Raw genomic sequence first — 112,738 nt, forward strand, 5'->3', positions numbered from 1 at the left:
GCGGCGATTACGCCGGCGCGCCGGTGGAATTCCTCGATATCGAGAATCACACACGCCGGGAACGCGAGCACGATATGTTCTGTCTCGGCATCTACAATTCGAACCACTGAAAATCACCGATCGATGATGAATCTCATTCGTACTGTATTGGCGCTCGTGTTGTCGGCCGCCGTCATCGCGGCCCAGGCCGCGCCGCAAACCGTGTACCGGATGACCGGCGTGGCAAATTTCACGAAGGGTGCCGGCGACAAGGAATTGCCGTTTCCCGTCAATCCAGTGACGGCCTCCACACTGACGTTCGACGGCAACACCTTCACGTATCACGAGTCGGGCCATAGCTGCGCGATGACGGTCAACAAGACGCTGCCCTATCAATTCGACATGATCATGGTGCATGCCTTCGGCACGCCGGAGAAATTCAACGCATTCCTGAATGACAAGTTTCATGTGAGCAGCACCAGCCTCGCCCATACCTATTATCTCGGTCAGGAAAACGCCCCGCTGTGTTCAGGCTTGCGCTGGACATTTATCTACCAGTCGCCCGAGCAACTCCTGGTCGTGATGAGCGCGCGCATCTACCTGTTCGAACGCCAGACGCAGGCGCCGTCCGACGCCGAGCTCGGCTTCGACTGCGGCAAGGCGCGCAGCAAGGTCGAGCACCTGATCTGCAACGATCCGGCGCTGGTCAAGCTCGATGCCACGGTGAACCGTGGCTACGTCGCCATGCGGATGTTGAAATCCCCGGAGATTTCCTATCAAGATCCGGTCCGACTGAATCAAATCGAGTGGATTCGCAAGGTCCGCAATGCGTGCGACGACCAAGCTTGCTTGCTTAAAGCCTATAACGGCCGGGTGCAATACATCAAAGGTCAGCTCGGCGACAACGATCCCGATTACCCAAACGAATCCACCCAGGACGGCGACTGAGCCGAACTCGGTCGCGACCTTTCGGCCGCGACCGACAGGCTTTCGTCCGCACGCCCTTCAATTCGAACGGATGACGGTATGGCATTGCAAATCATCGTCGTCGGCGACGACACATCGCATGGCGGAAAAGTCATCAGCGGTTCAGAGACGCACACGCACGGCGGCAAGCCGATCGCCCGCCTGAACGATCTCGTCGACTGCCCGGAGAAATATCCCGACGGCAAGCCGCATGGCGTCAACAAGATCGTCGAGGCCCATCCGACCTTCACGATCGGCGGGCAGCGCGTCGCGCTGCATGGACATCGCACGGAATGCGGCTGCACGCTGATCGGCAGCGTCCCGGCGACGGTCGGGGACTGAGCGGGCCTTCGGCGTATATCGATCAGCGCACACGCCGCGTTGCACGCGAGTCGGGACAGGAATCACTGAACACACCCGTGCATTCGCCGCTGAGTAACGGCATGGCCGAATCGTGCGTGAAGACCATGAAGCACATTCCGTCTGCGTCGTCACAAACAATCAACATCAAAAACCCCCGCCCTATCAAGCATCTCGACGAGCCCTTCCGGATAGATCGTATCGGCGGTGCTGCACAGCTCCTCCCGACTCCACCATTTGTAACTCGCCATCACCTCCCTCTCCGATGCAGTCCAGCCATCACGTGAAATGGATTCCGTTTCAGCATCAACAACGAAATACTTCTCGACGGCAAGCACGCGCTCTCCGTCCGGTAACAGCAAGGGCACTTCACGCAATCCGACAGGCTGTGAAATCTCCGCCTTGCAAATACCAGTCTCTTCACGAAGCTCACGTAACGCCGCGTCCTCGAATGTCTCACCCTTCTCGACACCACCGCCCGGGGTTGCCCAATAGTCACGTCCAGAGAGCACGCCTGTTTCATGCACGAAACGGAACAACAACACGCGGCGCTTTGATGTCGTGATCAGCAGTCTGGCCGAGGGCCGCTCGCGCACGGGAATCACCGATTTCTCGTACTGCGAATCGATATAGTCGCCGTGCTCGGGCATCGACTTGAGCCCTACCCGGATGAAACCAAGCGACTCGTAGTACGCACATAGCCTGGTGTTTCTCGCGTCGCAGCCCAGTCGAATCAGTTGCCGGCCCAACGCACTGGCCTGACTGAAACACCAATCGATCACATACTCGCCAAGTCCGAGGCCGTTGAAGCCTTTTCTCACGGAAAGCCCATGCACGTATCCCGCGACGGGCTCTTGTGTGCCCCAATACGCTTCGTCGTCCCAATCCAGAGAGAACGTCCCGACGAGCATGCCGTCCTGTTCGACGACATAAATGGCTCGTCGTGAAAGGCTGTTCAGTACCCAGCCTTCGGAAAAACCATCCCCCGCCTGACCCCATGCATGATCACCGTACGTCAGCTTTTTCGCATGTGCGTCGTTCCGAATCCGTGTGATCGCCGGCACGTCATCCGTGGATGCCCGGCGAATGCTTCGTAAAGTCATCGCGTTCCGCTCCTTTGCCTCACCCCCTCAAAAACCACCCCAACGCCCGCTCCATCCCACGCCGCGCATCCGCCTCCACCACCGCGTTATGCGCAACGATCACCCGCGTAAACGGCCAAGCCAGAATCCGCTCCGCGCTGACCCGCGCGGCGGCACGATCCTTCACCGCCATCCTTACCGTGCGCGGCACGGCCAACTGCTTCCTCACCCCGGTCAACGACGCATACAAGCACGACGCCAGCGGCAATTCCCCCCGCCACCACTGGCACAGGTCCGTCAGGATCAACGTGCCGGACGCGCGATGCAGCCAAACCGTTTCGTTACCCAAAGGAATGCCGTCGAACGGAATCTGGTCGAGATCGTCGAGCCATTCCGGCTCGACCTCGCGGCCCAGTTCGCGCAGATTGCGCAGATCGGGGCGCTTCTTGCCGAGGCCGCGCACGCCGTACAGCGCGGCGTCCGGAAACGCGGCCGCACAGTCGCCGGCGAACAGATGATGCATTTTGTTAGGCGCCACGATATAGCGCACCGTGCCGAGCGCCGCGAGTTGCGCGCGCACGTCGGGCGACAGCGGCACGGGGGAATGCAGCCACAGCGAGCCGTCCTTGAAACGAACGACCGTCATGCGCGACGTCACGCGCAGGCCGCTTGCCGTAAAGCTGTGGGTGAGATGCCAGAGATCGGGCGCGATGGCTTCGAGCATGGTGGGCAGGGTCTCTCGTTGTCTTGTGTGTCGCGTCGCAGGCAGCGCGCGAGGTGTCGGTCGATGCCGGGGCGGGCTTTTGGCCCTGACCAGCGCCAGCGCCAGCGCCAGCGCCAGCGCCAGCGCCAGCGCCAGCGAGCATCGCATTCACCATCAGCACAAGTCAATGCCGATCGATCACGCGCTCAACGCCGCTTGCGCACGGCGCCCGCCCACGGCGCGGTGGCGAACTCCTCGGCCATCCAGTCGATGAACGCGCGCACCTTGGCCGGCGTGTATTGCGCGGACGCGCGCACGACGTGCATGACCTCGTCGCCGGCCACGTCCCAACCGGGCAACACGGTCACGAGGCGGCCGTCGCGCAGCGCGTCGGCCACGATCCAGTCGGCGCTGAACGTCACGCCGGTGCCCTGCAGCGCGGCATGGAGCGCGGCGTCGATGTCGTCGGTGGCGAGCCGCGAACGCGTGCGCACGGCCTGCTGCTCGCCGCGTCGCGACAGATGCCAGACCGGATGCGAGGCCATCGGCGTGAAGCCAATGCACGCATGCTGCACAAGGTCGCGCGGGTGCCGAATCGGCGCATGCGCAGCCAGGTAAGCGGGCGACGCGCACAACAGCCGGCGCATGCCGAGCACGCGCCGCGCGACGAGCCGGTTATCGTCCAGCCGCCCGATCCGCACGCCCGCATCGAAGCGCTCGGCAATCAGGTCAACGAAACGATCGGTGAAGCTGGCCTCCACGTCGAGCGACGGGTAACGCGCGAGAAACGCGGGCAGGCGCGGCGCGATCCAGCGCCGCCCGAAACCGGCGGGCAGGCTCACGCGCAGCAGGCCGGTGGGCGTGGCGGCCAGCGAGCGCGCCTCCTCCTCGCCGCTGCGGATCAATTGCATCGCCTCCTGCACGCGCTCGCGCAGGCGCAAGCCCGCCTCGGTGGGCGACAGGCGACGCGTGGAGCGCTCGACGAGACGCGTGCCGAGCCGCGTCTCCAGCGCCTTCAGCCGCCGCGAGATCACGGAGCTGTCGCGCCCGAGCTGGCGCCCGGCCGCAGTAAAGCTGCCGGTTTCGAGCACCGCCAGCAACGCGCCGATTTCATCCGATTCCGTGCCGTTCATTGCTGCACTCCATGCAAGGGTGTCGTGTTTTCGCGATCGATTATAGGGTTTCGCCACCCCTAACATGGAGGCTCGATTTCATCAGGAGCCAACCATGCGTGCATATCGATTGACCACCGGCGACCCTTTTCAACTGACGCTGGACGAAGCCACCGTGCCGCGCCCGGCGGCCGACGAAGTGCTGATCCGGCTTCACGCCGCCGGCCTCAACTACCTCGACCTGATGGTGGCCTGGGGCCGCTTCGGCAACACCGCGCCGCCGTTCGTGCCCGGCACCGACGGCGCAGGCGAGATCGTGGAAGTGGGCGAACGCGTGCGCGGCTGGACGCCGGGCGAGCGCGTGATGGCAGGCGCGTTCGTCGACTGGCAGGCCGGGCTGCCGAGCACGGCCAACGTCGCGCGAACTCGCGGCGTCACGATGCCCGGTTCGCTGGCGGACTACGCCGTGGTGCCGGCGGGCGCACTGGTTCGGATTCCCGACGGCATGCCGTACACGCAGGCCGTCACCTTGCCGATCGCGGCCACCACGGCCTGGAACGCGATCGTCAAGAGCCGCACCGGCCCGGCCTCGACGGTGGCGCTGCTCGGCACGGGCGGCGTAAGCCTGTTCGCGCTGCAATACGCGAAGGCGGCCGGTGCGCGCGTAATCATTGCTTCGTCATCCGATGAAAAACTGGCGCGGGCGCGCGAACTGGGCGCGGACGTGCCGATCAACTACCGCACCCGCCCCGCCTGGGACGAGGCCGTGCTCGACGCCACCGGCGGCGAAGGCGCCGATCTCGTGGTGGAGACGGTGGGCGGCGGCACGTTCGCGCGCTCGATCAACGCGGCGAAGATCGGCGGCACGATCTACGTGGTGGGCTTTATCGGTGGCATGGAAGTGACGATGCCGGTGCTGCCCGTCATGATCAAGACGCTGAACATCCTCGGCAGCCAGACGGGCTCGACGCACGACCTCGAAGGCGCGGTGCGCGCGCTGCATCAGAACCGCATCGAGCCGGTGATCGATCGGGTGTTCCCGTTCGAGGCGGCGCAGGAGGCGTATCGCTATCTGGCCTCGGGGGCGCACTTCGGCAAGGTGATCGTCGACTTCGGGCGGGATGCGGCTTGAAGCAGTGCCCCGAAACTTCGCCTCAGGTGCGCAGAAACGCGGCGAGCGCCTCGAAGCGCCGCCGCGTTTCATCCTCGAACAGGCGAACCACGATCGGCTTGCCGTGCCGGTCGAGCCAGTTGGGGCGCAGGCTGAAGCGCACCGTGTAGATCAGGTCCGATTGGCCGCCGCCGAGGTCGCGATGGCGAATCGAGGCGGTCCAGGTGCGGAAAATGCCGGCCGGCGCAACCAGCGTGGCGGCGGCCAGCAGCGGCGGCTGGTAGGACACGAAACGCGTGCGCAGGCAGAACAGGCTTTTCCAACCGCGCCCGACGTTGACCGAAATCGCGCCGACATGCGGATAGCGATGGCCGCCCTCCACGCCGGCCGTCTTGAGCAAGGTGTCCCAGCGCAGCCGCGTGTCGTGGTTGTGGAACGCTTCGAACACCTCGGCCGAGGTGGCGGGCATGCGGAACGTCAGGCGGCTGATCATGGCGGCAGTCAGTGGCCGGCGGCGGCCAGCAGCGCCTCGACCAGCGGCTTGCCGTGCAGGCCGTCGAGCCAGCGTGCCGGCAAGCCCGCCTCGCCATGCACGAGGCCGGCCAGGCCGCCGGCGATGGCGGCGGTCGTGTCGGTGTCGTTGCCGAGCTGCACCGCGCGCTTGATGCACGCCTCGAAGCCGTGCGTCGACAACAGGCAATGGATGGCCGACCAGAAACTGTCGACCACGTAACCCGAGCCTTGCGGCGCGTCGAAGCGGCCGTCGAGCACGATCTTCAGTTCGGCTTCCTCGACAGTGCCGGCACAACGCGCCAGCAGCACGTCTTCCGCCGCGCGCACGGCATCGGCCGCGCTCAGGCCGTCGAGAATCGCCATCGCCGTCACCGCGTAGAGCGCGCAGCACAGTTGCGAACGCACATGCCCGTGCGTGACCACGCTCTGCTTGCGTGCCAGCGCGATCGCTTCGTCATGGGAAGCCGCCACCAGCACCACCGGCAGGCAGCGCATCAGCGAGCCGTTGCCGTTGTCGCGCTCGCCATCGGGGCCGGCCTGCGCGGGCGCCGCGCCGACGCTCAGTTGCTGGAGCGCGCGCTGCGTCTGCAGACCGACGTCGAATACCTTGCCGTCGGGCGTGAACGCGCCGCGATGGAACCAGTCGCGCAGGTTGCCGGCGAACGTATCGAGATCGAGCGCGCGGTCGCGCCGCAACGCGTCGAGCAGCGCGAGCGCCTGCGCGCCGTCGTCGCTCCAGGTGCCGGGCGGCACGCCGTGGTGCGCGCGCTCGAAACCGGGCGGCGGCGTCATGTCGATGTCGTCGGGGTTCAGGTGGGAAAGCGAGGCGGCGCTGTGGAATTCGTAAGGAACGCCAAGCGCATCGCCGAGCAGCAGGCCGTAGAGGCCGCCGCGCAGGCGGGATGACAGAGTGGGAAAACGAGAAATTACGCTCATGGCCTGGCGTAGTGGAAACGGCACTGCATGACGTAAGTCACGCCCTCTTGCACGATGTAGACAAGTCGATCGGCTCGAGTAATGCGGCGTGACCAGAATCCGGTGAGGTTACCTTTCAGCGGCTCGGGCTTGCCGGTTCCTCGAAACGGATCACGTGAAATTTCTTCGAGAAGACGATTGATTTCGCGGACAACCGTCATGTCGGCTTGCTGCCAATACAGATAGTCGTCCCATCCGTGATCCGACCATGCAACCTTAACTGCGCTTTCGGCTTCGGCTTTGTTCCGGGCCTTCTTTTTCTGCTGCTGGTTCATCGATCAAGCCTCGCACGGAGGTCTTGCCCGCCTTGAATTGAGCGATGGATTCGCTCAAACGCTTCGCATTGGCCGGCGACCCGAGCAGATGCAGGGTTTCCTGCATGCTGTTGAAGTCCTCCAGCGACAGGATTACGACGTGTTCGCCACGCTGCCGGGTGATCACGGTTGGTTCGTGATCGCGGCAGACGTCATCCATTGCCTGCTTCAGGCTGGCTCGCGCCTCGCTGAAAGTCAGAATGTTCATTCATGAGCTCCAAAAGATCCCGCCCGATCCCGGCAAAAAGTGGCAAATATTGGTCATCGAAGCAATGCGTCGACATGCGATACCCGGCAGTCGATACGGTTCATCAAGCTTCGGTGTTTTAGGAAGCGATTGCAGAGTTGGCGGCCTGTTGTCATAGCCGGAGACCCGTCGCAGCGAAACACAGGGCAGTGTGGACAGCATCCGCTGCGAAGCAAACATGGTACGAAGTTTCGTACAATACGTCAAGCCCTCAGGATTCGCAACGCAAGCCATGAAAAAAAGCCGCCCGGCTTTCGCACGGGCGGCTTTTTCCAAATCAAACCAACTGGCGCAACCGTCCCTCAGGCACGCCCCAACGCCGCCTCCGCATGCTGTCTGCCCCGTGCCACGGCCGGCGCGCTGCGCGACGGCGCATCGTTCGCCACCACGCTCGCGCCGCCCTTCGTCTTCAGCTTCACCGGCTGCGCCGTGCGCGGCACGCTGACGCCGGCCAGTTCGCAGTACAGATCGATATACCGCGCAACCGGCCCCGCCCAACTCGAATCGCGCTGCATCGCATTGCGCTGCAAGACACGCCAGGTTTGCGGCTGCGCGAACCGGTCGAACGCGCGACCAAGCGCCTGCACGATGTCCTCGGCGCGTTCGCCGTCGAACAGGAAGCCGGTGGCATTGCCGACCTGGGCCTGCGGATCGGCACACGTGCTCGCGTCGCGCAGCGGCGCATCGACGATCGTATCGGCCAGCCCGCCCACGCGCGACGCCACCGGCACCGTGCCGTAGCGCATCGCATAGAGCTGCGTCAGCCCGCACGGCTCGAAGCGGCTCGCGTGCAGCAGGATGTCGGCGCCCGCATGCAGCCGGTGCGCGCGCGGTTCGTCGTAGCCCACGTGCACGCCGAGCCGGCCCGGCCACTGCGCCGCGAGCCGTCGCAATTCCCGTTCGATGCCGGCGTCGCCCTGCCCGAGCACCGCGAACTGCGCGCGCGGCCAGCGTTCGAGCGCGTCGCCGATCGCCTCGCACAGGCGGTCGGCCAGCTTCTGCGTGGTCAGGCGGCTGCCGATCGCCACCAGCGGCGCGAACGGATCGATCTGCAATCCGTAACTTTGTTGGAGCGCCTTCTTGCAGGCGTGCTTGCCGGCCAGATCGTCCACGCCGTAGCACTGCGCGAGCGTGTCGTCGTGCAGCGGGTCCCACAGCGCATCGTCGATGCCGTTGACGATGCCCGACAGCTTGTCGAGATGCGCGCCGAGCACGCCTTCCATGCGGTTGCCGAAGCGCGGCGTCAGGATCTCCTGCGCATAGCGCTCGCTGACGGCCGACAGGCGGTCCGCATAGACGATCGCGGCCTTCATGCAACTGAGCATGCCGTAGAACTCGATGCTGTGCGGCTCGTTCGGCGCTGCCGCCAGCAGCTCGGACGGAATGCCGGCGTACGGCGCGAGCCCCGGCGGATAGTTGCCCTGGAACGCGAGGTTGTGGATCGTAAACACGCTGCGCGCCCGCGCGCCGGCCAGCTTCATCAGCAGCGGCGTGAGGCCGGTGTGCCAGTCGTGCGCATGCACCACGTTCGGGCGCTTGACGCCGCGCACGCCCGACGCGATCCGTGCCGCGGCGGCCGACAGCGAGGCGAAACGCACGAAGTTGTCGACGTAGTCGCGGCCGCCCTCGTCCTGGTAAAGGCCGCTGCCGCGATGGCCATACAGGTGGTTCATTTCGAGCAGCAGCACGGGCACGCCGGTATCGGGCATGGTGGCGCGCCAGAGGCGCGCGTCGCCGCCGGGCAGATCGCGGATCAGGCCGATCGGCGTGGGCGCGACGGCCTGCTCGAAGGCGCTTTCATAACCGGGCAGCAGGATCGAGACATCGACGCCGCGCCGACGCAGCGCGCCGGCCGACGCGCTGACCATATCGCCGAGGCCGCCGCTCTTGGCAAGCGGCGCCGCTTCGGCGGCAACCATCAGGACGTTAAGCGACAAGGTAGTTCCCCAAGGTGCGTGCAAGTAAGTAATGCGCGAAGCGAACGTCGACGGAAGCGGCGGTGCGGCGCGAAGGCGATGAAATGCAACGCCTAGGCTTTAGCAAACTCCAAGCCAGCTTCGCGGCGGACGCTTAAAAAAGATGCCGAAACACGGCGCAAGCGCGCCGCGCAAGGGCCCGCGTGTTGCAGCGCAAAACAAGGGGCGGAAGACGCCCGAAGCACCGCGAAACGAGGCCCGTGTAGTTTTGACAGCGCTCGATCGGGCGCTTGTAGTTTTCGCCAAAGCACGCTGCCCGAGCACGGCCGGCCACGCAAGAAAGGCCCGCCGGATCGCCCGGCAGGCCTTTTCAACGCTTCTGCAATGTTTGGGAGAACGGACGGCCTTGCCGCTACCAGCGCAGCACGCGCCGCCCGAGCGCGCCGCCGATCAGCGCCGGCACCAGCATGCCGACCGGATACCAGACGGCCCAGAACGGCACGGCCATTTCGGGGCAGCGCAGCGAATAGACCAGCGCGCCGATCGCGCCGGCCAGCAGCCCGGCCACGCGGCCGGCCGCCACCGGCCGGGTGGCGGCCAGCCCGCGCATGGCGCACAGCAGCACCACCAGGGCTGGCGCCGACAGGCCGACGATATAGAGCGAACAGGTGCGCCAGGTGCGGCCGAGCACGAGATCGACGCGCGCCTCGGCCGGCGTGACGGCCAGCACCAGCCCCGCCGCCACCGCCACCACCGCCACCGGCAGCGCCAGCGCGAACCACGCGCGCCCGACCGGCATGCCGGGCCGCGACAGCCGCGCGCCCACCCACACGGCGGCGAGCGTCATCGAGGTGGGCAGCATCACCTTGGCCCAGAACATCGGCCGCGCGAACGCCGCGGCGATCCGCAACGTGTCGCCCCAGATCGCCGGCAACAGCAGCAGCGCGGCGGCCAGGCCGGCCGCCACGGCCAGCCCGAGCTTGCGGCCGACCTCGGCGCGGCCCGGCCGGCGCGGCGCGTCCACCAGGTTCATGATCAGCTCGTCAGTCTTCATTACGGTCTCCTGCGCATTTGCCTCGAATTTTCGCCGCGAGCGCCTTCAGCCCGCGATGCACGCCGACCTTCACCGCCGATTCCGACAAGCCCGTGGCCGAGGCCGTCTCCGCCACCGACATGCCCCACAGCCGCATGTGCTCGATCGGCACGCGCTGGCCGTCGGGCAGCGTCGCCAGCAGTTGCGCCACGTCGCGGCGCGCGTCGGCGGCCTCGCTGCCCGATTCGACGAACAGGTCGCCGTCGTCGTCGAGCGGTTCGTGCAGCGCGTCCCAGCGGAACCGCGCGCGATGATAGTCGGCCACCTTGTAGCGCACGATCGCGCTGATCCAGGCCGTCAGCGGCACGTCGGGCCGGAACGTTTCGAGCCCGTTGTGAACCGCCATCAGCACCTCCTGCAGCAGATCCTCGACGTCCTCGTCGCGGCGGCGCAGCCTGGCCCGCAGGCGGGCACGCAGCACCCGGGTCAGCTCTTGCAGGAAATGGCGGTAGGCGGCCTTGTCGCCGTCGATCGAGCGCACCAGCAGCGCGGTCAGTCGGCGTTCGGCCTCGGAAGGCCCGGCGGCTCCGGCGCGGGGGCTGGCGCCGGCACGCCGGTCAGCCGGCGCTTCGCCCGGGCGCGGGTCGCGGGCCATCGTCATGGCGGGCGTGGACACGATGCGTCGGCTTCCTGCGAACGCCGCGTCAGGCCGACACGCCGCGCGTCGCGCGCGGGGCCTCGCCGAGCCGGGCATACCAGGGCCGCAGCAGGCGGTCCACCGAGAACGGCCCGGAACCGCCGAACATCAGCACGACGATGCCCGCCACGTACAGCAGGTCGGCCTCGACGCCGGGCGGCCCGAACTTCGGCACGCCGTTCATCACGTCCATCAGCTTAATCGACGTGAAGCCGTATTGCAGGTGGACGGTGGCCGACGCGACCAGCAGCACCGCCAGCATCGGCCACGCCACCAGCGGCACGAACGCGCCGGCCAGCACGGCGAGGCCGCCGCCGAGTTCGATCGCGATCGTCGCCCAGGCCATCAGGTGCGGCGCGGGCACGCCGAGCGCGTGCAGGATCGCCGCGAAATGCTCGGGATTCTTGAGGATTTTCGCGTAGCCGTGCGCCAGGTAGCCGTAACCGACGATCGCGCGCACCGGCAACGGCGCCCAGGTCTGGCAGCGTGCGGCCAGCCAGGCCGGGTCGAACAGTCGGGAAAGCGAACGAAACGTCGTGATGGGCATGGCGGCATCCTGCGTCGAGAGGCGAAACGCGCCGTGATGCGGCGCGTGTCTTCAACAGATCGTTTCGGATGCCGATCCGGTTACACGACGCGGAAGATTTTTCGCGGATTGGCGGGCACGCGCGACCCGACTCGCGCTGCAAGGGCCGGAACGCCCCGGCGCCCTCGCCCGCTGCGGCTACAATTGGCGTTTGCCGCGCGCATCGCACCGCGCCGCGGCACCGATCCGACCGGCGCAGCCTCCGACACCATGAGCATCAAGCACGATTCCCAACCCGAACCGGGCGCCCCCGTCCGCATGGCCGACGTCGCGCGCCTCGCGGGCGTCTCGAAGATGTCCGTCTCGCGCGTGCTGACCGGGCAGCATGTGAGCGACGCCACGCGCGCCGCCGTGATGGACGCGGTGCGCCAGACCGGCTACGTGGCCGACGCGGTGGCCGGCGCGCTGTCCTCGGGCCGCGCCAATATCGTCGCCGTGATGGTGCCGTCATTGTCCAGTTCGAACTTCGCCGAAACGGTGCGCGGCCTCAACGAAGTGGCCGAAACACGCAACCTGCGGCTGCTGCTGGCCAACACCGAATACCAGGTCGAGCGCGAGGAGGCGCTGATCGCTTCGCTCCTGAGCCACCAGCCGCGCGGCATCGTGCTGACGGGCGGCCATCACACGCCGCGCGCACGCGCGATGCTCGAACAGGCGCGCATTCCGGTGATCGAGACGTGGGAGCTGCCGGCCGATCCGATCGACCGCGTGGTGGGGTTCTCGAACGAGGAAGCGGCCGCCGCGATGGGCGGCTACCTGTATCAGCGCGGCTATCGCCGCATCGGCTTCGTGGGCGGCACGACGCGCCTGGACTTGCGCGGCCTGGCGCGCCGCAACGGCTATCTGGCGGCGGTCGAGGCGGCGGGCCTGCACGCGCCGCGCGAGGCCACGCCGGCCGACGGCAACACCAGCATGGCCCACGGCGTGGCGATGGAAAACGCCGCCGCCGCGCTGAGCCGGCTGCTCGCCGAATGGCCCGACACCGATGCCGTGATGTGCACCAGCGACATCCACGCGTTCGGCGTGATCATGGCCTGCCAGCGGCTCGGCCTGAAGGTGCCCGGCGATATCGCCGTGGCCGGCTTCGGCGATTTCGAACTGGCGCGGCACTGCTACCCGTCGATCACCACGGTATCGGTGGACGCCTACGGAATCGGCCGCTCGACGGGCCTCTCGCTGCTGGCGGCGATCGACGCCAGCGAACGGCCCAACGCATCGCGCCGCGAAACGGCCTCGTCCAAGGCGCAGCGCACGCTGCACGACGCGCCGGCCCTGATCCGTATTCCTTACGAAGTAGTGGCGCGCGAAAGCGCCTGAGCGCAAGGCCCGATCGACCGGATCAGCGGGCCGCCACGCCCGCCTTCACGTCAGGCCGACGCTTTCGGCAAATGCGCCGTGAACTCCGTCACGAGCGGCTCGCCGGCTGAAAACGCATCGAGGTTGGCGCGCACCAGCCGCGCCATCGCCGCGCGCGTTTCCACCGTCGCGCTGGCGCGATGCGGCGACAGCACCACGTTCGGCAGCGCCAGCAGGCGGCGATCGATGGCCGGCTCGTTCCAGAACACGTCGAGCGCCGCGCCGCGCAGGCGCCCGTCGCTCAGGTAATCCACCAGCACCGGTTCGTCGAGAATGCTGCCGCGCGCGATATTGATCAGGAATCCGTTCGGTCCGAGCGCCTCGAACACCTCGGCACCGATCGCGCCGCGCGGGATCTGATCGGCCGCCGCGCACACCATCAGGAAATCGACGTTGGCCGCCAGCGCCGCCGCGCTGTCGTGGAAGGCGTACGGCAGGTCGTCGAAGCGCGCGCGATCGTGATACGCGATCTGCATGTCGAACGCCGCCGCGCGCCGCGCCACCGCGCGCCCGACCCGGCCCAGACCGATGATGCCGAGCCGCTTGCCGTACATCCGCGAGGTCAGCGCGAAATGCTCGCGGCCCCACTCGCCGGCCCGCACGCGCGCATCGTTGGCGGCGATCTCGCGCGCCAGCGCCAGCATCAGCGCGAGGCCCAGGTCGGCCACGTCCTCGGTCAGCACGTCGGGCGTATTCGTCACACGAATGCCCTTCGAGGCGGCGTGCTTCAGGTCGATCGCATCCACCCCCACGCCGTACGACACGATCGCCTCCAGCTTCGGCAGCGCGTCGATCAGCGCCGCGTCCGCGCCGGCCTCGCCGTTGGTGGCCAGCACCCGCACTTGCGGTGCGAGTTCAGCCAGCAGCGCGGCCCGGTCGGGCGCATCGGCCAGCACATGCAGCGTGTAGCGCTCGGCCAGCACGATCATGTCCGCCTCGGGATATCGGGTAACAACCAATACGGGTTCCTTGGACATACACGTCTCCTTTATGTTAGATTTTGCATCACTTGGTTATCGATAACCAAGTGTAGCCGAAGCCGCTCGAACGATGGAAGACGTTTCGATCAACGAAGCGATTTCGCCGCGGCCGGACGCGCGCCAGGATCGGCACGCGACAACAAGAAGCCGGACATGGAGACAGACAGATGACGACCCACCGTGACGCGTTCACGCCCGTGACGCAGTCTGATGCCGCGAGCGCGCGGCCCGATTCCCCCGACGCGGCCGCCGCCGCGCCGGTCAGCGCGCAGCAGCTACGCCGCGCGATCCTGACGAGCGCGGTGGGCAGCGCGCTCGAATACTACGATTTCGCCATCTTCGGCCTGGCCACCGCGCTGATCTTCAGCCGCGTGTTCTTCTCCTCGTTCGACGCCCACGCGGGCCTGCTCGCGAGCTTCGCCACCTACGGCGTGGGCTTCCTCGCGCGACCGCTCGGCGGCGTGTTCTTCGGCTCGCTCGGCGACCGCAAGGGCCGCAAGTTCGTTCTCCTGATGACGATCGCCATCATGGGCGTATCCACCACGCTGGTCGGCCTATTGCCGGCCGGCCCGCTCGGCGCGGTCGGGCTGATCGTGCTGCGGCTGATCCAGGGCTTCGGCGCGGGCGCGGAACAGGCCGGCGCCTCGACGCTGATGGCGGAAGTCGCGCCGGTGAAGCGGCGCGGCTATTTCGCGGCGCTGCCGTTCGTCGGCATCTTCGCGGGCTTCGGCATCGCCACCGCCACCTTCAGCCTGATGCAGCACTCGATGGATACCGCCACGATCCTGGCCTGGGGCTGGCGCCTGCCGTTCCTGGCCAGCGTGGTGCTGATCGCCGTGGCGATCTGGATCCGCCTCAAGCTGCGCGAAAGCCCGGCCTTCGCCGCGCTCGAAAGCGGCCATCAGGTGGCGCGCTCGCCGATCCGCCAGGTCGTGCAGCACGCGCGCCGGCCGGTGCTGGCGGCGGTGCTGATGCGCCTCGCCGAACAAGGCGGCTCGACCATCTACACCACCATCGTGATCGCGTTCCTGGGCGGCACGGTGGCCACCCGGCTGGGCCTGCCCAGCGCGCAGCTCGCGAAGATCGGCACCTCGTGCGCGATCATCGTGACGCTGGCCAGCGTGATCACCACGCCGCTGTTCGGGGCGCTGTCGGATCGTTTCGGACGCAAGACCATCTACCGCGCCGGCGCGATCTTCATGCTGGTGTGGGCGGTGCCGGCCTGGTGGATGATCAGCACGGGCGACCCGCTGTGGGTGGGCATCGCCATGTTCGGCGGCTTCGCGCTCGGCGCGAACAGCATGCTCGGCGCGCAATGCGCCCACTTCGCCGAACTGTTCGGCAACCGCTACCGCTACTCGGGCGTGGCGCTCTCGCGCGAGATCGGCGCGGTGCTATCGGGCGGCCTCGCGCCGATCCTCGGCATCTACCTGATCGGCCTGACCGGCGGCTCGTTCTGGGTGATGGGCATCTACACGGCGGTGCTGTCGGCGCTGACGCTGGTGGGCGTGTGGCTCTCCACCGAAACGCGCGGGCGCGACCTGACCGATCTGAACGATGCGGTGAACTGAACGTTTTTCTATCGGGCCGTGGCGCGCCGCGCGTGCCGGGCCGCAACCTCGGGAGTCGAACATGAATGAGAAGGTCGCCCTCGTCACCGGCGCCAGTTCCGGCATCGGACGCAGCGTGGCGCTGGGCCTGCTGCAGGCGGGTTATCGCGTGGCGCTGGCCGCGCGCAAGCTCGACGCGTTGCAGGCGGTGATCGCCGAATCGGGCGCGCAGGACCGCGCGCTGGCCATCAGTTGCGACGTCGGCGACGAAGCCGCCGTGGCCCGGCTGTTCGAGACGATCGAGGCGCGCTGGGGCCGGCTCGACCTGCTGTTCAACAACGCCGGGGTGTTCACGCCGCAATGCTCGATCGAGGAGATGCCGGTGGCGCACTGGAAACAGGCCGTCGACATCAACCTGACCGGCGCCTTTCTGTGCGTGCAGGGCGCGTTTCGCCTGATGAAGCAGCAAAGCCCGCGCGGCGGCCGGATCATCAACAACGGCTCGATCTCGGCGCATGCACCGCGCCCGCAGGCCGCCGCCTACACGGCGACCAAGCATGCGATCAGCGGGCTGACCAAGGCCGCCTCGCTCGACGGCCGCGCTTACGACATCGCCTGCGGGCAGATCGACATCGGCAACGTGGTCAGCGACATGAGCAGCCTGATGGCGCAAGGCACCTTGCAGGCGGACGGCTCGCTGAAGGTCGAACCGCGCATGAGCATGGACAACGTGGTGCGCGCGGTGCTCTACATGGACAGCCTGCCGCTCGACGCCAACGTGCTGTCGATGACAGTGATGGCGAGTCACATGCCGTTCGTCGGGCGCGGCTGATCGCCGGGGCGCTTCATGACGCGGCCATGAAGCGCCGATGACCGGTCACGCATCCCGCCTCGCGCGATCGATCAACACGATCAACATTTGAAACGGTTGCGCGGGGCGGCCCGCGTCGCTATCGTGAGAGGCTTTTGCAGCACCACCCCGGCCGCCCCTCTCGTGAACGCTTCCTCCCCCGCTTCTCCCGCCCTGAGCTTCCGCGACGCGCTGCTCGCGATGCTCGGCATCGGCCTCGTCAACATGCTGGTGGCGCTCGACCAGACGGTGGTCAGCACCGCGTTGCCGTCGATCGTCGCCGATCTGCACGGCTTCGAGTACTACGCGTGGATCGCCAGCGCCTACCTGCTCGCCTCGGTGGTGACGGTGCCGATCTTCGGCCGGCTCGGCGATTACTTCGGGCGCAAGCGCTTCGTGGTGGCCGCGGTGGTGGTGTTCACGCTGGCCTCGGTGCTGTGCGCCGCCGCCATCGACATGCGGATGCTGGCCGTGGCGCGCGCGCTGCAAGGCGTGGGCGGCGGCATGATGGTGGGCACCGCGTTCGCGTCGATCCCCGACCTGTTCCCCGACCCGCGCGAGCGGGTGCGCTGGCAAGTGGTGCTGGCCGCCACCTACGGCATCGGCACGGCCGCCGGGCCGTCGCTGGGCGGCTGGCTCAGTCAGCATTTCGGCTGGCGCTCGACGTTCCTGATCAACGTGCCGGTGGGCGCGCTCGCGCTGTATTTCATCGGGCGGCACCTGCCGATGATCGTGCGCCCGCGCGAAGGCAAGGTCCGCATCGATTACACCGGCGCGCTGCTGGTGGCGATCACGCTCGGCTGCCTGCAATTCCTGATCGAGGCGCTGCCGGTGCATGGGATCGGCGCGGGCACGCTGTCGCTGGCGGCGGTGGTGGTGCTCGCGTTCGTCGCGTTTCTGGTGTGCGAGCGGCGTGCCACGCACCCGATCGTGCCGCTCGATCTGTTTCGCGATCCTCAGCTTGTCACGCTGTTCCTGCTGTCGACGCTGGCCGGCTTCGTGATGTTCTCGCTGATCTTCTTCGCGCCGCTGCTGCTCCAGGGCGGCTTCGGCCTCGATCCGCAAACGGCCGGCCTGCTGGCCACGCCGATCGCCGCCTGCATCGCGCTCGGCAGCCTGATCAACATCCGCATCGTCACGCACCTGAAGAAGCCCACGCTGATCCTGTCGATCGGCTTCGGGCTGCTCGCCGCCGCCTCGGCCACGCTCGCGCTGACCGGCGCGCTGACGCCACGGCTGATCCTCGAAGTGGCGATGGGCGCGATCGGCATCGGGCTCGGCTTCATCCTCAACAACCTGAACATCTTCAGCCAGGAGATCGCCGGGCGCGAGCGCTTCGGCATCACCACCGCACTGCTGCAATCCACGCGGATGGTGGGCGGCATGCTCGGCACCAGCATCCTCGCGACGATCGTGCAGCACCGCTATGCGGCCGGCGTGGGCGAGGCGCTCAGCGTGCTCGGCCCGGACACCGCCGCGCGCTGGCTCGCGCAACTGGCCGACCCGCGCGTGCTGGTCGATCCGGGCGTGGGCGAGGCGCTGCTGGCCAAGCTCCACGCAGCCGGGCTGGACGGCGGCGCGCTGCTCGAAGCCGCGCGGCGCACGATGGTGCAGTCGATCCACATCGGCATCGCGCTGGCCGGTTGCGCGGCCGTGGCCGCCGCGTGGCTGGTGCGCCGCATCGCGCATATCCGCTTCAGCAAGGCGCCGACGGCGGCCACGCAAAGCGCCGAGTAGTTCGGAACCATCGGCGCTGCGGGCCGTCGTGCCCGCTTCAGTAAGATACCGATCGCGACCACGCAAGGCGCCGAGTAGTTTGGAACGATCGGCGCTTCGGGCTGCCGTGCTTCGGTGTAGCTTCGGTGTAGCTTCGGTGTAGCTTCGGTGTAGCTTCGGTGTAGCTTCAGTTCCGCGCCAGTTCGAACGGGAACGTCGTGCGGCCGGTTTCCACGCCCTTCGTGTTGCGCATCGGCGGGCGATGGAATGCGGCCAGCGCCGCGCGCTGTTCGGCCGTGCCGATCGCGAGCCTGTCGAGCACCTCGCAGACGATCATCGCCAGCACCCCCACGTTGCCGTCCTCCACCTTGACCGACACGCCGATCGCGCCCGCCGCGCCGAGCCTGCGCGTGGCGTCCGAGGCGCGAATCCCCACCCCGTAGCAGCCGTCCGCGCCGAGCTTGCCGACCAGTTGGCCATCGAACGCCTGCATCAGTTGCGTGCAGAAGCGCCCTTCGCCCGCAACCAGCTCGGGATGGCGCGTCATCGCGTGATAGAGCCGCGCCAGTGCAGCGCGGCGCGCGGATGCTTCGGCATCCTCAACGCCCTCGCCGGCTTCGGCACGATCGGCCGCGTCGGCCAGCTTCATGTAGATCCGCGCGAGGCGATCGAGCGCGAACGCCGGCGTCGGCAGGTTGCAACCGTCCACGCCCCAGGCCACGGCGTCGTCGGGCAGGTCGCACACCTCGGCCATGGTGCGCTTCACGCGCACCTGCATCGGATGCGTGTCGAGGTGGTAATCGGCCAGCGCCGCGCCGATCGCGCGCGCGCCGGCCAGCATCCCGGCGTGCTTGCCCGAGCAGTTGCTGCACACCGCGCGCGGTTCGATGCCGCGCCGGACCCAGTCGCGCCAGACGGCGTCGGAGATCGGCGTGTGCGGGCCGCAGCGCAGGTCGTCCTCGTTCGCGCCGAGCTTGGCCAGCATCGCCTGGGCGCGCTCGACGTGGCGCGGTTCGCTGCTGTGCGAGGCGCACATCAGCGCGAGATCGGCCTCGTCGAAACCGAAGCGCTCCAGCGCCCCGGTTTCGAGCACGGCCAGCGCCTGCGCCGGCTTGGCCGCCGAACGGGCCAGCGTGATGCGCAGCGGGTCGCCGTGGCCGGCGAGCAGCCGGCCTTCGGTGTCGACCACGGCGATGTGGGCACGGTGAGCGTTTTCCAGCGCGTCGCCGCGCCAGGTGATGACGGCGGGGGACGCTGCGGCGGCGTGGGTCATGGGAGGTCTCCGGACGAAGGGGGCTTGCGGTTCAGCGGCGGCACGATGGGCGACGGCCGGCGGCTCGTCGGGCAGTGTAGCGGCTTGCCGCGCATGGCGGGGGGCTGCCCTGGCCTTTCTCGACGCCGCTGCCTGGCCGCGTTTCCGGCAGGCAAGGTTCCGCTCGCCGGGGCGTTAGTTGTGAGTTTTCCGCGATGCTGGGACGATAGCGTCCAGGGATGCGGCGACCTGTGCCGCATCCTCGCGATGACAACCGATCCCCCCGCGCACCTCCGGCCCGCAGTCGCGCGAGCCGTGCGCACTGCCAATGGAATTCACCATGCTTCTGCACCTGTCGACCTGGTCCGAAATCGAGGATTACCTGAAACGCAGCCGCACCGTGGTCGTGCCGATCGGCTCGAACGAGCAGCATGGCCCCACCGGCCTGCTCGGCACCGACTGGCTCTGCCCCGAGATCATCGCGCACGAGGCGCAGACCTCCGCCGACATCCTGGTCGCGCCCACCTTCAACATCGGCATGGCGCAGCATCACCTCGGCTTTCCCGGCACGATTTCGCTGCGCCCGAGCACGTTCATCGCCGCGATCGGCGACTGGGTCCATTCGCTGGCCGGGCACGGCTTCGAGAAGATCCTGTTCCTGAACGGACACGGCGGCAACGTCGCGTCGATCGAGGCCGCGTTCTCGGAGATCTACGCGCAGGCCAGTTTCGCGCGCCGCCGTTGCGGGTTCGCGCTGAAGCTGCGCAACTGGTGGGACCTGGACGGCGTATCCGAGATCGCGCATCGGCAATTCCCGACCGGCCACGGCGTGCATGCCACGCCGTCGGAGATCGCCGTGACGCAGTGGGCGCTGCCGCACACCATCAAGCAGGCCGACTATTCGCCCGAGATCGCGCCGATGGGGCCGATCCGCGAGGCGCTGGATTTCCGCGCGCGCTTCCCGGACGGGCGGATGGGTTCGAACCCGAAGCTGGCGTCGCAGGAGAAAGGCGGCGAGCTGGTGGTGCACGCCGCGCGGAGCCTGGTGGCGGAAGTGGCCGCGTTCGCGGCCGAGGTGGTGCCGGGGTGAGGGGTGCGGCGTGGTTCGGATGGTGTGGTATGCGAACGATAACAGTTCGGGCACTTCCACGATTGGTATTTGGACACCGTCACCGTTGGACCCAACGAACCACGCACGCTGACGCTCGGTCTGTATCTCGGCAACAGGCGCGCAACCCTCACCTTCGAAGGGGTGACCTGCGTTTGCCTCGAAAACTGGGGCTTGCTGAATATCGTGTACTCGATCCGGCTGCTGCGGCCGGACGACGAACGGTTCGCACAGGCGCGCACCGTCCTGGCAAGGGGAGAACGCCTTACCGATCGACGCGCGGCAAGTCTGGTCTATTTGTACGCCACCCTCGGCGCGGAAATCGCGATCGAGCTTGATTCGATCAGGATCGATCCTGCGTGACCGGCATTCAAATTTTCTTCGGAGCCGGCATGGTCGAGAATTCAAGACTCCCCCCAATGGCCGGCATATACGTGTCAATCAACGCCAATTGCCCGACGACATCGATCAGACACAGAAACATGGATGCCAATGCAATTCCGGCTCCCCCTGCGCAAGCATAGTTGAACAAGCGCCCGCCAATGCGACCAGGCTCTTGATCAAACGCCCCCGGAAATCTGAAGCGAAACGAATCCATGGCAATAAATCCACGCCCGAGCACAAAAACCCCGTCGAGACTCGACGACACATGATCGTATCGTTTCAACTCGTTGGCGCCATCAAAATACATCTCCCGCAAAGGCAAGCTCGGAGATTGCAGTTGATTGGACTCGTACGCCCTTTGCATCCATCCCAACACGGTCTTCATATGCACCGGGCCATCATAGGCAATTAAAAACCGCCTTGGTGCAGGCCGCCTCGTTTCCTTCGCATGCAGCTTCCAGCGATAATTCAACTCCGCTGCCGCACGAGCCGATTTCAAATATTCCTCTTCGTTCAGCGTGCTTTTCACCTCGATCGTACAAAAAACGGATTCGATCAAAAATGAATCCACATCCTTGCTGAGTGCCAGCTTGGGAAAACGAGTATCGTAAATCACCGCATCCCATTGACGATCGATATGGTCATGGGGGCGAGTTGCCGAAATAATTTCTCCCGTGCCGATCCCGATCGACGCACCAAGATGCCCTCGCAGAAACTCGCGAACAAATGTCTCACGCCCTCCGCCCATGATGGTCGTATTATCGACCAGCTTCAATCGCTGACTATCGGCGATAAGTGAATTTTCGAGCGCGGCCAAGTGTTCAAGGAGTCTCGATGCCATTTATTTTCTCTGAAATCAAAACAAGACCAATATAAAATCATGATCACGAAGAGTTGGTCAAGCAATCAAAAAGACCGAAAATTTCCGATCTTCACATCATCGATTCGATAACAAAAATAAAATCGAATCATCGATGGGCAATCCAATACTCGATAGAGATCGCCACTCGCTACACAATTCCCTCAACCTCGCCCACCTCGATTGAAATAGAATCGTAAGCTTCACTCCCACCGAGCGCCCTTCGATGACGACGCCCCCGGACCCCGCCCCCTACCTCTTCATCCTCAACACCGGCTCCGGCCGCACCCGCGAGGCCGAAACCCTCACCGCCCAGCTCGACGCCGCGTTCGCCCAGGCAAACCGCCATTACGAACTCCTGACCGTCACCGACCCCTCGCAACTGGCCGACACCGCCGCCCGCGCGGCGCGGCGCGTCGGCAGCGGCGTGCTGGTGGGCGTGGGCGGCGACGGCACGCTGCGCACGGTGGCGCGCGCCGCCTACGACGCGGGCTGCCGGTTCGGCGTGCTGCCGCGCGGCACCTTCAACTACTTCAGCCGCGATCACGGCATCCCGGCCGACGCGGAACGCGCGATCGCGCTGCTGCTCGCCGCGCGCGAACACCCGGTGCAGGTCGGCTTCGTCAACGACACACTGTTCCTCGTCAACGCCAGCCTCGGCCTCTACCCGCGCCTGCTCGAACAGCGCGAGCAATACAAACGCCAGTTCGGCCGCAGCCGGCTGGTCGCGCTCGGCTCGGCGATCTTCACGCTGCTGCGCCCGCACCGCCTGCTGCGGCTGCGCGTCGAGCACGAAGGCACGGTGCGCGAGCTGCGCACCACCACGCTGTTCGTCGCGAACAACCGCCTCCAGCTCGAACAGGTCGGCGCGGCCGAAGCGCCGCTGCTCGCGCAGGGCATGCTGGTGGCGATGGCGCCGCTCGCGCACGGCCGGCTCGCACAAATCCTGCTGTCGCTGCGCGGCGCAATCAGCCGGATACGCGATGCGGGCGACATGATCGGCTTCGGTTTCGAGCGCTTCACGGTCGATCGCGCGTCGCGCCGGCGCCGCTCGATCAAGGTCGCAACCGACGGCGAGATCGCCCGGCTCGCGCTGCCGCTGGTGTTTCGCGTCGGCGAACAGCCGCTGCGCCTGCTCAAGCCCGAGCCGGATGAAGCCGAACGCGAACGCAAATGACCGCCCCCAAGCCGGCGATAATCCCCCGATGACCACCCTGCTCCAGATTTCCGATCCCCACTTCGGCGCGGAACGGCCCGCCGCGGTCGAGGCGCTGGTGCGGCTCGCCGCGCAGTTGCAGCCAGCACTGGTCGTGATGTCGGGCGACCTGACGCAGCGCGCGCGCCGCGGCCAGTTCGACGCGGCGCGCGCGTTCGTCGCGCGGCTCGCCCCGCTGCCGGTGCTGGCGATTCCGGGCAATCACGACCTCCCGCTGTTCGATCTGGTCTCGCGCTGGCGGCGGCCGTACGCGAACTACCGGCGCGCGTTCGGCGCGGCGCTGGAGCCGGAATTCGACACGCCCGCGCTGCTGGTGCTCGGCGTCAACACCACGCGCGCGGCCCGGCATGCGGCGGGCGAGATCTCGGCGGCACAGGTCGACCGCGTGGCGCGGCGGCTCGAACGCGCGGGGCCGGCGCAATTGCGCGTGGCGGTGGTCCATCAGCCGATCGTCGCCGCCGATCCGACCAACCGGCACGACCTGCTGCACGGCCGCGACGCCGCGCTGCGGCGCTGGGCCGACGCCGGCATCGATCTGGTGCTCGGCGGCCACACGCATCTGCCCGGCATCTGGCCGGTCGCCGCGCTGGCGCGCCCGGTCTATGGCGTGCAAGGCGGCACGGCCGTGTCGCGCCGGCTGCGCGACGGCGTGCCGAATTCGGTCAATCGCATCGACTATCTGGCCAGCCCGGGCGGCCCGCGCCGCGCGATCGTCACGCGCTACGACTACGACCCCGCCCACCCGGACTTCATTGCGCAGCCCGCGCAAACGCTCGAACTGGCCCCCGGACGCTGATCCAAGCAGCACTAACTGCTTCCGTTTGCATTTTTATAGACGATCAGTCTAAAATCGGCCGCATGACAAATTCGACCGATTCCGCCCTCAAGCCGCGCCGCGGCCGTCCCCCGAAAAACCCGCAAGCGCACGCCGACACGCGCGGCGTGCTGATCCGCGCCGGCATGGAATTGCTGACGGAGCAAGGCTTCTCGGCCACCGGCCTGGATACGGTGCTCAAGCGCGTCGGCATTCCGAAGGGCTCGTTCTATCACTACTTCGAGAGCAAGGAAGCGTTCGGCCGCGAGCTGATGACGGCCTACGACGCCTACTTCGCGGCCCGGCTCGACCGCTGGCTGCTCGACCACACCCGCCCGGCGCTTACACGGCTGGCCGATTTCGTCGAGGACGCCAAGGCCGGCATGGCGCGTCACGATTTCACGCGCGGCTGCCTGATCGGCAATCTCGGGCTGGAGGTGGGCGCGCTGCCGGAGGGCTTCCGCGAAGCGCTCGAAACGATCTTCACGCGCTGGCAGGCGCGCGTGGCGCACTGCCTGCGCGACGCGCAGCGCGAACACACGCTCGCCGCCGACGCGAACCCCGATGCGCTGGCAGAGTTTTTCTGGATCGGCTGGGAAGGCGCGGTGCTGCGCGCCCGGCTGGTGCGCAACGCCACGCCGCTCGACACCTTCTTCAGTGGGTTCCTGGCCGTGCTGCCTCAGCGGCAGCCGGCCGGCGCCCGCCCCCGTCCGTGACCGGACCCACTTTCCGCTGAGAGACACACGATGTTCCACTGCCTTCTGATCGAACAGGACGCCAACGGCGCCAGCCACACCCGGCTCGACACGCTCGACGAGGCGCGCTTGCCCGAGGGCGACGTGCTGGTCGATGTCGAATACAGCACGCTCAACTACAAGGACGGCCTGGCAATCACCGGCAAAAGCCCGGTGGTGCGGCGCTTTCCGATGGTGCCGGGGATCGATTTCGCCGGCACCGTGCGCGAGAGCGCGCATCCGACATACCGGCCCGGCGACGCGGTGGTGCTGAACGGCTGGGGCGTGGGCGAGCAGCATTGGGGCGGCCTGGCGCAACGCGCGCGCGTCAACGGCGACTGGCTGATTCCGCTGCCGCAGGGGCTGACGGCGCGGCAGGCGATGGCGGCGGGCACGGCCGGCTACACGGCGTCGCTGTGCGTGCTCGCGCTGGAACGTCACGGCATCGGCCCGCAACGGGGCGACGTGCTGGTGACGGGCGCGAGCGGCGGGGTCGGCAGCTTCGCGATCGCGTTGCTGGCGCGACGCGGCTATCGCGTGGTGGCCTCCACCGGCAAGACGCAGGAAACCGATTATCTGACCGGGCTCGGCGCGGCCGAGGTGATCGATCGCGCCACGCTGTCGGAGCCGGGCAAGCCGCTGCAGAAGGAGCGCTGGGGCGCGGCGGTCGATTCGGTCGGCGGCGCGACGCTGGCGAACGTGTGCGCCTCGCTGCGCGCCGACGGCGCGGTGGCCGCCTGCGGCCTGGCGCAGGACATGTCGCTGCCGGCCACGGTCGCGCCGTTCATCCTGCGCGGCGTGAGCCTGCTCGGCATCAACAGCGTGACGCGCCCCTACGCCGAACGCGAAGCGGCCTGGCGCATGCTGGCCGACACGCTCGACCTGACCCAGCTCGACACCATCACGCGCGAAATCGGCCTGGCCGAGGCGATCGGCGCGGGCGCGGACCTGCTGGCCGGCAAGGTGCGCGGCCGGCTGGTGGTCGACGTGAATCGCTGATACGTAAAGTCGCTACGTCAACGGCGACGCGGCGCGATTCGATTCACATCGCACCGCGCCGCGTCGACCGACCTCCGCCTTTGTCTTTGCCTGCGTGTTTACTTCGTCACCGGTTGCGGCCCGCCGCTGGCGGTCAACTGCTCGTACACCTCGTGCGACAGATCGAGCAGCGCCTGGCGATCCATGCCGCCCGACACCGCATAGCCGAACCGGCCATCCACCCAATAGAACACGTTCACCGGGCCGCTCTGATAGAGCTTGAACGCCGTCACGTCCGAGGCCAGCTTGCGGTGCGAGATGTTCAGCGTGATCCGCTCGCCGAGCGTGTTGTGATACATGAACTGCGCGATCGGGCCGTCGTCGCCGGGCAGCAGGCGGCCGCCCATCAGCTCGTAGCCGGCGCGCGTCAGGATCGGCGGACGCACGTCGGTGCCGAGCCGGCTCGACAGCCATTGCACCAGCTCCTGCTCGCGATCGGCGCCCACCTCGACAGGCCGCGTCACCATCGGCGCATAGGTGACATAGGCGATCGCCGACTGACGCGCCAGCGCTTCGCCGCCATACGACGCGCGCAGGATCGAACCGCCGCCGCCATCCGCACTGCCGGCCACATCGCGGCCGACCGGGCTCAACATGCCGCCCGCACCGATCCCGATGCCGATCACGAGCGCGGCGGCGAGGCCCGCGAAGCGCTTCCAGTTCGCGGCCGGACGCGCCGCGCCGGCCACCGGTGCAAGCGCGGGTGCGGCCACGGGCGCCGCATCGCGCGGCATCTCGACCGCTTCCGGTGCGAGATCCTCGGGCGGCAACAGGCGCGCCGGCAGCGGCTCGTCGAGCACGCGGTCGTAGCGCTCGTGCAGCATCGAATTGATCGAGAAGTAATCGCCGATGCGCTCAGCCAGGCCGGCATCGGTTTCGAGCAACTGGTCGATCTGGGCGCGGCGCGCTTCGCCGAGCGTGCCGTCCACGTAAGCGTGCAGTTCCGATTCGGTGATCGGCGTGATGGCTTCGTTCATCGCACCACCTTCAGGTTTGCGCTGGATTGGGTTCCGGACATCAGGGTGCGCAGGCGTTCGCGGCCGCGCGAGAGCCGCGACATCACGGTGCCGAGCGGAATGCCGAGCGACAGCGCCACTTCCGCGTAGCTCAGTTCCTCCAGGCCCACCAGCAGCACCACCTGGCGCTGGTCGAGCGGCAAGCGCTGCAGCGCGTAATCGAGGTCGCGCACTTCGAGCGAGCGCGTGGGCGCGCCGGGCACGGCGAGCGCGGCCTCGGGCAGCGCCTCGTCGTCCACCGACACATGCTCGGCGCGCGCGCCGGGCCGTCGGGCCTGGTTCGCGAACACGTTGTGCATGATCGTAAACAGCCAGGCGCGCAGGTCGGTGCCGGCCTGGAACTGCTCGGTATGGCGCAGCGCGCGTTCGAGCGTGTCCTGCACGAGATCGTCGGCAAGCTCGCGGTTGTGGATCAGCGCACGCGCATAACGGCGCAGGCGCGGCACATGGTCGATCAGTTCGTCTCGGATGGTCATGACATCAAGGTCGGCTCATGGGCGGACGGTCGGAAAAGGGAAACATGCATGCGGTCGTACCTCGGATTCAATCGCCGGCCAGCAGGTCGGCGGCCTTCATCAGGCCGTGCGTGCGCGCCTCGCCGGCGATCACGATATGTTGCCCGGCGCCCGATGTCCATTCGAGCAAACGCACCGCGCCGAGCCGGCGTGCCTGCCAGCGCCCGCCGCGCTCGGGCGTGCCCGGCGAAACCAGCACCAGCGGCTCGCCCAGCGCATTGCGATAGACGAACGCATGAGCGCGCGCGAACGGCCAGAGCGCCAGCGGCCGGGCATCGGCCAGCCGGAAACCGACCGCGCCGAGGTTGGGCGCGGGGTTCGACAACGCATCGTCGGGCCGGGCCGGCGCGGCAGCAATATCGTGCGCTTTCAATGCGGTCACCGCGGTCAATTCGTCGTAGGCGGCGGTATCGAGCCGTTGCGCGGCGGCGCGCTCGAACGCCGGCAGGCCGACCGCCACGAAGCAGGCCGCCAAGCCGGCGGCCACCGCCAGCGCAACCGCCACGGCCGCCACGCGGCCGCCGCGGGACAAGGCCGCCCACCCGCGCCGCAGGCCGCGCGGCCGATCGGGCTGCAACGCCGCGCCGGCCAGCTCCGCCGCCCGCAACGCGTCACCGCCCCACGCCGGTTCGGCCCCCTCGATCGCGAGTTGCGCCGGAAAATGCGAGCGCATCTGCGCGTTGACCCGCGCATAGAACGCCACGCGGCGCGCCTCGGCCGGCTGCCGCGCCAGGTAGGCCAGCACGCTCGGCGCGCGCTCGGCGGCAAGCAGGCCATCGGCATAGGCCTGGACGTCCTGCTCGGTCGGAATCGGTTCGGGTGCGGGTTTCATGGCTGGGCGAGTCGGATCATTCTCGGGGTACACACGGCGAACACCGCACGCACCCGCTTATTCCCTGCCCGATGAAAAATATTTTCGGGTGCCGGATCGTGCCCCCGACGCTCGCCTGCTCAAAAAAGAAAGGAAACCGAAAGAGTGCAAGGCGAGGTGGCCCGCCGCCCCGTTTTACATGCCGATCAGCGTGCGCAGCGAGGCGATCGAATGCGGCCGGGCGTACCAGAAGCCCTGCGCCTCGTCGCAACCGAGCGCCAGCAACTGGTTGGCCTGCTCGATGGTTTCCACGCCCTCGGCCGTCACGCGCATCTTCAGCGCATGCGCCATCGCGATGATGGCTGCCACCAGTTCGGCGCTGCGCGCGTCGCTCGGCAGCGGCGCGACGAACGCGCGGTCGATCTTCACGCGATTGACCGGAAAGCGTGTGAGGTAGGACAGGCTCGAATAGCCGGTGCCGAAATCGTCGACGGCGATTTCCACGCCGAGTTGCCGGATCGACGAAACGGTGTCGAGCGCGGCCTCGGTGTCGCCGAACAGCACGCCCTCGGTAATTTCCACTTCCAGGTTGTGCGGCGCGAGCCCGCTGTCATCGAGCGCCTGCTCGATGATGCCGAGCAGGTTGCCGCGCCGGAACTGCTGCGGCGAGACGTTCACGCACACGCGCGGCGCGTCGTCGCGATCGCGGTGCAGGCGGCCGATTTCCCGGCAGGCGGTGCGGATCGCCCATTCGCCGATCCGGTCGATCAGGCCGCTTTCCTCGGCGATCGGGATGAATTCGTTCGGGCTGATGTCGCCCGAGCGCGGATGCCGCCAGCGCAGCAGCGCCTCGACCTGCGCGATGTGCCCGGTTTCGAGCGTGACCTGCGGCTGATAGGCGAGCCAGAACTGTTGCCGGTCGATGCCGCGCGAGAGCGCCGCCTCGAGTTCGAAGCGGCGCGTGGCCCGCACTTCCAGCGCGCTGGAGAACGGCACGGCCACGCCGTCGCCATCCTCGATCGCCGACGACAGCGCCACGTTCGCGCGGCGCAGCAGCGTATCGGTGTCTTCGCCGTGCTCGGGATAGGCCGCGATGCCGGCGCTGGCCGACACGTGCAGCGCCGCGCCGGCGAACTCGATCGACTCGCCGGCGCAGCCCACGATGGTATCGACCAGCCGGCGCACCGACGGCGCAGGCTCGTCGCACAGCATCGCGAACTTGCCGTCGCCCATGCTGGCCACGCCGTACAGATGCGGCACCTTGGTGCGCAGCCGCTCGCCGGTCACGCGCACGGCCAGCTCCACGCCGGGCAGCCCGAGCGCGTTGCGAATGGTGTTGAGGCCGCCGATTTCGAGCAGCACGATGCTGAAGCAGCCGTCGGTGGCGCGCGCCCGGGCGATCCGCAGGTCGAGCCGTTCGGCGAACAGCTTGCGGTTCGGCAGGCGCGTGGTGTCGTCGTAGTTGGCGGCGTACCAAAGCTCGCCGCCCGACGGCGGTTCGTTGTTGGCACGGCTGATGAACACCACCCAGGCGTCGGTCCCGATGGCGTTCGCGCCGTTCGCCTCGGCCCGAGGCGCGCCATCCGCGCCGGACAGGTCGATGCCGCCGGCCAGTTGCGCCGCCGCGCCGCGCCGGGCCGCATGCCGCGCGTTGCCCGCTTCGGCCGCGTAGAGCGGCGACAGCACGAGGCGCACCGGCAGGCCGTCGCCGGTCGGACGCTGCAGCAGCCAGATCTCGCTGCCGCGCGCGAGCGCGTCCATGCTGGGCGCGGACCATGCGTCGCCGGGCGCGGCCAGCATCGATTGCAGGCGCAACGCGGTGCCGGGCACGCCGGCACGGCGGCCGGTCAAGCGCTCGAACGCGGCGTTGGACCAGGTCAGCGTGCCGTCGGACGCACACAGGCACACGGGCTGGGCGGCCTGCGAAATCGCGCGTTCGATGCGCGTCGCGTCGGCGTGGCGCGGCGAATCGTCGATCGGGTCGTCGATCGGGTCGTCGATCGATTCGTCGAGCGCGGCGAGCGGTTCGGTCAGGCGCGGCTCCGGTCGTTGCATGGCGAGAGGTCGGTCAGGGAAAGGCGGCGACGGGATCCGTCGCCGCAAGCTTCAGATAGTAAGCGAATCGGGTGTATGCGCTCGGAAAAATCGATGGCCCGCGTCACGCGGCGCCGGCTTGCGTGCAGGCTTCGATGCCGGCCGCGATGGCGCCACCGATGCGACGAATCGTTTCCGGTTGCGCAAGCCGCCGCTCCTCGTCGGGATTGACGATCACGCCGGCCTCGATCAGCAGCGCCGGCATGGGCGCGGTATGCAGCACCATCAGGTCGTCGAAGCGGTGGATGCCGAGCCGGCGATCGAGCAGCGGGCGATTCTCGCCGTGGATCGGTTCCGCGTGATAGAGCGACGGCGTCTCGCCGGCCGCCAGCATGCGCTCGCCCACCGCCTTCGCGCAGCGCAGGCTCTGCGCGTAATGCGGATTGCGCTCGGACACGAAGATCGCGTAGCCGTGGAAATCGCGCTGGCGGCCCGCATCGAGATATTGCTGCTGGACCGAATCGTGATGGATCGATATGAACAGGTTCGCGTCGGGGTGCTGCGTGGCACGCGCGGCCAGCGCGATCTCGCGGCCGTCGGCCGAGGTGCGAAACACGCGATCACCCTGCGCGGCCAGGTCGGCCGCGACCGCCGCCGACAGGTCGAGGTTGTAGCGGTATTCGACGCGGCCGCTGGCGCCGGTCGCGCCCGGATGCAGGGGCGTGTGGCCGGTGTCGACGACGATGGCCGGCGCGGCGGCCGGTGACGTTGCCGGCGAAGCGGCGTGAACGGCGGGCGCGGAGAGCACGGCGCTCGCCAGCGCGCAGGCCAGCGCTGCCGTGCACCGGAAGAAACGTGTGGTCGATGTCATCGTGGTGATAGCGGGTGCCGCGGCAACGCGCGGGCCGGCGCGGCGCCGGCATGCGTTGGCGGAAGTGTGCGAGACGGCGGGAATCGCGACGCATTTTACGCGTGCGCGGCACAACGAAGAAGTCGAAACAACGCGGATTGTCAGCTAAACACGTATCAATTTGCGACGGTGCGCCTGTCGGAGACGCGCCCGTTGACAAACTTACGCCGCGCTCACGATTTCGCGCCGAATGCGTCGGCCATCTGCTTGGCGCGCTTGACCTCGTCGCCGTGCAGATAGATGGAGGTGGTCGAGATCGACGCGTGGCGCAGGTTGTCACGCACCGTGGTCAGTTCCGCGCCGCGCGCGAGCGCGTGGGTGGCGTGCGTGTGGCGCATCCAGTGGGGGCTTGCGCGGCGCAGCTTGTCGGCGAGCGGCGGGTGATCGGCGGCGAACTGTTCGGACAGCTGCATGAAGAAGCGCTTGAGCACCTTCCAGAGCCGCACGCCGCTGATGCCGGCCTGCACGTCGCCGGCCAGGGCGCCGATCACGGGCGTGTCGGGCCGCCATTGCGTCGCGACCATCGACAGGCCGCGCTCGCCCGCGTAGCGCGTCAGCGCCTGCCAGGCCAGCGGCGGCAGCGCCACGCGCGCGGCCTTGCCGCCCTTGCCGACGAGGTGGATCCAGCGGTCGTCGCGCGCGTCGCTGCGGATCGCGCCGAGCGTCAGGCCCACCAGTTCGCTCGCGCGCAGGCCCGTGGCATACGAGAAATCGAGCAGGAAGCGCAGCCGCTGCGCGGCGGCCGGCTCCCAGCCGCCCGACCATTCGAGGCCGTCGGCGATCACCCGCACGATCTGCCATTCGCCGTCGCTGAACACGCGCGACGAGTCGAGCGCGGCCGAGCGTGCCCCGCCGCGCACCTTCACGCCCGAGAACGGATTCGCGAGCAGATAGCGCTGTTCGACGAGCCAGCGGAACAGCGCGCCGAGCACCGACAGCGCATGCGCGGCCGAGCGCGCCGACAACGCGCCCGTGAACGGCCGCCAGTCGGCGGCGCGGCGCGGGCGGATCGGGCCGGTCCAGCGCTCGGCCGGCTCGGGGCGGCGCAGGAACGCGCGGTAGGCGAGCGCGTCTTCGGTGGTCAGCGACGACAGCGCGCGGCCGCGTTCGACGATCGCCCACAGGATCAATCGTTCGGCCTCCTTGCGATAGGTGCGGCGCGTGGCCTCCGATTCGTGCAGCGAGAGCCAGGCCTGCACGGCGGTGTAATCGTTGTCGGCGTCGAGCGTGCAGGTCGCGCGCGGCGCGCGGAACGTGCCGGCCGTGCCGTCCACCTCGTGCGGCAGGCGCAGTTGCTCCCACGGCACGATCGCGGCCGGCGCGGCCGAGGCCACCAGCGCGCGGGCGCGTTCGGTCAGCGCCGGATGCGCGCGGAAGAACGCCTCGATATGGCGCGCGCTGGCCGGGCCGAGCCCGTCGATCGCCTTCCACCATTGGCGGCGGCGCGGAATGCGCACCGTCAGGTCGGCCAGCGTGGTGATGCCGTGCGCGCGCAGCGCCGCCACGGCGCGCGCGGGCAGCCAAAGGTCAACGTCGTCGCCGACGTGCGGCTCGGGCAAGCGGGCGTGACGCAGTTGCACGATCGCCTCGGCCACCGCGCGCGCCTGTTGCGTGCGCTCGGCCGGCGCATGCGCGAGCAGCTCGGCCAGATCGCGTCGCCCGGCTCGCGTGGCGGCCGCCACCAGACGGCGGCGGATCGCGCCGAGCACGCCGCGTGCCGAGCGGCCCTGGCCGAGCCGGTCGCCGAGATAACGCTCGGCCGCCGCGCGCACCGACATGCCCTCGTACCACGCACGCAGCATGGCCAGCTCGTCGGCATCGGGAAAGCCGGACGGAGCGGACGAAACGGACGCAGCGGGTGAATCGAGAGAGGGAGCGGCGGTCGGCGGATGGGCAGTCATGCGCGCGAGTGTGACATGAATTCAGCGCGCGGCGGCCGTGTGCATCAACGCTTCGATCTCGGACTTGCATTGCATCAGCGCCGACAGCAAGGCCTCGCGCTGGCGCTCGAAACGCAGCGCCGGCACGGCGATCGCGATCGCGTAATCGTCGGGCAGGCCGGTGCGCAGCCACACGCCGATGCCGCACACGCCCTCGGCGTGCTCCTGCGCATCGATGGCATGGCCGAGCTTGCGCACCCGCGCGAGATCCTTCAGCAAGGCATCGAGGCTGGCCAGCGTGGCACCGGTGCGCTTCGGCATGCCGGCGGCGAACAGCGCGGCGACGTCGCTGTCGCTGCGGCGCGCCAGCAAGGCCTTGCCGTGCGCCGTGCAATGCGCCGGAAACGCGGTGCCGACCGGCGACACCACGCGCAGCTCCTGGTTCGACACGGCCTGATCGACACTGATCGCGTGCTGCCCACGGAACTGGCACAGGTCGACCGTTTCGCGCGTGCGCTGGCTCAATGCCTCGACGTGCGGGCGCGCCACCGCCACCAGGTCGGTATGCGCCGATGCGGCCAGCCGCGCGAGCGCCGGCCCGAGCCGCACGCCGTCCGCGCCCGACATCACCATCTGCTGCGCCTCCAGCGCCGCGACGATGCGATACACGGTGCTGCGCGGCAGGTTCGCGCCCTGCGCGATCCGCGCCAGCGACAGCCCGCCCGTCTGCCCTTCGAGCGCGCGCAGCACTGCCGCCGCGCGCGCGATCACCTGCTTGCCGGCTGCGCCCTCGCCTTCGCCTTCATGCGTGTCTTGCGCCGCGTGACGATCGGGCTCGGCCGAAGCCGGATTCGACGCATGCGCGGCGGCGCGCGCACCGGCCGCGCCTTGACGACGCGGCGATGCCTTCTTATCCTGCTCCATATATCGAAACTATTGTCTCACTGAGTGGACATCGTAGAACAGGCGGCGAATGCCGTCAAGGATCGGACATCGTGAAACAAGCATTGGGAAAAGCCGGCGAAACCACGCTGCTGAGCGTGGCCTGCCTGACCATCATGGTGGGATGCGCGCTCGTGCCGGGCTTGCAGCGCGTGTCGCTGCAGCTCGGCCTGAGCGGGCTGGAGAGCTGGCTCGTGACGATGCCGTCGGTGGGCGTGGTGGTGCTCGGGCCGATCGCGGGCCGCATCGCCGATCGGATCGGCCTGCGCCGCGCGCTGTTGCTCGGCCTCGCGCTGTATGGCGCGCTCGGGCTGGGCGGCGCACTGCTGCACGGCCCATATGCCGTGCTGGGCAGCCGCTTCCTGCTCGGCGGCGCGACGGCGCTCGTGATGGCCACCGGCACCGGGTTGATCTCGGCGTTCTACGAGGACCGCCAGCGGCTCGCGATGATCGCGCGCCAGGGCATGGCGATCGAGCTCGGCGGCGTGGCGTTCCTGATGCTGGGCGGCTGGCTGGCCGTGCGCGGCTGGTGGTATCCGTTCCTGCAATACGCGGTGGCGTGGCTGCTGTTTGCCTGCGTGCTGCGGTTCGTGCCCGATGAACGCGGCGCGCCGCGCGAGCCGGACAGCGGCACGCCGCTGCCCGACGCGCTCAAGAGCGTCTATTGCGCGGCGTTGCTGTCGATGGCGTGCTTCTTCTCGGCCGTGATCGTGCTGCCGCTGCGCTTTCACGAGCTCGGCATCGGCGAAGCGGGCACCGGCTATTTTCTGGCGTTCGTGTCGCTGGTGGCGGTGGGCGTGGCGGCCGCGATGCCGCGTGTCAGTACGCGCCTCGGCGCACCCGCCACGCTGACGGCTGCGTTTCTCGCCTACGCCGTCGCGCACGGCGTGTTCGCCTGCGCCGCGTCGCTCGCACCGTTCGTGGCCGGCGCGGTGGCGCTCGGCACCGGCTTCGGCCTGTCGATTCCGCTCGTCAATCACATGACGGTCGAAGCCAGCCCGGCGAACCGGCGCGGGCGGGCGCTCGGCAACCTGTCGATGGCGATCTTCGCGGGGCAATGCCTGCCGTCGTTCATGCATTACACGCCGGGGCGCGGCGCACCGCTGTTCGTGGCGGCGGCCGGGCTGGCGTTGTTCGCGGCGGCGGGGTTGCCGCTCGTGCGGCGGGTGTTGAGTCCGGTGGCGCGGGGGTGATTCGGGCTGATGACACGGTTGGTTTGCGGCCGGTTCATCCCGCGCAACTCAATCCTCGCCCTTCGCCACCGCCACGCTGCGCCCCAGCTTCGCCTGCCGGCGCTTCCGCTCGTTGAGGATCTGATGACGGCGATGATCGGTCATGCCCTTCCAGGCCCGCGCCTCCTCGCGGGTGCGAAAGCACCCGGTGCACAAACCCGTCTTGCCGTCGAACGCGCAAAGCTCGATGCACGGTGATTTGACTGCCATGAGATCTTTCCGGAAAACGTCGAACTGCGTTCAGGCCAGCGTCGCAACGCCCTGATAGCCGAGATACAGGCCCACCAGCACGATCAGCCCGCCCGAAAAATACGGCGCCTGGCGCGCGAAGCCGCCAAAGCCGCTCCAGCGCTTCGACACATGCCTGACGCTCAACGCGGCCAGCGTGCCCGAGGCCACCATCGTCGCGGCCAGCCCGATGCTGAAGCACAGCACCAGCGCCGCGCCCAGCGTGAACTGCTTCAGTTGCAGGCACAGCAGCAGCACCGTGATCGACGCCGGGCACGGCACCAGCCCGCCCGTCAGGCCGAACATGACGATCTGCCCGGTCGTGACGCCGCCGCCCGCGAAGCGGCGCCGGATGTCGTTGGCGTGGGCGCGCTCGTGGGCATCCTGATAGCCGTCGGCCTGCATGTCGAGCCCGGCCGCGTGCGCGTGATCTTCGCCGAAGGCCACCGCGTAGCTGTGGCTATGGTTGCCGTGGCCGAGCCACAGCCGCGCCATGAACGCATGCGGCTCGGGAATCGCGTCGGCCGATTCGAGAAAACCGTCGCGCTGCACGAAACGGAACATCTGAGCGCTGCCGTCGGGCCGTGCGATTTCCACGGCCACCTGGCTCGCCGGCCACGCCTGCCCGCCCCGGCCGACATTGCGCAACCGGAAGCGCGGCGGCACGCCATCCTCGAAGATCTCGAGCCGCACCACGCCGTGGCCGGTGTCGATGAGCCGCGCCTCGTCATGGTGATGATCGTGGCCATGCGCGTGATCATCGTCGTGATGATGCGCATGCGCGGCGCGCTGCTCGCGCCAGGTGCGCCACAGCATCCACGCCGCGATCGCGATGATCATCACGGCCGAGGCGATCTGGAAATACGGCTCGGTCGCGTCGGCGCTCCAGTTGCGGCCGAAATAGAGGCCCGTCATGGCCACGGCCCACACCACGGCCGTGTGCGAGAGCGTCGCCGACAGCCCCAGCAGCACCGCCTGCCCGACCGTGCCGCGAATCGCGACGATGAACGCCGCCATCATCGTTTTAGAATGGCCGGGTTCGAGCCCGTGCAGCGCACCCAACAGGATCGCGCTGGGCACGAACAACCAGGCATTGCCCTGTTGCAGCAGGGTCGAGAATTCAGTCATTTCCACGTTCCAAGAGACTGGAGAACGGAGCGCAGTATACTCCCCCCCAGTATAAAAACACCCTCCGACATGCATACGATTCACGACAAACCGAAGTTGCTGGCCCGGGTCCGACGGATGCAGGGGCAACTGCGCGCGCTCGAAACCCAGCTCGATCAGGACGGCGATTGCGTGGCGATCCTCCAGCAGATCGCGGCGATCCGCGGCGCGGCGAACGGGCTGATGTCCTCGGTCATCGAGGGCCATATGCGCGAGCACGTCGTCAAGGAAACCGACGAGGCGCACCGCAGCGAGGAAGCCGAGGTCGTCATGCAGGTGATTCGCTCGTATCTGAAGTGAGTGAAGCGAGCGGCGATGCGTGCGCGCCACGCTGCGGCGAGGTGCGCTTGCCGGCCGAAAAGCGCGCGTGCTAGATTCAAGCCCTTCCGATCACCCCGACCTGCCAAGGAGAACCGCACCATGACGTCACGCCAGCTCTCCTCCCGTTGCGGGTCGTAACCGGGTCGATCGCGTCAAGCCGCCTTGCCGCTTCGCCGACATGACCTGTCGGCCAGCGCCAGGCAGCCCTCGCTTCCCGCCGTGCCATTCGCCATCCTGACGTTCCGGATTTCCGGGCCGTCGCGATAGGTCATGCACGGCGCGCCGCGCCGATATCCCCCTCTCGAATCGAGCCGCGCCTGCGTGCGCGTCGCCCGGTCCATGGCCCGCCGTTCTCTTTCTTCTCGAACGGAATCCCTCATGGGCACTCCCCTGCAAAAGCTGGCGGACGGCGTCACGTTGTGCGCGTCCCCGGCAACCTGGATCGAAGGCGAAGCGATCCGCCAACTGAAACACACGGCCGGCCTGCCGGGCATGCAGCGCGTCGCCGGCATGCCGGATCTGCATCCCGGGCGCGGCTATCCGGTCGGCGCGGCGTTCTTCTCGACGGGCCGGTTGTATCCGGCGCTGATCGGCGGCGACATCGGCTGCGGCATGGCGCTGTGGCAAACCGCGCTCGACGCGCGGCGCAGCAGCGTGACGAAGCTCGCGAACCAGCTTGGCTCAATCGACGGCCGGCTCGACGCGAGCTGGCAGCCGTTGCTCGCGGCGGCCGGCCTCGCCGATCACGGCTTCGCGGCCTCGCTCGGCACGATCGGCAGCGGCAATCATTTCGCGGAGCTGCAGAAGCTCGATGCAATCCACGACGAAGCCGCGCTGCGCGCGCTCGGCATCGCGCCGGAACGCCTGCTGCTGCTCGTGCACAGCGGCTCGCGCGGCTTCGGCCAGGCGATCCTCGAACGGCACACGCATGCGCACGGCCACGGCGGGCTCGACGACACCAGCGCCGATTGCGCCACGTATCTGGAACAGCACGATGCAGCGCTGCATTACGCGCGCATCAATCGCGAGCTGATCGCGCGGCGCATGCTGGCGCGCTGGCGCAGCGAGGGCGCACCGCTGCTCGACGTCCATCACAACTTCCTGAGCCACACCACGATCGGCGGCACGCCCGGCTGGCTGCACCGCAAGGGCGCGACGCCGGCCGACGCCGGGCCGGTCGTGATCCCCGGCTCGCGAGGCGACTACAGCTACCTCGTGCAACCGCTGCCGTGCGGTGACATCGGGCATCTCGATTCGCTCGCGCACGGCGCGGGCCGCAAGTGGGCGCGCGGCGACTGCCGGGGCCGGCTCGAAGCGCGCTTTTCGCCGTCGCAACTGACGCGCACGCGCCTCGGCAGCCAGGTGATCTGCGAGAACCGCGAACTGCTGTACGAGGAAGCGCCGCAGGCCTACAAGCCGATCGACAGCGTAGTGGACGCGCTCGAAGCGGCCGGCCTGGTGCGCCGTCTGGCGCGGCTCGCGCCGGTGCTGACCTACAAGACCGCCGGGGAGGGTTGCTGATGCTGCTTCATCTGACAGCCGCGCACGGCCCGCTCGAATGCCAGTTGGCGGTGGCGCATGCGCTGCGGCAATTGCAAAGCGAGGCCGACGCCGCACACGTGGCGTTGTCCGTGCTCGAGGACGTGCCGGGCGAACGCCCCGGCACGTTCCGCTCGGTGCTGGTCGAGTTGGGCGAACCGGACGGTGGACCGCACCGCAATGCCGCCGCCGACGCGCTCGCCGCGCGCTGGACCGGCACGTTGCAATGGATCTGCGCGAGTCCGTTTCGCGTACGGCATCCGCGCCGCAACTGGTTCATCGGCGTGGCGCGCTGCGCCGTCGCGCCGCCACCGCCCGACGGCGAGGTGCGCTTCGAGGCGATGCGTGCACGCGGCCCCGGCGGCCAGCACGTCAACAAGACGGCTTCGGCGATCCGTGCCACGCATCTGGCCAGCGGGATTGCCGTACGCGTGGAAAGCGAGCGCAGCCAGCACGCGAACCGGCGGCTCGCGCTGCAACTGCTCGGCTGGCGCTTGCAGCAGGAAGCCGAACAGCAGGCGCTGCGCGAACGCCGCGAGCGGCATCGGCAACATGGCGCGGTGGCGCGCGGCAACCCGGTGCGGGTGTTTCGGGGCGAGACGTTCGCGCCATCGGACGGTTGATCGCAGCCTGTGCGCGGCTTGCCGCTTGCCGCTTGCCGCTTGCCGCTTGCCGCTTGCCGCTTGCGGATCGTTTCATATCCCTGTGAAAACAGTTGACGGTTTCATTTCGAATCGCGGGCGACGCGTCTAAAATACGCGCGCCATGATCCGACTTCGCCATCTGCTAGCACAGCGTCTGACGCACCCGGCGGCGGCCTCGTTGCTGCTGCTGGTCGTCGTGTTCCGCCTGCTGCTTCCGCCCGGCCTGATGCTCGCCCCGAGCATCGGCGGGCGCGGCGTCGACCTGTCGATCTGCAGCGGGCACGGCGCGTTGTTCGGCGACGCGCCGACGCTCGGCGGCAACGGAAACGGCAGCCGCAGCGCCGATCCGGCCGCGCAGGCCGCCGAGGCCGATCTGGCCAAGGCGCTGGCCGGCTCGCCGCCGCACCCCGCACCGCACGCCAATACGCAACACGCGGGCGACCTGTGCCCGTTCAGTGCAGCACTCGCGATCGGCCTCGCCCCGACCTTGCCGCTGCCGGCCTATTGGCTGCGGCTGGCGACCGGCGCCCGCCGGCCGTTTCCGGCCGATGAGGCGCCCCCTTCCGCGAGCCCCGTTCATGGCTCGCTCGGCGCACGCGCGCCACCTCTCGTCACGCGCCATTAAGCCGATCGTACGGATAACGAATGTCTTTCCGCGTTCGCGCGTGTTGTCGCTCGCATAACACCGAGGGATTTCCGCATCCGTAGATTCCACGCCGATCACCGCGCGCGGGATCGCCGATCCGCTCGCTCCCCGCACTCCATTGCTTGCCAGCCGGCGCCCGCCTCGCGCGTGCCGAATGCGTGCGCGTGCCCGGCCATCGACATCGTGTCGATCGCCAACCGCACACGCCGTTGGCCGCCCTGCTTCGTTCCGACTTTCCATCCGGAGCCTTGTTTCATGACACATTCTTCCGCCTCACGCCGCGATTTCCTGACGCTGGGCACGCTGTGCCTGGCCGCCGCCGCCACGTCCGCCGGCCCCGCGCTCGCGAGCGAATCCGCAGCGCCCGCCATGCCCGCCGCCCCCGACGCCGCGGCACGCGACCACCTGCGCATGATGAACATGTTGCCGCCCGACGCACCGAAGGTCGCCATGCTGATCCACCCGCAGATGGTGGCGCTCGATCTGGTCGGCCCGTTGACCGTCTTCAAGGTCGCGCGCTTCGACACGCAACTCGTCGGCAAGACGCGCGACGCCGTATCGAGCGTCGAAGGCCTGCCGTTCGCGCCAACCCGCACATTCACCGAATGCCCGGCCGATGTCGATGTGCTGTTCGTGCCCGGCGGCATCATGGGCACCATCGACGCGATCAACGATCCGGCCACGCTCGATTTCCTGGCCTCGCGCGGGCGCACTGCAAAGTGGGTGACGAGCGTGTGCACCGGCGGCCTGCTGCTCGGCGCGGCCGGGCTGCTGCGCGGCTACGACGCCACGGCGCACTGGGCCGTGGCCGACCTGCTGCCGATCCTCGGCGCGCGGCATGTGGACCAGCGCGTCGTGACCGACCGCAACCGCATGACCGCGGGCGGCGTGACGGCCGGCGTGGATTTCGCGCTGACGCTGGTCGCGCAACTGAAGGGCGAGGAACTGGCGCGCCGCGCGGCGCTGACGATCGAATACGCGCCCGCGCCGCCGTTCCTGAACGGCACGCCCGAGCAGGCCGGCCCCGAGCGCACGCAAGCGATGCGCGACAGCCGCAAATGGATGGACGGGCAGGCGAAGCTGGCCGCGCAGGCTGCCGCGAAACGGCTCGGGATCGAGGCATGACGCCGCCTGTGATGTTCAACGTAACGTTGACGCTCGCCGCTGCGGCATCGCTGGCCGCCTTTGCCGTGTGCCGAACCCGCCGTCGACGGCGCAGGTGACGGTGTCGCATCAATTTTGAGGGTGGGCGGCTGGCTTCGACGCTCCGAAGCCAGCCGCCAGCCCCGCACCCTAGAACGGACGCTCATTGCTGCCCGCATGCGTCCCGTCCCGCCCCCTCCCGGCAACGTGCTCTTGCCGATCTATCACCCAAGCCTCCAGCGTCGCGTCGGGTGGAAATCGACCCAGCGAATGGGTGCGTGCTCCCCATCATTCCGCGCTGCGCTACACACGCAGCGAAGCCGCGCCGTACATCTCGCAGGCGTCCGCCCGTGAATGCGTGCTGGGTGATTTCCTGCCCGCGCGAACGTGCAAAGGTTTCCTGGAGCCTTGCCCAGTAAGCGTTCGACGCCACCCTCCCGCTGGCACAGAACTTGTGTGACCCACATGGATGACGATGCCGTCACGCGGCGGCGCCATCGAAAGGAGAACCAACATGCTCAGTGGGAAATCTTCGTCCGGCAAGGGGACAAAGCGCGGACGCGAACCAGCGAGCACCGCGCCAAGTTCAAGCACGCCCGCGACGCCAACGCCGGCGCCCGCGATCCCCTCTCCCACCACGCCGCACGGCAGACGCTTGAGTCAAGTGGATAACGCGCTGGGCAGCGGCAATCTCGGTGCGTTCAACCACACGGGGCCGCTGCGGGCGCCACTCGTCTCGATGGGCAAGGGCACGGCAACCACGCCGAAACAATTCCGCGACGACTCGGCGGCCTCGCCCGAGTTTCGGAAGGGCAAGCGCGGCAGGCACGAGATCTCCGCGACGGCGGAACGCAGCGCGATCCAGGGCAGGCCGGTGCCCGTCGCGGTCGCGGCCGCCGCGCGCACCAGCACCGGCCTATCACTGCTTCCCGGCCCCGACAACGAAATCGTCGCGCATACCGGGCTGTTCGAGTCCGGCCTGTCGACAACCGGTCAGGCCGACGCCCATCAACCGTTCCACGCCTTCCCGGCGATCCTCGCCGGCCAATCCGATCCGCACGTCGCGGCGGCACTCGCAAGCCAGACCGCGCTCGACGGGCTCACGACGCCGGCCGCGCTGCGCAGTTCCAAGCGTATGACCGGTGCGGTGTGGGTCGGCGGCAGCGGCTCGATCGAGGCGCCGGACGCGAATCGCGGACGCGACGACGGCTACGACAGCGATACCGAACGGGGCAAGGTAGTACGCCGCTTCAACGTCGGGCGGGAGCATCTGAAGGATTCGTTGACGGCGCTGCGCCATGCATCGCCCGCAGCAAGCGCGGCGACCCGGCCACCGAGCCCGGCACGCTCGCGCGGGGGCTCGGGGCTGCGGACGTCCGCTCGCAGCGTCACGTTGCCGAACGTGTCCGGAAAATCGGATTCGCAGACCGCCTTTGAACTGACGAATTTCGCGTTCGCGGGATTTCAATCGCTGAAATCGGGTGGCGACGACAGCTCGGGCACCGACTGACGTCGAGACGCACCGAAGGCAAGCGCGTACGTCGAACCCGGAGCGGACATTCGAGCTTATCCAGGCATCAGGTCAGATGGGCTGGCTCGGGGCGAGCCGCCGCTTGAACGTCAGTCACGCCGGGCACGTCCGCGCCAGCACCACGACCTTGCTTGCATGAGCGCTGGTGTAAGCAGCAACGACACCATGAATTCCTGACACACCATCGTATCGTTAAGATAACTTTTCTTATCGAAACGATACGATCACCCCATCAAACTGGCCGTTCCGAAATCACGCCACCCCGGCCTCAATCGATCGTGAACACCGTGCGCCGCCGGCTGTCCGTCTTGGCCCACGTCTCGCCGACCTGCGCCAGCGGCACCGCGTGCGCGTCGATCCGCAACCCTGCGCGCGGCGCGACGTCGAGCACCATGCGCAGCGCCTCGATCAGCATCGGCAGCGGCACGCTGCCGATCCCGCTGCCCATCAGCGTGATCGCGGTGGCGCGCAGCACGGCGGCCGGCAGCGAGATCTCGCTGCCGCCGATCGCACCGATCTGCACGTAGCGCAGCGCGGCCAGGTCGGGCAGCGCGCGCGCCGCCGCGCCGAGCAGCGCGTGGGCGCTCGGCCCCCACAGGTAGTCGAGCACGATGTCCACGCCGCCCGAGAACTGTTCGCGCAGCGCGGCGTCGAGCGCGTCGTCCTGGGTCAGCGGCACGATCACGTCGGCGCCGAGCGTGGTCAGTTCGGCCAGCGCGGTGGCGTCGCGCCCGGTGGCGATCACCTTGCCCGCGCCCAGATATTTCGCGAGCTGCACGGCGAGCCGCCCCGACGAGCCGGTGGCACCGTTGACGAGCACCGTCTCGCCGAACTGGAGCCGCGCGCGCTCCTTGAGCGCGGCCCACGACGACATGCCGGGGATCGCCAGCGCGGCGGCCGTCACGTCGTCGAGCGCGTCGGGCAGCGGCAGGCAATGCGCATCGATGGCGACGCTGCGCTCGGCCATCGCGCCATGCGGCGCGACCGGCGCAAAGAAGTAGACGCGCCGGCCGTCGGCGTCCTCGCCCACGCCATCGATGCCGGGCACGAACGGCATGAACGCCCCGCCCTGGCCCGCCGCCTCCGACGTGTAATGCACGCCCGCCGCGCGCGAACGCGTGACATGGCTCAGGGCGGCGGCGCGCACGCGAATCTCGCGGCTGCCGGCGGCGGCGCGCGGTGCGTCGAAATCGCCGTATACCGGCGCCTGGCCGGCCGATTTCACGATCGCTGCTTTCATGGGTTTTCTCCGTGGATATCCGGTTGGGGGTGGCGCGCTGCGTTCGATGGATCGACGCTCACTGTGCGCCGATCCAGGCACGCAAGGCGGGGTCGCGCACTTCCAGCACCTCGAACAGGCCGAGTGCGCGCAGCGCCGGCAGCGCGGCCAGGATGTCCGCCCGCGCCTCGGCGCGCGCCTGAGGCGTCGCATCGGGCGTGCCCAGCACGCGCGCATTGAAGAGAAACGCGCCCACCGTGCCCTTGCGCACGGTCACGCCGTTCAGATCGGCCTGGTTCTGCCCGTCGGGCAGCAGTTGTTCCGCTCGCATCGTGATTCTCCTTGGGCAGTCGCCGCGCGACGCCGGTTTCGATAGAAACCAGTTTATCGAGATAGAATCGGCCCAACTCCCTCATGCAAGCCATTCGATACGGAATTTCGGCCATGCTCGATCCGCTGCTGCCCCCACCACTCGTACTCCAGTCAGGCGGACCGTTAGTTGCGGCTGCTGAATTGACGCAGTCAGCGGCACGCGAAACGGACGTGCACCGGCACCCGCGCGGCCAGTTGATCGGCGCGTTGAGCGGGCTGCTGTCGGTGGGATTGGAGGCGCAGCAGTGGGTCGTGCCGGCCACCCATGCGATCTGGGTGCCGCCCCACCACTGGCATTCGCTGCGCTCGCACGGCCCGTTCTCGGGCTGGAGCGTGTTCGTCGAGGAAGCGGCGGCGCGCGCGGCGTTGCCGGCCGAGCCGCGCGCGATCCGCACCAACCCGCTGCTGCGCGAGGCGGTGCGGCGTGCGGCAAGCTGGCCGGGCGGCTCGCACGATGCCGACGAGACGCGCATCGCCGAGCTGATCGTGGCGGAAATCGCGGCCTCGCCGGCGCAGGCGCTGGGCCTGCCGAAGCCGAGCGATCGGCGCCTGGCGCGGATCGCCGATGCGCTGGCGGCCGACCTGGCCGACCATCGCGGCGCGGCCGATTGGGCGCACTGGGCCGGCATCGCGCCGCGCACGCTGAGCCGGCGCTTCGCGGCGGAAACCGGCATGAGCTTCGCGCAATGGCGCCAGCAGGCGCGCGTGCTGCGCGCGCTCGAACGGCTCGCGGCCGGCGCGCCGGTCACGACCATCGCGCTGGAACTCGGCTACGACAACGTCAGCGCGTTCATCGAGATGTTCCGCCGCACGCTCGGCGTGACGCCGGGGCGCTACGCGGCGGATTTGCCGGTGCGGGCGGCGGGTGGGTGAAGCGGGGTTGAATCGACTGTCGAGCTGTCGAGCCGTGAGCCGTATAGCTATCGAGAAGTCAGCCGCTCAACCGTCAGGCGAAGGCCGCACGCCCCCGTGCCCTCAAAACTCCTGCCGCGTCGGCCGGAACACCACTTCGTTGATATCCACGTCCTCAGGCGCGCCGATCACATAGGCCACCAGATTCGCGAACGATTCGGCCGGCAGCGCGATGCCGTAGAACTCGCGCACGGCCGCCGCGATGTCGGCCTCGGTGATGCTGTCGGGCAGTTCGGTGTCGATCGCGCCGGGCGAGATCACCGTGGTACGGATGCCGTACGGCTTCACTTCCTGGCGCAGCCCTTCCGACAGCATCCGCACCGCCGCCTTGGTGGCCGCATACACGGCACTGCCCGGGCGCACCTTGTGCGCCGCCACCGACGCCACGTTGATCAGGTGTCCCGATTTCTGCGCCTGCATGTGCGGCAGCGCGGCGGCGATGCCGTACAGCACGCCCTTCAGGTTCACGTCGATCATGCGGTCCCAGTCGTCGGTCTTGCCGCGCTCCAGCGGCGAATGCGGCATCAGCCCGGCGTTGTTGATCAGCACGTCGATGCGGCCGAAGCTGGCCACGGCGGTATCCACCAGCCGCTGCACCTCGTCGCGTTGCGTCACGTCGGTGGCCACCGCCAGCGCCTCGGCGCCGTGCGCCTTCAGCTCGGCCACCAGCGCGTCGAGCCGCTCGATGCGGCGCGCGCCGAGCACGATGCGGGCGCCGTCGGCGGCGAGCCGGCGCGCGGCGGCTTCGCCGAGCCCGCTGCTCGCGCCGGTGATGACGACGACTTTGTTGTGGATCTGCGTGGGCGTGGACATGATCGATTCTCCGGTTGGGCGGGCGGCGGCAGAATGCGCGCGGCCCGCGTGGACGTCAGCCGGGGAATGTAGCAAAGGCAGCCGCGCCGCGTGAAGCCCGCCAGCCGTGCACGGGCTCGTGAGCGCGGTTCAGCAATCGGGGCGACGAAAGGAAAACATGAAGCAAAATGCGGCGAAATCCCTAAACGAAAACGGCGGCGCAAGCCCGAAGGCCCGCGCCGCCGTGATTCGGCGATCAACGCATGATCAACGCCCCGTCAACCTCTCAACGCGCGCCGATATTCTTCCTGAACGCCGCCAGGATGCGCCGCTCCAGCGACAGGTAATCGCCACCGAAATGGTGATCGCCGCCGGTCTTGACGACCTCCGCACCCGTGCCGGCCAACGCCGGGCACAGCGTTTCCTTCTCGGTCGCGCCGTAGAAGCACTGCACCTGCTTGGCCGGCAGCTTGTCGAATTCCGGACGCACCTTCAGTGCCTGATCGCTGGCCGGCATGCCGAGCCAGCCGGTCACGCGAATCTGGAAATCGGCCGTCGGCGCGAAGCCGAGCAGCGACATCACGGCCACCTTCTCCTGCAGCGCCGGCGGCAGCCGGTTGTAGGCAAATGGGATCACGTCGGCGCCGAACGAATAGCCGATCAGCGCGACATGCGACGCATGCCAGCGCGCCATGTAGGTCTGCATCACGCGCGCCAGATCGTGGCTGGTCTGCGCCGGCGTTTTCTCGCTCCAGAAATAGCGCAGGCTGTCGATGCCGACCACCGACACGCCATCCTTCTGCAAGGCCTCGGCGATCGTCTTGTCGAGATCGCGCCAGCCGCCGTCGCCGGAAATCACGATCGCCAGCAGGTTGCCGTCGGCCGACGCGGCGCTGCCCGGCTTGGCCGGCAACTCCACGAGCGGCAGGTCGGATACGTCGAGCTCGTCGGCCGTGCCGTCGCGCAGGTGCGGCGCGAGCAGCGCGACCAGCTTCGATGCATCGCCGGTGGCGGCCGTGTCGACGAAGCCCGGCGTCTTGCGGCGGCTGACCGTCGGGTCCGGCGGGCACATCTTGAAGCGCGGATCGAGCGTCGCGGCCGGCGCCACCGTGACCGCGCCGGAGATGGTGTTCTCGGGCGCCTGCGCGAGCACCTGCCGCGCGAGCGCGCCGCCCTGCCCGATGCCGGCCACGATCGGCGCGTAGTAGCGCGAGGTCTTGATCTGCCGTTCGAGCTGGTGGCTGACCGCTTCCGCGTCGCCCACCAGTTGATGGCAGCTTTCCTTGGTCTTGGCCAGATTGGCCGCGTAGCGCGCGGTATCCACGCCCACCGTCAGCGCGCCGGCCTTGGCCAGCACGGCGGCCGTGTTCTGGTCGTCGGCGCTCCAGCCGCCGGCCGCCGAATACAGCACCACGAAGCCGTGGATCTCGCCCTCGGGCTTCACGACGATCACGTCGCCGTAGCGCCCGCCCGGCAGGCGGCTCGGCACGCCGGCCTCGCCGATCACGGCCGAGGCGGGATGCGCCGCACTGGCGGCGCCGGCATGCGCCGCACTTGCCGCATTCGTTTTAGCGGCCGGTTTGGCGGTTTCCGCCGCATGGGCGCCGCTTGCCTGGACAAGAACGAACGCCGCCGAGATGGCCAATCGGCCCCAATGATTCCACTTCATGAACGCCGACCTCCTGCCAGCAAAGACAAATCGGCAAGCGTCACGAAAACGCCGACCGAACCGGAAGCCGCGAGATAGCGCGGCTCCCATTGCGGCTCGAACTTGCTCTTGAACGCGCGCAAGCCGCGGAAATTGTAGAAACGCCCGCCGAAGCGCCACACCACCCGGCCGAGCCGGTGCCACAGCGACGACATCGGCGCGGTGCCCATCCCCGAGAACGGCGCCATGCCGAGGCTCAGGCGGCGGAACCCGGCTTCCTTCAGATGCAGCGCGAGCTGCGTGAACAGGTATTCCATCGCGTACGGCGAGGCCTCGGGCACGTGGCGCATGACGCCGACGGTGGCGTCGGTGTTCAGGTCGGTGGTCATGAACGTGACGAACGCGACCGGCTCGCCGCCCTGGCGCACCAGCATCACCGATTGGGTGGCCAGATAGCCGTCGTGAAACGCGGCCACCGAGAAGCTCTTCTCGCGCGCGTCGCGGCTGTCGAGCCAGTCGTCGGAGATTTCGCGCAGCACCGGCAGCATGCCCGGCACCGCCTGCGGCTCGATCACCTCGACCGACATCGCTTCGCGGTCGCCGCGCTTGAGCGCATAGCGCAGATGCGAGCGGTTCGAGCCCTTGAGGTCGAACGCCTCCAGCGCGATATGCGCCTCCTCGCCGAGCTTGACGAGCGTGAGGCCGGCATCGAGATAGAGCGGCAGCCCCTCGGCGCGCACCTGATAGAACGCGGCGCGCCCGCCATGGGTGTGCGCGCGCAGGATCAGTTCGTTGATGAGCCCGGCCCATTCGTGGCGCGGCCCGACCGGATCGTAGAGCGCGGCCCAGGTGCGGCCGTGCTTCGCGTACATCAGGAACGCCTCGCGCGACGGAGAGAACAGGAAGCTCTTGTCGCCCATCAGCGCGAGACCCACGTCGCTGCGCTCCTGGGCGCGGATGATGCGCGCCGCGTCGGCCAGATCCTGCGGCTCGGGCACCACGAAGCGTCCCGCGGCCGGGCGCAGCATCTGCCAAAGCGAGGCCATCGCCGCGAACACGCCGGCCGCCAGCGTGGCGCGCAAGGCCCGCGAGGCGCGCTCGTCGAACGCGAACTGCGACCAGATTTCCTGCGAATAGGGAATGTCGCGAAACGCGAACAGCAGCACCCAGACGGCCAGGATCAGCACCATCGCCACCGACACGAACCAGCCGATCGTAAACGGCTCGGCGAACAGCGACGAATGACGGTTGAAGCGGCGCCGGGACACCAGCAGCAACAGCAGCAGCGCGCCGAGCACGCCCGCCTCGACGAACGCCAGCCCCTTCGAGAACGACAGCGCGAGGCTGATCAGCGTCAGGACGAACGTGATCCACCAGGCCGCGTCGAGCCGGCGCAGCAGCCCGCGCGCGACGAACAGCAGCGACACGCCGAGCACGCTGCACAGCACCTGCGAGCCTTCCATGACCCACAGCGGCACCACCCCGCGCAGCACCGCGATGCGCTGCCAGAACGCGGGCGTGGCGCCCGAGATCACCAGCATGCCGCCCACCGCGAACGTCACGAGGCTCAGGAACAGCGGCGCGAGTTGCGAGACCTGCGCGGCCTGCGTCGAGACGAAGCGCTGGCTGACCGCGCGCCCCTCGAACACGGCCAGCAGGCCGGCCGACAGCGCCAGCGGCACGCCGAAATAGATCGCCCGATAGGCCAGCAGCGCGGCCAGCATCGAGGTGGGCGGCACGGCGCTGCCGAGCGTGAACGCCATGGCGGCCTCGAACACGCCGATGCCGCCCGGCGTATGGCCGATCATGCCGAGCAGCAGCGCGCCCGAATAGACGGTGATGAACGTGACGAAGCCGATATGGCCGTGCGGCAGCAGCGCCCACAGCGCGAGGCCGGCCGCCACCACGTCGACGGCGGCGAACACGAGCTGGGCGACCAGGTCGCGCCGCGCGGGAATGTCGAACGAGAGCCAGCTCCAGCGCGAGCGCACCTCGCGCGGCTCGCGCCCGCAGAACGCCACCAGCCCGGCCAGCGCCACCAGGATCAGCGCGCCGATCACGGTCAGCCAGTCGGCCGGCACCGGCAGCATCGAGGCCAGCGGCCCGGAGCCGCCGACCATGCCGAGCGCGGTCATGCCGACGATGCCGAGCATCAGCGTGCCGCCCATGAACACGGTCATGCGGCCGATCTGCGCGGTGGTGACGCCCGAGGGGCCGTAGACGCGCACCCGCACCGCGCCGCCGGTCAGCGCGCCGAAGCCGGTGGCGTTGCCGAGCGCGGTGCCGGCGATGGTGCCGATCCACAGCGAGACGCGCGGCACCTTGGCGCCCACGTAGCGCAGGCCGATCCAGTCGCGCGCCACCAGCGCGGCGTAGCTGAGGGCGGTCGCGCCGAGCGCACCGGCCCACTCGCCGGCCGTGAGGGCGCGCAGATGCCGGATCACCGAGCGGTAGTCGACGGTCTCCGACAGATGCTGGAACACGAACAGCAGGGCAATGCCGATGCCGAGCGCAAGCAACGGCGAAACGAGCCGATCGAGCCGCAAAGTCTGGCGGGCGCGCGCAAAACCGGCCGTCGCGCGCCGCGGTAAATCACTGAAGGACATGAATCAGAAGTGTCAGGCTGGAACCCGTCGCGAGTGTGGCGCTACCGAAGCGATCGTCGTCATGCGCCTGCGTACCCGAACGCAGGCTGCATCGACCGCCGTGGCGGACTGGGCGGAATCAGGGCCGCCGAGTGTACCGGAGCGATATTACAAAACCTTTCGTACAACCGCGGGAAACCCGTGCATGCCCGGCGATCCGCCCTGGCGCGCCGCCCCGTATCGGCCGGACGTGATTCGCACCGGCCGGCGCATGATACTGGAAAAGCCCTCGCAAAACGGTAGCGAAAACTACGTAAAGGCAAGCCCCTAGCGGCTTTTCACGATTCGCGCGAGGTTCGACACGGTCCGGACACAACTGCTTCGGGGTCCGGACCATTCGGCAATTCGCAGGATGCCTAAAAATGCGCGGTTGCGGTGCCTCCTTACCAAAATATTTACGAATCACAACGTTTTTATTTCAATTCGACACACATGCAGCAATTTCGAAAGCCGAGCATCCGCCGCACGGGCAAACGGTGTACCCGAACCGTCAACTGATGAACACCACGCCCTCGCCCACCTGCAGGTGCGCCGACACCGGATCGTCGCGGTGCACGGCGATCAGGTTCAGCCCGGCCGGCACGCAGCGGTAGCCGAACTCGGCCAGGAACTGCTCGACCTGGGTCGAATCGGTCTTCAGCACCTCGACGGTCAACATCGGCTTGCAGCGGCGCAGCGTGTCGCGCGCACCGGTCAGCGCCTCGATCTCCATGCCCTCGATGTCGAGCTTGATCAGGTCCACGCGCGGCAGGTTCAGCGAATCGAGGCTGACCATCGGCACCGTGGAGCCCGAGGCGGTGTCGTAGGCGATCGTCTGGCCGATGAATTCGCCGTTCTCGCGCGGGCGCAGCTCCAGGCTGCCGAAGCTCGCGTGCGCGAGGTAATCGGGTTGCGGCACGCTCAGTTCGCCGCAACGCTCGCCGAGCGCGGCCAGCTTGGCGCGCGCGTTCAGGCAGTTGTTCAGCGCGATGTTGCCGGCCAGCGCGTAGAACACCACTTCCTGCGCCTCGAAACTGAGCACCCGCCCCCAGCCGTGCATGTGGCGCGCCCATTCGAGCGTATGCACGCCGATGTTCGCGCCGCCGTCGATCGCCACCACGCCGTCGCCGTGCAGTTCGTGGCGGCGCGTCAGCATCGCCAGCACGAAGTCGATCTCGCTCGCGTCGAAGCAGGCGTTCTCCAGCAACTGATGGCCGACGCCGTAGCGAAAGCCGGTGGTCGTGGTGTTGTGGTCGTGACGGTTCACGATCATCGTGCCGTGATTCGTCGCGGTGAGGACAAAGGCGATAGGACGCTTTGGAAAAGTCATGTCGGTGCCTCGGAATCTCGATGGAATTGTTGTGGGTCTCGCAGCGGCTGGCGGGTCGCGCCAAACAGGCCAAACAGACCACGCAGGCACGCCGAACCGGTGCGCGGATTGTCAACCAGAACCGGCCGCGATGACCAGCGGGTCAGTCCCGATCCCGCCACAGCGGCAGGGCGGGCGCGACGCCGCGCCGAGCCCGGCCGGCATCGCGCAAAACCGCGCCGGGCCTGGCTTTGGCGGCCTCGCCCGGGGGCCGTGCGAGGCCGGCCGCGGTGTGTAACGCGAGTAACGATCTGTGACGCTGCGCAACGCGCCGGGCGGCGGCCGATGGCGCGTGCGGCCCCGCCCCGCGCGGCTGGTGCGGAACGGGCCGCCCTCCAGGCCCGGGCGCACCCGATACGGCGCCGTTGCATGCGCGCCCACAGCGGCGGCCGCAGCCGGTAACATCTCGTTCCCGCGCTTCCCGGCACGCGGGCGGCCCGGCCTTCGCCGCACGGCCTCCGCTGCACGGCCTCCGCCGCACTCGCCGAACAAAAGGTTTTCCATGCCGTTGACCGCCCGACTGGCGCGCGCATTCGCGCCGCTGCTGTGGATGCTCTGTCTCGCCGCCCCGCTCGCGCCGGACGCCTTCGCGCAGCCGATCGTCGCCTCCGCCGCCAGCGCCACCGCCGCGCCGCCGGCGATCTCCTACGCCGACGCCGCCGCCACGCTCAAGCAATTGCAATCCGAGCAGGACCGCATCAAGCAGCAGACCTCGGCCGCCATCAGCAGCCAGCAGCTCGACACGCTCGACGGCGCGGCCGAACAACTGAGCACCGACGTCGACAAGCTGATCGACGCGCTCACCCCGCAGCGCGCGCAGGTGCAGGCGCAGCTCGACGTGCTCGGCCCCGCGCCCGCGGCCGGCTCGCCGCCCGAAACACCGGCCGTGGCGCGCCAGCGCGCCGACCTGACCACGCGCCGCGGCCAGTTCGACGCGCTGCTCAAGCAGGCCGCCTCGGAACGCGACGACCTCGCCAACCTGAATCAGCAATACGCGAAACTGCGGCGCGGACTGTTGCGCAACCAGCTCGCGCTGCGCTCTGGCAGCCTGTTCGGGCCGAGCTTCTGGGCGCCGTTCGGCAAGCCGCTGCCCGACGACCGCGACAAGCTGCAAGGCTTCTTCGGCCAGATCAGCGCGCAGTGCGCGTTCGCCTGGGAGCCGGGCCGGCGGCTCGGCACGCTGCTGCTGCTGGGCCTCGCGCTGGCGATCTGGAGCGGCGGGCGACGCCTGCTCGAACACGGCTTCGCGTGGTTCAGCCTGAACCGCCTGCCCGAGACGCGGCTGCGCCGCAGCGCGCTGGCGCTCGGCACCGCGCTGGCCACCGTAATCGCCACCGGCGTGGCGGTGCAATTGCTGTACGTGGCGATCACGCGCGGCGATCCGCTGACCCCGGCGCTCGACGATTTCGCCGCCAAGTTCAGCGAGCTGGCGATGACCTGCGCGCTGATCGCCGGGCTCGGCCGCGCGCTGCTCTGCACGCGCCATTCGAGCTGGCGGCTGCCGGCGATCGCCGACCCGGTCGCGCTCGCGATGCGGCGCTTCCCGACCGTGCTCGCCGCGCTGCTGCTGATCTCCGGCACGCTCGAACAGATGAACCGGATCGCCGACACCAGCCTGCAGGTCACGCTGTTCGGGCGCGGGGTGGTGGCGCTGGTGGTGGCGCTGACGATCGGCGCGACGCTGCTGCGCGCCAACCGCGCGCGCGCCGAACTGGCCGCCGCCGGCGAGCAGCCCGAGGCGCGCTCGACGCTGGCCGGGATGATCCATGCCGCCGTGTCGCTGGCGGTGATCGCCTCGCTGGCCGCGTTGCTGATCGGCTATATCACCGTGGCGCGCTTCATCACCTACGAACTCGTGTGGTTCGAGATCGTGCTGTGCAGCTTCTACGTGCTCACGCAACTGACGCGCGACGTCTGCGCGAGCCTGTTCTCGGCACAGCATCGCAGCGGCGTCACCATCAAGAACCTGTTCGGGCTCGACGACAGCCATCTCGACCAGGCCTCGACGCTGCTGTCGGGCGTGGGCGTGGCGCTGCTGGTGCTGGTGGCGGCGCTGTCGCTGCTGACGGGCGGCTTCGGCACCACGCCGAGCGACCTGTTCGACAGCCTGCTGACGATGCTCGGCGGCACCAAGTTGCGCAGCCTGAACATCGTGCCGGACCGCATCGTCAACGCGGTGGTGGCGGTGGCCGTGGGCTTCTGGCTGTTGCGCTCGGTGCGGCGCTGGCTCGACAACGAATTCCTGCCGACGCTCGGCATGGATCCGGGCATGCGCGCCTCGCTCGTCACGCTGTTCAGCAACCTCGGCTACGTGCTGCTGGTGCTGATGACGCTGTCGCTGCTCGGCGTGCAGTGGAGCAGCCTCGCGTGGATCGTCTCGGCGCTGTCGGTGGGGATCGGCTTCGGCCTGCAGGAGATCGTCAAGAACTTCGTGTCGGGGCTGATCCTGCTGACCGAGCGGCCGGTCAAGGTGGGCGACATGGTCAGCATCAGCGGCGTGGAAGGCGACATCCGCCGCATCAACGTGCGCGCCACCGAGATCCAGCTCACCGACCGCTCCACCGTGATCGTGCCGAACTCGCAACTGATCTCGCAGAACCTGCGCAACGTGACGATGGGCAACAGCAACCTGGGCGTGGCCACGCTGATGCTGACGTTCCCGCTGAACACCGACCCCGAACAGGTGCGCGACCTGCTGCTGCACGCCTTCGAGGCGCATCCGGGCGTGCTCGACAAGCCCGCGCCGTCGGTCACGTTCAGCCAGTTGACGCCCGACGGCATCACGCTCAGCGTGACCGGCTACGTCAGCAGCCCGCGCGTCACCTCGACCATCAAGAGCGACCTGCTGTTCGAGATCCTCAAGCAGTTGCGCGCGGCCGGCATCACGCTGGCCAGCCCGCAGATGCTGATGATCCAGAACCCGCCGGACGGCTCGGTCGCCGCTCGCCTGCCCGTGCAGCCGGGCAGCGGCGAGCGCCCGTAGGCGCTTCTCGCACGGCGCGCAGGCCCTGTCATACCGGGTTTCCGGCCGATCGTTACGGGTTCGTCATCAACGGTTGCAATCCTTTACGGCGTGTGACGCCCGCTTTCCCTAAGCTTGCGGTCATCACACCAATCAACGATAGGGGAACGAGATGAACAAGATCGCATTGCTGGCGCCGGCGCTGGTGGCCGGCTCGATGCTGGCGGGCTGCGTCGCCTACCCGGCCGATCAGGGTTACGGCGGCGGCTATGGCGGCGGTTACGCGGCCCAGCCGGCCTACGTGGCGCAACCGGCCGTGGCGGTCGATCTCAGCATCGGCTGGCACGGCGACCGTTATTACGACGGCCGCCGCTACTGGGCGCGCGACGACTGGAATCGCGCGCACCCGCCCGGCCCGGGCCCCGGCTACCATCGCGACGATCATCGTCCGGACGGCCCCGGCCAGGGCGGGCGTGGCGACGATCACCGCGGCGGCGACGACCATCGCTGGTAATACGCCACGCCTCGGCGACGGGGCGCGCAACCACACCGCGCGAGCGCGACCGGATCATTCGGTTGCCTCGCGCGGTTCGTTTTTGGGAGCGGGATTAATAAATCACGCCCTCACATCACGCCGACCCATCCGCACGGCCCATCACGGCCGGCTATCCGATGCCGCCCCGCCGGCCGATGCCGCGCTACCCGGCAACGCGCGCCGAATGCCCTCCACCATCGCGTGCGCCGCGCCGGCCACGATCGCCGCATCGACGCCGTAGGTCTGCCATTCGTCCCGGCCGTTCTTCGAGAACACCAGCGAGGCATGCGAGCTGGACGGCTCCTCCGATTTCGCCGAACGCCAGACGATCGTCACGTCGCAGGTATAGGCGTGCTCGGCCGTCTTGCGGCACGGGCCGTCTTCGCGGATCGCGGAGATGTCGGCGGCCACCGGCAGCGGCTGGCCGAAGAACGCGTTGACGGGGCCGTGATTCTCGGTGTCGAGCGCCTGCCGCACGGCGGCGTCGATCTCGGCCGGCGCGGGGCCGTCGTGGAGCCAGCCGCAGGCGGCCATCAGCGGCGCGAGCGCGCCGGCAAGCAACAGGGTACGTAGCGTCATTCGATATCCTTCGTGCGCCGGCCGCGCGGCCGGCGGCGGCCCGTCGCGCGCCGCCCCTCGCGACGCGCCCGATCGAAGCCGCGCGCGCAGTGTGCCGCGAGCCGCGCCGCGCTGCCGTATCGAATCGTAAGCAGTTGTTCGCGGCGGCGGATGCCGCGCCTATACTGGGCTTTTCCGCGCCCCCGGCGCGCGAACACGAACGAAGGAGACACCATGTACTACCTGCTGACCTACGATCTCGTCGATACCTATCTCGAACGCCGCGCCGAGTTCCGCGGCGCGCATCTGGCGCTGGCCAACGCGGCCGCCGAGCGCGGCGAGCTGCTGCTCGCCGGCGCGCTGGACGATCCCGCCGACTGCGCGGTGCTGCTGTTCGCGGGCGACACGCCGGCCGCCGCCGAAGCCTTCGCGCGAGCCGATCCCTACGTGGCGCACGGCCTCGTGCGCCAATGGCAGGTGCGCCGCTGGAACGTGGCCGCCGGCCGCGACGCGAAGGCCTGAGCCGGCGCGCGCCCTCGCCTCACAGCCAGCGGGCGCGCTTGAACCACCACAGCAGCCCGAGGTCCGCCACCGCCATCACGCCGACGCAGACATAAAAGCCGAAGCGCCAATGCAGCTCGGGGATGTTGTTGAAGTTCATGCCGTAGATCCCGGCGATCATGGTCGGGATCGCGAACAGCGCGGCGAACGAACCGAGCCGCTTGGTCACCTCGCTCTCCGCCAGCGAGATCATCCCGAGATCCACCTGCACCGCCGTCACCACCATTTCGCGCCGCGCCTCCAGCGTTTTCGTGATGCGCTGCAGGTGGTCGTACACGTCGCGGAAGTAATGCTCCATGCCGCTGCACACCTGCGGCGTACGCCCGCCCACCAGCTTCGAAAGCGGCTCCAGCAGCGGCGCGGTGTGCTGATAGACCGTCATCAGGCGGCGCTTCAGCGAATAGAGATCCTGAATGATCGCGCGCGCCGTGGACGACGACGATTTCTCGAAGATGCGGTCTTCCAGTTCCTCCAGCTCCGCGCCGAGCGCCTCGACCGTCGGGAAGTAGCGATCCACCACCTGATCCATCAGCGCGTAGAACACGAACGCCGCGCCGCCCTTGAGCAGATGCGGTTCGCGCTCGCAGCGGTGGCGCACGTCCTGGAAGCCGTGCGAGGTGCGGTTGCGGATCGACAGGATGTAGTTCGAGCCGACGAACACGCTCAGTTCGCCGATCTCCAGCTCGTCCTCGGCGTCGAGTTCCACCGTATGCAGGACCGCGAACAGCGAATCGCCGTATTCCTCGATCTTCGGCCGCTGATGGCCGACCAGGGCATCTTCCAGCGCGAGTTCATGCAGGCTGAACTCCTCGCCCATCCGTTCGAGCTCTTCCTTCGACGGCTCCTTCAGCGCGACCCAGACGAAGCATTCGGGGCGCGCGACGTAGTCGCTGATGTTGTCGATATCGATGTCGGCCAGCTTCTGGCCGTTCTGGTAAGCAGCACAGTTGATCAGCATTGTGTCGTGGGGAAACGTCCGCTTCCACGTCCGTTTTTATCCGTGATTCGGCCCGCTAGTGTAGCGGTTCCGGCGCCCGGCACGCAGCACCGCGCGCGGGCCGCCCGGCCTTGCCAGCGCAGGCGTTCGCGGTCATGATCGCTGCTGCACGGCAGCGCCCGACGATCGGCTTTCGCCCCGCCTTTCGGGGCGCCGTCCGGTAGCTGCCGGCGGCCTTTCGTTTCGGCCGTTTCCTCTCGCTTCTTGCCTCGGAGGCTTCGCTCGTGAAGTACCTGGTGTTTTTCTGCGGTCATGCCGGCACCGGCAAGACCACGCTCGCCAAGCAGTTGATCGGCCCGCTGATGCGCGCGACCGGCGAGGCGTTCTGCCTGCTCGACAAGGACACGCTGTACGGCCGCTACAGCGCCGCCGCGATGGGTGCGCTGACGCAGGACCCGAACGATCGCGACAGCCCGCTCTACCTGCAACACCTGCGCGATCCCGAATACCAGGGCCTGCTCGACACGGCCCGCGAGAACCTCGAACTCGGCATCAGCGTGCTGGTGGTCGGGCCGCTGTCGCGCGAGATTCGCGACGGGCGGCTGCTGAACCGGCAATGGCTCGGCATCGGCCACGACGTCGAGCTGCGCGTGGTGTGGGTGCATACGTCCGAGGACACGGCGCGCGAGCGCATCGTCGCGCGCGGCAACCCGAGCGACGCCTACAAGCTCGCGCACTGGGATGAGTACCGCGCGCGGCGCTTCGTGCCGTCGGGCGCGGCCTGCGACGGCCTGCTGCAATTCGACAACACGGCGCCCAGCACGGCCAGCGTCGAAACGCTGCTGCACCGCATCGTGCCGCCCGCGCAGGGCGCGATGGTGCCGCCGCTGCCGGCCTGATCCGCAATAGGCGGCACGCGGCCCCAGCAGATCGCGCGCCGGCTCCACAACGCAACATGGCCGGTGCTCGCGCACCGGCCATGTTCGTTTATCGCCGCGATTCTCGCTGCGATCCGGGCCGACCCGGCGTCAAGCCGCGGCGTGCGCCGGCACCTGTGTCGCGCCTTCATAAAGCTTGCCGAAACGATTGTCGAGGAAGGCTTTCAGCGGCACCTGCTCCTGGCGCACGAAACCGCGCTGCGGCAGGCGGCCTTCGCGGAACAGGTCGAGCACCGCGCACATCGCGCCGGCCGTGGTGATCTGGATCGCGCTCATCGGCATGCCGCCGATCTCCTTGGCGAACACCTTGCGCGTGAACACGTCCTGCACGAGCTGGCCCTGCTTGGTGCCCGTGACCGTGACGAACACCAGCACCACGTCCTGCTTGGTCGACGGCACCGCGCGGCGCATCATCGCCTTCAGCGCGTCGCGGTCGGACGCGAGGCGCATGTCGTCGAGCAGGAATTGCATCAGGTCGCGATGGCCCGGATAGCGCACCGACTTGTAATCGAGCGTGCCGACCTTGCCCGCCAGCGTCTCGCACAGCGTGCCCAGGCCGCCCGAGGTATTGAACGCCTCGTATTCGGTGCCGTCGAGCGAGAAGTGTTCGAGGCCTTCGAGCGGTTGCACCCATTGGCGCTCGCCATTGCGGATTGCTTCGCAGGGCTGACAATATTCGTTGATCAGGCCGTCGACGCTCCAGGTCAGGTTGTATTTGAGCGCGTTGGTCGGGTACTCGGGCAGCGCGCCCACCCGCATCTTCACGTCGCGAATTTCGCTGAAGCCCTCCAGCAGCGCATGCGCGGCGATGCCGATGAAGCCCGGCGCGAGGCCGCACTGCGGCATGAACGCGTGATCGGCGCCGTCGGCCAGGCTGCGGATCGCGTGCGTGGCGCGCACGTCCTCGGTCAGGTCGAAGTAATGCACGCCGGCCGCCTTCGCGGCGGCCGCGACGTTCACGGCCAGGTAATACGGCAGCGCATTGACCAGCGCGTCGAAGCCCTGGAGCGCCTCGCGGATCGCGTTCGCGTCGGCGGAATCGACGCGGCGCGTGGCGATGCCGGCGGCGGCGAGCTGCTTGAGCGCGTCGGCATCGCGATCGAAGGCCGTGACCTCGTAATCGCCGGTTTCGCGCAGCAGGTGGGCAATGGTGTGGCCGATCAGACCGGCGCCGACAATGGCGATTTTCATGATGACGCTCCTGAGGTGTTGTTGTACGGAGGAAGGCAAGGCCTGCAGGAGAGTGTACGAACGAGCAAAAACAGTTGATAGACGAAGAGTGATGCGTTTCGTCATGGATTTTCGTCGTTTCGACGATGAAGTGTGACGATTTGAAGGATGGGTGGGAGAAGGTCTGCCGGAGGTTCGGCGCGCGCGGGCACGACGGCGCGCGGCCGGCGCTCGTGATGGGAAGGAATGAGGGATGGCCGTGCACGCGCGGGAAGGCCCGCGCGCTGCCCCTCGGGACAGCGCGCGGACTCCGTTCAGCGCGTCAGGCGCAGCGTGCCGAGGCTGCCGGCGATCTGCTGGAAGATCGTGTTCAGCGAGGTGTTGTCCGGCGCGTGGTAGTAGTTGCCTGGCGAGGCACAGTTGCGCATCGCCGTCTGCGCCACTGAATTCGATGCGTCGGAGCCGAACGTGATCGTGTAGATCGTCACACCCGAATTCTTGATCGCGGTACACACGGCGTTCTGGAACGTGTTGACGTCATCGGGATAGCCGGCGTTGTTGCCCGACGATGCATCGATCGGGTTGTTGCCGTGCAGTTCGGCCGAGTCGGTCTGCCCGTTCGCCAGCGTGGTGCCGTCGGTACGCAACACGGACGATGCCTTCAGCGAATTGGTGCCGACCCCGGACAGGCCGTTGAACCACAGCGTGTTCGGGAACGAGCCGGCGGCGCCGATCTGGTTTTCGCCGTCGGTCAGCACGATCATCACGCGCTGCAGGCTCTGGGTGTTTTCCGGCTTCGGCAGCGACGGATCGGTCGAGATCCAGCCGTTGGCCGCACCGGCCACGTTCTGCGACCAGCTCGAGGTCAGCATGCGCCAGCCCCACAGCAGGCCCATCGGAATGATCGTGGAACCACCGGCGACCATGTTGTTGATGCCGTTCGTGAGCGTGGCCTGCTGGTTGGTCAGGAACGTGACCGACTGCCCCATGCACTGCGAATTCTGGGTAACCGTCTGCGAGCCGTACGAGTTCGGATCGTACTGGTCGACCTCGGTACCGATGCCGATGCCCTGCGGGCTCGTACACCAGTTCTGCACCGAGTAGCCGGCCGTCGTCACGGTCAGCGGCAGGTTGTTGCCGGTGCTGGTGGAGCTCGACGTCCCGCGGCCCGTGCTGCACAGGTTGCCCGAGAACCAGGTGCGGACCGTCAGCCCCGTCGACGGCGGCACGTTGTAGTAATACGGCGTGAACTTCGGCGAGGTCGACGGCGAATACACGCTCGGAGACAGATTGTTGTTTCCGTCGCGCGGCTCCACAGCGCAGCCGCCCCAACCCGACCCGGAAATCGACCGGTTCGCCGTCATCGAAACGTTGGCGCTGTTGTAGGTGAACACCGGGTTCATCCACGACCCGCCGCCCGACAGCGCGCCCGTCAGGTTGACGGTGCTCGCGAACGGCACGAGCCCGACGTAATAGGTCGCGTTGCCCGACGAATACAAGGAATTGATCAGCGAGTTCGCCGCGCTCTTGAGCCCGCTCATCTTGCTCGCGCCGTTCGCCGTGCCGTCCGCCGACTGGCTCATCGAGCCGGTGTTGTCGAGCACCAGCGCCAGCTCCAGCAGGCTCTTCGGTTGACGCAGCACCGTGTTGACGGCGCTCAGGAAGGCCGTCTGCGGGCTGCCGGTCGAGCTACCGCCGCCACCGGTCGCCGCGGCTTTGCTGACGGTCGGATCCAGGAAGTACGGCGCCAGCAGCGGCAGCCGGCCAGAGGCGCTCAGGTTGATGGTCTGGCCGGTCGAGGGGGTGCCCGTCATCGTTGCGGTGAATTGCGCGCCCCGCAGGCCGAGGTAGCTGGTCGGCGGCTGGTTGCCCTGGAAGTACGCGTAGGCATCCGCCTGCCACTGGGTGTAATTCTGCCCGGTCGTATCGCTGTAGTGCGTGAGATCGGCCCCCGACGACAGCGCCGCGACGTCGAGCGCCATCTGCATCTGCGTCTGGCTCATCACGTACTCGATCGAATCGATCGCGAAGCACAGCGTGCCCACCAGGATGCTGCCGAGGATCGCGAACATCATCGTGAACGCGCCGTCGTCCTGCCGCCAGAAGCCTCGCAGCGAACGCGGCCGCCGACGGTTTGCCGCCGTCGGATCGATCATCCAGGCAGTCGCGGCCGATATGGCGGTGGGCGCGACAGGCGGCACCACGCTGCTGCCGGCGGCGAAGTCGCCCGGGTCGCGGTCCGTGGCATCCGGAGAGGAAAGGTCGGCGCGCATCGTCAGCTCGGTGTCTTGAGGGGGAGCGGCTTGCCGGTCCGCGGATAGACCGTCACACGCTTGTAGATGGTGGTGGTGCCGGGCGCCCCGGACCAGAACGCCGCGGTCATCAGGAACGGCCGGTAGGTCAGGAACACCTCGACGATCACGGCCGAATCGCCGGCGCGGTACGGCCAGCCACCGGGCAGCAGGCTCGAGCCCGAGCTGCCCACCTTGCTCTTGACGGTCGTCACCCACGGCGCCGCGGCGCTCCAGTAGACGATCGGCGTGCCGGATGCCATCGACGGCGAATTCGCCGAGGGCGGCGCGCACGAGGTGGTCTGATCGCAGATCGAGGTAATCACCACGCCGCCCTTGGTCTGCAGCGACAGCGGGCTGGACAGCAACGTCGCGGCGTACCAGATCGAACCGAGGTTGTCGGGATCGGTGACGGTTTGCGAGTTGTAGACCTGGTTGCGCTGCCCGAGCGAATCGGCGAGCACATAGGCCGTGTGTTCGACCATGCTGACCGCGCGCAGATACATGTACAGCTCGCCGAAACCGAGCAGCAACAGGAACAGCAGCGGCGTGATGATCGCCACTTCCATGCTGACGAAGCCCCTCGACAGGCGGCCGACGGGCGAACCGGCGCGCCTGCGCCGGGCGGAGCGAATCGCGGTCATTTTTCGTTTTGCACCAGATAATTGCGCGAGAACACCAGCGGCGACACGCCGAACAGCGTGAGCAGGCCGGTGAAGCCGTTCGGAAACGAGAGCCTGACGTTATAGGCCACCACGTCGCCGAGGCCGCCCGCCGAACCGGTGGCCGGGCTGCCGTTGGTGAAGGTGCCGTAGTCGGAAATCGTCAGCGTGACGGTGGCGCCGATACGCGTCCACGGCTGCAGGATGGTCGTCACGGTCTGGCTGGCGGCCTGCTCGCGCGTGCCGCTGGACGGCGCGAGCGTCGTGATGCCCGCGCGCGAGGCCTGCTGGGCCGCGTACTGCACCGAGGCATCGGCCATCAGGTCGAGCCCGAATTCGATGATCCCGAGCATCAGGATGAACACGCCCGGCGCGAGGATCGCGAATTCGAGCGTGGACAAGCCGTGCTCGGACGCACCGAACCGGCGCGCCACGCGTCGCCACGTGTGGCGCACACCAGCGCGCGCGCGGCAGGCCGCGGTTCGCACGTGGGCGCTCATTGCGCGCTTCCGGCGGCGCTGGCCGCGGCTGCCGGTGCACCGCCGACCAGCCGGCTCTGGCCGCCCCAGCCGTTGAACGGTGTCGCGTCGGCCGCCTGGCCGGGTGCGAGCGCCGGTACTGCGGCCGACACCAGCAATCGACGCTCGCGCTGGAATTGATAGAAACGCAGATCGCCATCGACATCGGCCGCGGACAGATCGCGCGACAGCAATTCCGACGCCGCCTGCGTGTTGCCGAGCATGCCGTAGGCCAGCGCCAGATCGTGCGCGGCCTGCGGCGGTGCCGACGGGAAGCGTGTCACGTCGGTCAGCACGTCGACGGCGTCGCGCGCCCGGCCGGCCATGATCAGCGACATGCCGAGATTGATGCTGATGGCGGGGTCGCCCGGATTGTGGGTCAGCGCGTCGCGCAGGAACGCCTGCGCCTCGGCGTGGTCGCCCTTCAGGTCGAGCGCGGCCCCCAACCCGGCCTGCGCCAGCGGCAGGTTCGGCTGCAGTTCGAGCACGCGGCGAAACGAAGCGATCGAGACATCGAACTGACGCAGGCGCAGGCACACGCGCGCGCGTCCCATCAGCGCCGCGGGCGCATTCGCATCGACCGCCAGCGCCTTGTCGTAATACACGCCCGCACGCGTCAGGTCGCCCGCCATGTAGAGCGTGTCGCCGAGGCCGGTCAGGCCCGATACCGAATGCGGATTCTTCTCGACGATCCGGGTGAAGGTGGTGGTGGCTACATCCAGATCGCCCGATTGCAGCGCGCTGCGCGCGATACGATCCTCGCTCGCCGGATTGTCGAGGTTGCGCGTATCGAAGTTCGGCGCCGGCTGCGACTTGTAGGCGATGCCGCCGCCCGACGAGCACGCCGACATGGCCGCCACCGCGCCGGCAGTTGCCAGCATCACGGCGAACCGCCGCGCCCGGCGCGCGGGTGCGTCGCGACCCGCAATGGAACCAGCCGCGCGATCGGCCGCGGAACGGAACAGGAAGGCGATCATTGTGGGTGTGCGAAGAAGTCCAGCAGCTGAATGACAGCAGGCCCCGCCGCGATCACGCAAATCGCCGGCAGAATGAAAAGCAACATCGGGATGACCATTTTCGGCGCGAGCTTGGCGGCCTTTTCCTCGAGCGACATGATGAACGCGAGCCGCTCCGAGCGCGACAGCGTCTTCAGCGACTGCGTGATCGGCGTGCCGTAGCGCATCGATTGCGTGAGCGTGGAAATCAGCGCGCGAATCGACGGCAGGTTGATGCGCCGCCCGAGGTTGCGCAGCGCATGCTCGACATCGCCCGACACGCGCAGCTCGTCCGCGGTCAGCGCGAATTCGGCCGACAGCGGCGGGCAAATCGAGGCCAGCTCGTCGGCCACGCGCTGGATGCTGACCAGCAGGCTGTTACCGGCGTTGGTGCAAATCACCAGCAGGTCGAGCGCATCGGGCAGACACGCCGAGATCCAGCGCCGCCGCGACGCCGCGCGAAAACGCAAGGCGTACTCCGGCACGATCATGCCGACGATGAAGGCGCCGAGCATCATCGCGCCGCGAAACGCGGGGATATGACCGAGGCCCGGCACGTTCGCGCCCGACACCACCATCACCGCCGCGGCCAGCACGCCGAACGAAAACTTGACGCCCAGCATCACCGCGGTCGACTTGTCGCCGCGAAAGCCGGCGTTGAGCAGATCGCGCTCGATCTGCGCGCGCAACTTGGCATCGAAGAACGGCACCTTGTCGCCCAGCAGCGAGAGGAAATCCGTCAGTCGCTCGGACAGCCCGGTCTTGGCCGCCTTCACCTCGTCGTCGGTTTGGGTGCGCGCGGTGCGAACCTGCACCGCCTCGCGCACGCGCGCGGCGATCTTGCCTTGATAGCTGCCGTATTTGATCGCCCACCAGCCGGCGATCACCAGCAGCAGGCCGACCAGCATCATCAGGTCGGTGACGATTTCGGCGAGACTGGACATCATCGCGTCGTCTCCAGCTTGGACATCTTCTGCACCGTGATCAGGCCGAGCGAAATCGAGATCACCGCGAACGTCAGCAGCTTGTGACCCGCTTGCGTATCGAACAGCACCTGGACATACGGCCGGTTGATCGCATACAGGCCGCCGACGATCACGAACGGAATCGCGGTCAGGATCTTGGTGGTGATGCGGGCCTCACCCGTCAGCGCGATCGATTTCTGGCGGATCTCGCGGCGGGTCCGAACGATGTTCGACAGGTTCTCGAGCGTTTCGCTGAGTTGCCCCCCGTCTCGCGCTGCACCAGCAGGCAGACGCAGAAGAACGAGAAATCCGAAATCGCGATGCGGCGCGTGGCCGTGGTCATCACTTCCTCGATATCCAGGCCGACCTGCAGCGAATCGCCCATCAACCGGAACTCGCGCTTGAGCGGCATTTCGCACTCGTCGGCGCAGTTGATGATGACCTGCGTGACCGGGATACCGGCGCGCACCGCGCGCACGATCGAATCGATCACATCCGGGAAGCCCGCCAGGAAGCGGTTCTTGAAGCGGTTCACCAGGAACCGGTAGGCCCACATCGCGCCGCCCACCGGCGCACCGGCCAGCAGCAGCGGCAGCGACCATTGCGGCAGCGGCGCAATGATGCTGACCACCGTGGCCAGCACGGTGGCGATCGCCACGGTGATGATCACGAAACGCTTGCCCGCTCCACCGGCCACCGTATCGAGGCGCGACAGCTTGGCCGAAGCCCAGGCGCCCAGCACCGTCTCGGAGCGCGTTTCGCTGAACAGCGACTTGTCGATCACCACCGATTCGGTGCCGGTCAGCGCCACGGTCTTGCCGAACGAGGATTGCATTCGCTGCGCGATGCGTGCGGACGGGCGTTGCCGGTACAGGCTCGTACCGACCATCGCCATCAGGCCGATCACCACGATGCACAGAAAGCTCGCGAGCGCGATCAGGTTCGGATTGACCATCTCAGCCCATCGCCTCCATCACCGCTTCCTGCAAGCCGTAATAGGTCGCACGCTCGATGAACGCCGGCCGGATCGGCTGGCAGTCGAAGGTGCCCTTCACCTCGTCGCCGAACGCCGTGGCGTCGTAGCGGAACGAGAACAGATCCTGCGTGATGATCACCTCGCCCTCCATGCCCACCAGCTCGGTGATCTTGGTGATGCGGCGCACGCCGTCGCGCATCCGTTCGATCTGCACGAACATGTGCACGGCGCTCGCAATCTGGCGGCGGATCGACATCAGCGGCAGATTGCCGTTGGCCATCATCACCATGCTTTCCAGCCGCGTGATCGCGTCGCGCGGCGTGTTCGCGTGGATGGTGGTCATCGAGCCGTCGTGGCCCGTGTTCATCGCCTGCAACACGTCGAACGCTTCGGGGCCGCGGGTTTCGCCGAGGATGATCCGGTCGGGACGCATCCGCAGCGAGTTGCGCACCAGGTCGCGCTGGTTCACGCCGCCCAGGCCTTCGGTGTTTTCCGGACGCGTTTCGAGGCTGACCACGTGGGTCTGCTGCAGTTGCAGTTCGGCCGCGTCCTCGATCGTGACGATCCGTTCGCCGTCGCCGATGTAGTGCGACAGCGCGTTCAGCAAGGTGGTCTTGCCCGAGCCCGTACCGCCCGCGACGATGATGTTCAGGCGGCAGCGGCTGGCCAGCTTCAGCAGCTTGGCCATGTTCGCCGACAGGTTCGCCTGCTTGGCCATGATGTCGAGCGTGATCTTGCGCTTCGGGAATTTACGAATCGAGATCGAGGCGCCCTTCAGCGCGAGCGGCGGCAGCACCACGTTGACCCGGCTGCCGTCGGCGAGCCGCGCGTCGACCATCGGGCTGCTTTCGTCCACCCGGCGCCCGGCGCCCGCCGCGATCCGCTGCGCGACGTTGGCCACGTGCGCGTTGTCGCGGAACTTGTAGGGCGTCAGCTCCAGCCGGCCGTGACGTTCGACGAACACCTGATCCGGGCCGTTGACCAGCACGTCGGTCACCGATTCATCGACCAGCAACGGCTCGATCGGACCGAGACCGAACATGTCATTGAGCAATTCCTCGACCATCAACGTCTGGTCGGCCATGGTGACGTTCAGGTATTCGCGCTCGGCGACCACCGCCACCATCTGCTCGACGGTCGCGCGCATCTGGTCGCGCGACTTGCCGACCGCCGCCGAGGCGTTCATGGTCGCGAACACGCCGATGCGGATCACACGGAACACATCCGAGCGCACCATCGGCTCGCCGGCGCCGCCGCGACGCGCTTCCGTGCTCTTCCAGGCCGGCTCCGGAATCGACGCGGCCGGCGCGGGCGCCACCGGCGTCGACACCGGGGCCATGGCCTCGCCGGCAACGGGCGCGGCCTCGACGATCGATTCGACTTCGCGTGCCTTGGTGCCGAAGGATTTCATCGTTTCCACCATTTGAAGCGGCGGCCGCCACGTGCCTCGCCGGTCGCCTTCAGGCCGACCAGATCGTTGGCGATCTGCGTGATCGAATTCGTGAACGCGTTCGCGGCGCGGCCTGCCGGCGGCTCGCCGATGTTCTCGGAGATCGCCAGGATCTTGCTTTCGTGGGCGATTTCCTGAAGCACCGAACGCCCGATCGCGGCGACGAAATCGCTTTGCTGAACATTGCCGTGCGTACGCGCGTTGGTATGGTTCAGCACGAACGAGATCACCGGCGAATTGCTGCGCTGCTCGACGTACTGGAACAGCCGCACCGTTTCGTGCGCGCCGTACACGGAACGGTCGCTGATCATGTAGACGCGCGCGGCATTGTCGAACGCTTCGGTCGACAGCCGGCCGACGCCCGCGCCGGTGTCGATGATCACGTAGTGGAAGCCGTCGGTCAGCAGCTCGATCAGCCGCTCCACCGCGCCGTCCTTGAACGGCCACGGTGCGCCGTACGGCAGTTCGCACGACAGCAGGAACAGGCGCGTGCCGATCGGCACCATGGTGCGCTCGACATAGGCGGCATCGATCCGGTCGATGCCTTGCAGCACTTCGGACAGGCCGTTGCTGGGCGGCACGCCGAGCAACGAGCTGGCCGCGCCGCCGTTGATGCTGAGGTCGACGTAGGCGATCCGGCGATGCGTGGTATCGGCCAGGTGGCGCGCCAGGTTCACCGCGATGGTGGTGGTGCCGACGCCGCCGCGCGCGCCGACGAACGCGATCGCCTTGCCGCGCCGGGTCTGCGGCACGGCGCGCACGGTGCCGTCGTTCAGGTCGAGCGTGCGCTTGAGCAGTTCTTCGGTCAGCGGCTTGACGAGATAGTCGCGCACGCCGATGCCGAGCAGGCCGCGATACAGCGCCACGTCGTTCTTGTCGCCGAGCGCGACCACCTGCACCGACGGCTCGCACACCTCGGCGAGCCGCGCCAGGTCCGACAGCGGCATCGTCGAGCCTTGCAGATCGATCAGCAGCAGACGCGGCGAGCGTCCGACCTTGGCGATATGAGCGATCGCCTCGGTCACGCCGCCGAGCCCCACATGGGTATGCGGCAAGGCTTCGTCGAAGATGAAGTTGCGCAGCGTCTGCTCGGTCTGGCGATCGCCGACGAACGCCATGAAGCGGGCTGCACGCGCGGCTGTCTGCGCGCGCGCCGCGTTGGTGTCGGCCGCGCTCATGGCGAACCTCCACCGCTGCCGCCCGGTGCTGCCTTGGTCGCGTTCAGCGACGTGGCCCGATCGAGCGACTTCACGGTGCCCGTCTCGTAACGGTGCACCGCCGCGCCCGCCACGGCCGCGTCGGCTGGGCCGAGGCTGGCCGGCGCGACCAGATCCTGCGGATTGGCGACCTGCGCGGCCAGGTTCGTGTAAGTGGCGCAGCCCCATTGCATGGACGGCTGACGAAACCCGCCATCGGTCAGCACCGACCGCTCGGTGAGCGCGTTGCAATCGGGCGGCATCGCGCCATTCGGGCCGACCGGGATCGACGACGCGTCGGGCATCATCGGCTTCGGTTCGGCACAGCCGACCAGCGCGAGCGCGGCGGCCACCGCAGCCACGGCAAACCGCGCGCGGGCCTCAAGGAACAAGTCAAGGGACAAGGAATGCATCACGTGGCGCCTCCTTAATAAACGTAGCCGGCCGGACCGGTCAGGATCGGCTGGGGCGCACCGGTATCGGCCGGCGAACGCGCTTGACCGCGCGCGAAACCGTACTCGACGTCGCTGGTACGGCGCACCAGTGAATCGATCGGCGAGCGCAGACGCTTCGGGTCGACCGGGTTTGCGAGATAAGGCGTCACGATAATGACGATCTCGGTCTTGTTGCTCTGGAAGCTCTTCGACGAGAACAGCTTGCCTAGGATCGGCAGCGAGCCGAGGCCCGGCACCTGCGCGATCGAATTGCTGGTATTCGATTGCAGCAGGCCGGCGATCGCGAAACTTTGCCCGCTTGCGAGCTCGACGGTGGTGTCGGCGCGGCGCACGCTGATCCCCGGAATGCTGATCGCATTGGTCTTGATGCTCGACGACTGGTCGATCTGGCTGACTTCCGGCCGGACCTTCAGGCTGATGCGGCGGTCGCTGAGTACCGTCGGCGTGAAATCGAGCTTCACGCCGAACTGCTTGTAGTCGACCGTCACAGCGCCGTTGATCTGTGAAATCGGGATCGGAAATTCGCCGCCGGCCAGGAAACTGGCGGTTTCGCCCGACATCGCGACCAGGTTCGGCTCGGCCAGGGTGGTCAGCAGGTCTTCCTGCGTCAGTGCCTGGATCAACGCGTTGACGCCGGCTTTCTGGAAGCCGGCCGCGATCGAGTATCCGGCGCCGACGACGTTGGTCGACGACGTGCTGGTATTGGCCGCCGTCAGCGTCGCGAGCGAGGTCGCGCCGTTGATGATGCCGCCGTAGAAGTTGCCCCCGCCCAGGAACGACACGGTGTTCCAGTTGACGCCGAGCTGCTGCGTGACGTTGCGGTCGACTTCCGTGATCCGCACGCGCAGTTGCACCTGCAACGGCTTGTCGATCACAATGCGGTTCACGACCGCGACCTTGTCGCCGGCGTAGGTCTGCAGCGTGGACATGATCCCGTCGGCCTGCACCGAATCGTCGGCGCGGCCTTCCACTTCCAGCGAGCCCGGCCCGCCGTTCAACTTCAGGTTCGCATGCGGGTAGCGCGCGTTCAGCATCGTGCGCAAGGTATCGAGATCCGGCGTGACCGCCACCGTACGCTGCACGATCGGATGATTGGCGGCGTCGAGCACGTAGAGCGTGGTGGTGCCCGCCTTCTTGCCCAGCACGTAAAGCACGCGCGGCACCGGAACATTCACGTCGGCGATGGTCGGATCGGCGACAAACACCGAGACGGCATCCTGCGGCAGCGAGAGCATGGTGCCCTGGCCGGCGGACAGATTGAGTTTCGCGCCCGAGGCGGCGCTGCCCTGCACACGCGGCGTGGCGCCATGCACGGCACGATCGCCGACGGCGGCTGGGGCCGCGGCGTTGATCGGCCGGCCGTCGCGCAGATCGAGCGCGCCGGCCGAAGGCGAGACCCCCGCCAGCAGCAGCGCCAGCGAGACGGTCATGGGAAGCGCGATGCGCATCCGCTGGGAAGTTCCGAACCGCGATTTCATGATGAGTGCATATTCCTGCTCGATGCCGAGACTCGATGATCCAGATATGGCGCGGGCCGACATCAGTTTCCGACCGGCAGCGTGGGCATGACCGTCGGCAGCGGCGAAGCAACGCCACCGCCCCCGCCCGTGCCGACCGTGCTGCGTTCCGAACCGCGATAAATCGTGACCGGAGGTGCCGTGAAGCCGGGCTCCGACGGTTGACGCGGACGCTGCAGGTCATGCAGGGCACGCGAGACGTCGCCGCTCCACACCGGCGCGACTTGCGAAGCCGGCATCGTGTCGACGGCCGCGGCGGTCGACTTGGGATCGCGATTCTCGGTGGCGAAGCTGCGCAGCGCGAGCGACAGGCTGCCGAGGTGCGACGCGACCGCCACGACCTCGCTCATGCGCGGCGTCACTTCGAGCGTGACGGTACGCGCCGTGCGCAAGCCGCCGTCGACGTTGGGCGTCGCATCGTCCTTCGGCCGCGTGAACTGAGAGCCGACCGCCAGCACCCGCACCTGCTGCACCACGGTTTCGCTCGACACCGACTGCCCCGGCGAATCGGTGCGGCCGGTCATTTGCTGGGTCAGCAGCAGGTCGACATAGTCGCCCGGCTGGATCAGGCCCGCGTTGCCGGACACGTCGTCGACGGCAACCGAGATGGCGCGCATGCCGGGCTTGAGCGTCGCCGCCAGAAAGCCCGGAGCATTGGACAGGATCACGTCGGAGCTGACCAGCACGGTGCCAGCCGTCACCGGATGACGCAGCAACGCGCCCTTCAGCTCCGGTGCGCCGGCCGCGCCGGACACCACCGCGTTGGTGGGCACGTCACGCGTCGACACGGATTTCCAGCCGAGATCCTCATCGCGCAGCAGCATGCCGACCGGCAAATCCGCCACGGCGACCTGGACTTTCGCCGTGTTCGCCGCGGGCGTATCGGTGTGCTGGGACGATACGATCACGAGCCGGACGATCAGCGCAATGATCACCGCGCCAATCAGCAAGCCAAGAATTTTGAAGAGATTCGACATGGTTGAGACGTTCTATCGCGCAAGCAGAGGCAGCACACCAGGCAGCACGATCGCAGTGGCGCCACCGAGAGCCAGCGCGACACCATAAGGGACGCCACGGGCGCCGGAGAACAACGCGAGCCAGCGGCGCACGCCGCGCCGCTCTGCCGACGGCGACAGGCGGCGCGTTGCGAGACTGATGAATCCGACGATCGTGCCGATCACGGACACCAGCGTGAGCGCCGGCATGAACCCCGTCACACCGACCCACAAAAAGATGGCGGCGGCGAGTTTGACATCGCCGCCCCCGAGCATGCGCGCGGCAAACAACGCAAAGCCGGCGAGCAGAATAAGAAGCGCGACCGCGAGATGGAGACCCATCTCGGCAGCCGGCATGCCGACCAGGACGGCGTCGACAGGAAACAGCACCGCGATCGCGGCGACCGCCCGCGTCGGCAGCCTGCGCGTGCGCAGATCGACCGTGGCGAGCCAGGCAAGCAGGCAGGCGACGACGATCCGCATCAGCAGGGACAGGACCAGCACGACGATTTCCGGGAGGTAGTGAAAGCCGGCGAGGGGCGAACCGCACGCCCCGCCGCGGCCAACAGGCGATTACTTGTTGTTCTGGGCCGTGGTGGCTTGCGTGAACAGCGTCGAGAACATGTTGCTGACTTGCGTCTTGTAGTTGGCAGCGATGCCGCCCAGCGCCAGGATCACGATACCGGCCAGCACTGCGTATTCCATTGCGCTGACGCCACGCTCGTCGCGAGCAAATGCCTTCAAAAGCTTCTTCATAGTTAACCCCGTAAATCCAGTATTAAAACGTTAATCAAAAATCAGCCAGACCAACCAGAGAGACCCAACGACGCCACAACAATCGACTGCCGAAACCCTTGCCCTTCGGCCAGCTCGAACCCGCGGAGCCTCCGAGAATTCGCCCGTTGCCTGAGCAGTTATCTCGTGAGGCAAATTATAGATATCGACCTTGGCTTTACGGTGCAAATGTTCGTGAAACACTGTTAAATCTTCACTACACACTGTTACACCGCACCGCCCTCGAATGCCGTATGGACGCGGGCGAGTCATGACAGCGTCATGCAGCGCGTGGCCAACGCCTCGCGTTCGGCTTTCGAGCCGCCGCGCCGGCCGCGCAACCACCCGCTTCATGACCGCCATGCCGCTGATATCGGCGGGCAGGCGACATTCTTTAGGAAAAATCCTATTGCGGCCAGTCTGAAATAACAAAATTGACGACGACATCGTTTGCGCGATGCGCGACGAAGCGCCGCACATCGGATCCAAACCCATGCCAGTCAAGGAACGAAGCTTGAACGCAACCAGCCGGGCGCCGTCCCGAAAAAGTAACAAAAGGTGAGCGCACCCGGCGCTGCTCAGTTGCTGTTTTGCGTGCTGTTGGCCTGCGAGAACAGCGTCGTGAACATGCTGCTGATCTGCGTGCGGTACCCGGCGCCGATGCCGGCGACCGCCACGATCACGGCGGTCGCCAGGATCGCGTACTCCATGGCACTGACTCCCCGCTCGTCGCGCGTGAAAGCCTTGAGAAGTTGTTTCATAGACCGCTCGGTGAGAATTTTCGGCATTCCCGCCACATTCAACATGACGGCCTTGCTGCCATTGACGGCAGCCTGACAACATTCTTTAGAAAAAAAATATGTGCATCAAGCGGGAAGCTTTCCGGCCTCCTCCCCCTGCACCCCCGTCCCGCACCCGCTGCAAAACGGAAAAAACGCGAAATTGCGCGTCCCGCATCCACACACCTGAAACAAACGCAGCCCGCAATGAATGCAGAACGTCGACTGCTCGCCGCCGAGGCTCCACGGCTTGTCGCAGGACGGACAGGTTTTCTTCTGGAACGAAGCAATGGCCTTTTCATAGCCGATCGACTGCGCCCGCTCGTCCTGGCTGCGCTGCATCTCGTCGCGCTTGCGCTCCACGTAGCGCTGGAACGCCCGCAGCATGTAGATGCCGGCGAACACGGTCAGCGCAATGCCGACCACTACCCGCACATAGCCGCCGAAATCCGGCAGATACGGCACCAGCTCGACGAAGAACGCCGACAGCGCGAACAGCCCGAAGCCATGGACAAACGGCCAGTAGCGCGCACGCCGGTAACGCACGAACAGCCAGAGCGCGATCAGCAGCACCGGCAGCGTGAACGCCAGGCGCCAGCCGAACACCTCCAGCGCATAGCGGCGCTCGGCGCTTGCGTAACGCGCGTCGGCCGCCTCGCGGGCCTGCGAGGCGCGCTGATCGAGCGCCTGGGCACGCTGGGCCAGCGCCTGCGCCTGGTCCGACAGCGCGTCCTGCTGCTTCTGCAAACCGGCCAGCGCGGCCTGCAGCCGGTCCAGTTGCTGCGTGCGCGCCAGCACCTCGGGGTTGCGGCTGCTGTCGCCGGTCGCGCTGCGCGTGGCGACCCAGTTGCGGAACGCTTCCTTGGCGCTGTCGTAGTCGCGCCGGGCGCGCGTGACGGCCACGCCGGCGGCGTCCTGTTTGGTCGACAGGCTCTCGCGTTGGCCGTCGAGCGCGCGCCGCTCGTCGCGCAAGGCGGCGTCGCGCGCGGTGTCGGCGAACTGCTCGACGTTCGGCGGGCCGCCGGCCGGCGCGAACATCATGTCGCGAATCACCAGGCTGCCGAGCATGTTCAGGAACAGCGCGAACACGATCGCCACGGCCCACGACGCGAGCCGCAACCATCGTTCGGGGCGGGAAAAGGCCTGGCTGGGTTTCATCTTCATGGTCTCTCCGGTGTCGTTGGTGTTGTGTCGGCCGTTGGGTCGCCGTTGTGTCGACCGGTCCGGGCCGTGTGCGGCAAGCTAGACGCCGATCGTGCCGCGATCGATCTTGCGCGCGAGGATGATCGAGGTGGTGGTGCGTTCGACGCCGTCGAGCGCACCGATCTCGTCGAGCAGGTCGTTGAGCCGGCCCGGCGAATCGGCGCGCAGCCAGGCGACGTAATCGAACTCCCCGCTCACGGCGCACAGCAGTTGCACCTCGGGCATGCGATCGAGCCGCTTCAGCACGTCCTGGCCGAATTTCGGCGCGAGGATGATGCCGACATAGGCGACCAGGCTGGCATCGAGCACGTCCTGCCCGAGCCGGGCGCCGTAGCCGGCGATCACCTGCGTGCGCTCGAGCCGCTCGATGCGCGCGATCACCGTGGTGCGCGCCACGCCGAGCTGCCGCGCCAGCTCGGCCACGCTGGCGCGCGCGTTCGCCTGCAGCATCGTCACGAGGCTGCGGTCGAGTTCGTCGAGCTGGTCGAGGCGGGGTGGGCGCATGGCGGTATCCGTGACAAGGTGACGCGATGATAGCGCCGATGCCCGAGCCCCCCAAGCCGCATCGCCGACCCGGCGGGCCTGGCCGGGCCGGCACCGCCGCGCCGGGGCCGAGCGTTTGCGATTCGTTTCGGTTGTAAGCAGATGTCGCTTCGCTGCACATTTGCACGTTCGCATGCTACTAATAGCGCACCTTCCGGCTCGCGGCTTGCTACACCCGATGGCGAACGCACCGGAAATCGAATGACGACCACACCGGAGTTCAAATGAAAAAGATCTCGCTGACTCTCGCCGCCCTGTTCGCGCTCGGCGGTTCGATTGCCGCTCATGCTCAAACGCCCGCCTCGGCCCCGGCCGCTGCCACGCCGTCGTCGGCTGCGGCCACGCATGCCGCGCGTCACGAAGCCCGCGTCGAAGAACGGATCAACTTCCTGCACAAGCAGTTGAAGATCACCTCGGAACAGGAAGCGCAATGGAAGCCGTTCGCCGACACGATGCGTGACAACGGCGAAACGATGGGCAACCTGTACGCCCAGCGCGTGGATGCGAAGGGCTCGGCCACGGCGCTCGACGACGTCAAGCAATACGCCGACATCGCCCAGGCCAACGCCGACGGCGCGAAGAAGCTGGTCGATTCGTTCGGCCCGCTGTATGAAGCGCTGTCGCCGGCGCAGAAGGCCATCGCCGACAAGACGTTCGCCGAACGCTGGCACCATAACGGCCCGCGCGACGCGAAGCATGCACCGCACAAGGCCGCCAAGAAGCCGGCCGCCGCGCCGGCAGCGGACGCCGCCAGCGCACCGGCCGCGCAATAAGCGCCGCCTGCCTGCCAAACGGGGCTGCGGCCCCGGCGCCAGGCCCCGTACCCCCTGTACCCTCGTACCGAATACCCCGGCCTCTCGCCTTCGCGCGACGGGCCGGGTTCTTTTTGGGCGGCCCGGCGGCGCCCGGCGCGCGCCCTCCCCAGCCCGGGCATTTCAGGCTACAGTGCGGGCTTTTGCGCAAGCCACGCGAACCATGATCGAACTGAAGCAAATCGACCTGCGCACGGATGCCGCCGCGCAACGCGTCGTCAAGGATGAAACCGTGCAGGTGGCGTTCGCGGCCGAGGCCGGCGAACTGATGAGCCTCGAAGGGCCGAACCGCTATGCGAGCGGCGACGCGATCGTGACCGGCTCGACCGGCGACCGCTGGGTCGTGTCGCGCGAGCGCTTCGACCCGAAGTATCTGCCGGCCGCCGACGGCCTCGAACACGGCCAGCCCGGCCCGTACCGCAACCGCCCCGCCGTGCTGCTGGCGCGGCGCATGGACGAGCCGTTCACGATCGCCCGCTCCGAGAACGGCGACGTGCTGCGCGGCACGGCCGGCGACTGGGTCATGCAGTACGCGCCCGGCGATTACGGCGTGGTGCAGGCGCTGCGTTTCGCGCAGGTGTATCGCGTCGTCGAATGAGATCGGCGCGGGCCCCACGGGCCTGCGCTGCCATCCGCCGCTCACCGCCCACTGCCGCTACGCCGCGAAACCTTTCATGACGCTCTCCCGCCTGCGCCGTCTCCTATCCGTCCACGCGATCCGCGCCTGCCTGCTGATGCTGCCGGCGCTGGTCGCCGCCCCGACGCATGCCGCCGAGCCGGCCACGCCAGCGCAACTGGGCGCGGCCTTGAGCGCGCTGCTCGGCCATCCCGCACCGCTGCCCGATGGCGATGGGCAAGTGGTGCTCGCGCCGTGGCCGCACGCGCCGGCCGGCAGCGGCGATGCCTGGGTGGTCGCCGCGCTGCTGCCCGCCCCGAACGGCGATCACGCGCCCGATCTGTGGGCCGGCGTGCTGTCCCGCCAGGGCGACGGCTTTCGCCTGCTCGCAAGCAGCACGCACGGCGCGATCGACGATTTCTCCTGGCCGATCTGGCATCCGTCGCTGCAACTCGACCTGATCCCGTATCCGCTTTCCGCCAACGACACCGCGTTCGGCGTGCGCGTGCTCGATGACTACACGTCCACGGCGCATTCGGATGCCTATGCGGCGATTCGGCTGTATCACCTGAACGGCGCGGCGCTGGCGCCGGTGTTCGACGCGCTGACTTCGATGTCGAGCTACGACAAGGACGAGGCCGCCCAGTGCGTGCAACACGCCACGCACGGCAAACACGATCCGACCGAGGCGCAGCAGGCGGATTGCGACGCCGACGCCACCACCAGCGGCAGCTACCTGCTCGCGTTCAGCCCGGCGCAGACGCGCGGCCATTTCGATCTGCTGGTGCGCACGCGCCCGGCCAAGGGCCAACCGCCCAGGCTGGTCAAACGTGCGAAGTGGGATGGCAACGGCTACCAGCCGCGCGTGTTCGACGGCGGCTGACACCCGAAACCGGAACGGGACGTGAAACGACCGGGCCGCGCGAACGGCGGCCCGCTACATGCCGTCGGCCATCACCATCGGGCCGTCAGGCGAATTCCTCGCCGAGCGCGAGCGTCGTATCGCGCTCGATCGCCTGCCCTTCGGCGTGCCGCTCCTCGAGCGAGCCGATGAACGCCTCGACATAGGCGCGCAGCACGGCATGGCTGCGCGCGCGCTGCATCGGCCGCATCGCCAGGTAGCGCGCATACGCGGCGGGTTCGATCCGCAGATCGAGCGTCATGCGCTTGGGCGCGGCGCCGAAACGCATGCCGAGCCATTGCACATGCAGGAAGCGCCCGGCGTCGTCCTGACGCTCGGCAAAGCTCGTCTGCTCGGGAAACAGATCGCAGATCACGTGCGCCAGCGCCTCGTATTCGGGGCTCGCGCAGTCGTAGTGATAGTCGTCGTCCATCGCCGACCTCCTTGTGAATGTCAGGCCGGGTTCAGGCAGTGCGCGGCGCGGGCCGGCTCCACCGGGCGAGCACGGCGATCAGCGCCACGGTCAGCAGACCGTAGCTCGTCACCATCGTCGAAATCGAAAGCGCGCCGGCATTGAACGCGATCAGCGGCAGATCGGCCAGCGGATGCAGCACGATCGCGAGCGGCAGAATCCACACCTTGCGCGCCCGCACGCCGCGCCACACCAGCACCGACATCGCCACCTGGAACGTGAACATCGCGATGCATTCGAGCACGCGCACGCCGACCGTCGAGGCCGACATCGTGACCAGCATCATCTGGATGCGCAGCGCGAGATCGGCGGGCATGGTCGACAGTTGCGCGTTGAGCTGGCCGCGCTGCGCGAGCCAGACCAGCCAGACCCACTGGCCGAGCACCACCACGCCGACATACCAGGCCTGCGCGCCGCCGAAGCCGACGCCGTAGCCGAAACCGCGCCCGTCGCCGAGCGAAGCGCCGTAGCGGCGCTCGACGAAACGCAGCCCGAAATAACGGCCGGCTTCCTCGATCACGGCCGGTGCGATCAGGCTGAACGCGACGAACACGCCGGGCTTGGCGAGCGTCAAGGCCACTGCGGGCACGTGCAGCACCAGCGAATAGAAGCCGCGCTCGATCAGGGTGGCGAACAGCATGAACGCGGCGATGCCGACGATCGCATCGCGGCGGTCGACCTTCATGGGGGATTTGAGCAGGCGGAACACGACGATCGGCAGCAGCGCGACGATCAGCGTGCCGATGATCAACGCCACCAGCGTGGCGGGAGCAACAGTCATGACGATCCTTGGAAGGCAGGCGCACCGGCCGGTGCGCGACCCCGCATGATACTCAGCTTGCGGTGGACGTGCGAACCATGAGCTGTCCGGGCAGCAACGCCTCGCGGGCCGCGCCGGTGGCGCCCTCGATCCGGTCGTGCACGAATTCGACCGCGCGATAGCCGATTTCGTAGGTCGGCTGGCGAATCGTGGAGATGCCGAGCAGCTCGGCCCATTCGGGGTCGTCGATCGACAGCAGCGCGGCCTTGGCCTGCCAGCCCGCGCCGTGGCGCGCGTGCAGATGCCGCGCGAGCGCCAGCGCGACGGGCGCGTTGGCGGCGAACAGCGCGACGCGCCGGCCTTCGCCGGCCGCGGCGTCGATCCGCGCATCGAGTGCCGCGAGCGAGGCGCGCAACGCCTCGGCGTCGGCGAGATCGGCCACCACGGTCGGCAGCGCCGCGCGGCCCGTGGCGCCCAGCGCCTCGCGGAACGCGGCCTCGCGCAGCCGGCGCGAACTGACCTGCTCGTACGGCTGCACGATGAACACGATGTCGCCGAACCCGTTGCCGTGCAGGTGCGCCAGCCCCGCGCGCACGGCTTCGGCGTTGTCGAGGCCGACCAGATCGGCATCGAAACCCTCCACCCGGCGATCGACCATCACGGTCGGAATCCCGCAGCCGCGCAGCGGCATCAGCGCATCCTCGTGCGCCCCGAGCGCGTTGACGATCATGCCCTCGACGCGATAGGTGGTCAGCAGTTGCAGGTAGCGGCGCTCCATGTCGGCCTCGTTAGCCGCGTGGCAGATCAGCGGCATGTAGCCGAGCGCGTGGCACGCGGCCTCCACGCCCTGCAGCACTTCCACGGTGTAGGGATTGGTCAGGTCGGCGGCCAGCAGCCCGAGCAGCCGGTTGCGGCCGCGCTTCAACCCGCGCGCCATCTGGTTCGGGCGGTAGTTCAGATGCGCGATCGCCGCTTCGATGCGCAGGCGCAGATCGGTCGACAGCACGCCGGTCTCGCCGTTCAGGTAGCGCGACACGCTGGTCTTGCCGGTGCCGGCTTCGCGCGCGACGTCGCTGATCGTCGCGGGGCGCGCGGCGGGCACGGGGCGGGGCTCGGTCATCGCATCGTCTCCGGGAAAATGCGGCATGCGGCCCGACGGCGGAAGCGGGATACGCAGTTCAACTGATCGTTTCTCCATGGGGCGAAGCCGGCAGCGCCGGCCCGTGCGCGCACGTTGCCGGACGGCCCGCGACGCTCGATTCGTACAGCCCGTCGTGCAGCCTGTGGTGCGATTCGGCGCGCATTCAGCGCGCGATCATAACGCAGCCGGACGCCGCACAGCACACGGCACGCCGGGCCGGGACAGTCGTCAGTCGACCGACCTGCACGCGGCGCCGCGTCATGCCCCGTGGCGGCCGTCAGCCCTGCCGTGCCGACGCGCCGCCCAGCAGCTCGCGATTGACGATGTTCTCGCGCAGCCTGCCATCGAGCGCGCCGATCAGGTTCTCGGCCGCGTTGCGGGCCATCGCGTGGCGCGTCTCGGCGGTAGCCGAACCGATATGCGGCAGCGCCACCACGTTCTTCATGCCCAGCAGCGGCGAATCGGCCGCGAGCGGCTCGCGCTCGAACACGTCGAGCCCCGCGCCGCGGATCGTGCCGGCACGCAGCGCCTCGATCAGCGCTGCCTCGTCGACCACCGGCCCGCGCGCGGCGTTGATCAGGATCGCGCCGGGCTTCATCCGTGCCAGCTCGGGCGCGCCGATCAGGTGGCGCGTGGCCTCGGTCAGCGGCACCTGCAGGCAGACGAAATCGGAAGTGGCCAGCAGTTCGTCGAGCGGCACGCGGCGCGCGCCGAACTGCGCCTCGGCCTCGGCATGCGGGCTGCGGTTGGTGTACTGCACGCGCATCCGGAACCCGAGCGCGGCACGCCGCGCCACCGCCGCGCCGATCCGGCCGAGCCCGACGATGCCGAGCGTCTTGCCCTGCACGTCGGTGCCGAACAGCGGCTCGCCGATGCTTTTCTTCCACTCGCCGGCCTTGACGAATTCCGCCAGCTCGACCACTCGCCGCGCGCTCGCCAGGATCAGCGCGAACACAGTGTCGGCGGTGGATTCGGTCAGCACGTCGGGCGTGTGGGCGAGCACGATGCCGCGCCGCGTCAGGTCCGCCACGTCGAACTGGTCGTAGCCGACCGAGATCGTCGACCAGGCGCGCAGCTTCGGCGCGCCGTCGAGCATCGCGGCGGTGACGGGCAGGCTCGCGCCGATCGCGCCGTCGGCATCGGCCAGCGCGGCGGCCAGCGCCTCGGCGCCGTTCGCGTGGATCACCTCGGCATGCGCCTCCAGGTAGGCGAGCACGTCGTCGGGCAGGGTCTTGTAGGCAACGATACGGTGAGTCATGCGAATCATTTTCCGGTGGAAGTGTGAGCCAGCGGCGGCACGCTGTCGGGCTGCGGCTTGACGAGCAGCGTCAGCACCACGGCCGCCACCAGCGCGACGCTCATGAACGCGTACGACGCGGCGGGCGAACCGGTCGCGCCGTTCAGGTAGCCGACGAAATACGAGCCGACGAACGAGCCGAGCGCGCCCATGCTGTTGATCAGCGCCATCGCGCCGCCCGCCACGTTCTTGGGCAGCAGCTCCGGCACGATCGCGAAGAACGGGCCGTACGGCGCATACATGGCCGCGCCCGCGACCACCAGCAGCGAGTACGACAGCCAGAAATGCGTCGAGCCGAGCGCGTAGGAACCGGCGAACGCGAGCGCGCCGATCAGCAGGAACGGCCAGACGAACGCCTTGCGCAAATCGAGCTTGTCGGAGGCCCACGACACCAGCAGCATCGCGATGGTGGCCGCCAGGTACGGCAGCGCCGACAGCCAGCCCGTCTCGACCATGCCGAGCGACGAGCCGTTCTTGACGATCGACGGCAGCCACAGCACGAAGCCGTACACGCCGATGCTCCAGCAGAAGTACTGCGCGCACAGCATCATCACGGCCGGCTGGCGGAACGCCTCGCGGTAGTTGCGCACCGGCTTGAGCCCGGCCTGCTCGCTGGCCAGCACGCGTTCGATGTCGCGTTTCTCGTCGCTCGTGAGCCAGCTTGCCTGCGCCGGCTTGTCCTGCACCAGCACCCACCAGCAGATCGCCCAGACGACCGCCGGCACGCCTTCGGCGATGAACATGTGGCGCCAGCCGAACTCGTGCACCAGGTAGCCCGACACCACCGACATCCACAGCACCGTGACCGGGTTGCCGAGGATCAGGAACGTGTTGGCGCGCGAGCGCTCGTGCTTGGTGAACCAGTTGCTGATGTAGATCAGCATGGCCGGCATCACGGCCGCCTCGACCACGCCGAGCGCGAAGCGGATCGCCATCAGCGACGGGATGTTGTCGATCACGCCGGTGAGCGCCGCGCAGCCGCCCCACAAGATCAGGCTCCAGAACACAAGCCGCTTGACGCTGCGGCGCTCCGCGTAGATCGCGCCGGGAATCTGGAAGAAGAAATAGCCGAGGAAGAACAGCGCGCCGATCAGCGAGGCCAGATCCTTGCCGATGCCGAGATCCTGGTTGATGCCGGCGGCCGACGCGAAGCCGAAATTCGCGCGATCGAGATACGCGAGGCTGTACGTGATGAACACGATCGGCATGATCTTCCACCAGCGGCGGACCGGAAGCGTGGCATGCATGAGGCTGTCTCCTTCGGCGTCGTGCGCCGCAATAGGTTCGTGGCGGGTTCGTGGCTGCGCGGGCGCGATTATCGCGCGAGCGCCTCGGCCACGACCGGCTCGGCATCGGTTTCCAGCCGATCGAGTTCGGCGCGCGTGGGCAGGCCTTCCGAATCGCCGATCACCTGGATCGCGAGCGCGCCGATGCGGTTGCCGCGCGCCACCGCCGCCTCGACCGGGCGGCCTTCGAGCAAGGCGCTGATCACGCCGACCGCGAAGCCGTCGCCCGCGCCCACCGTATCGACCACGCGCGCCACGCGCTCGCCGGCCACCGTGCCTTCGCGGCCGTCGGCGCACCGGTAATAGGCCCCCGCCTCGCCGAGCTTGATGACCACGCCGGCGCGCGCGCCGTTGTCCAGATAGAAGCGCGCGATCTCGGCCGGCGTGTCGAGGCCCGTCAGTTGACGGCCTTCGGCCAGACCCGGCAGCACCCAGTCGGCCTGCGAGGCCAGTTCGTTGAGCGTGCGCGCCATGACCTCGGCCGACGGCCACAGCGTCGGGCGCAGGTTCGGATCGAACGAAATCGTCTTGCCGGCCGCGCGCATCTCGCGGGCCAGGTGAAAGGCCAGCTCGCACGAGGTGGCCGAGATCGCCGGGGCCACGCCGGTCAGGTGCAGATGGCGCGCGCCGAGCACGTAGTCGGCGGCGTAATCGTCGAGCGACAGGTGGCTGGCGGCCGAGCCCTTGCGGAAGTATTCGATGTCCGGATCGCTGCCGTCGTCGGCGCGCGCCTTGAGCTGGAAGCCGGTGCGGTAGCGGCCGTCCACCGTCACGCAGGCGGCGTCGATGCGTTCGTGCGCGAGCGTGTCGAGCACGTGGCGGCCGAACGAATCGTCGCCGACGCGGCTCACGTAGCCGACCCGGAAGCCGAGCCGCGCCAGGCCGATTGCAACGTTCAGGTCGGCGCCGGCGATGCGCTTGGTGAACTGCTCGGCCTGCGCGAGCGGGCCGGGCGCATTGGCGACGAACAGCGTCATCGCCTCGCCGTAGGTAACGATCTCGACGGGGGACTGCGACATGATGAAAGCTCCTTCGGAATGCGGAAAACGGACGATCAGGCGGCGTCGAGCCAGGCCACGCGGCGGTGCGCATCGGCGGCGAGGTTCGTCGCATCGAACGGGAATTCGATGCCGCGCGGCACGTCGCGCGGCAGCGCGGCCAGCACCGGCAGGCACAGCGGGTCGGCCTGCTGCGGCGCGACCGCGAAGCGCCGTGCGCCCTCGCCCGTCACCGCCTTGCAGTGGATGTATTCGACGTGCCCGGCCAGGGCGCGCGCGGCGTCCAGCGGCGTTTCGCCGGGCCACAGCCAGTTGCCGATGTCGAACGTCATGCCGAGCAGCGTGCCGGCGCCTTCGGCGCGCAAGGCCGCGAACAGGCCGGTGAACTGCGCGAGCGTGCCGCCGATCTCAAGCTGGCCGTTCTCGACCAGGATTCGCGCGCGCGCGCCGCGCGCCGCCTCGGCGATCGCGCCGGCATGCGTCGCGCCGGCGAAGCCGCCCAACTGGAATTTGACGAAGTGCGCGCCGAGCGCGTCGGCTTCGGCCAGCGCCAGATCGAGCGCGTCGCGATCGAGCGCGCCGTCGTCGCGATACAGATTGGCCGGCGTCGAATAGACGGCCCACAGGCCGGCCTCGGCGATCGCCAGGCCGAGCGCGGCGAGCGCGGCCGGGCTGGCGTCGTCGTCGGACGCGAACAGCTCGCGCCGCACCTCGAATCCCGAGGCGCCCGCCTGCGCCGCGTGCGCCACGAAGGCGCGATGCCCGTCGCGGCGAATCGCCTCGACACCGAACGCGCTGGCGACGATCACGATGTGTGCCATGTCTGCTTGTCTCTCATTGTGTGGCTCCGGGCACCTCGTCCTGGAACCGGTTCCATTCGATGACGCGAATGGTGCGCTTCGGCCCGGGCGGCGGCCATAGAGAAAATCCCTAGGGGGAGAAATCGACAAACCGGTGCCGGATCACGCCGCCGACGCTCGGCCGTCAGGCGCCCTGCCAAGCCAGGCTCATTTCCAGGAACCGTGCGGCAACGCGCGACGGCGTGGCCGCATGCGGCACCAGGATCGAGAAGCGGCGCACCAGCGGCTGCGGCGCGATCGGGCGCTTGATCAGCGCCGCATCGCCGCGCAGCGACATGGCCGACACGAAACCGACGCCCATCCCCGCCCGCACGGCCTCCTTGACAGCCTCCACGCCGGCGATCTCCAGCGCCACCCGCACCGGCACGCCGGCCCGCGCGAAGGCGCGCTCGACCAGTTGCCGCACGCCCGAGCCGGCCTCGCGCAGCACCAGCGGCGAGGCGGCCAGCACGTCGAGCGACACCGGCGCCTCGGGCGCCGCCGCGAGCGGATGCGAGGCCGGCACGATCGCGACGATCTCGTCCTCGTGCCAGCTGTGCACGGCGGTGCCGGCCGGCAGCGATTCGCCGGGCGGCCCCTCGATCAGCGCGAGATCGAGCGAAGCGAGCGCCGCCACCACGTCGGCGGTGTTGCCGGTCATGGTCTGGACCACCACGGCCGGCGCGAGCGGCCGGAACGCGGCGATCAGGTAAGGCAGCAGGTAGCTGGCCGGCGTCGAACTGGCGCCGATCCGCAGCGTGCCGCGCTCGACGCCGCGCACCGCGTCGCGAAACGCACGCGCCTGCCCGTAGGCGTCGCGCACCTGCGCGGCCAGCGGCGCGAGCGCCTCGCCCACCGGCGTGAGCCGCACGCCGCGGCCGTCGCGCACATAGAGCGGCTCGCCAAACTCGTCCTGCAACTGGCGCAACTGGCCCGACACGGCGGGCTGCGACAGATGCAGCGCATCGGCCGCGCGGCTGATGTTGCGCAGCTCGGCGACGGTGGCGAACGTTATCAGTTGATCCGGGGTCATGCCGAGAAAATATCAGAATTTCCGATAGTTGATGTCACTAATCACAATTTTTCATATCGATATATCCAAATTAGGATTAGGCCCATCGCATCGACACCCGGAATCGCCCGCCTCATGTCCACCGCCCACCCCACCCTGCCGCACGCCGCCGCGCCGTCCGTGCGCGGCCAGTTGAACGGCGTGCTGTTCGTCGCCCTGTTCGCCGCCGCCGTCACCCGTCTAGCCGGGCTGCCGGCCATCGAGCGGCTCGGCCTGTCGCCGCTGATCGTCGGCATCATCGCGGGCACCGTCTACGGCAACGCGCTGCGCGACGGCATGCCGGAAAGCTGGGCCGCTGGCATCAACTTCTCGGCGCGCAAGCTGCTGCGCATCGCGGTGGCGTTCTTCGGCCTGCGCGTGAGCCTGCAGGAAATCGCCCAGGTCGGGCTGCCGGGGCTGGCCGTCTCGGTGCTGATGGTGGTCAGCACGCTCGTGATCGGCACCTGGGTCGGCACCCGGCTGCTCAAGCTCGACCGCGACACGGCCATGCTGACGGCGGCCGGCAGCGCGATCTGCGGCGCGGCGGCGGTGCTCGCGTTCGAATCGACGCTGCAATCGAAGCCGCACCAGAGCGCGATGGCGGTCGGCAGCGTGGTGCTGTTCGGCACGCTCTCGATGTTCGCCTACCCGCTCGCCTATCACGCCGGCTGGATTCCGCTCGACGCGCAGGGCCTGGGCCTCTACTTCGGCGGCACGATCCACGAGGTCGCGCAGGTGGTGGGCGCGGCCAGCGGCGTCGATGCGCAGGTGGTACATACCGCCACCATCGTCAAGATGACGCGCGTGATGCTGCTGGTGCCGGTGCTGCTGGTGCTCGGCGCGTGGCTCGCGCATTCGTCGCGCAAGGCGAACGGCGCGGCGGCCGGCCACGGCAAGCGCAAGCTCGCGGTGCCGTGGTTCGCGCTCGGCTTCCTCGGCTTCGTCGTGATCAACTCGCTCGGCGTGCTGCCGGAGCAGGCGGTCCACACGCTGAACACGCTCGACACGTTCGCCCTGACCATGGCCATGACGGCGCTCGGCATCGAAACGCGCTTCGCCCAGATTCGCGCCGCCGGCCCGCGTGCGCTGACGGCCGGCTTCGTGCTCTACCTGTGGTTGATCGTCGGCGGTTTCGGCATCACCTGGCTCGTCGAGCGCTGGCTTGGCTGACGACCCGCACGCCCCTCGCCCCGCAGCCCACCTCGCTGCCCGCGCCGCGCCCGCCGGAACCGTCCGGCCGGCGCGGCGCGGTGCTATCCTTGCCCTCGACTTTCTCCGCGCTCCCCACCACCTCGTGCTGTCCTTTCTGCTGAAGCTGCGCACGCGCGCCCAAACTCTGTTCCGCCTGTCCGATGCCCACACGATGCTGATCTGGTCGGTGATCGCCGGCATCAGCGGCGCCTTCGCGACGATCCTGTTCCGCGAGGGCATCGATACCATCCAGCGCCTCGTTTCCGGTTCGAGCGGCAGCTTCGTCGAGATGGCCAAGCGGCTGCCGTGGCAGGTGCGCGTCTGGCTGCCGGCCGCGGGCGGCTTCCTGGCCGGCTGCGTGCTGCTGTTCGCGCAGCGTGGCAGCGCCAAGAAATCGGGCGGCGTCGACTACATGGAAGCGGTCGCGCTCGGCGACGGCATCGTGCCCGTCAAGGACAGCCTCTGGCGCAGCGCGTCGTCGCTGCTGACCATCGGCAGCGGTGGCTCGATCGGCCGCGAAGGCCCGATGGTGCAGCTCGCCGCGCTGGCTGCGTCGCTGGTGGGGCGCGTCGCGCGCTTCGATCCGCCGCGCCTGCGGCTGCTGGTGGCCTGCGGCGCGGCGGCCGGCATCACCTCGGCCTACAACGCGCCGATCGCGGGCGCGTTCTTCGTGGGCGAGATCGTGCTGGGCGCGATCTCGATGGAAAGCTTCGGGCCGATGCTGGTCGCCTCGGTGGTGGCCAACATCACGATGCGCGAGTTCGCCGGCTACAAGCCGCCGTACGAAATGCCGGTGTTCCCGGCCGTCACCGGCATCGAGGTGGTGGCGTTCGTCGCGCTCGGCCTGCTGTGCGGCGCGGCCGCGCCGCAGTTCCTGCGCCTGCTGGCCGCCTCGAAATCGCAGTTTCGCAAGCTGCCCGCGCCGCTGCCGGTGCGGCTCGCACTGGGCGGGCTGGTGGTGGGCGTCATCTCGATCTGGGTACCGGACGTCTGGGGCAACGGCTACAGCGTCGTGAACTCGATCCTGCATGCGCCGTGGACCTGGCAGGCGCTGGTGATCGTGATGGTGTTCAAGCTGCTGGCCACCGCGGCCACCGCGGGCTCGGGCGCGGTCGGCGGGATCTTCACGCCCACGCTGTTCGTGGGCGCGGCGGCCGGCTCGCTGTTCGGGCTCGGCATGCAGATGCTGCTGCCGGGGCATGTGTCGGCGTCCTACGCATATGCGATCGTCGGCATGGGCGCGTTCATGGCGGGCGCCACGCAGGCGCCGCTGATGGCGATCATCATGATCTTCGAGATGACGCTGAGCTATCAGGTGGTGCTGCCGCTGATGGTGTCGTGCGTGGTGGCCTACTTCGCGGCACGCGCGCTCGGCCAGACCTCGATGTACGAGATCACGCTGCGCCGCCATCGCGACGAGGAAGAACGGCTGCGGCTGAAATCCACGCAGATGCGCGCGCTGATCCAGCCGGCGCAAACCGTGGTGCATCCCGACGCCACGGTGGCCGAAATGACGCGCGTGTTCCTCGAATATCCGGTCAAGTACCTGTACGTGACCGACGCCGACGAGACATTTCGCGGCGCGGTGGCGCTCAAGGACATCACGTCGGACCTGCTCGAAGGCCGCGACACGCAGCACAAGACGGCGGCCGACTACACCCACACGCCGTTTCCGCTGCTCACGCCCGACATGCCGCTCGGCACGGCGCTCGAGCATTTCATGTGCTTCCAGGGCGAACGGTTGCCGGTGATCGAATCGGCGGCGAATCCGGTGCTGGCCGGGGTGGTCTACAAGACGTCGCTGCTCGACGCGTACCGCCGCCTGAACGGGAACCGTTAAGCGGCAGCCGTCCGGCAGGACAAGCGAAAAGTCGGGAATTCGAAAGCATGCGAAGCGGCGCGTCGGCCGCTCTCCGCACATTCGGCGCGTTCAGCCCGGCGAGCGCCCGAGCACCACGCGCGCGAAGAAGCCACCGAGCGTGGCTTCGGTCATTTCGAGCGACACGAACTGCGGATCGGCCTGGTGGATCGCCTGGATGCCGTCGCACAAGCCCATCAAACCCACCGCGAGCTGCTCGGCCGGCAGCAGCAGCGGCGTGCCCGCGCGCTCGGCGAACAGCTCGATGGTGGCGGCCATGTCCTGGATCTTCTCGCGCATGAACGCGATGTAGCGGGTGCGGAATTTCGCGTCGCGCGCGGCTTGCAGCTTGGCTTCGGCCCACAGCATGAAGGCCGGATTCAAACGGATGAACTGGCTGTAGAACGTCAGCGCGCGGGCTTCCATTTCGTCGCGCGTGCCGCCCGAATCGAAGATCTGCTGCAGCTCGGCGCGCATCGCCTCGTGATCGCACTTCAGCAGCTCGAGCAGCAGCTCGGCCTTGCCGCCGAAGTTCGAATAGAACGCGCCGCGCGTGTAGCCGGCCGCGGCCGCAATGTCCTCGATGCTCGCCGCGACATAGCCCTTCTTCGTAAATATCGTGTTCGCGGAACTGAGCAGGCGCTCGCGCGTCTGGTCCTTGCTCTGTTCGCGGGTCAAGCGCTTCGGTTTCATGGCGCGAAGTCTAGCACCAAATTTCGGAAGATCCAGCTTTGCATTCAGATACAACTGTGTATTAGAATGCATCGCTGTTTTCGAGATACAGGTGTTCGCCGCCGGCCCGACAGGCCGTCGCGGCGGCCGCCGCCGCTCGTTGCGGCCGGCGCCTGGCGCCGGTTGCAACGCCGCCCGCCTTCCCTCATGAGGTTGCCGTGAACGCATCCGGACCCCGCGCAGTCGTCGTCATCGGCGCCGCGCTGCTCGTCGCAGCATGTCATCCGAAGGACAACGGGCCGCCGCCCGCCCCGCGCCCGGTGGTGGCCACGCCGGTCAGCGCCGACGGCGCGACGCTGGCCGCCACGCTGCCCGGCGATGTCGAGCCGCGCTACGCCACGCCGCTGTCGTTCCGCGTGGCCGGCAAGATCATCGAGCGCAGCGTGCGGCTCGGCGACACCGTCAAGCAGGGCCAGGTGGTCGCCCACCTCGATCCGTCGGACTCCGAAAAGAACGCCGCCAGCGCGCAAGCGCAGCTCGACTCCGCCACGCATGCGCTGACCTACGCGCAGCAGCAGGTCGAGCGCGACCGCGCCCAGGCCCGCGAAAACCTGATCGCCCCCGCCCAGCTCGAACAGACCGAGAACGCCTATGCGTCGGCCCGCGCCCAGCGCGATCAGGCCGCGCAGCAGCTCGCGCTCTCGAAGAACCAGCTTCAGTACACGACGCTGGTGGCCGATCACGCCGGCTACATCACGGCCGAGCAGGCCGATACCGGCCAGAACGTGTCCGCCGGGCAGGCCGTCTATCAACTGGCCTGGTCGGGCGAGGTGGACGTGGTGACCGACGTGCCCGAAGCCACGCTCGCGCTGCTCAAGCCCGGCCACGAGGCCGCCGTCACGCTGCCGGCGCTGCCGGGCCAGCGCCTGACGGCGCGCGTGCGCGAAATCGCGCCGGCCGCCGATCCGCAAAGCCGCACCTATCGCGTGCGGCTCACGCTCGAGAACCCCACCCCGGCCGTCAAGCTCGGCATGACCGCCGACGTCGCGCTGGCCGGCACGCCGGCCGACGGCGCGCGCTACACGCTGCCGTCCACCGCGCTGTTCCACCAGGGCCAGGACCCGGCCGTCTGGGTGCTGCGAAAGGACGACACGCTCGAACTGCGCCGCGTGACGGTCACGCGCTACGGCGAAAACACCATCACCGTGTCGCAGGGCATCCAGGCCGGCGAGCGCGTGGTGCAGCAAGGCGTGCATACCGTGAGCGCCGGCGAGAAGGTGCGCGCGGTGGCGCCGCTGCATGCAGAGGACGGCGCGTCATGAGCGAACGCGAGGAAAGCCGTTTCAACCTGTCGGCCTGGGCGCTGCGCCATCAGGCGCTGGTGGTCTACCTGATCGTGCTCGCGACGCTCGCGGGCATCCTGGCCTACACGCGCCTGGCGCAATCGGAAGACCCGCCGTTCACGTTCCGCGTGATGGTGATCCGCACGTTCTGGCCCGGCGCGAGCGCGCGCCAGGTGCAGGAACAGGTGACCGACCGGATCGGCCGCAAGCTCCAGGAAACGCCGGCCATCGATTTCGTGCGCAGCTATTCGCGCCCCGGCGAATCGATGATCTTCTTCACGATGAAGGATTCGGCGCCGGTCAAGGACGTGCCCGAAACCTGGTACCAGATCCGCAAGAAGGTAGGCGACATCTCCACCACGCTGCCGCAGGGCGTGCAGGGGCCGTTCTTCAACGACGAATTCGGCGACGTCTACACCAACATCTGGACGCTCGACGGCGACGGCTACTCGGCCGCGCAACTGCACGACTACGCCGATCAGCTGCGCACCGTGCTGCTGCGCGTGCCCGGCGTGGGCAAGGTCGATTACTTCGGCGACCCCGATCAGCGGATCTACGTCGAGATCGACAACGCGCGGCTCACGCGGCTCGGCATCTCGCCCACCCAGCTGGGCCAGGCGATCAACGACCAGAACGCGGTGGCATCGTCAGGCGTGCTGACCACCTCGAACGACCGCGTCTACATCCGCCCGAGCGGCCAGTTCGGCACGGTCGAGCAACTGGCCGACATGGTGGTGCGCATCAACGGCCGCACGTTCCGGCTCGGCGACCTCGCCACCGTCAAGCGCGGCTATGATGACCCGCCCGTCACGCAGATGCGTTCGAACGGCCACCCGGTGCTCGGCATCGGCGTGACGATGCAGCCCGGCGGCGACGTGATCCGGCTCGGCAAGGCGCTCGAGGCCACCGCCACGCAGTTGCGCACGCAACTGCCGGCCGGCCTCAAGCTGACCGAGGTGTCGAGCATGCCGCTGGCCGTGTCGCATTCGGTCGACGACTTCCTCGAAGCGGTGGCCGAGGCGATCGGCATCGTGCTGGTGGTGAGCCTGGTGTCGCTCGGGCTGCGCACCGGCATGGTGGTGGTGATCTCGATCCCGATCGTGCTGGCCATCACGGCGCTGTTCATGTACCTGTTCGGCATCGGCCTGCACAAGGTGTCGCTCGGCACGCTGGTGCTGGCGCTCGGGCTGCTGGTGGACGACGCGATCATCGCCGTCGAGATGATGGCCGTGAAGCTGGAGCAAGGCTTCAGCCGCACCCGCGCCGCCGCGTTCGCCTATACCAGCACGGCGTTCCCGATGCTGACCGGCACGCTCGTCACGGTGTCGGGCTTCCTGCCGATCGCGCTCGCGCAATCGAGCACCGGCGAATACACGCGCTCGATCTTCGAGGTGTCGGCGATCGCGCTGATCGCCTCGTGGATCGCGGCCGTGGTGCTGATCCCGCTGCTCGGCTATCACCTGCTGCCGGAGCGCAAGCGCGAGCCGGCCAAGGCCGGCGCGCACGATGCGGCGCACGACGAGGCGCATCACGACGACCATCACGAAGCGCACGACATCTACGACACGCGCTTCTACGCGCGCCTGCGCGGCTGGATCGGCTGGTGCATCGAGCGGCGTTTCGTGGTGCTCGGCATCACGGTGGCGCTGTTCGTGGTGGCGCTGTTCGGCTTCTCGCAGATTCCGCAGCAGTTCTTCCCGAGTTCGGACCGCCCCGAGCTGCTGGTCGACGTGCGGCTGCCCGAGGGCGCGTCGTTCGCGGCCACGCTGCAGCAGACCAAGCTGCTCGAAAAGGCGCTGGCCGGCCGGCCCGAGATCGATCACACGGTCAGCTTCGTCGGCACCGGCGCGCCGCGCTTCTACCTGCCGCTCGACCAGCAGTTGCAGCAGCCGAACTTCGCACAACTGGTGGTGACGGCGAAATCGGTCAAGGAACGCGAGAAGCTCGCGACCTGGCTCGGCGGCGAGTTGCGCGATCACTTCCCGGCGATCCGCTGGCGCCTGTCGCGGCTCGAGAACGGGCCGCCGGTCGGCTACCCGGTGCAGTTCCGCGTCAGCGGCGACAGCATCGCCACGGTGCGCGCGATCGCCGAGAAGGTGGCCGCTGAAGTGCGCCAGGACCCGCGTTCGTTCAACGTGCAGTTCGACTGGGACGAGCCGGCCGAACGCTCGGTGCGCTTCGAGCTCGACCAGAAGAAGGCGCGCGACCTGAACGTGACGTCGCAGGACGTGTCGAGCTTCCTCGCCATGACGCTGCAAGGCACCACCGTCACGCAGTACCGCGAACGCGACAAGCTGATCGCCGTGGACCTGCGCGCGCCGAAGGCCGAACGCATCGATCCTTCGCGGCTTGCCACGCTCGCGATGCCCACCCCGAACGGCCCGGTGCCGCTCGGCTCGCTCGGCCAGTTCCGCAACACGCTCGAATACGGCGTGGTGTGGGAGCGCGACCGCCAGCCCACCATCACCGTGCAATCCGACGTGCGCGCCGGCGCCCAGGGCATCGACGTCACCAAGACCATCGACAAGCAGCTCGATACGTTGCGCGCGCAACTTCCGGTCGGCTACCGGATCGAGATCGGCGGCTCGGTGGAGGAAAGCGGCAAGGCGCAGGCCTCGATCAATGCGCAGATGCCGCTGCTCGCGATCGCCGTGCTGACGCTCTTGATGATCCAGTTGCAGAGCTTCTCGCGCGTGCTGATGGTGGTGCTGACCGCCCCGCTCGGCCTGATCGGCGTGGCCGCCACGCTGCTGCTGTTCGGCCAGCCGTTCGGCTTCGTCGCGATGCTCGGCGTGATCGCCATGTTCGGCATCATCATGCGCAACTCGGTGATCCTGGTCGATCAGATCGAGCAGGACATCGCCGGCGGGCACCAGCGCTTCGACGCGATCGTCGGCGCCACCGTGCGGCGCTTCCGGCCGATCACGCTGACCGCCGCGGCCGCCGTGCTGGCGCTGATCCCGCTGCTGCGCTCGAACTTCTTCGGACCGATGGCCACCGCGCTGATGGGCGGCATCAGCAGCGCGACCGTGCTGACGCTGTTCTATCTGCCGGCGCTCTACGCGACCTGGTTCCGCGTCAAATCGAACGAACGCGAGGACGATGCGAACCGCACGCCGCCGCCGTCCGCCACGCCTCACGGAGCCTGACGATGATGCAACGCCTTTCAAGCCGCGCCAGGAGCCTGCGCCACGCACGCTACGCGCTTCGTCGGACGCTGCGCCCGCTCGCGGTAGCGGCGGCCGCCTCCACCGCGCTGGCGATGGCCGGCTGCTCGCTGTTCGCGCCGAGCGGCAAGCCGCCGGCGATGCCATCGCCGGCCCACTACGGCGCCGAGCCGCTGCCGGTGCAAACCGTCGCCGCGCAGGGCGTGGCCCAGCGCTTCGAGGTGGGCGCGCAGCCGGTACCCGAGTGGTGGAAACACTATCGCTCGCCGCAGCTCGACGCGCTGGTCGACGAAGGGCTGCGCGCCAGCCCGACGCTGGCCGCCTCCACACATGCGCTGCAAGCCGCGCGCGAGCAGTTGCGCGCGCAGATCGGCAGCTCGCTGCTGCCGTCGATCGATCTCGGCGGCCAGACTGCGCGCCAGCGCGGCCTCGGCGTGCCGAACCTCGGGCCGACCACCGCGCTCTACAACCTGTTCGAAGGTCAGTTGCAGGCCAGCTACACGATCGACCTGTTCGGCGCGTCGCGCTTCGCGAATCGCGAATTGCAGAAGCGCGTGGACGTGACCGCGTTCCAGCTCGATTCGGCGCGACGTGCGCTGGCGGCCAACATCGTCACGGCCACCATCACGTCGGCCGCGCTGGCCGAGCAGGTGCAGGCCACCGAACGGCTCGTGGCGCTGGCCCGCGCGCAGGCCGACGACGCCGTGCGGCGCAACCGGCTCGGTTCGGCCTCGCGCGCCGACATGCTGAGCGCGCAGCAAAGCGCGGCCAGCGTCGAAGCGTCGTTGCCTGCGCTGCGCCAGCAATGGCTCAGTGCGCGCCACGCGCTCGCGGTGCTGCTCGGCCGCACGCCCGATCAGGCGCCCGCCGATCTCGCGCTGGCCGACCTGCACTTGCCCGAGAGCGTGCCGGTGGCGGTGCCGTCCACCTTGCTCGAAACGCGGCCCGACATTCGTGCGGCCGATGCGTCGCTGCAGGCGGCGGCCGCCGCCGTGGGCGTGGCCACCGCGCAGATGTTCCCGCAGATCTCACTGTCGGCCTCGCTCGGCCAGGCCGGGTTCAGTTGGCCCGCGGCGCTGTCGGGCATCGGCGGAATCTGGAGCGTGGGGGCCTCGCTGAGTCAGCCGCTGTTTCATGGCGGCGCGCTGCTCGCGCAGCGGCGCGCGGCGCAGGCCAGCTACGCGGCGGCGGTCGAGCAATACAAGGCGACCGTGCTGACGGCGTTCCAGAACGTGGCCGACTCGCTGGCCGCGCTCGACAACGACGCGCAAGCGCTCGACGCGTCGAGCCGCGCCGCCGAGGCCGCGCGCGGCGCATCCGACGACACGGCCGCGCGCGTGCGGCTCGGCGCGCTGCCGCCGTCGGCAGGACGCAGCAGCGAGCAGCAATACCGCAACGCGCAGCTCGACGCGATCCGCGCGACCGGCTCGCGGCTCGCCGATACGGCGCGGCTGTTCCAGGCAATGGGAACGCCGCCGGAACCGGCGCAAGCCGGGAAGGCGGCGACCGTCGCGGCGGCTTCGGGGGCGGGGTCCTGAGGTGCTTTGAGGTGTCGGGGCACGCGTCCCCGTTCTTTTGTCATGCCTCGAACACTATTTGAGGTTCGCCCGCGGCCTGTAGGCTGCGTCGAGAGTGGCTCGCACCGCGTGCTATACGAACCCACTGCACGCGTCGCCGGGCGACATGGGTCGGACGAGTGTAATGAAACGGACGAAAAGACGATAAGCACGAAGATGGACGAAGACATCAAACGATGGACTGCCAAGCGCAAGAGCGCGCTGGTGATGGACATCATTCAGGGCAAGACGACGGTTGCCGAAGCCAGCCGAACCTATGACCTGTCGCCCCCTTGAGGTCGAGAACTGGGTGGACAACGGCAAGCGAGGCATGGAGAACGCGCTTCGCGCTAATCCGCTGGACGTCAAGGAGCAATACGAGCGGCAGATCAAGGAGCTGCAAGAGGCTTACGGCGAAGACATGCTGGAGTTGCGCGCGAGAAAAAATTGCAGTCCTTGCTGGGCGAGGACGAGGCGAGTTGCTGGGCTGGCACCTGTCTCGAGGCGGAAAGACTACGACTGCGGCCAACGCGCGGCAGCACGCGCTGATCGCCCGATTCGGCACACTGGGTCGAGTGTCAACGCCGTTCCTGCTGAGGAGTGGTAACGGCCTGGTTTTCACAAGCCGGACGTACACGAAGCTGGTACGCGATTGCGGGCTGAAACAGGAGTTCATCACGCCGCATTGCCCGCAACAAAACGGGATGGTCGAGCGGGTGATCAGGACGCTGAAGGAGCAACGCGTGCATCGGCAACGCTTCGAGTCGCTACAGCACGCGAGCCGCACTATCGCCGACTGGATTCAGTTCTACAACCACCGGCGACCGCACCAATCGCTGAAGATGAAGACTCCGGCTGAGGCATTTGCTTTAGCCGCTTAACCTGTGCAAGTTTGGCTGGGTCATTACACAAGAAGCTTCTCGAACAAGGTGAGAAGACGTTGCCACAGGAGGCCGCCTACGTATCGAAACTGCATGCCGAAGCGCATGCGCTTATGTGGTATGCCTGCGAATGTAGCCATCGTGAGCGGATCTGGCACAGTCGCGACGGCGTGACGCCGTTCCTGATTCCCTGCCCTTCCTGTGGCGAGATCACGCTGCAGCATACATGCAGGCGTGCTGATATCTCGCTGCCTGGTCATCGGCCTCATGAGGGACAGCGCGTCTTCGTCGACATGACGCGCGACTAGGCCGAGAGGATAGTCGAGCATCAGTTCGTCCTCGGTGGCCTGCCTCGCAACCACGCCACGTTCGATGTGACGGTCGCTCAGTTATTTGAGCACACGTCGGGCAACGCTCCGCTCGTCGCGATTGCTGGCGACGTGGCTCACTACGCATCGCATGAAGGTGATTCATGACGAAACGCAAAACGTCGGATAGATCCACCGGAGTCGAAGTCGCCACTACCGCGCATCAAAGTTGCTCAATCAGCGCAATCAGCTATGAAGGGTTCAAGGTCCAAACTATCGATGGCGAGCCGGCAAGGCTGGCCGTCGTAGACGGTGCGGGAAATGTGCTTGATGATCGTCCTAAAGTCGCCCGAACGGCTTGGACCGTTACGATTGCAGCGTATCGCAATTTCCTGAGTAGCCGCGGTCACATCAGAGCCTTAAACAAACCAAACTAACCGTTCTTACCGAGGCGGCGCAATTGCGCCGTCCCTTCAAAGATCAAATTGGCCGAACGTCCAATGAACGGTGATCAGAGCTAAAAGCACGTCCAACCACGTACTCCGTGCCCTCGAGCTCAGGACTAATATCAGACGTCGCAAAAATCACTTGATATTCACCCCTATAAGCCACACACTCATTGACAATTATTTCCTGGAGCTTATGACTACGATTCTTCTCCATTCCACCATCATCAATCCCATCCAACATCATAAAATGTGGCAATCGCATATATGGCCTCTGCATACTGGCAGTCAAAAGAGCCAGATGGAATATATGTCGAAGCACAACCGCAGAACTCTCTGAGAAATTTCTCGTCTTATTTACATACACCGCATTATTTTCGAACGAAAAATCCACATTTTTTGGATTCACAAATTCCGGCTGCAATGGCAAATCCTGCTTAAGCAGACGAATCATCGCCTTCTCAACAGATCCATTCACCTCTAACTGACGCGCCATTTGCTGCTGCTTCAGAGCAATAATCTTCTCATTCAAACCAGCCAATTCAGAACTCAATAAATCACGATCCTTCTGAAGATCGGCTATCACTGCCGCGAGTTTCTGACGACCATGCGCCTGCCGAATTTCCTCATCGATCGCACCGAGCTTGCGCGCCGTTTCCTCAAGAACGATTTCCACCTCGCTCGACCAAGATGAAGCTACAGCCTTGTACTCCTTCTCAAGACGCTTTATCTCCTCACCAATAATCGGAATATCTCGGCGCAAGGCATCTGAGCTACTCTGATACTCATCGACAATTTTTCTCGACTCGCTCAACTGGATGGCAAGCTCATTTCTCATTCGAAGCATTTGCCCGTCCGATTTCCCACCATCGAGCGAACTCGTACAAAGATGGCACTGATTCTCCGCCATACCATCATCTTTCAAGTCACTTAAGCAGCTTGGACAAAATCTAAACTCCAAATTCCCCAAATATGCACGAGTATCTTTCGACTCATCAAGACTCTTGATTCTCTCCTCTATCTCACGTATAAACAAAAGAGAATCGCCAACATCCAAATCCAAGGCAGCTAACTCATCAACCATTTGCGATTGATTTTTACGTGCTTCATTTAATTTTGCACGCAACCCATCAGCCTTAGCTCGTGCCTTGTTTGCATCTTTACGCGGAAGCGTCCGATCGATTTTTAATTGCTCTATCTGCTTAGTTAGCTCATCCCGAACCAAATTTAGTTCATCAATTTGATCGTTCGAAAATTCCAAATCAGGTGTCTGACCAGATTTACCGAGAACCTTATAGATCCCTTTAAGCTCAGACTCACACCTATTAAGCTTGATCTCAAGATCACGAATTTTTAACTGCGCAGAATATAGGTCATCGTCATATACACCAGACAAATATCCGCCAACAACTTGCCTCGTCAGCGAGCTATCGAAAATATCATCTCGAAAAATAGGACTATGAACAGATGGCTGATCAGCGTATAACACTCGCAACAACTGATGCATCGTAAGATTGGATGCGCCGTCCCCTTTGGCAAGCGGCATTTCCAACGCAGTAAAAATAGCTTGCGAGAAACTGCTTTGATTCTCAGTCCGTCTAAACGAATAACGCTCCCACTCATGACTTCCAGCCACAAGTGCCTTTTCCATCCCTCCCCAATAAATTCGCATGGGACGCATAGATTCTTCGCCAATATCGCGACTCAGGCACGCGACCCCATAGTTCAACTGAACTTCGACAATTGTTTGAGAGCAAATTAATGCCTCGGGCTTCCATCGAATGTTCTCTGCTCCGAGAGAGAACGCCAGCAGATCCATTATGGTAGTCTTCCCCGAGCTATTCCTCCCCCGAAGAATATTAACTCCCATGTGAAAAGCACCATCAAACGCCGCGTGACCACCTTGAAAAACAATTAGGCGATTGACTCGAAGTGTTGGCTTAAGCAACGTCATATCTGTATTCCATCAGCTTCGAGCGATGTTTCAGCCCATCATGCCCTCGAAGCGGGATGCTTCCAAGGCCAAAAAGTATGGTATCCGCAAGAGACTCTCTTTGCAGAAGAAACGCTTTGATTCTTGACCGAAGATCACTAGGAAGAGACAGATCAGTACGACGCACAAACCCAACCTCCAGACGCCGAATATCTATCAACCCGGAAGCAGCAATACACCTTAGCGCAGACTGTTGAATTTGACGTAATTCTCTAAATGTTGTCGCCGGACTTAAAGGATCATGATACTCATTATAAAATGATTTCGCGATTTTTTGCGCACCTCGAAGATTCGCCGGCAACCGGACAAACTGAACGGATGCGGGAAACAGCAAATAAAAGTCTAACAATCGAGCCTTATCCACCTCAAGCTCAGGAATACTTTCTGCCACGACCAACATGCGAAATGCGCAGTGGTAGGCATCGTAAGCAGGATGATAAATTAGCATTTATCCCACCGAATATGACAATTCCCACCAAGAAAATATAATAGCGCCAACAAATCTTTCACACTGAGCTCTAGAACATTCTCTCCCAATACCCCACGCGTCATCTGCAAAACCATGCTTATACGCTGATCCACCTCAACCTGACCGGCACCATTTTGAATCGCAGAAGTAACATGCAGGGAAAAGTTAGTCCACAGTTCATCTAAAATGATAGTATAAATTCGCTGTGCGGTGCGCGATGTTTGATATCGCATTACTGCTTTTGCAGCACGCTCCTTCATTCGCACCGCCGAAGGAATTTGATATTCCCGACTGCTTTCCTTGAGTTTAGCCTCCAACCCGCGCACATCACCATCAGTACTAACAGTTATATAATGCTCCAACTCCTCACATAAAATATTACCGGACGACTCTCCGTTGCCAGAATTCAATTTCATCTTCTCATACAGACGAGTCAAATCATCGATCGTTTGCTGATTAATAAAATTAAATATCGTCTCTGTTTTATTTCCGGCAACTACATCACCTTGCGCCCGATTATTACTCTGACGAATGATATCCACGGCGCTTACTTACCAGAATTGTTACTCTTATCACCGCCTACAATATCGCCACCGGCGAAATTGCCTTTTTGGGAAACTTTCGATGACCGATGAGTTCGCGAGCTTCGAACTGAAACAACAGTCTTCAGCGTCCAGCCGCTACCCAAACCAACAAGAAAAGTAATGAGATGCGTCAACCAATCCATAACTACCCCCGTAGCAAATTGATTTCGTGAATTTATTTCGCCAGCCATTGTAAGACGGTTGCCTCTATAGAGGCAATAGTCTACCTCCGCCGTGAAAGCAAACGACGCAGCGATACATTGCCACCTAACGCACCCACAACTCCTTTCAACAAGTCGACAAAAACCCACAAACGGCGACATCGCTCGCTTGTCAGACAGGATATTGGCGACTATGTGCGGCCAAACTTCTCATGAACGATTGGCATTCTCTCCAATGCCATAGCAAGTACATTGAGACTATCACTTAGGAGCCTTTCATCACGCTCGGATCCCTCAACCATCACAGGCCGGCCGTCCCCAGCATCTGTATATTTGCCGCCATGGACGAGATTGTTCCTCATGGTGCAAATCGCATCAATCAAATCACGGGTGGATTGGATTGGTGCGCAGGCCGCCCAGCCCAACTGCCCCCCTGTAGCAGAATTTGCTTGCTTGGGGGAAATGCAATAAGTGTCTCGGCCACACCACTAGCGACCCCGTCTTGCAGGAATTCCTTGCCGAGATCCTCTGCAAATTGCGTCCATCTAGGGGTGACCCATTGATCGTTGCCCCTTGCGTACTCGCCGGATCGCTTGAGTGCACACTCGAAGCGCGTGAACACATGAAAAAACTGGATGGCGACGAGGGGAATACTTTCTGCCAGCAATTCGTCAAAAATACCCACTTGCACCTCGTTAAGTTCGCCGACCATCACGAGAGCATAGCAATATCGTTGACATGAAGTACGTCAATAGAACCCCTATCTACCTGCGCGGCGATATATATTGATTGCTCTTCGGGCAACCCAACCCGACGAAGCCACCGCGATTCAGCGCGCCCCGGCCTCGCTCCAACGAGGCATCACGCTTGCCTACGCCGGGCCTGCACAATCGGCACCGTCCATGGTTGCGTTCAACCTGCCCGATCAGCGCCCGTTGCGACCTCGCCAAGCCGCAAACTTCTCCAGCGTGTCCGGATGGGTAGCCGGATACAGCCCGATGATCGTGTCGCCTTCCCGCACCCGCTCCATGACGAAATCCTCGAAGGCCGTCATGTCGTGCGCCTCCGCCGTGATCTCCTCGACCAGATGCGCGGGGATCACGATCACGCCGTCGTTGTCGCCCACCAGCACGTCGCCGGGGAACACCGGCGCACCGCCGCAGCCGATCGGCACGTTGATGTCGAGCGCCTCGTGCAGCGTCAAATTGGTCGGCGCGGACGGGCGCTGATGGAACGCCGGGATCTCGGTGCGCGACATTTCATCGGCGTCGCGAAAGCCGCCGTCGGTCACCACGCCGGCCACGCCGCGCTTCATCAGGCGCGTGACCAGGATGGCGCCGGCCGAGGCCGCGCGCGGATCGTTGCGGCTGTCCATCACGAGCACGGCGCCCGGCGGGCAGGTTTCCACCGCCTTGCGCTGCGGATGCTCGGGATTGCGAAACACTTCGAGCGGGTTGCGATCCTCGCGGGCCGGAATGTAGCGCAGCGTGAACGCCTCGCCCACCATGCTCCTGGCGAGGCGCTGGAGCGGCGTCACGCCCTGGATGACCTGATTGCGCAGGCCGCGCTTGTAGAGCGCCGTGGCCAGCGTGGCCGTGCTGATCGTTTCCAGTCGGGTGCGCAGTGCGGGGGTGAGGAGGCTCATGGGATTGTCTCGATCGGGGTCGTTGTCGGTGGGTGTCGGTCGGTATCAAACGGAGAACGCGCCGCCAGCTTAATGCGACTTGCGCATCATGGCACCCTCACGTTGCCGGAAGGCCGGGTTCGGCGCGATGCCGAGGCCGTCGCGCGGCAAGCAAGCGTGACCCGAATCGCGCGACCGTTCGGCTGGCACCGGAAGCAACCAATGTGACATGCCGGATGGACAACCGGCCGCCGCGAACGGCGAACGTTCGCGGCGGCCGGCATCGAGGCCCGATCGGCTGACCTACGCTGGCATCAGCGGCGATCCACCCACACCGTCTGCGCGTTGCAGAACTCGCGCAGGCCGAAGTGCGACAGCTCACGGCCGAAACCGCTCTTCTTGACGCCGCCGAAGCCCACCCGCACGTCGCTGGCGCTGTAGCCGTTGATGAACACGCCGCCCACCTCGAGCTCGCGCGTGATCGATTCGGCCAGCGCCGCATCGGCCGTAAACACCGACGCCGTCAGGCCGAAATCGCTGTCGTTGGCCAGTTGCACGGCATGCGCGGCATCGTCGGCGCGGATGATCGACGCCACCGGCCCGAACAGTTCCTCGCGGAACGCGGTCATGGCGGGCGTCACGCCGGTCAGCACGGTCGGCTGGTAGTAGTTGCCCTCGCCTGCCACCTTGGCGCCGCCCACCAGCAGCGTGGCGCCTTCGGCCAGCGTGCGCTCGACCTGGGCGTGCAGCTCGTCGCGCAGGTCGTAGCGGGCCATCGGGCCGACGTAGTTGTCGGGATCGCGCGGGTCGCCCATGCGCAGCGCCTTGACGGCCTCGACGAAGCGCGCCGTGAACGCGTCGAGCACCGGCGCCTCGACGATGAAACGCTTGGCCGCCGCGCACACCTGCCCCGAGTTCTGGAAGCGCCCAGCCACGGCGGCCGCCACGGCCAGGTCGAGATCGGCGTCCGCCAGCACGATGAACGCATCGGAGCCGCCCAATTCGAGCACGCACTTCTTCAGCGCCGCGCCCGCCTGCGCGCCGATCGCCGAGCCGGCGCGCACGCTGCCCGTCACCGTGACGGCGGCGATGCGCCGATCGGCGATCGCCGCCGACACCAGCTCGTTCGACAGATTCACCAGCTCGAACACGCCGGCCGGGAAATCGGCGCGCTCGAACGCCTCGCGCAGCAGGTTGGCCGAGCCGAGCACGTTCGGCGCGTGCTTGAGCACATACGTGTTGCCGGCGGCGAGCGCCGGCACCGCGCCGCGCACCACCTGCCAGATCGGGAAATTCCACGGCATGATCGACAGCACCGGCCCGAGCGGACGGTATTCGATGCGTGCCTTGTTGCCCTCGACGAGCGTCGGCTCCGGGGCCAGGAATTCGCCCGCATGCTCGGCGTACCAGTCGCACACGCCGGCCGACTTCTCGACTTCCGCCAGCGCCTGCTTGATCGGCTTGCCCATTTCGAGCGTGATGGTTTCGGCGATCCGCTGCGCATCGGCGCGCAGCGCCTGGCCGAGCCGCTTCAGCGCCGCGCCGCGCGCCTCGATCGAGCGGCGCTTCCATTCGCCGAAGGCGGCCGCGGTGCGTTGCAGGGCCTGTTCCAGATCGTCCGGCCCCTGCACCGGATAGGTGGCGATTTCCTTGCCGTCGAGCGGGCTGATGGAGCGAAAAACAGGTGCGGCTTGGCTCATGGTGATCTCCGTTGGCATTCGATGAGGGGCAGTGTAAGCTCGGCCATCGCTCAATGAAACTGAATAGTTTTGAGCAAATCATTCACGTTTCGAGAATATCGACATGGATCTCGTCCAGCTGGAAATGTTTCAGGCCGTCGCCCGCCACGGCAGCATCGCGGCCGCCGCCCAGGCCGTGCACCGGGTGCCGTCGAATCTGACCACCCGCATCAAGCAACTCGAGGAAGAACTGGGCGTGGACCTGTTCACGCGCGAGAAGAACCGGCTGTCGCTGTCGCAGGCGGGGCGGATCTTCCTCGATTACACCGGCAAGATCCTGAACCTCGTGACCGAGGCGCGCGCCGTCACGGCCGGCCAACAGCCAGCCGGGCGCTTCGCGCTGGGTGCGCTGGAGAGCACGGCGGCGGTGCGGATTCCGGCGCTGCTGGCCACCTACAACCAGCACTTTCCGCAGGTCGCGCTCGAACTGGCGACCGGGCCGTCGGGGCAGATGATCGACGGCGTGCTGAGCGGCGACCTGATCGCCGCGTTCGTCGATGGCCCGCTCGACCACGCCGAGCTGACCGGCTTCCCGGTGTTCGACGAGGAGATGGTGATCGTCGCGCCGGCCGCGCATGCGCCGATCCGCCGGGGCCGCGACGCGGACGGCGACGCGCTCTACGTGTTCCGGAAGAACTGTTCGTACCGGCGCCACCTCGAACGCTGGCTCGCCAACGACGGCGCGCTGCCCGGCGAGATCCGCGAACTGGAGTCGTATCACGGCATGCTGGCCTGCGTGAGCGCCGGCGGCGGGCTCGCGATCATGCCGCGCAGCATGCTCGAAAGCATGCCCGGCTCGCAATCGGTGCGCGCCTGGCCGATGGGCAAGGAATTCGGCCTGCTGCGGACCTGGCTGATCTGGCGCAAAGGCACCGTATCGAAAGCGCTGGAAGCGTTCTCGCAGTTGGTCACGCATCCGCATCCGGCGCGATGACGGGAAGGTTTGGCGTGTTCGGGGCGACTCGATGCGGCTCGATACCGCTTGCGGTGACCGAGCGCAGCCGGTGCGGCGCGATACGAACTCGGCGCCTTATCAACCTATAAACCGCCCCGCCCGGCCAGCCCCAACGCCCGCATGCGCCGATACAGCGTGCGCTCGCTGATCCCGAGCCGCGCCGCCAGCGCGCGGCGCGTGCCGCGAAAGCTGCCGGCGACGTGGCGCAGCGTGGCGTCGTCGGGCGCGCCGGGCTTGGGCAGGCCGGCCGTCTGCGTCGCATCGGCAAGCGCCCCGCGCAGCGCGTCGGGCAGATGCTCGACGCGGATCACGCCGTCGTCGGCGAACAGGCAGGCGCGTTCGAGCACGTTGCGCAACTCGCGGATATTGCCGGGCCACGCATAGGCGTCGAGGCAGGCGCGCGCCGCCTCGTGCAGCACGCAGGGCCGCGCGCCGGGCCGGGCATCGGCGATGCGGCGCAGGATCGATTCGGCGATCAGGCCGATGTCGCCGTGACGCGCACGCACCGGCGGCAGATCGATCGGAAACGCGCTGATCCGGTAGTAGAGATCAGGGCGAAAGCGCCCGTCGGCGATCATCTCGCGCAGCGGCTGATGAGTCGCCGCCACCAGCCGGAAATCGGCGCGCAACGCCTCCACCCCGCCGACGCGCCGGAACGTGCCCGACTCGATCAGCCGCAGCAGCTTGACCTGCATCGAGGCGGGCACGTCGCCGATCTCGTCGACGAACAGCGTGCCGCCCTGCGCGGTTTCGACCAGGCCCGGTTTGCGCGCCTGCGCGCCGGTGAACGCCCCCTTCTCATAGCCGAACAACTCGCTCTCGAACAGCGATTCGGCGATGCCCGAGCAATCGACCACCACGAACGGCCCGGCCGCGCGCGGGCTGCCCTCGTGCAGCGCCCGCGCGAACAGCTCCTTGCCAGTGCCCGACTCGCCGAGCAGCAACACCGGCAGCGTCGACGGCGCGACGCGCTGCAAGGCCGACAACGCCGCGTTGAACGGCTCGGAGCTGCCGACCAGGCCGCTCGCGCTGGGCCGCGCCGAGGCGCTGCGCACCGTGGTCAGCCGTTCGACATAGGCGGTGACCTCGCCCGTGCCGTCGAACACGGGTCGCATCTCCACATCCACATGTTCCGGCCCGCGCGGCGTGTGATGGATATGCAGCACACGCGACGCCGCGCCCGATTCGAGCGCGGCGCGCATCGGGCAATGCTCGCCGGCCTGGTCGCACGGCACGTCGTAGTGATGCGACACGCGGTAGCAGTGCCGCCCGACGTGGGCCTGCCCCGCCACGCCGAACTGGCGCTGGTAGGCCGCGTTGGCCGCGAGAATCCGGTAATCGCGATCGACCACGATCATCGGCTGCGGATCGTGTTCGAGGTAGGAGACGAGCGCGCCGAGGCCGGCGGGAGGATGGGAGGCGGCGGCCTTGTCGACCTTATCGGCCGGGACGATCGGGATCGTGCGGGACGGGTGTCCGGCGGCTGCGGGGGCACCAAGAGCATCGGCCGAGCCAGCGGATGTGGCGGTACGGCGGCGAGTGGACATGACGAATCCGGGCAATGACAGGCGAGCCGCCAATTCTGCCATAGGACTGCCACGACACTGCCACCGATGGCAGCGATCCGCGATTCTCGCCGGGCAACCGGCGCGCGCCCACCCCGCCCCCATCGCGAAAAATCGTCGCCAGATCAAACCACTAGCCGAACGACGCGGCCAGAAGATGCCGCTGGCATGTATCTTGTGTACACAGACGGTTCTTGATCGTTTCCGGAGCACCCCGCGATGTCCGAACCCGCCTTCACCGTCGACTCGTTCTTCAATCCGGCCACCTGCACGGCCACCCATGTCGTGCTCGACCCGGCCACGCGCGAGTGCGCGATCATCGATTCCGTGCTCGATTTCGATCCGAAGTCGGGCCGCACCAGCCATGCGAGCGCCGAGCGCGTCGCCACGCATGTCGAGGCGCTCGGCGCGCGCGTGCGCTGGCTGCTCGAAACCCATGTGCATGCCGATCATCTGTCGGCCGCGCCGTGGCTGCAGGCGCGCTTCGGCGGCGAGATCGCGATCGGCCGCGACGTGACGCGCGTGCAGAAGGTGTTCGGCGCGCTGTTCGACGCCGGCCCCGAGTTCGTGCCCGACGGCCGCCCGTTCGACCGGCTGATCGACGACGGCGACACGCTGGCGCTCGGCGCGCTGGCGATCCGCGCGACCCACACGCCGGGCCATACGCCGGCCTGCATGACCTACGTGGTGGCGCGCGCCGACGGTTCGGCGCCCGCCGACACCGCCGCGTTCGTCGGCGACACGCTGTTCATGCCCGACTACGGCACCGCGCGCTGCGACTTTCCCGGCGGCGATGCGCGCACGCTCTACCGCTCGATCCGCAAGGTGTTGAGCCTGCCGCCCGACACGCGGCTCTACCTGTGCCACGACTACCCGCCCGACGGCGGCCGCGAGGCCTGCGTGGTCACCACCGTGGCCGCGCAGCGCGACGCGAACATCCACGTGCACGAAGGCATCGACGAAGACAGCTTCGTCGCGATGCGCACCGCGCGCGACGCCACGCTGGCAATGCCGGTGCTGATCCTGCCGTCGGTGCAGGTCAACATGCGCGCCGGCCGGCTGCCCGATCCGGCGCCGAACGGCATCCGCTATCTGAAACTGCCGATCGATGCGCTGTAAGCGCCACGGCCGCCGCCTTACATTGAAGGAATCCTGAACATGTCCGCCTCCCCCACCCACGCCGCCGTGCCGGCCGCGCGTCACGAGATCGTGATCGTCGGCGCCGGCTCGGCCGGCATCGCCACCGCCGCCAGCCTGCTCAAGCGCGATCGCACGCTCGACATCGCGCTCGTCGATCCCGCCGACATGCACTATTACCAGCCGGGCTGGACGATGGTGGGCGGCGGCGTGTTCGACGCGCCGTCCACGGCGCGGCCGATGGCGAGCGTCCTGCCGCGCGGCGTGACGCACATCCGCTCGGCCGTCACCGCGTTCTCGCCCGAGCAGCAGACCATCACGCTCGACGGCGGCACGCGCGTCGGCTACCGGCAACTCGTGGTGTGCCCCGGCATCGAACTGAACTGGGCCGGCATCGAAGGCCTGAGCGACACGCTCGGCCGCAATGGCGTGACCTCGAACTACCGCTACGATCTCGCCCCGTACACATGGCAACTGGTGCAGGCGCTGCCGCACGGCCGCGCGATCTTCACGCAGCCGCCGATGCCGATCAAGTGCGCCGGCGCGCCGCAAAAGGCCATGTATCTGTCGGCCGATCACTGGCGGCGCACCGGCCGCCTCGGCAAGATCGAGATCGAATTCCACCTGGCCGCGCCGGCGCTGTTCGGCGTGCCGGCCTACGTGCCGGCGCTGATGGAATCGGTCAAGGGCTACGGCATCGACCTGCGCTTCGGCGACACGCTCATCGCCGTGGACGGCCCCGCGCGCCTGGCCCGCTTCCGTCGCGCACGCGCCGAGGCCGACGGCGGCGGCACCGAGGAAGTCACCCGCGAATTCGACATGCTGCACGCCGTGCCGCCGCAGCGCGCGCCGGGCTTTGTGCGCGACAGCGCGCTGGCCGATGCGAACGGCTGGATCGACGTCGATCCGGCCACGCTGCGCCACCGCGCCTTCGAGAACATCCATGCGCTCGGCGACGCGGCCAACACCACCAACGCCAAGACCGCCGCCGCCGCGCGCAAGCAGGCGCCGGTGGTCGCGCACAACGTGCTGGCCGCGCTCGGCCGCACGCGCGGCGTGGCGCGCTACGACGGTTACGGCTCATGCCCGTTGACGGTCGAGCGCGGGCGCGTGGTGCTGGCCGAATTCCTGTACGGCGGCAAGGTCGCACCGACCTTCCCCGCCTGGCTCAACGACGGCACCCGGCCGTCGAAGCTCGCGTGGTTCCTGAAGGAAAAACTGCTGCCGCCCGTCTACTGGCACGCGATGCTGAAGGGCCGCGAGTGGTTTGCCGAGCCGGCCGTCAGCGAGGCCTGAACCGCCACGCCACCAACGACAACGCCCGGAATCGCCAACACGATTCCGGGCGTTTTCATGAGTTGGCCAGGGTCAGGCCGCCACGGCCAGCCGCCTGCGTTCGCGGCGCAGCATCACCATGTTGGCGCCGATCACGCCGATCGTCACGGCAACGATGAACAGCGTGGCGAGCGCGTTCATCTCGGGATTCAGCCCGAGGCGCACACGCGAGAACACCACCAGCGGCAAGGTTGTCGAGCCGGGGCCGGACAGGAACGCCGACAGCACCAGATCGTCGATCGACAGCGTAAACGACAGCAGCCAGCCCGACACCAGCGCCTGCGAGATCAGCGGCAGCGTGATCGTGAAGAACACCTTGAACGGCGTCGCGCCGAGGTCGAGCGCGGCCTCCTCCAGCGACGGATCGAGCTCGCGCACGCGCGACTGCACGATGATCGCCACGTAGGACAGACACAGCATCACGTGGCCGAGCCAGATCGTGAACATGCCGCGCTGCGCGGGCCAGCCGATCCACTTCGCCAGCTCGATGAACAGCAGCAGCAGCGAGATCCCCTGGATCACCTCGGGGATCACGAGCGGCGCGTTGATCATGCCCGAGTAGAGCGCGAAGCCGCGAAAGCGGCCCATGCGCGCCAGCACGAAGCCGGCCCAGGTGCCGATGAACACCGACGCGAACGCGGTCAGCACGCCGATCTTCAGCGACAGCCAGGCCGCCGCGATCAGTTCGTCGTCGGCCAGCAGCGCCGCATACCAGCGCGTCGAGAAGCCCGACCACACCGTCACCAGTTGCGACGCGTTGAACGAGTAGACGATCAGGCTCAGGATCGGGATGTACAGGAACGCGAAGCCGAGCCCGAGCGCCACGATCCGCAGATAACGATTCGGCATCATTTGCGGCGGCCCTCCAGTTCCTTCGCCTGGAAGTGCTGGAACGCCGCCATCGGCACCAGCAGCAACAGCACCATCGCGCAGGTCACCGCCGAGGCCATCGGCCAATCCGCGTTGTTGAAGAACTCGTTCCACATGACGCGGCCGATCATCAGCGTGTCGGCGCCGCCGAGCAGCTCGGGAATCACGTATTCGCCCACCGCAGGAATGAACACCAGCAGGCAGCCCGCGATGATGCCGTTGCGCGACAGCGGCAGCGTGACGGTCAGGAACGCCTTCCACGGTTTCGCGCCGAGGTCGTAGGCCGCTTCGAGCAAACGCAGGTCCATCTTCACGAGGTGCGCGTAGAGCGGCATCACGAGAAACGGCAGATAGGTGTAGACCATCCCGATATACACCGCGATGTTGGTGCGATACAGCTCGATCGGCGAGTGGATCAGGCCGATGCCGATCAGGAAGTTGTTCAGCAGTCCGTTGTTCTTGAGAATGCCAATCCAGGCATACACGCGGATCAGGAACGACGTCCAGAACGGCAGCATCACCGCCATCATCAGCAGGTTGCGCGAGGCCGGGTTCGAGCGCGCGATGTAATACGCCATCGGATAGCCGAGCAGCAGGCACAGGAACGTCGTGACGGCCGCCACCCACACCGAGTTCACATAGGTCGCGAAATACAGGCTGTCGGTGAACAGGAACGCGTAGTGCGACAGGTTCAGCTTGATGTTCAGCACGCCGTCCGCGAACGAAGTCAGTTCGGTGTACGGAGGAATGCCGAGGTTCAGTTCCGCGAAGCTGATCTTCACCACCAGCAGGAACGGCACCGCGAAGAACAGCAGGAGCCAGAAGAACGGCCCCGCGATCACGGCCGTGCGGCCGCTCAGGCCGAGCTTGCGCATCGGCCAGCCGAAGAACGTGGACAGTGCGTTCATGCGGTCAGCACCACGCCGGCCGTGGCGCTCCAGCGCACGTAGATCTCGTCGTTCCAGCCCGGCGTGTCGATCTCCGACAGCGCGAGGCTGGTGGCGTTGGCGATCACGGTCTTGCCCGAATCGAGCCTGACGTGATACAGCGAGTAGCCGCCCATGTAGGCCACGTTGGTGATCACGCCGTGCCCCCAGTTGTAGGCGCCTTCGGGCGGCTTGCGCGTCAGCGCGATGCGCTCGGGGCGCACCGACACCGTCACCGCCATGCCGAGCGGGCCGGTGATGCCGTGGCTCACGTGCATGCGGCACGGCAGTTCCGACGATTCGATGAACACGTAATCGGGCTCGTCCTCGACCACGTTGCCCTCGAACAGGTTCGTCGAGCCGATGAATTCGGCCGAGAAGCGGCTGTTCGGATATTCGTAGACTTCGCGCGGCGCGCCGATCTGCACGATCTGGCCTTCGCTCATCACGGCGATCCGGTTCGCCATCGTCATCGCCTCTTCCTGATCGTGCGTGACCATGATGCAGGTGACGCCGACCTTGTCGAGAATGTTGACGAGTTCGATCTGGGTGCGCTGGCGGATCTGCTTGTCGAGCGCCGACATCGGTTCGTCGAGCAGCAGCAGCTTGGGCCGCTTGACCAGCGAACGCGCCAGCGCCACGCGCTGCTGCTGGCCGCCCGAGAGCTGGTGCGGCTTGCGCGTCGCGTAGCGGCTCATCTGCACCAGTTCGAGCGCGTCGCGCACGCGCGCCTTCAGCTCGGCCTTGGGCGTGCCTTCCTGCTTGAGGCCGTACGCCACGTTCGCTTCCACCGTCATGTGCGGAAACAGCGCGTACGACTGGAACATCATGTTCACGGGCCGCTTGTACGGCGGCATCTGGGCGAGGTCCTCGCCGTCGATCAGGATCTTGCCCGAGGTGACGGTTTCGAGGCCGGCCAGCATGCGCAGCAGCGTGGATTTCCCGCAACCGGAACTGCCCAGCAGTGCGAACAGTTCGCCCTTCTCGACGGAGAGATTGACCTGGCGCACCGCGGGGGTGTCACCGAACTGCTTGACCACGTCGACGATCTGCACGAAGTTCGCGGCGTTGCCTGCCGACGAAACATTGGACGGGCTGGACGGCGCAGCGGCGGACGACAAGCGCGACGGGCTATTCATGATCTGCTGCATCACTCCTGGGTAGTACCGAACAAAGGCGATTTAAGACGAACAAAGCCCCCGGGGGCACCAGGGGCTTGAGGGACGGTATCGAACGAACCGGCGGGCTTCAGCGGCCGGACTTGAACTCGGTCCAGAGCCGCGTCTGCAGGCGCTGGATTTCCGGCGGCAGCGGCTTGAGCAGGAACAGCGTCTTGACCACGTCGGCCGGCGGGTACACCGCCGGATCGTTCGCCACGTCCTTGCTGACGAACTGGCGGGCCGCGGCGTTCGCGCTCGGGTAGTACACCGTATTGGTGATCGCCGCGTGCACCTTCGGATCCTCGATGTAGTTGATCCACTCGAGGGCCGCTTCCTTGTTCTTCGCGTCCTTCGGGATCGCCATCACGTCGAACCACACGGGCGCGCCGCCCTTCGGAATGTAGTACTCGACCTTGTACGGCTTCTTCGCTTCCTGCGCGCGGTGCTTGGCGATCACGACGTCGCCCGACCAGCCATACGCGAAGCAGATGTCGCCGCCGACCAGATCGTTGATGTAGCCCGACGAGTTGAACTGCGTGATGTACGGGCGGATCTTCTTGAGCACCGCCATCGCGGCCTGGTAATCGGCCGGGTTGGTGCTCATCGGATCCTTGCCGATGTAGTGCAGCGCGGCCGCGAACATCTGGTCCGGCGCGTCGAGCACCGACACGCCGCAGGCCTTCAGCTTCGAGATGTTTTCCGGCTTGAACAGGATGTCCCAGTTGTCGAGCGGCACCTTGCCGAGAATCTGCTGGGCCTTGTTGACGTTGTAGGCGAGGCCCGTCGTGCCGTAGGCCCAGGGCACCGTGTACTTGTTGCCCGGATCGGCGCCGGCCACCAGCGCCATCAGTTGCGGATCGAGGTTCTTCAGGTTCGGCAGCTTCGACTTGTCGAGCGGCGCGAAGATGCCGGCGGCGATCTGCTTGCCGGCGTAGTTGCTGGTGGGCACCACGATGTCGTAGCCCGAGCTGCCGGTCAGCAGCTTGGCCTGCAGCGTGTCGTCGCTGTCGTAGTTGTCGTAGCGGACCTTGACGCCCGTTTGCTTCTCGAAGTTGGGGATGGTGTCCTTGGCAATATAGTCGGACCAGTTGTAGACATTGAGCTGCGTGTCCTTCGCCGAAGCCGCCGTGGCGGCCACGCACAGCGAGAGGGCCATCAACCGGCCAGCTACCTTTGCGTTCATCCCGTTCTCCCGTCCGGCCCTATGCTGGCCGGTATCGACTGTGTCGTCATGACGGCCCGCCGAGGCGACCCGTCCCTGAAAAACCCGAAAAATATCACTAAACCCGGAGCGTCACAAAAAAAATGCGCCGATGTCGCGCAAACGGAACACCCACCGGGAAGTCGCGGCAATTTTATCGGGTTATGCGGGCCTGTCCACCCGAAAAAATATCGGACTGCCCGATGCAATGTCATGCCCCGACGGCCCGGCTCGCGCACGGCATGCGGCGCACGGGCGCGCCATCGGCGGCGCGACGCCGGCTTGCGTGTCCGCGCCATCGCCGCCGCAACAAAAACGGCCGACGATCGGGCATCCGTTTCAAGCTAGCCGCTGAATTACAATAAGCCAACTTGTCGCAGTGTCCTTGTTGCCGCACGACACTCCACCGTGCTTCGCCAATCCATCGTACTCATGCGCCATCGTCACCCTCGTTCGTCCGTCTTCGTCTCCGCTCCCATCACGCCCGCCCTGCCGAGCAACACGTTCGGCACGCGGTTCCATGCCCTGCTGCCGCGCTTGCTGCCGGCCGCCCTGCTCTGTGCAGCCGGCGCCGCGCACGCCACCGTCTCGCTCGTGCAGCCGGCACGCGAAGCGGCCGCCGATGCGCCGCTCACATTGACGCTGATCTACTCGGACGACGATCGCGCGCCGCTGCCCGTCACCGCACCCGATTCGATCGACGTGACCGTGACCAATGCCGAGCAGCCGCCGGTGCCCGTCAAGCTGGTGCGCGAGGCCGGCGTGCCCGCGCGCTTCACGCTGCGCGCGGGCCAGTACCGCAAGGTGCGATTCTCGGCGCCGTGGCCCGACAGCGCGCGCGGCACCGTGACGATCGCGCCGGTGGGTTTCGACGCCTCGCCGGCCGTGGTGTCGCTGAACCGCGGCCCGAACCAGGTCGCCGTGGCGCGCGCCGAATCGGCCGAGGCGCATCAATCGACGCCGGCCGGCGTGGCGGCCGCCGCGTCCACGGTGGCCGCCACCGCCGGCCTGCCGCAGCCGAGCGCCGACGCGCTGACCACCGGCGCGCAGGGCCTGCTGTCGAGAATCTCGTACTACGAACCGATGTTCATCGGCGCGGGCGTGAACGGCGACGTCAGCGCGAAGCTGCAGTTGAGCTTCAAGTACCGCCTGCACATGCCCGACAACCCGGCCTCGCGCGCGCTGCTCGACAACCTCTATTTCGGCTACACGCAAACCTCGATCTGGGATCTGTCGGCCGATTCGAAACCGTTCCGCGACACCAGCTACAAGCCGAGGCTGTTCTACTACGTCGCCGACACCGGCCTGCACAGCACGTGGTTCACGCGGATGGGGTTCGCGGCCGGGATCGGGCACGAGTCGAACGGCAAGGCCGGCACCGATTCGCGCAGCCTGAACATCGCGTTCGTGCAGCCGACCTGGGAGTTCGGCAGCCTGTCCGATTACCACTGGCAGGTTTCGCCGATGCTGTACTACTACGTGGGCATCAGCGACAACC

General features: G+C 67.3%; 107 protein-coding genes and 3 pseudogenes (2 of these 110 cut by a window edge). 41 read left to right on the plus strand and 69 right to left on the minus strand.

Going from position 1 to position 112,738, the window contains the following annotated elements:
* From AB4850_RS23040 to AB4850_RS23055, 4 genes and pseudogenes are all read left to right on the plus strand, one after another.
* On the plus strand, positions 1–110 hold the 3' portion of the coding sequence (locus tag AB4850_RS23040; RefSeq protein WP_414445289.1) for a lysozyme. Its footprint begins 307 nt before the window's first position; the window shows 110 of its 417 coding nt (coding positions 308–417); its start codon lies beyond the left edge, outside the window; it ends in the stop codon at positions 108–110.
* Between the two features lie 13 nt (positions 111–123).
* On the plus strand, positions 124–927 hold the full coding sequence (locus AB4850_RS23045; RefSeq protein WP_414445290.1) for a lysozyme inhibitor LprI family protein: 804 nt from the start codon (positions 124–126) through the stop codon (positions 925–927).
* Positions 928–1,005: 78 nt separating this feature from the next.
* Entirely contained in the window at positions 1,006–1,287 is a 282-nt protein-coding gene (locus tag AB4850_RS23050) for a PAAR domain-containing protein (RefSeq protein WP_414445291.1), read from the plus strand.
* 8 nt (positions 1,288–1,295) lie between these two features.
* A pseudogene (locus AB4850_RS23055) lies at positions 1,296–1,421 on the plus strand (IS3 family transposase); the annotation flags it as partial.
* A 15-nt stretch (positions 1,422–1,436) separates the two neighbouring features.
* Here the strand turns inward: AB4850_RS23055 and AB4850_RS23060 are convergent.
* The 3 genes from AB4850_RS23060 to AB4850_RS23070 form a co-directional block, all read right to left on the minus strand.
* Positions 1,437–2,408: a GNAT family N-acetyltransferase gene (locus AB4850_RS23060; RefSeq protein WP_414445292.1), complete on the minus strand. Its 972-nt coding sequence runs from the start codon at positions 2,406–2,408 to the stop codon at positions 1,437–1,439.
* A gap of 19 nt (positions 2,409–2,427) precedes the next feature.
* A complete protein-coding gene (locus AB4850_RS23065) occupies positions 2,428–3,111 on the minus strand; it encodes a DUF4336 domain-containing protein (RefSeq protein ID WP_414445293.1) in 684 nt (227 codons plus the stop codon).
* Positions 3,112–3,296: 185 nt separating this feature from the next.
* Positions 3,297–4,223, minus strand: a complete 927-nt coding sequence (locus AB4850_RS23070; protein ID WP_414445294.1) for a LysR family transcriptional regulator — start codon at positions 4,221–4,223, stop codon at positions 3,297–3,299.
* Positions 4,224–4,317: 94 nt separating this feature from the next.
* On the opposite strand from AB4850_RS23070, the gene AB4850_RS23075 reads away from it, so the two are divergent.
* Positions 4,318–5,334: a zinc-dependent alcohol dehydrogenase family protein gene (locus tag AB4850_RS23075; protein ID WP_414445295.1), complete on the plus strand. Its 1,017-nt coding sequence runs from the start codon at positions 4,318–4,320 to the stop codon at positions 5,332–5,334.
* Positions 5,335–5,356: 22 nt separating this feature from the next.
* Here AB4850_RS23075 and AB4850_RS23080 read toward each other — a convergent pair whose 3' ends face one another.
* From AB4850_RS23080 to AB4850_RS23115, 8 genes are all read right to left on the minus strand, one after another.
* Positions 5,357–5,806, minus strand: coding sequence for an SRPBCC family protein (locus AB4850_RS23080; RefSeq protein WP_414445296.1), 450 nt, complete (start codon positions 5,804–5,806; stop codon positions 5,357–5,359).
* An 8-nt stretch (positions 5,807–5,814) separates the two neighbouring features.
* Positions 5,815–6,762 carry an ADP-ribosylglycohydrolase family protein gene (locus AB4850_RS23085; protein WP_414445297.1) on the minus strand — a complete coding sequence of 316 codons (948 nt, stop codon included), beginning with the start codon at positions 6,760–6,762 and terminating at the stop codon, positions 5,815–5,817.
* Complete coding sequence (locus AB4850_RS23090) at positions 6,759–7,076, minus strand: Txe/YoeB family addiction module toxin (protein ID WP_414445298.1); 318 nt, start codon at positions 7,074–7,076, stop codon at positions 6,759–6,761. The genes AB4850_RS23085 and AB4850_RS23090 overlap by 4 nt, the downstream gene beginning before the upstream one ends.
* Positions 7,018–7,323, minus strand: a complete 306-nt coding sequence (locus AB4850_RS23095; protein ID WP_414445299.1) for a type II toxin-antitoxin system Phd/YefM family antitoxin — start codon at positions 7,321–7,323, stop codon at positions 7,018–7,020. Before AB4850_RS23095 ends, AB4850_RS23090 begins: the two co-directional genes overlap by 59 nt.
* 341 nt (positions 7,324–7,664) lie before the next feature.
* Positions 7,665–9,299, minus strand: a complete 1,635-nt coding sequence (gene glgA, locus AB4850_RS23100) for a glycogen synthase GlgA (RefSeq protein ID WP_414445300.1) — start codon at positions 9,297–9,299, stop codon at positions 7,665–7,667.
* A 391-nt stretch (positions 9,300–9,690) separates the two neighbouring features.
* Positions 9,691–10,332 carry a DUF1109 domain-containing protein gene (locus tag AB4850_RS23105; RefSeq protein ID WP_414445301.1) on the minus strand — a complete coding sequence of 214 codons (642 nt, stop codon included), beginning with the start codon at positions 10,330–10,332 and terminating at the stop codon, positions 9,691–9,693.
* Positions 10,322–10,987, minus strand: coding sequence for a sigma-70 family RNA polymerase sigma factor (locus AB4850_RS23110; protein ID WP_414445302.1), 666 nt, complete (start codon positions 10,985–10,987; stop codon positions 10,322–10,324). Before AB4850_RS23110 ends, AB4850_RS23105 begins: the two co-directional genes overlap by 11 nt.
* A gap of 28 nt (positions 10,988–11,015) precedes the next feature.
* Positions 11,016–11,555, minus strand: coding sequence for a DoxX family protein (locus AB4850_RS23115; protein ID WP_414445303.1), 540 nt, complete (start codon positions 11,553–11,555; stop codon positions 11,016–11,018).
* A 297-nt stretch (positions 11,556–11,852) separates the two neighbouring features.
* Here AB4850_RS23115 and AB4850_RS23120 point away from each other — a divergent pair, with 297 nt between their 5' ends.
* A complete protein-coding gene (locus AB4850_RS23120) occupies positions 11,853–12,911 on the plus strand; it encodes a LacI family DNA-binding transcriptional regulator (protein WP_414445590.1) in 1,059 nt (352 codons plus the stop codon).
* 50 nt (positions 12,912–12,961) lie between these two features.
* Here the strand turns inward: AB4850_RS23120 and AB4850_RS23125 are convergent, their stop codons facing one another.
* Positions 12,962–13,927: a 2-hydroxyacid dehydrogenase gene (locus tag AB4850_RS23125; protein ID WP_414445304.1), complete on the minus strand. Its 966-nt coding sequence runs from the start codon at positions 13,925–13,927 to the stop codon at positions 12,962–12,964.
* 170 nt (positions 13,928–14,097) lie between these two features.
* On the opposite strand from AB4850_RS23125, the gene AB4850_RS23130 reads away from it, so the two are divergent.
* The 3 genes from AB4850_RS23130 (at position 14,098) to AB4850_RS23140 (ending at position 18,067) form a co-directional block, all read left to right on the plus strand.
* Positions 14,098–15,501 carry an MFS transporter gene (locus tag AB4850_RS23130; RefSeq protein ID WP_414445305.1) on the plus strand — a complete coding sequence of 468 codons (1,404 nt, stop codon included), beginning with the start codon at positions 14,098–14,100 and terminating at the stop codon, positions 15,499–15,501.
* A 61-nt stretch (positions 15,502–15,562) separates the two neighbouring features.
* A complete protein-coding gene (locus AB4850_RS23135; protein ID WP_414445306.1) occupies positions 15,563–16,312 on the plus strand; it encodes an SDR family oxidoreductase in 750 nt (249 codons plus the stop codon).
* Between the two features lie 219 nt (positions 16,313–16,531).
* Positions 16,532–18,067 carry an MFS transporter gene (locus AB4850_RS23140; protein ID WP_414445591.1) on the plus strand — a complete coding sequence of 512 codons (1,536 nt, stop codon included), beginning with the start codon at positions 16,532–16,534 and terminating at the stop codon, positions 18,065–18,067.
* A 166-nt stretch (positions 18,068–18,233) separates the two neighbouring features.
* Here the strand turns inward: AB4850_RS23140 and AB4850_RS23145 are convergent, their stop codons facing one another.
* Positions 18,234–19,319, minus strand: coding sequence for an asparaginase (locus AB4850_RS23145; RefSeq protein ID WP_414445307.1), 1,086 nt, complete (start codon positions 19,317–19,319; stop codon positions 18,234–18,236).
* Positions 19,320–19,638: 319 nt separating this feature from the next.
* Between AB4850_RS23145 and AB4850_RS23150 the strand changes: the two genes are divergently transcribed.
* On the plus strand, positions 19,639–20,388 hold the full coding sequence (locus tag AB4850_RS23150; protein WP_414445308.1) for a creatininase family protein: 750 nt from the start codon (positions 19,639–19,641) through the stop codon (positions 20,386–20,388).
* 69 nt (positions 20,389–20,457) lie between these two features.
* Positions 20,458–20,769 carry a hypothetical protein gene (locus AB4850_RS23155; RefSeq protein ID WP_414445309.1) on the plus strand — a complete coding sequence of 104 codons (312 nt, stop codon included), beginning with the start codon at positions 20,458–20,460 and terminating at the stop codon, positions 20,767–20,769.
* Positions 20,770–20,776: 7 nt separating this feature from the next.
* Here AB4850_RS23155 and AB4850_RS23160 read toward each other — a convergent pair whose 3' ends face one another.
* On the minus strand, positions 20,777–21,631 hold the full coding sequence (locus AB4850_RS23160; RefSeq protein WP_414445310.1) for a DUF6602 domain-containing protein: 855 nt from the start codon (positions 21,629–21,631) through the stop codon (positions 20,777–20,779).
* 244 nt (positions 21,632–21,875) lie between these two features.
* Between AB4850_RS23160 and AB4850_RS23165 the strand changes: the two genes are divergently transcribed.
* From AB4850_RS23165 to AB4850_RS23180, 4 genes are all read left to right on the plus strand, one after another.
* On the plus strand, positions 21,876–22,826 hold the full coding sequence (locus tag AB4850_RS23165; protein WP_414445311.1) for a diacylglycerol/lipid kinase family protein: 951 nt from the start codon (positions 21,876–21,878) through the stop codon (positions 22,824–22,826).
* Between the two features lie 28 nt (positions 22,827–22,854).
* A complete protein-coding gene (locus AB4850_RS23170) occupies positions 22,855–23,661 on the plus strand; it encodes a metallophosphoesterase family protein (protein ID WP_414445312.1) in 807 nt (268 codons plus the stop codon).
* Positions 23,662–23,723: 62 nt separating this feature from the next.
* Entirely contained in the window at positions 23,724–24,395 is a 672-nt protein-coding gene (locus AB4850_RS23175; protein WP_414445313.1) for a TetR/AcrR family transcriptional regulator, read from the plus strand.
* 30 nt (positions 24,396–24,425) lie between these two features.
* The gene (locus AB4850_RS23180; protein WP_414445314.1) at positions 24,426–25,412 is read left to right on the plus strand and encodes an MDR family oxidoreductase; all 987 of its coding nucleotides are present in this window, start codon (positions 24,426–24,428) and stop codon (positions 25,410–25,412) included.
* A gap of 98 nt (positions 25,413–25,510) precedes the next feature.
* On the opposite strand, the gene AB4850_RS23185 is transcribed toward AB4850_RS23180, so the two are convergent.
* From AB4850_RS23185 to AB4850_RS23215, 7 genes are all read right to left on the minus strand, one after another.
* Positions 25,511–26,428 carry an anti-sigma factor family protein gene (locus tag AB4850_RS23185; RefSeq protein ID WP_414445315.1) on the minus strand — a complete coding sequence of 306 codons (918 nt, stop codon included), beginning with the start codon at positions 26,426–26,428 and terminating at the stop codon, positions 25,511–25,513.
* A complete protein-coding gene (locus tag AB4850_RS23190) occupies positions 26,425–26,943 on the minus strand; it encodes an RNA polymerase sigma factor (protein WP_414445316.1) in 519 nt (172 codons plus the stop codon). Before AB4850_RS23190 ends, AB4850_RS23185 begins: the two co-directional genes overlap by 4 nt.
* A gap of 67 nt (positions 26,944–27,010) precedes the next feature.
* Positions 27,011–27,814, minus strand: a complete 804-nt coding sequence (locus AB4850_RS23195; protein ID WP_414445317.1) for a transcriptional regulator — start codon at positions 27,812–27,814, stop codon at positions 27,011–27,013.
* 174 nt (positions 27,815–27,988) lie between these two features.
* On the minus strand, positions 27,989–29,848 hold the full coding sequence (locus AB4850_RS23200) for a putative bifunctional diguanylate cyclase/phosphodiesterase (protein ID WP_414445318.1): 1,860 nt from the start codon (positions 29,846–29,848) through the stop codon (positions 27,989–27,991).
* Between the two features lie 103 nt (positions 29,849–29,951).
* Positions 29,952–30,698 (minus strand): N-acetylmuramoyl-L-alanine amidase, encoded by a 747-nt coding sequence (locus AB4850_RS23205; protein ID WP_414445319.1) that lies wholly within the window; start codon positions 30,696–30,698, stop codon positions 29,952–29,954.
* A 212-nt stretch (positions 30,699–30,910) separates the two neighbouring features.
* Entirely contained in the window at positions 30,911–32,638 is a 1,728-nt protein-coding gene (locus tag AB4850_RS23210) for a phage integrase family protein (RefSeq protein WP_414445320.1), read from the minus strand.
* A 21-nt stretch (positions 32,639–32,659) separates the two neighbouring features.
* Complete coding sequence (locus AB4850_RS23215; RefSeq protein WP_414445321.1) at positions 32,660–33,541, minus strand: IclR family transcriptional regulator; 882 nt, start codon at positions 33,539–33,541, stop codon at positions 32,660–32,662.
* 71 nt (positions 33,542–33,612) lie between these two features.
* Here AB4850_RS23215 and AB4850_RS23220 point away from each other — a divergent pair, with 71 nt between their 5' ends.
* The gene (locus tag AB4850_RS23220; protein WP_414445322.1) at positions 33,613–34,752 is read left to right on the plus strand and encodes an MFS transporter; all 1,140 of its coding nucleotides are present in this window, start codon (positions 33,613–33,615) and stop codon (positions 34,750–34,752) included.
* Positions 34,753–34,800: 48 nt separating this feature from the next.
* On the opposite strand, the gene AB4850_RS23225 is transcribed toward AB4850_RS23220, so the two are convergent.
* The gene (locus AB4850_RS23225; protein WP_414445323.1) at positions 34,801–35,001 is read right to left on the minus strand and encodes a DUF1289 domain-containing protein; all 201 of its coding nucleotides are present in this window, start codon (positions 34,999–35,001) and stop codon (positions 34,801–34,803) included.
* 30 nt (positions 35,002–35,031) lie between these two features.
* The gene (locus AB4850_RS23230; RefSeq protein WP_414445324.1) at positions 35,032–36,147 is read right to left on the minus strand and encodes a nickel/cobalt efflux transporter; all 1,116 of its coding nucleotides are present in this window, start codon (positions 36,145–36,147) and stop codon (positions 35,032–35,034) included.
* 69 nt (positions 36,148–36,216) lie between these two features.
* Between AB4850_RS23230 and AB4850_RS23235 the strand changes: the two genes are divergently transcribed.
* The 6 genes from AB4850_RS23235 (at position 36,217) to AB4850_RS23260 (ending at position 41,989) form a co-directional block, all read left to right on the plus strand.
* Positions 36,217–36,486, plus strand: coding sequence for a metal/formaldehyde-sensitive transcriptional repressor (locus AB4850_RS23235; RefSeq protein ID WP_414445325.1), 270 nt, complete (start codon positions 36,217–36,219; stop codon positions 36,484–36,486).
* A 399-nt stretch (positions 36,487–36,885) separates the two neighbouring features.
* Positions 36,886–38,028, plus strand: a complete 1,143-nt coding sequence (locus tag AB4850_RS23240) for an RNA ligase RtcB family protein (protein WP_414445326.1) — start codon at positions 36,886–36,888, stop codon at positions 38,026–38,028.
* Positions 38,028–38,669, plus strand: a complete 642-nt coding sequence (gene prfH / locus AB4850_RS23245) for a peptide chain release factor H (protein WP_414445327.1) — start codon at positions 38,028–38,030, stop codon at positions 38,667–38,669. The genes AB4850_RS23240 and prfH overlap by 1 nt, the downstream gene beginning before the upstream one ends.
* A gap of 142 nt (positions 38,670–38,811) precedes the next feature.
* The gene (locus AB4850_RS23250; RefSeq protein WP_414445328.1) at positions 38,812–39,315 is read left to right on the plus strand and encodes a hypothetical protein; all 504 of its coding nucleotides are present in this window, start codon (positions 38,812–38,814) and stop codon (positions 39,313–39,315) included.
* Between the two features lie 276 nt (positions 39,316–39,591).
* Complete coding sequence (locus tag AB4850_RS23255) at positions 39,592–40,461, plus strand: DJ-1/PfpI family protein (RefSeq protein WP_414445329.1); 870 nt, start codon at positions 39,592–39,594, stop codon at positions 40,459–40,461.
* Positions 40,462–41,143: 682 nt separating this feature from the next.
* A complete protein-coding gene (locus tag AB4850_RS23260; protein WP_414445330.1) occupies positions 41,144–41,989 on the plus strand; it encodes a hypothetical protein in 846 nt (281 codons plus the stop codon).
* Between the two features lie 289 nt (positions 41,990–42,278).
* On the opposite strand, the gene AB4850_RS23265 is transcribed toward AB4850_RS23260, so the two are convergent.
* Both AB4850_RS23265 and AB4850_RS23270 read right to left on the minus strand, forming a co-directional pair.
* The gene (locus tag AB4850_RS23265; RefSeq protein ID WP_414445331.1) at positions 42,279–43,250 is read right to left on the minus strand and encodes a quinone oxidoreductase family protein; all 972 of its coding nucleotides are present in this window, start codon (positions 43,248–43,250) and stop codon (positions 42,279–42,281) included.
* A gap of 58 nt (positions 43,251–43,308) precedes the next feature.
* Entirely contained in the window at positions 43,309–43,560 is a 252-nt protein-coding gene (locus AB4850_RS23270; protein WP_414445332.1) for a hypothetical protein, read from the minus strand.
* 113 nt (positions 43,561–43,673) lie between these two features.
* Here AB4850_RS23270 and AB4850_RS23275 point away from each other — a divergent pair, with 113 nt between their 5' ends.
* Positions 43,674–44,474, plus strand: a complete 801-nt coding sequence (locus tag AB4850_RS23275) for an AraC family transcriptional regulator (protein ID WP_414445333.1) — start codon at positions 43,674–43,676, stop codon at positions 44,472–44,474.
* A gap of 102 nt (positions 44,475–44,576) precedes the next feature.
* On the opposite strand, the gene AB4850_RS23280 is transcribed toward AB4850_RS23275, so the two are convergent.
* The 4 genes from AB4850_RS23280 to AB4850_RS23295 form a co-directional block, all read right to left on the minus strand.
* Positions 44,577–45,326 carry an SDR family oxidoreductase gene (locus AB4850_RS23280; protein WP_414445334.1) on the minus strand — a complete coding sequence of 250 codons (750 nt, stop codon included), beginning with the start codon at positions 45,324–45,326 and terminating at the stop codon, positions 44,577–44,579.
* Between the two features lie 265 nt (positions 45,327–45,591).
* Positions 45,592–46,974: a virulence factor family protein gene (locus AB4850_RS23285; protein WP_414445335.1), complete on the minus strand. Its 1,383-nt coding sequence runs from the start codon at positions 46,972–46,974 to the stop codon at positions 45,592–45,594.
* Positions 46,971–49,559 carry a bifunctional lysylphosphatidylglycerol flippase/synthetase MprF gene (gene mprF / locus AB4850_RS23290; protein WP_414445336.1) on the minus strand — a complete coding sequence of 863 codons (2,589 nt, stop codon included), beginning with the start codon at positions 49,557–49,559 and terminating at the stop codon, positions 46,971–46,973. Before mprF ends, AB4850_RS23285 begins: the two co-directional genes overlap by 4 nt.
* A gap of 529 nt (positions 49,560–50,088) precedes the next feature.
* Positions 50,089–50,907: an FkbM family methyltransferase gene (locus AB4850_RS23295; protein WP_414445337.1), complete on the minus strand. Its 819-nt coding sequence runs from the start codon at positions 50,905–50,907 to the stop codon at positions 50,089–50,091.
* 541 nt (positions 50,908–51,448) lie between these two features.
* Between AB4850_RS23295 and AB4850_RS23300 the strand changes: the two genes are divergently transcribed.
* Both AB4850_RS23300 and AB4850_RS23305 read left to right on the plus strand, forming a co-directional pair.
* Positions 51,449–53,929 carry a DUF3772 domain-containing protein gene (locus AB4850_RS23300; RefSeq protein ID WP_414445338.1) on the plus strand — a complete coding sequence of 827 codons (2,481 nt, stop codon included), beginning with the start codon at positions 51,449–51,451 and terminating at the stop codon, positions 53,927–53,929.
* A gap of 151 nt (positions 53,930–54,080) precedes the next feature.
* Complete coding sequence (locus AB4850_RS23305) at positions 54,081–54,422, plus strand: hypothetical protein (protein WP_414445339.1); 342 nt, start codon at positions 54,081–54,083, stop codon at positions 54,420–54,422.
* A gap of 141 nt (positions 54,423–54,563) precedes the next feature.
* Here the strand turns inward: AB4850_RS23305 and AB4850_RS23310 are convergent, their stop codons facing one another.
* Complete coding sequence (locus AB4850_RS23310; RefSeq protein WP_414445340.1) at positions 54,564–55,022, minus strand: hypothetical protein; 459 nt, start codon at positions 55,020–55,022, stop codon at positions 54,564–54,566.
* Between the two features lie 213 nt (positions 55,023–55,235).
* On the opposite strand from AB4850_RS23310, the gene AB4850_RS23315 reads away from it, so the two are divergent.
* Positions 55,236–55,523 (plus strand): YciI-like protein, encoded by a 288-nt coding sequence (locus AB4850_RS23315; RefSeq protein WP_414445341.1) that lies wholly within the window; start codon positions 55,236–55,238, stop codon positions 55,521–55,523.
* A gap of 19 nt (positions 55,524–55,542) precedes the next feature.
* On the opposite strand, the gene corA is transcribed toward AB4850_RS23315, so the two are convergent.
* Positions 55,543–56,520 (minus strand): magnesium/cobalt transporter CorA, encoded by a 978-nt coding sequence (corA, locus tag AB4850_RS23320; protein ID WP_414445342.1) that lies wholly within the window; start codon positions 56,518–56,520, stop codon positions 55,543–55,545.
* Between the two features lie 263 nt (positions 56,521–56,783).
* On the opposite strand from corA, the gene AB4850_RS23325 reads away from it, so the two are divergent.
* Complete coding sequence (locus tag AB4850_RS23325; RefSeq protein WP_414445343.1) at positions 56,784–57,398, plus strand: AAA family ATPase; 615 nt, start codon at positions 56,784–56,786, stop codon at positions 57,396–57,398.
* 129 nt (positions 57,399–57,527) lie between these two features.
* Here AB4850_RS23325 and AB4850_RS23330 read toward each other — a convergent pair whose 3' ends face one another.
* The 18 genes and pseudogenes from AB4850_RS23330 to AB4850_RS23415 all read right to left on the minus strand — a co-directional run bounded on the left by AB4850_RS23330 (position 57,528) and on the right by AB4850_RS23415 (position 73,887).
* Positions 57,528–58,628: a saccharopine dehydrogenase C-terminal domain-containing protein gene (locus AB4850_RS23330; protein ID WP_414445344.1), complete on the minus strand. Its 1,101-nt coding sequence runs from the start codon at positions 58,626–58,628 to the stop codon at positions 57,528–57,530.
* Positions 58,629–58,921: 293 nt separating this feature from the next.
* Positions 58,922–60,880 carry a VWA domain-containing protein gene (locus AB4850_RS23335; protein WP_414445345.1) on the minus strand — a complete coding sequence of 653 codons (1,959 nt, stop codon included), beginning with the start codon at positions 60,878–60,880 and terminating at the stop codon, positions 58,922–58,924.
* Positions 60,881–60,882: 2 nt separating this feature from the next.
* Complete coding sequence (locus tag AB4850_RS23340) at positions 60,883–61,542, minus strand: TadE/TadG family type IV pilus assembly protein (RefSeq protein ID WP_414445346.1); 660 nt, start codon at positions 61,540–61,542, stop codon at positions 60,883–60,885.
* Complete coding sequence (locus AB4850_RS23345) at positions 61,539–62,060, minus strand: TadE/TadG family type IV pilus assembly protein (RefSeq protein WP_414445347.1); 522 nt, start codon at positions 62,058–62,060, stop codon at positions 61,539–61,541. Before AB4850_RS23345 ends, AB4850_RS23340 begins: the two co-directional genes overlap by 4 nt.
* Positions 62,057–62,959: a tetratricopeptide repeat protein gene (locus AB4850_RS23350; RefSeq protein WP_414445592.1), complete on the minus strand. Its 903-nt coding sequence runs from the start codon at positions 62,957–62,959 to the stop codon at positions 62,057–62,059. Before AB4850_RS23350 ends, AB4850_RS23345 begins: the two co-directional genes overlap by 4 nt.
* A 92-nt stretch (positions 62,960–63,051) precedes the next feature.
* Positions 63,052–64,020 carry a type II secretion system F family protein gene (locus AB4850_RS23355; protein ID WP_414445348.1) on the minus strand — a complete coding sequence of 323 codons (969 nt, stop codon included), beginning with the start codon at positions 64,018–64,020 and terminating at the stop codon, positions 63,052–63,054.
* Positions 64,017–64,172, minus strand: coding sequence for a hypothetical protein (locus AB4850_RS23360; protein ID WP_414445689.1), 156 nt, complete (start codon positions 64,170–64,172; stop codon positions 64,017–64,019). Before AB4850_RS23360 ends, AB4850_RS23355 begins: the two co-directional genes overlap by 4 nt.
* 45 nt (positions 64,173–64,217) lie before the next feature.
* Positions 64,218–64,993: pseudogene (locus AB4850_RS23365) on the minus strand (type II secretion system F family protein); the annotation flags it as partial.
* A gap of 1 nt (position 64,994) precedes the next feature.
* Positions 64,995–66,425, minus strand: a complete 1,431-nt coding sequence (locus AB4850_RS23370) for a CpaF family protein (protein ID WP_414445349.1) — start codon at positions 66,423–66,425, stop codon at positions 64,995–64,997.
* The gene (locus AB4850_RS23375; protein WP_414445350.1) at positions 66,422–67,642 is read right to left on the minus strand and encodes an AAA family ATPase; all 1,221 of its coding nucleotides are present in this window, start codon (positions 67,640–67,642) and stop codon (positions 66,422–66,424) included. The genes AB4850_RS23370 and AB4850_RS23375 overlap by 4 nt, the downstream gene beginning before the upstream one ends.
* A complete protein-coding gene (locus tag AB4850_RS23380; protein ID WP_414445351.1) occupies positions 67,639–68,073 on the minus strand; it encodes a CpaD family pilus assembly lipoprotein in 435 nt (144 codons plus the stop codon). Before AB4850_RS23380 ends, AB4850_RS23375 begins: the two co-directional genes overlap by 4 nt.
* A 14-nt stretch (positions 68,074–68,087) precedes the next feature.
* Positions 68,088–69,545: a type II and III secretion system protein family protein gene (locus AB4850_RS23385; RefSeq protein WP_414445352.1), complete on the minus strand. Its 1,458-nt coding sequence runs from the start codon at positions 69,543–69,545 to the stop codon at positions 68,088–68,090.
* Positions 69,546–69,655: 110 nt separating this feature from the next.
* Complete coding sequence (gene cpaB, locus AB4850_RS23390; protein WP_414445353.1) at positions 69,656–70,609, minus strand: Flp pilus assembly protein CpaB; 954 nt, start codon at positions 70,607–70,609, stop codon at positions 69,656–69,658.
* A gap of 12 nt (positions 70,610–70,621) precedes the next feature.
* Positions 70,622–71,131: a prepilin peptidase gene (locus AB4850_RS23395; protein ID WP_414445354.1), complete on the minus strand. Its 510-nt coding sequence runs from the start codon at positions 71,129–71,131 to the stop codon at positions 70,622–70,624.
* Between the two features lie 69 nt (positions 71,132–71,200).
* Positions 71,201–71,383, minus strand: coding sequence for a Flp family type IVb pilin (locus AB4850_RS23400; protein ID WP_414445355.1), 183 nt, complete (start codon positions 71,381–71,383; stop codon positions 71,201–71,203).
* Between the two features lie 596 nt (positions 71,384–71,979).
* Positions 71,980–72,162, minus strand: coding sequence for a Flp family type IVb pilin (locus AB4850_RS23405; protein WP_414445356.1), 183 nt, complete (start codon positions 72,160–72,162; stop codon positions 71,980–71,982).
* Positions 72,163–72,267: 105 nt separating this feature from the next.
* Positions 72,268–73,338 carry a hypothetical protein gene (locus tag AB4850_RS23410; protein ID WP_414445593.1) on the minus strand — a complete coding sequence of 357 codons (1,071 nt, stop codon included), beginning with the start codon at positions 73,336–73,338 and terminating at the stop codon, positions 72,268–72,270.
* A gap of 84 nt (positions 73,339–73,422) precedes the next feature.
* Positions 73,423–73,887: an Lrp/AsnC family transcriptional regulator gene (locus tag AB4850_RS23415; RefSeq protein WP_414445357.1), complete on the minus strand. Its 465-nt coding sequence runs from the start codon at positions 73,885–73,887 to the stop codon at positions 73,423–73,425.
* A gap of 263 nt (positions 73,888–74,150) precedes the next feature.
* On the opposite strand from AB4850_RS23415, the gene AB4850_RS23420 reads away from it, so the two are divergent.
* From AB4850_RS23420 to AB4850_RS23430, 3 genes are all read left to right on the plus strand, one after another.
* Positions 74,151–74,699 carry a Spy/CpxP family protein refolding chaperone gene (locus AB4850_RS23420; protein ID WP_414445358.1) on the plus strand — a complete coding sequence of 183 codons (549 nt, stop codon included), beginning with the start codon at positions 74,151–74,153 and terminating at the stop codon, positions 74,697–74,699.
* A 202-nt stretch (positions 74,700–74,901) separates the two neighbouring features.
* Positions 74,902–75,336 carry a PGDYG domain-containing protein gene (locus AB4850_RS23425; protein ID WP_414445359.1) on the plus strand — a complete coding sequence of 145 codons (435 nt, stop codon included), beginning with the start codon at positions 74,902–74,904 and terminating at the stop codon, positions 75,334–75,336.
* 76 nt (positions 75,337–75,412) lie between these two features.
* Positions 75,413–76,237, plus strand: a complete 825-nt coding sequence (locus AB4850_RS23430; protein ID WP_414445360.1) for a hypothetical protein — start codon at positions 75,413–75,415, stop codon at positions 76,235–76,237.
* Positions 76,238–76,322: 85 nt separating this feature from the next.
* Here AB4850_RS23430 and AB4850_RS23435 read toward each other — a convergent pair whose 3' ends face one another.
* The 8 genes from AB4850_RS23435 to AB4850_RS23470 form a co-directional block, all read right to left on the minus strand.
* A complete protein-coding gene (locus AB4850_RS23435) occupies positions 76,323–76,688 on the minus strand; it encodes a DUF3022 domain-containing protein (protein ID WP_414445361.1) in 366 nt (121 codons plus the stop codon).
* 31 nt (positions 76,689–76,719) lie between these two features.
* The gene (locus tag AB4850_RS23440) at positions 76,720–77,508 is read right to left on the minus strand and encodes a YhfC family glutamic-type intramembrane protease (protein ID WP_414445362.1); all 789 of its coding nucleotides are present in this window, start codon (positions 77,506–77,508) and stop codon (positions 76,720–76,722) included.
* Positions 77,509–77,560: 52 nt separating this feature from the next.
* Positions 77,561–78,607 carry a LacI family DNA-binding transcriptional regulator gene (locus tag AB4850_RS23445; protein WP_414445363.1) on the minus strand — a complete coding sequence of 349 codons (1,047 nt, stop codon included), beginning with the start codon at positions 78,605–78,607 and terminating at the stop codon, positions 77,561–77,563.
* 298 nt (positions 78,608–78,905) lie between these two features.
* A complete protein-coding gene (locus AB4850_RS23450; protein ID WP_414445364.1) occupies positions 78,906–79,886 on the minus strand; it encodes a 2-hydroxyacid dehydrogenase in 981 nt (326 codons plus the stop codon).
* A gap of 5 nt (positions 79,887–79,891) precedes the next feature.
* Positions 79,892–81,172 (minus strand): MFS transporter, encoded by a 1,281-nt coding sequence (locus AB4850_RS23455; RefSeq protein WP_414445365.1) that lies wholly within the window; start codon positions 81,170–81,172, stop codon positions 79,892–79,894.
* Positions 81,173–81,240: 68 nt separating this feature from the next.
* Positions 81,241–82,230, minus strand: coding sequence for a sugar kinase (locus AB4850_RS23460; protein WP_414445366.1), 990 nt, complete (start codon positions 82,228–82,230; stop codon positions 81,241–81,243).
* A 35-nt stretch (positions 82,231–82,265) separates the two neighbouring features.
* Positions 82,266–83,030, minus strand: coding sequence for a TIM barrel protein (locus tag AB4850_RS23465; RefSeq protein ID WP_414445367.1), 765 nt, complete (start codon positions 83,028–83,030; stop codon positions 82,266–82,268).
* Between the two features lie 163 nt (positions 83,031–83,193).
* On the minus strand, positions 83,194–84,081 hold the full coding sequence (locus AB4850_RS23470) for a LysR family transcriptional regulator (RefSeq protein WP_414445368.1): 888 nt from the start codon (positions 84,079–84,081) through the stop codon (positions 83,194–83,196).
* A gap of 114 nt (positions 84,082–84,195) precedes the next feature.
* Between AB4850_RS23470 and AB4850_RS23475 the strand changes: the two genes are divergently transcribed.
* Together AB4850_RS23475 and AB4850_RS23480 are read left to right on the plus strand one after the other, a co-directional pair.
* Entirely contained in the window at positions 84,196–85,269 is a 1,074-nt protein-coding gene (locus AB4850_RS23475) for a YeiH family protein (RefSeq protein ID WP_414445369.1), read from the plus strand.
* Positions 85,270–85,393: 124 nt separating this feature from the next.
* Positions 85,394–87,130 (plus strand): ClcB-like voltage-gated chloride channel protein, encoded by a 1,737-nt coding sequence (locus tag AB4850_RS23480; RefSeq protein WP_414445370.1) that lies wholly within the window; start codon positions 85,394–85,396, stop codon positions 87,128–87,130.
* 90 nt (positions 87,131–87,220) lie between these two features.
* On the opposite strand, the gene AB4850_RS23485 is transcribed toward AB4850_RS23480, so the two are convergent.
* Positions 87,221–87,841 (minus strand): TetR/AcrR family transcriptional regulator, encoded by a 621-nt coding sequence (locus AB4850_RS23485; RefSeq protein ID WP_414445371.1) that lies wholly within the window; start codon positions 87,839–87,841, stop codon positions 87,221–87,223.
* Positions 87,842–88,038: 197 nt separating this feature from the next.
* Here AB4850_RS23485 and AB4850_RS23490 point away from each other — a divergent pair, with 197 nt between their 5' ends.
* The 5 genes and pseudogenes from AB4850_RS23490 to AB4850_RS23510 all read left to right on the plus strand — a co-directional run bounded on the left by AB4850_RS23490 (position 88,039) and on the right by AB4850_RS23510 (position 94,767).
* Positions 88,039–89,142, plus strand: a complete 1,104-nt coding sequence (locus tag AB4850_RS23490; RefSeq protein WP_414445372.1) for an efflux RND transporter periplasmic adaptor subunit — start codon at positions 88,039–88,041, stop codon at positions 89,140–89,142.
* Positions 89,139–92,312: an efflux RND transporter permease subunit gene (locus AB4850_RS23495; protein WP_414445373.1), complete on the plus strand. Its 3,174-nt coding sequence runs from the start codon at positions 89,139–89,141 to the stop codon at positions 92,310–92,312. The genes AB4850_RS23490 and AB4850_RS23495 overlap by 4 nt, the downstream gene beginning before the upstream one ends.
* Positions 92,313–92,317: 5 nt before the next feature.
* Entirely contained in the window at positions 92,318–93,868 is a 1,551-nt protein-coding gene (locus tag AB4850_RS23500) for an efflux transporter outer membrane subunit (RefSeq protein WP_414445594.1), read from the plus strand.
* 183 nt (positions 93,869–94,051) lie between these two features.
* Positions 94,052–94,360: pseudogene (locus AB4850_RS23505) on the plus strand (DUF1153 domain-containing protein); the annotation flags it as partial.
* A 5-nt stretch (positions 94,361–94,365) separates the two neighbouring features.
* Positions 94,366–94,767 carry a transposase gene (locus AB4850_RS23510; protein ID WP_414445374.1) on the plus strand — a complete coding sequence of 134 codons (402 nt, stop codon included), beginning with the start codon at positions 94,366–94,368 and terminating at the stop codon, positions 94,765–94,767.
* 788 nt (positions 94,768–95,555) lie between these two features.
* Here the strand turns inward: AB4850_RS23510 and AB4850_RS23515 are convergent.
* The 6 genes from AB4850_RS23515 to AB4850_RS23540 form a co-directional block, all read right to left on the minus strand.
* Positions 95,556–97,475 (minus strand): AAA family ATPase, encoded by a 1,920-nt coding sequence (locus tag AB4850_RS23515; RefSeq protein ID WP_414445375.1) that lies wholly within the window; start codon positions 97,473–97,475, stop codon positions 95,556–95,558.
* Positions 97,462–97,962 carry an ABC-three component system middle component 5 gene (locus AB4850_RS23520; protein ID WP_414445376.1) on the minus strand — a complete coding sequence of 167 codons (501 nt, stop codon included), beginning with the start codon at positions 97,960–97,962 and terminating at the stop codon, positions 97,462–97,464. The genes AB4850_RS23515 and AB4850_RS23520 overlap by 14 nt, the downstream gene beginning before the upstream one ends.
* Positions 97,956–98,525 (minus strand): ABC-three component system protein, encoded by a 570-nt coding sequence (locus AB4850_RS23525; RefSeq protein ID WP_414445377.1) that lies wholly within the window; start codon positions 98,523–98,525, stop codon positions 97,956–97,958. The genes AB4850_RS23520 and AB4850_RS23525 overlap by 7 nt, the downstream gene beginning before the upstream one ends.
* Before the next feature lie 582 nt (positions 98,526–99,107).
* Positions 99,108–99,443, minus strand: a complete 336-nt coding sequence (locus AB4850_RS23530) for a hypothetical protein (RefSeq protein WP_414445378.1) — start codon at positions 99,441–99,443, stop codon at positions 99,108–99,110.
* Positions 99,444–99,653: 210 nt separating this feature from the next.
* Positions 99,654–100,373 (minus strand): ribonuclease activity regulator RraA, encoded by a 720-nt coding sequence (locus AB4850_RS23535; RefSeq protein ID WP_414445379.1) that lies wholly within the window; start codon positions 100,371–100,373, stop codon positions 99,654–99,656.
* Positions 100,374–100,666: 293 nt separating this feature from the next.
* Positions 100,667–102,052 carry an aldehyde dehydrogenase family protein gene (locus AB4850_RS23540; protein WP_414445380.1) on the minus strand — a complete coding sequence of 462 codons (1,386 nt, stop codon included), beginning with the start codon at positions 102,050–102,052 and terminating at the stop codon, positions 100,667–100,669.
* A gap of 103 nt (positions 102,053–102,155) precedes the next feature.
* Here AB4850_RS23540 and ptrR point away from each other — a divergent pair, with 103 nt between their 5' ends.
* Complete coding sequence (gene ptrR, locus AB4850_RS23545) at positions 102,156–103,025, plus strand: putrescine utilization regulator PtrR (RefSeq protein ID WP_414445381.1); 870 nt, start codon at positions 102,156–102,158, stop codon at positions 103,023–103,025.
* Positions 103,026–103,129: 104 nt separating this feature from the next.
* On the opposite strand, the gene AB4850_RS23550 is transcribed toward ptrR, so the two are convergent.
* Complete coding sequence (locus AB4850_RS23550) at positions 103,130–104,593, minus strand: sigma-54 interaction domain-containing protein (RefSeq protein WP_414445382.1); 1,464 nt, start codon at positions 104,591–104,593, stop codon at positions 103,130–103,132.
* A 237-nt stretch (positions 104,594–104,830) separates the two neighbouring features.
* Between AB4850_RS23550 and AB4850_RS23555 the strand changes: the two genes are divergently transcribed.
* Together AB4850_RS23555 and AB4850_RS23560 are read left to right on the plus strand one after the other, a co-directional pair.
* Positions 104,831–105,730, plus strand: coding sequence for an MBL fold metallo-hydrolase (locus AB4850_RS23555; RefSeq protein ID WP_414445383.1), 900 nt, complete (start codon positions 104,831–104,833; stop codon positions 105,728–105,730).
* Between the two features lie 39 nt (positions 105,731–105,769).
* Positions 105,770–107,044: an FAD-dependent oxidoreductase gene (locus AB4850_RS23560; protein ID WP_414445384.1), complete on the plus strand. Its 1,275-nt coding sequence runs from the start codon at positions 105,770–105,772 to the stop codon at positions 107,042–107,044.
* A gap of 72 nt (positions 107,045–107,116) precedes the next feature.
* Here AB4850_RS23560 and AB4850_RS23565 read toward each other — a convergent pair whose 3' ends face one another.
* The 4 genes from AB4850_RS23565 to AB4850_RS23580 all read right to left on the minus strand — a co-directional run bounded on the left by AB4850_RS23565 (position 107,117) and on the right by AB4850_RS23580 (position 111,222).
* A complete protein-coding gene (locus tag AB4850_RS23565) occupies positions 107,117–107,935 on the minus strand; it encodes an ABC transporter permease subunit (protein ID WP_414445385.1) in 819 nt (272 codons plus the stop codon).
* Positions 107,932–108,861: an ABC transporter permease subunit gene (locus AB4850_RS23570; RefSeq protein WP_414445386.1), complete on the minus strand. Its 930-nt coding sequence runs from the start codon at positions 108,859–108,861 to the stop codon at positions 107,932–107,934. The genes AB4850_RS23565 and AB4850_RS23570 overlap by 4 nt, the downstream gene beginning before the upstream one ends.
* Complete coding sequence (locus tag AB4850_RS23575; protein WP_414445387.1) at positions 108,858–110,018, minus strand: ABC transporter ATP-binding protein; 1,161 nt, start codon at positions 110,016–110,018, stop codon at positions 108,858–108,860. Before AB4850_RS23575 ends, AB4850_RS23570 begins: the two co-directional genes overlap by 4 nt.
* Positions 110,019–110,127: 109 nt before the next feature.
* Entirely contained in the window at positions 110,128–111,222 is a 1,095-nt protein-coding gene (locus AB4850_RS23580) for a polyamine ABC transporter substrate-binding protein (RefSeq protein WP_414445388.1), read from the minus strand.
* Positions 111,223–111,672: 450 nt separating this feature from the next.
* On the opposite strand from AB4850_RS23580, the gene AB4850_RS23585 reads away from it, so the two are divergent.
* Positions 111,673–112,738 carry the 5' portion of a phospholipase A gene (locus AB4850_RS23585; RefSeq protein WP_414445595.1) on the plus strand. The gene runs 272 nt beyond the window's last position, so 1,066 of the gene's 1,338 nt are visible here — the first part of the coding sequence; the start codon lies at positions 111,673–111,675; its stop codon lies beyond the right edge, outside the window.

Source organism: Burkholderia sp. 22PA0106 (genome assembly GCF_047497155.1).
Classification (GTDB): domain Bacteria; phylum Pseudomonadota; class Gammaproteobacteria; order Burkholderiales; family Burkholderiaceae; genus Burkholderia.

Excerpts from the sequence above, each read along its gene's own strand:
- AB4850_RS23380 (WP_414445351.1), bottom strand. The coding sequence starts at position 68,073 with ATGCATTCCTTGTCCCTTGACTTGTTCCTTGAGGCCCGCGCGCGGTTT.
- mprF (WP_414445336.1), bottom strand. The coding sequence starts at position 49,559 with ATGTCCTTCAGTGATTTACCGCGGCGCGCGACGGCCGGTTTTGCGCGC.
- AB4850_RS23095 (WP_414445299.1), bottom strand. The coding sequence starts at position 7,323 with ATGAACATTCTGACTTTCAGCGAGGCGCGAGCCAGCCTGAAGCAGGCA.
- AB4850_RS23205 (WP_414445319.1), bottom strand. The coding sequence starts at position 30,698 with ATGACATCGACCACACGTTTCTTCCGGTGCACGGCAGCGCTGGCCTGC.
- AB4850_RS23280 (WP_414445334.1), bottom strand. The coding sequence starts at position 45,326 with ATGTCCACGCCCACGCAGATCCACAACAAAGTCGTCGTCATCACCGGC.
- AB4850_RS23405 (WP_414445356.1), bottom strand. The coding sequence starts at position 72,162 with ATGAAACAACTTCTCAAGGCTTTCACGCGCGACGAGCGGGGAGTCAGT.
- AB4850_RS23250 (WP_414445328.1), top strand. The coding sequence starts at position 38,812 with ATGATCCGACTTCGCCATCTGCTAGCACAGCGTCTGACGCACCCGGCG.
- corA (WP_414445342.1), bottom strand. The coding sequence starts at position 56,520 with ATGCTGATCAACTGTGCTGCTTACCAGAACGGCCAGAAGCTGGCCGAC.
- AB4850_RS23300 (WP_414445338.1), top strand. The coding sequence starts at position 51,449 with ATGCCGTTGACCGCCCGACTGGCGCGCGCATTCGCGCCGCTGCTGTGG.
- AB4850_RS23185 (WP_414445315.1), bottom strand. The coding sequence starts at position 26,428 with ATGAACGAAGCCATCACGCCGATCACCGAATCGGAACTGCACGCTTAC.
- AB4850_RS23170 (WP_414445312.1), top strand. The coding sequence starts at position 22,855 with ATGACCACCCTGCTCCAGATTTCCGATCCCCACTTCGGCGCGGAACGG.
- AB4850_RS23420 (WP_414445358.1), top strand. The coding sequence starts at position 74,151 with ATGAAAAAGATCTCGCTGACTCTCGCCGCCCTGTTCGCGCTCGGCGGT.
- AB4850_RS23210 (WP_414445320.1), bottom strand. The coding sequence starts at position 32,638 with ATGACTGCCCATCCGCCGACCGCCGCTCCCTCTCTCGATTCACCCGCT.
- AB4850_RS23460 (WP_414445366.1), bottom strand. The coding sequence starts at position 82,230 with ATGTCGCAGTCCCCCGTCGAGATCGTTACCTACGGCGAGGCGATGACG.
- AB4850_RS23285 (WP_414445335.1), bottom strand. The coding sequence starts at position 46,974 with ATGAAGTGGAATCATTGGGGCCGATTGGCCATCTCGGCGGCGTTCGTT.
- AB4850_RS23570 (WP_414445386.1), bottom strand. The coding sequence starts at position 108,861 with ATGAACGCACTGTCCACGTTCTTCGGCTGGCCGATGCGCAAGCTCGGC.
- AB4850_RS23445 (WP_414445363.1), bottom strand. The coding sequence starts at position 78,607 with ATGACCGAGCCCCGCCCCGTGCCCGCCGCGCGCCCCGCGACGATCAGC.
- AB4850_RS23385 (WP_414445352.1), bottom strand. The coding sequence starts at position 69,545 with ATGACCGTCTCGCTGGCGCTGCTGCTGGCGGGGGTCTCGCCTTCGGCC.
- AB4850_RS23410 (WP_414445593.1), bottom strand. The coding sequence starts at position 73,338 with ATGAAACCCAGCCAGGCCTTTTCCCGCCCCGAACGATGGTTGCGGCTC.
- AB4850_RS23495 (WP_414445373.1), top strand. The coding sequence starts at position 89,139 with ATGAGCGAACGCGAGGAAAGCCGTTTCAACCTGTCGGCCTGGGCGCTG.
- AB4850_RS23355 (WP_414445348.1), bottom strand. The coding sequence starts at position 64,020 with ATGATGTCCAGTCTCGCCGAAATCGTCACCGACCTGATGATGCTGGTC.
- AB4850_RS23215 (WP_414445321.1), bottom strand. The coding sequence starts at position 33,541 with ATGGAGCAGGATAAGAAGGCATCGCCGCGTCGTCAAGGCGCGGCCGGT.
- AB4850_RS23225 (WP_414445323.1), bottom strand. The coding sequence starts at position 35,001 with ATGGCAGTCAAATCACCGTGCATCGAGCTTTGCGCGTTCGACGGCAAG.
- AB4850_RS23440 (WP_414445362.1), bottom strand. The coding sequence starts at position 77,508 with ATGACTGTTGCTCCCGCCACGCTGGTGGCGTTGATCATCGGCACGCTG.
- AB4850_RS23375 (WP_414445350.1), bottom strand. The coding sequence starts at position 67,642 with ATGAGCGCGGCCGACACCAACGCGGCGCGCGCGCAGACAGCCGCGCGT.
- AB4850_RS23275 (WP_414445333.1), top strand. The coding sequence starts at position 43,674 with ATGCTCGATCCGCTGCTGCCCCCACCACTCGTACTCCAGTCAGGCGGA.
- AB4850_RS23315 (WP_414445341.1), top strand. The coding sequence starts at position 55,236 with ATGTACTACCTGCTGACCTACGATCTCGTCGATACCTATCTCGAACGC.
- AB4850_RS23075 (WP_414445295.1), top strand. The coding sequence starts at position 4,318 with ATGCGTGCATATCGATTGACCACCGGCGACCCTTTTCAACTGACGCTG.
- AB4850_RS23345 (WP_414445347.1), bottom strand. The coding sequence starts at position 62,060 with ATGAGCGCCCACGTGCGAACCGCGGCCTGCCGCGCGCGCGCTGGTGTG.
- AB4850_RS23115 (WP_414445303.1), bottom strand. The coding sequence starts at position 11,555 with ATGCCCATCACGACGTTTCGTTCGCTTTCCCGACTGTTCGACCCGGCC.
- AB4850_RS23050 (WP_414445291.1), top strand. The coding sequence starts at position 1,006 with ATGGCATTGCAAATCATCGTCGTCGGCGACGACACATCGCATGGCGGA.
- AB4850_RS23270 (WP_414445332.1), bottom strand. The coding sequence starts at position 43,560 with ATGCGAGCGGAACAACTGCTGCCCGACGGGCAGAACCAGGCCGATCTG.
- AB4850_RS23430 (WP_414445360.1), top strand. The coding sequence starts at position 75,413 with ATGACGCTCTCCCGCCTGCGCCGTCTCCTATCCGTCCACGCGATCCGC.
- AB4850_RS23575 (WP_414445387.1), bottom strand. The coding sequence starts at position 110,018 with ATGAATAGCCCGTCGCGCTTGTCGTCCGCCGCTGCGCCGTCCAGCCCG.
- AB4850_RS23240 (WP_414445326.1), top strand. The coding sequence starts at position 36,886 with ATGGGCACTCCCCTGCAAAAGCTGGCGGACGGCGTCACGTTGTGCGCG.
- AB4850_RS23200 (WP_414445318.1), bottom strand. The coding sequence starts at position 29,848 with ATGCAACGACCGGAGCCGCGCCTGACCGAACCGCTCGCCGCGCTCGAC.
- AB4850_RS23415 (WP_414445357.1), bottom strand. The coding sequence starts at position 73,887 with ATGCGCCCACCCCGCCTCGACCAGCTCGACGAACTCGACCGCAGCCTC.
- AB4850_RS23130 (WP_414445305.1), top strand. The coding sequence starts at position 14,098 with ATGACGACCCACCGTGACGCGTTCACGCCCGTGACGCAGTCTGATGCC.
- AB4850_RS23165 (WP_414445311.1), top strand. The coding sequence starts at position 21,876 with ATGACGACGCCCCCGGACCCCGCCCCCTACCTCTTCATCCTCAACACC.
- AB4850_RS23475 (WP_414445369.1), top strand. The coding sequence starts at position 84,196 with ATGTCCACCGCCCACCCCACCCTGCCGCACGCCGCCGCGCCGTCCGTG.
- AB4850_RS23335 (WP_414445345.1), bottom strand. The coding sequence starts at position 60,880 with ATGCGCGCCGACCTTTCCTCTCCGGATGCCACGGACCGCGACCCGGGC.
- AB4850_RS23340 (WP_414445346.1), bottom strand. The coding sequence starts at position 61,542 with ATGACCGCGATTCGCTCCGCCCGGCGCAGGCGCGCCGGTTCGCCCGTC.
- AB4850_RS23150 (WP_414445308.1), top strand. The coding sequence starts at position 19,639 with ATGCTTCTGCACCTGTCGACCTGGTCCGAAATCGAGGATTACCTGAAA.
- AB4850_RS23265 (WP_414445331.1), bottom strand. The coding sequence starts at position 43,250 with ATGAAAGCAGCGATCGTGAAATCGGCCGGCCAGGCGCCGGTATACGGC.
- AB4850_RS23090 (WP_414445298.1), bottom strand. The coding sequence starts at position 7,076 with ATGAACCAGCAGCAGAAAAAGAAGGCCCGGAACAAAGCCGAAGCCGAA.
- AB4850_RS23560 (WP_414445384.1), top strand. The coding sequence starts at position 105,770 with ATGTCCGCCTCCCCCACCCACGCCGCCGTGCCGGCCGCGCGTCACGAG.
- AB4850_RS23065 (WP_414445293.1), bottom strand. The coding sequence starts at position 3,111 with ATGCTCGAAGCCATCGCGCCCGATCTCTGGCATCTCACCCACAGCTTT.
- AB4850_RS23125 (WP_414445304.1), bottom strand. The coding sequence starts at position 13,927 with ATGTCCAAGGAACCCGTATTGGTTGTTACCCGATATCCCGAGGCGGAC.
- AB4850_RS23500 (WP_414445594.1), top strand. The coding sequence starts at position 92,318 with ATGCAACGCCTTTCAAGCCGCGCCAGGAGCCTGCGCCACGCACGCTAC.
- AB4850_RS23160 (WP_414445310.1), bottom strand. The coding sequence starts at position 21,631 with ATGGCATCGAGACTCCTTGAACACTTGGCCGCGCTCGAAAATTCACTT.
- AB4850_RS23455 (WP_414445365.1), bottom strand. The coding sequence starts at position 81,172 with ATGCATGCCACGCTTCCGGTCCGCCGCTGGTGGAAGATCATGCCGATC.
- cpaB (WP_414445353.1), bottom strand. The coding sequence starts at position 70,609 with ATGTCGAATCTCTTCAAAATTCTTGGCTTGCTGATTGGCGCGGTGATC.
- AB4850_RS23195 (WP_414445317.1), bottom strand. The coding sequence starts at position 27,814 with ATGAAACCCGCACCCGAACCGATTCCGACCGAGCAGGACGTCCAGGCC.
- AB4850_RS23485 (WP_414445371.1), bottom strand. The coding sequence starts at position 87,841 with ATGAAACCGAAGCGCTTGACCCGCGAACAGAGCAAGGACCAGACGCGC.
- AB4850_RS23515 (WP_414445375.1), bottom strand. The coding sequence starts at position 97,475 with ATGACGTTGCTTAAGCCAACACTTCGAGTCAATCGCCTAATTGTTTTT.
- AB4850_RS23235 (WP_414445325.1), top strand. The coding sequence starts at position 36,217 with ATGCATACGATTCACGACAAACCGAAGTTGCTGGCCCGGGTCCGACGG.
- AB4850_RS23085 (WP_414445297.1), bottom strand. The coding sequence starts at position 6,762 with ATGAGCGTAATTTCTCGTTTTCCCACTCTGTCATCCCGCCTGCGCGGC.
- AB4850_RS23180 (WP_414445314.1), top strand. The coding sequence starts at position 24,426 with ATGTTCCACTGCCTTCTGATCGAACAGGACGCCAACGGCGCCAGCCAC.
- prfH (WP_414445327.1), top strand. The coding sequence starts at position 38,028 with ATGCTGCTTCATCTGACAGCCGCGCACGGCCCGCTCGAATGCCAGTTG.
- ptrR (WP_414445381.1), top strand. The coding sequence starts at position 102,156 with ATGGATCTCGTCCAGCTGGAAATGTTTCAGGCCGTCGCCCGCCACGGC.
- AB4850_RS23305 (WP_414445339.1), top strand. The coding sequence starts at position 54,081 with ATGAACAAGATCGCATTGCTGGCGCCGGCGCTGGTGGCCGGCTCGATG.
- AB4850_RS23435 (WP_414445361.1), bottom strand. The coding sequence starts at position 76,688 with ATGGACGACGACTATCACTACGACTGCGCGAGCCCCGAATACGAGGCG.
- AB4850_RS23540 (WP_414445380.1), bottom strand. The coding sequence starts at position 102,052 with ATGAGCCAAGCCGCACCTGTTTTTCGCTCCATCAGCCCGCTCGACGGC.
- AB4850_RS23230 (WP_414445324.1), bottom strand. The coding sequence starts at position 36,147 with ATGACTGAATTCTCGACCCTGCTGCAACAGGGCAATGCCTGGTTGTTC.
- AB4850_RS23045 (WP_414445290.1), top strand. The coding sequence starts at position 124 with ATGATGAATCTCATTCGTACTGTATTGGCGCTCGTGTTGTCGGCCGCC.
- AB4850_RS23105 (WP_414445301.1), bottom strand. The coding sequence starts at position 10,332 with ATGAAGACTGACGAGCTGATCATGAACCTGGTGGACGCGCCGCGCCGG.
- AB4850_RS23145 (WP_414445307.1), bottom strand. The coding sequence starts at position 19,319 with ATGACCCACGCCGCCGCAGCGTCCCCCGCCGTCATCACCTGGCGCGGC.
- AB4850_RS23520 (WP_414445376.1), bottom strand. The coding sequence starts at position 97,962 with ATGCTAATTTATCATCCTGCTTACGATGCCTACCACTGCGCATTTCGC.
- AB4850_RS23565 (WP_414445385.1), bottom strand. The coding sequence starts at position 107,935 with ATGATGCCGAATCGTTATCTGCGGATCGTGGCGCTCGGGCTCGGCTTC.
- AB4850_RS23555 (WP_414445383.1), top strand. The coding sequence starts at position 104,831 with ATGTCCGAACCCGCCTTCACCGTCGACTCGTTCTTCAATCCGGCCACC.
- AB4850_RS23470 (WP_414445368.1), bottom strand. The coding sequence starts at position 84,081 with ATGACCCCGGATCAACTGATAACGTTCGCCACCGTCGCCGAGCTGCGC.
- AB4850_RS23370 (WP_414445349.1), bottom strand. The coding sequence starts at position 66,425 with ATGAAATCCTTCGGCACCAAGGCACGCGAAGTCGAATCGATCGTCGAG.
- AB4850_RS23080 (WP_414445296.1), bottom strand. The coding sequence starts at position 5,806 with ATGATCAGCCGCCTGACGTTCCGCATGCCCGCCACCTCGGCCGAGGTG.
- AB4850_RS23060 (WP_414445292.1), bottom strand. The coding sequence starts at position 2,408 with ATGACTTTACGAAGCATTCGCCGGGCATCCACGGATGACGTGCCGGCG.
- AB4850_RS23550 (WP_414445382.1), bottom strand. The coding sequence starts at position 104,593 with ATGTCCACTCGCCGCCGTACCGCCACATCCGCTGGCTCGGCCGATGCT.
- AB4850_RS23310 (WP_414445340.1), bottom strand. The coding sequence starts at position 55,022 with ATGACGCTACGTACCCTGTTGCTTGCCGGCGCGCTCGCGCCGCTGATG.
- AB4850_RS23350 (WP_414445592.1), bottom strand. The coding sequence starts at position 62,959 with ATGCTGGCAACTGCCGGCGCGGTGGCGGCCATGTCGGCGTGCTCGTCG.
- AB4850_RS23070 (WP_414445294.1), bottom strand. The coding sequence starts at position 4,223 with ATGAACGGCACGGAATCGGATGAAATCGGCGCGTTGCTGGCGGTGCTC.
- AB4850_RS23140 (WP_414445591.1), top strand. The coding sequence starts at position 16,532 with ATGCTCGGCATCGGCCTCGTCAACATGCTGGTGGCGCTCGACCAGACG.
- AB4850_RS23135 (WP_414445306.1), top strand. The coding sequence starts at position 15,563 with ATGAATGAGAAGGTCGCCCTCGTCACCGGCGCCAGTTCCGGCATCGGA.
- AB4850_RS23120 (WP_414445590.1), top strand. The coding sequence starts at position 11,853 with ATGGCCGACGTCGCGCGCCTCGCGGGCGTCTCGAAGATGTCCGTCTCG.
- AB4850_RS23400 (WP_414445355.1), bottom strand. The coding sequence starts at position 71,383 with ATGAAGAAGCTTTTGAAGGCATTTGCTCGCGACGAGCGTGGCGTCAGC.
- AB4850_RS23425 (WP_414445359.1), top strand. The coding sequence starts at position 74,902 with ATGATCGAACTGAAGCAAATCGACCTGCGCACGGATGCCGCCGCGCAA.
- AB4850_RS23465 (WP_414445367.1), bottom strand. The coding sequence starts at position 83,030 with ATGGCACACATCGTGATCGTCGCCAGCGCGTTCGGTGTCGAGGCGATT.
- AB4850_RS23330 (WP_414445344.1), bottom strand. The coding sequence starts at position 58,628 with ATGAAAATCGCCATTGTCGGCGCCGGTCTGATCGGCCACACCATTGCC.
- AB4850_RS23175 (WP_414445313.1), top strand. The coding sequence starts at position 23,724 with ATGACAAATTCGACCGATTCCGCCCTCAAGCCGCGCCGCGGCCGTCCC.
- AB4850_RS23450 (WP_414445364.1), bottom strand. The coding sequence starts at position 79,886 with ATGACTCACCGTATCGTTGCCTACAAGACCCTGCCCGACGACGTGCTC.
- AB4850_RS23190 (WP_414445316.1), bottom strand. The coding sequence starts at position 26,943 with ATGACCATCCGAGACGAACTGATCGACCATGTGCCGCGCCTGCGCCGT.
- AB4850_RS23535 (WP_414445379.1), bottom strand. The coding sequence starts at position 100,373 with ATGAGCCTCCTCACCCCCGCACTGCGCACCCGACTGGAAACGATCAGC.
- AB4850_RS23295 (WP_414445337.1), bottom strand. The coding sequence starts at position 50,907 with ATGACTTTTCCAAAGCGTCCTATCGCCTTTGTCCTCACCGCGACGAAT.
- AB4850_RS23255 (WP_414445329.1), top strand. The coding sequence starts at position 39,592 with ATGACACATTCTTCCGCCTCACGCCGCGATTTCCTGACGCTGGGCACG.
- AB4850_RS23580 (WP_414445388.1), bottom strand. The coding sequence starts at position 111,222 with ATGAACGCAAAGGTAGCTGGCCGGTTGATGGCCCTCTCGCTGTGCGTG.